Consider the following 115,343-nt stretch of genomic DNA (forward strand, 5'->3'; position numbering starts at 1 on the left):
CTCTATCCAACTGGTTTTTTTCAACGCTTGCCCAGAACCGTTCCACGTTCCCGTAGGCACTTCTGGATGTAGGGGATCAGACCACAGATTCACCCTTTCATCCACAATTTTTTCACCCATTTTGGTACCGCCTCCCTCTTTGGACATAAAGCTTCGGCCTTCATCCGCCGTTCTGGCATTGATGGCAAAACCAAGATTTCCAATTAGGTTTTCCCCGGCGGCAGGTTCCAAAATAACCGTATATTTTCCAGGTTCTATAGCTTTGGCCTCCCTAGACATTACCGCCTTATCAATGGCCACTTTAGAGGCTTCCGCAGCGTCAAATTTTCTGATATCGTTAAAGTCCCGTGATACCCAACCAGAACCGGTGCCATCATTACTGCGCATGGTGACCGTAAAATCCACGTTAGAAGATTTGTTATAGGCAAACAATCCGTTGGAGTTGAGCATCGCACTAAACCCATAGGAATCATCCAAAAAACCGGCCGCGGTAACATCATTGGCCACGGCGGGCTCTATACTTGCCTTGGCTACGGAAGTACGGTAATCTGGGCTAATGTTGGCCGTATCATCCACATAATTAATGGCCTTGTCATACACCTGTGGCCCCAAAGGCTCCATAAATTCAGGGTTTTCCGGGGATAGTTTTGCCAATTCTTGGGAGCGTTCCACCACTTTTTTCAAAGAGGCATCATCAAACTCATCAATTGTCGCAGTACCGGATTTCTTTCCGTAGCTGGATTGTACCACAAGGGTCTGATTGGAGCGGTGCCCAGATGTGGACACGGAATTACGTGCATAACGAATGTTGCCACTTTCGCTACCACTTAGATTAATTTCGCAGGTATCGGCCGTAGAAAAGCTCAATGCTTTTTCCATGATCTTTCTGGCCTCTGCTTCTGTATATATTGCCATGTTTCTTTTGTATTACGTTAAGGAATTAAATGGAACGGCCCGTATTGATGACATTGATATCATTAAAACGCGTGGTTGAGCTGCCGTGCGATACGGCGCTGATCTGTGAGGGTTGCCCCTTGCCGTCAAAGAAAGAACCAAACATACGGTAGTCACTTTCGTCACATATTTTTGAGCAGGAGTTCCAAAATTCTTGGGTATTGGATTGATAGGCCACATCATTCAACATTCCCGCTATCTCACCATTTTTAATTTCATAAAAACTAGTGCCACCAAACTGGAAGTTGTAGCGTTGCTGATCTATGGAATACGATCCCCTACCCGCTATATAAATACCTTTTTCCACATCTTTGATCATCTCTTTGATGGAATACTTTTCCTTGCCCGGTTCCAAGGATACGTTAGGCATACGCTGAAACTGAACATCGTTCCAACTTTGTGCGTAGCAACAGCCATGGGATTCATTCTGGTCAATAATATTCACCTGATCACGGATGGCCTGGTAGTTGACCAAGGTTCCATTGCGTACCAAATCCCACTGCTTACATTTTACCCCTTCATCATCATAACCCACGGCCCCTAAACTGCCTGGCTGGGTTTTATCCGCAACGAGGTTTACAATACTGCTGCCATAATTAAAATCGCCAGATTTCCATTTATCCAAGGTGGCAAAACTGGTGCCCGCATAATTGGCCTCATAACCCAATACCCTGTCCAGCTCCAAAGGATGCCCTACGGATTCATGGATGGTAAGCCCAAGGTGATTAGGTTCTAGGACCAAATCATACTTGCCTGGGTCCACAGATTTGGCCGTAAGCATCTCTTTTGCCTGTTTGGCGGCCAAAATTGCATCTTCAACAATATCGTAACTATTTCTATAGAGGGTCATTCCCGCTGGGCCTTCCAGTTTTTCTGATGCCAAGCCGTCCATGTACTCATAGCCCATGCCCATGGGGGCGCTCATCGCTTGGCGGGTCTTAAACTTCCCAGCAGACTGGTCTACGGCTGTGACCCCAAAGGTTGGCCAAATACGGTGTACATCTTGATCAATATAAGAGCCATCCGTGGAAGCAAAATATTTCTGCTCGTTTACCATAAAGAGGGCGGAGTTGACAAAGTTGGCCCCATTATCCATGGCAGCAGCGTTTGCCTTTAACAGCAAATCTACCTTTTCCGAAACCGGAACTTCCTTAAAGTCTTTTTGTATGGGCGTTTTCCAGCTTACTTCGCCATGGGCTTCCACTGGTGCCAATTTTACAGGTTCTGTCTGGATTTTAGCATTGGCCTTGGCGATGGCCACGGCCCTTTCCGTTGCTTTTTTAATGCCGTCCTCGGTAACGCTGTTGGTAGAGGCAAAGCCCCAAGTACCATTGGCAATTACCCGGATGCCTATCCCAAAAGATTCCGTATTCACCACGTTTTGCACCTTGTCTTCACGAGTAAAAACATATTGGTTTAAATACCGGCCTATTCTTGCATCAGCATAGGTAGCACCCATGGATTTGGCCGTGTTCAAAGCCACGTCCGCCATTCTTTTTTTGACCAGCACATCCATTCCAGGCTCTAAAAGTGCCTCGGCGGCAATGTTGTTCCCCAGCATGGTAGTGGGCAATAACAAAGCCCCTGCACCCAAACCGGACAGTTGCACAAAATTTCTTCTTTTCATGTAGTGTGAGTTTAAAGTAAAAAAGGATACCCTTTAGAAAGCCCTTTTTCTTGATTGATTTCCCGTTAACAAACGATAGCTTCTAAAATACATCTTTTGAAGCAGTTGCGCCGTAATTTTTTGAATTTATTAAGAGTATTCCCAAGGGTGTAGCTACTGAGGAAGGTTTTATTCTGCAGATGGGTTAGGCGCAGTGGGGATTTTAGGCTGCTTTTTGTTTTGTATGGGCACAAAGCTAGAGGTTATTGATTCGTTTTATTTTTTCTTGTCCAAAGCTAAATCTATAAGATTTAGCGACATAATAAACATACACAGCCCTTTTGGTTTTGCCCTAAAGCCCGCATTACGTTTAGGGATTGTTACAACAAGTTGCTAAACACAAGAATGAGTACTGGCTCTTTAAGTAGATTGCATAACCACTAAGTATCGATTAACATTTGCTAGTTACGATTCATAAATTGGTTAGTCAATTTGAGTATTGATTTTCAAGTCTGTTTTACAAAATCTTATTTCCAGAATAAAGATAAATTTAGTCATGAGTTAATTGTGCTAAAATATGTACAATGATTATTTACTAACCCATTGTGCATTTTGATGAAAATTCGTCAATTCGAGTGATTTTTTGATACGAAGTATCGGAAAATAGTATCGAGAATCAGAATTTTAGCAATGAAACCTTGTTCTCGATACTTTTCTTCCAGAAAAAACCCGAACTGACGGTTTTAAATCTAAAAAGCATTCAAAATGCACAACGGGTTTTCCCACCATTTTTCAATTAAGTTTGTTGACCAATTTAATGCAATTCAAAGTTAATCGGGTCGTAAGCAACGAGATTGTGTTTACAATATTTTGTAGCCTATTCTAAAATTTATATTGGAATCGTCAACTGGAACTCCGTTTGAAACATTTTCAGGAAACATCTTATTACTGAAAACGCGTGCCTCTGCAAATATCTTCTTATAAGCCAAACCAAATCCAATAAATTCTGACCCACCATTTCTAAGGAAATTTTCGTCAATTCTTGATACATCTAGTGTTATTGAAAAATCAGAGACATATTCTACAGTTATTCCCGCACTTACAATTAAGTTTAAGTTTTTAATTGTTGGAATATAGCCCCTTGCACCAATTGACCAGGAATTATTATTGTAAGAAAGGGCGGCCACCTGAGTAATTTCTGCTATTGAAGTTTGGAGTACAACTGATTCAGAGACTTGAGATTTAATGGTGTAGCCAGAAAATATTCCCAATTTCTGGTTAAGAACCAACAGTTCCAACTCAGCTCCAAACATTGACCGAGATATGTCATTAAAAGATGGATTTAAGGTAGCAAGATTTCTAAATTTGTAACTTACGGAGGTATTTTCTATACCTCCGTAAATAGAAAAGTTTAGCTTGACCTTGTTATTAATTTGTTCAAAATAGTTTGTTGAGGTCGAATTTATAAGAAGGTTGTACTCTGTAATTAATTTAGAGATAGATTTTCTAGAATAAGAGAGATTAATCAACTTTTTCTTCAAGGCATCTCTATGCTCTTCAAACAAAAGACTTAATTGTTGTTTATAATGCTCATTTACACCTACTTGATTGCTCAATACAAGATATTTTTTAAAGACTAACGGTTCAAAGTTTTCGTTGGGTTTCTTGATGTAATATCTCGTGCCGTTTGAAAATTGATACTCATACAAAGAAATCTTACCATCAACTAATTTTCGAAGGGCCAAAGTCCTCCTTTCAAAAATCGGATTCTTATTGTTGGTAAGGTTATTAATGTTTTCTGAACTAATATCTAAGTTAACCTCACTTACTATAAACTTAATGTCATTACCTATACCAAACTGAGAAAGATTAGTAATTTCTATTGTTTGTTCAGATTCGTTCGGATTAGTTTTAAAGTAAACCCTTTCAGGGTTATTGATCCAATTTTGGTTTTTGATTAATCCAATTTTGTTTTCTCCATTTTTCGTAATGATATAACCATTTTCATACTGGGAATTAATTGTTTGAAAGAAAAGGAGTAGACAAGTTAGTAGGATGGTTTTTCGCATAAAATGTTCAAATTAATATTGAATATAGGTTTTCAGGTTATCTTATAAAAGCTTAGATTTTGAATAGTACTACGGTGCATTCAAGACCTTAACGCAACAAAAGTTGCTAATTGTTAATAGTTCAATTTAATTTTTTCTTTCCAAAGAGCCTCGTTTTTTTGAAGGCTTTTCGGAAAGAAAAAATCATGTGGTATTTTGGGCAATGACCTCCAATGGTGTTCTGTACCCCAGCACCTTTCTTGGCCTGTTGTTCAGTTTCTGTTCAATGGTTTTGAGCTGTTTTTAATTTTTAGTCATCCAGTCGCTAAGTGCATTTTTTGATTGTTCTGGGTCTAGTTTTACCTCAGTAAATTTTGAAGTAAAAGTATTTGGGTCTTTAAGATACTCACTCCTCATATTCTCAATTTCTGATATCGTTAGTTTTGTATCTATCATATCAGTTGATTCGACTTTGAAACAACAGTCATAAACCCCATAACCACTTTCCCTAGTAAGGTTCAAGAATGTACTGCCTGAATCGTCTTGATATAGTATGTATTCGTAATTAGCTAGGTGTAATATATTCAGCATGGGCTTATTCTTCTATGAATTTAAACTGTTTACCGTAGTAAGCTGTGTTATCATATTCTCCAGTTATCCTTATGGTCCCACTCTCGATTTTTGTTTTGATATTTTCTAATTCGCTAAAGAAATTAGGTTCTCGATTTATAAGAGTTGCCCACTTTTGTTCTTCTGTCATTGTATTTTCAATCGAGTGGATTATCGACTTACCTTGTTCATTAAAATTAGCTACAGTATCAATTTTACTTAAGAATAGATAACCCATATTCATCCATTCGGACAATTGAATAATCGATTCTTTAAATGGTAATTCCCTTTTACAAACTTCGGATATCAGCTGTAATAGTTCGCCTTTATGAAAATCAGAATAGTTGATATTATTCTCGAAAATCCTTTGAACTTCGATTCGGTTACTTTTATCCTTAAAGTCAAGAGAAATTAATTCAGTATACAATTCAACTCCCAAATCAGTCTCTAAGTTTTCAAATGAATATACCCATTTCTCGAATTCATGTGCTTTGAGCTTCTTGTTTATGTAATTGGATAATATTTTACTGACTTCTAAATTCATTGGCTGAGTTGCATACAACAACCAAAGTAACCAAATAAAATCGACAATTACGTAATTGACGCAGCAACTGTATACCCATAGCTTTTAAGAAACCAAGGTCCATAGTTGCTTTTTAGAATACCACAAGGTTGGAAAATCCACAGTGAAAGTATACGTTGGGCAAACAACAGAGTACCCTAGGACTGATTTTTGGGACAGGCACCCCGTTCATGGGCAAGCGGAAGATAAATACCAGAGGGATAAAGCAGGTAAACAAGGTAATGCACCTACTGGCCATCGCCTGCAACCTTACGACCTACCGGCCGGCAGGAGTACCTGAAATTTGAACAGAAACGGTTAAAAAGCGAGACGGGGATGCTTGCTTTGGCAGCATTGGTGAAAATTACCTTTAAATTGCTGAACGCACCTTCCCTGAGGTATCAAAAATTGGTCTACAACTTTTGGCCGATAAGAAAAAAGCCCCGTACAAGGGATTAAATGGATTCAATTTTCTAGATTTTTAGAGCTTGTGCGACGGTGACCAGTGTTGGCCACTGGCATTATTTCCTAGCTAAAAATTCTTTCGCAGTCAAAACAGGAATTTTTGAGTTTTTAAAGTCTTTTTTATTCCGCGTTATAATTACATCTATTTGATTTTCCATTGCTGAATAGTACTGCAGTCCATCCTCCAAATCCGGAAAATTATCATCGCTCAAAGCTAATTCGGTAATCTTGTCATCTAAACTCAATAATTCAACCAGCACTTTAAATTTTCTTAATATTTCCCTCGCCACTTTTGCGGATTTGAGTTTGGAAATAATATAATTTGTGTTTGCAAATGTTAAAGATGAAATAGTCAGTTCTAATTCTTTTTTGTCCGCACGAGAAAATAAATCGGCAGCTTCATCATAGAATTTATCTCTTTTTGAAAGTAAATCTATTACGATATTTGTGTCAATTAATAATCTGCTCATTTGTATTTCTCAATAAGGTAATCAGTATAAGCATCTTTTACGTCAACATCCTCATTAAGATTAATTACTCCGCTTAAACTTTCAACTAGAGGTGTGATTTCTGTTGAACTTCTTTTCTGCTTGGTGAGCGTTGTTAAATAAGATTCGATAAGTTTCGACAAGCTAATGTTATTCGATTTCGCATAATTCTTTGCACTTTCGATAATTGATTTGTCTAAACTCAATGTCAATTTTTTATCCATAACATTTTTTTACGTACAAATTTAATAAATTATTACGTAAGTTTGATTTAGTCACGGATTTTTTGGCTTGTGGCTAACACCCAAATAAACCAAAAAAAAACCGACAATTACATAAGTGACGCATCAAATACATTACCATAGCTTTTAAGAAACCAAGCACCATAGTTGCCTTTCAGAATACCACAAGGGTGGAAAGTCCACAAGGAAAGTATATGTTGGTAAAACAAGAGAGTACCGTACGACCGGTTTTTGGGACAGGCACGCCGTTTATGGGCAAGTGGAAGATCAATACCAGAAGGATGAAGGAGGCAAACAAGGTGATGCGCCTCTCGGTCAGCGCCTACAACTTTAAGACCTTACGGCCGGCAGGCAGGAGTACCTGAAATTCGACCAAAAACGGGTAAAAAGCGGGGCGGGGATGCTTGCTTTGGCAGCATTGGTGAAAAGCACCTTTAAATTGCTGAACGGACCTTCCCTGAGGTATCAAAAATTGGGCTACAACTTTTGGGCCGACAAGAAAAAAGCCCCGTAAAAGGGCTTATGTTTACTCGTTCCATGGTCGGTCAGGGGCTTGTGCAAGGGTTACCATTGTTGTAGCAAGTACTTTTTCAGAACAAACTGTCTGGATATTTCTCAATTTCGTTTTCAATTTGTTCTTGTTTAACTTGCTCTAATTGTTTTATTATTGATTTTGTTTCTCTGTATTCTTGTGCTTCTGGAAATTTAATAAATTCGACCTCTTTCTCATATTTCTCTTTGATAACTCGTTGTATGTCGTCAAGAGTAACTCTAAAATATTCTTTACGATAGTTTACTTTATTTATTCTTCTATCGTCAAACTCTTTTTGCAATAAATTTTCTAATTCAGGTGCATTTTCGGTGAAGATAAGAGCGTGTAAGTCAAATCTAAATGGAACAGAAGCATCTCCTAATTCCTTTACTCTATCCATTGGTTCAAGTCTTCTTGTCATTCCAATCTTATATATGTTCTCGCCAAATGAACCAATATTTGAAATAATATAAACGTGTCCCGATTTTGTTTCTTGCGCTCTTGATATTGCTCTTTCTTTTGCTGCGTGTGCTTCTTGAAGATTTTTTTGAAGTTCGGCTATTTGATTATTAAGTTTTTCAAGTTCCTCTCCACTAACAAGCCCAAGTTCTTTTTGTGCTCTTTCCAAAGCTTTTTGGTAGCGTTTTTCTTCTATTTCAGCTTCTTTTTTTGCTTTTTCAAATTCCCGTTGTGCTCTTTCTTCCTCTCTTTGTTCAAGCCTTATTGCTCTTTGTTCTTCTTTTTCCACCTGTTTTTTGTGTTCCATCTCATAGGCTAAATGAAGTTCATCAAGTTTTAATTGCAAATACTCCTCTGTTATTTCAACATTATTTGATTTACCAAGCCTATTAATTGCCCTATATGACTTATTTATTCTTTCTGTAAATCGCTGTACGTTATTCCATTTTACTTTTGAAATAAGAGTGTCGCATTCTCCGTTAAAAGCTCTTAACGTTAGATTGATATAGCGACGAGTCATTACTTCTCCTTTTTTATAATTCCCATTAACGTGCCATTGAGTATAGCAAACACAAGCATCACCTTCTTTTATTAATTCCTTTTGTTTTGCTCTAATTTTTGCTAGTTCTTCTTTGTATTTATCCGAAGTATCGTAGTCAAAGATTGGTTGGTAAATTCCAAGTTCTACGAATTCAAGGTCATTTTGATATAATTTTATATCTCTTTCTAATGCTTTATATATTGACTTCGCTTCTTTGTACTTAATATTTAGGTCTGAAGCTTTGGTTTGAATCTCGATTAGTTGTTTTTCTTCATTCTCTTGTGATTCTTTAATTTTGTGAATCTCTTTTTCAACTGATATAATGCCATTGTATCGATTCAAATCAGAATTAAGTCCAATTATTTGGACGTCTTTAAGTTTTATTTCAGATTTTAATTTCTTTTTGTTTTTGAAAAGCGCAAATATTGTCAGAACTAAAAGAAGTCCTAAAATTCCGAGAGATAATATATATTCTAGTGGGTGCATTCAAGGCCTTAACGCAACAAACGTTGCTAATTGATTATGGTTCAATTTAATTTTTTCTTTCCAAAGAGCCTAGTTTTTTTGAAGGCTTTTCGGAAAGAAAAAATTATGTGGTGTTTTGGGAAATGACCTCCAATGGTGTTCTGTACCCCAACACCTTTCTTGGCCTGTTGTTCAGTTTTTGTTCAATGGTTTTGAGCTGTTTTTCGTTTATGGTTCCAAAGTCGGTCTTTTTGGGCAGGAAACGTCTGATGAGCCCATTGGTATTTTCGTTGGTGCCACGCTCCCAAGACGCGTAGGGATTGGCAAAATAGATGTCCATTTTGGTTGATTCTGACAACCATTTATGGTCGGCCATTTCGGTACCGTTGTCGTAGGTCATTGTCTTTTTGAGGATACATTGTTAGGCAACGTTTTTACTCGTTTATCCTTTTCCTTAAATCCATTCTTTCGTGCAGTATTCTCGTGATTTCTACATAACTTTTATTCATTGTTCTGTAAAATATTAGGTGTCGGTTTGCTTTAACTCCGAGAAGTTGCTTTGATATTCCTTTGTAGTTTTTTCCTAAATCTGGATTTTCCGCAATTTCCTCACAATTGGTAATTAGTTCATCGTAATATTTGTCAGCCTGTTTTTCAGACCAAACCTCAAATGTGTAATCCCAAATTTTCGATAAATCCTCGACAGCTTTGTTTGTCAGTTTATATTCAGCCATTCGAGTGTTTTTTCGCTTTCAAAGATTCTAAATGTTTTTTTGGGTCAAAATCGTGAGCAATTCCGCTATCGATTCCTTCTTGTATTGCATTTTTTAAAGCAATCACTTTACTTTCTTCTTCCTCTAAAAGTCTTAATCCAGCACGAATAACTTCACTGACGTTTTTAAATCTGCCTTCACTTATTCGGTTTTGAACGAATTGGTCAAAATAATTTCCGAGCGATATTGATGTGTTTTTGTTCATTTGACATAAATTTATTTAAATATACCAAAAATTGGTATGTAAGCAAAATTTTTCTCAAATTGCACACAACGCCCAAATAAACAATCACGCTTGCAAGCATCGCCCCTATCCTTACATTCTTTTGAAAACACCAACTGCCAGTCTTCCGCACCTTTGGTGAAGGACCGTTTAAAGTGGTGGGCATTATGCTGGGCCAACCGTGGGGCAATCTCAGGGGTTTGCCCCACATAGTACCTGTCCATTTTTTTACTGTAAATGATGTAAAGGTGGTGCATGGCAAGGATGTTGAACAAAAAACCCCGCAACTGCGGGGTTAATGTGGTGCCTCCAGCCCCGAAGCTTCGGGGGAACCAGGGACCATGTTTACCTTTTTGCCAGAATATCATCCAGGATGCAGGGCCTGTCCAACACCTTCTGAACAAACTTTCGGCTTTTCATCCGTTTGATAAAACGCTCCAAATAGCAAGCATCACCCCTATCCTTACATTCTTTTGAAAACACCAACTGCCAGTCTTCCGCACCTTTGGTGAAGGACCGTTTAAAGTAGTGGGCATTGTGCTGGGCCAACCGTAGGGCAATCTCAGGGGTTTCCCCCACATAGTACCTGTCCAATTTTTTACCGTAAATGATGTAAAGGTGGTGCATGGCAAGGATGTTGAACAAAAAACCCCGCAACTGCGGGGTTAATGTGGTGCCTCCAGCCCCGAAGCTTCGGGGGAACCAGGGACACTATTTACCTTTTTGCCAGAATATCGTCCAGGATGCAGGGCCTCTCCAACACCTTCTTAACAAACTTTCGGCTTTTCATCCGTTTGATAAAACGCTCCAAATAGCAAGCATCGCCCCTATCCTTACATTCTTTTGAAAACACCAGCTGCCAGTCTTCCGCACCTTTGGTGAAGGACCGTTTAAAGTGGTGGGCATTATGCTGGGCCAACCGTGGGCCAATCTCAGGGGTTTCCCCCACATAGTACCTATCCAATTTTTTACTGTAAATGATATAAAGGTGGTGCATGGCAAAGATGGTGAACAAAAAACCCCGCAACTGCGGGGTTTATGTGGTGCCTCCAGGAATCGAACCAGGGACACATGGATTTTCAGTCCATTGCTCTACCAACTGAGCTAAGGCACCGTGCTTATCTAAGCGGCTGCAAATATAATTTGTTATTTACCATTCTCCAATAAAAAAAGAAAAAACCTGAAAAACAAAGTTGCTAAAAGCTTTGTGGTTGGCATCAGCAAAAGAAAGCACAGGCACACAGGGCGACCCATCCATTCACACGTTATTTTCTACCATTTATAAAAACTACAAAAAAACCACCGCTTAAAGCACCTACTTTTAGTTCAGAACATTTATTGATAGGACAATGGAAACTTTTGGAGAAAAACTGGGCTACTTTTTTTATTACTTCGTTTTGGTCATTGCTTTGGCCCTCTTGGCAAATAGCTTAATTCTTTTCTTCGCCTAAGCCCGCATCACCAAACGGAAGGTATGGGCTCAATTTTAAAGTGGGTAAGCTCCATGGATGTTTCCGTGTCATTAATAATGGTCAATTTGGAATACAATTCCTTGGGAAAGACTTGATGTGTCATCACCTGTTGCCCTTTATTGATAAAAACCTCTACAGAGGACCAATCCATGAGCATCCTTATTTCCACTTTATCCTGTGGCAAGTGCTCCAACGGCATGCGATGCGTTCCCTTGGCAAAATCTTTTTGAAAATCTACCAAACCAGATTTGGTCCTGTCAAATAAAAATTCTTTGTTGGGCCTGTCATAAGACATGCGCAGGGTATCCCCTTTATCATTGGTGAATTGGAGAAGCAACCGGTCCGTGGCGGTCTCAAAGGAAATATCACTTTGATTAAGTGCGGCATGCCCAATCTGCTTTTTATCATTGGGGCCGACGGCAATGATGGTGCCTTCCACTTTTTCCGCAAGGCCATCAACAGCTTCCAATGGGTAGTTTTTAAGCACAAAATCACCATGTATTTGATGCAGTTCCAAACTTCTGGGGACAGTCATGGCACTTCGCCATTTTTTTGTGGGGGTATCCCTGGCATAGTCCCAATTGCTCATCCACCCTATAAAAATACGTTGGTCCTCCGGTGTGTTATTATAGGTGACCCCAGCGTAATTGTCCGTGCCCCAGTCTAGCCATTTTATGTCTTTTTGTGTGGTGGTAAAGCGTTGACCATCAAAATCGCCCACAAAATACTGGGTGCCACTGCCACCGTTGGGGGCACCGGGATTGATACTAATGAGCAACACCCATTTTACCTCATCACTGCCTGCTACCTTCATGGGAAACAAATCTGGACATTCCCAAACACCGCCATGGGCACCATTTTCCTTTCCAAAATCGCTCAAGTAGGTCCACTCCCTTAAATTTTTGGAACTATAAAATTGGGCGTGATCCCCCGCCACCAAGGCCATAATCCATTGTTGGCCATCTTCATGCCAAAACACCTTGGGATCTCTAAAATCCTTAATGCCACTATTGCCAATTACGGGGTTATTTGCATACTTTACCCAAGAATCCCCATTGTCCAAGCTATAGGCAATACCTTGTGTTTGGAAATCTTTGCGTCCGGCTTTTTCACCCTCCATGGAGTGATAGGTAAACACGGCAACCAACGGAACTTTTCCATCTTTCCCAAACCCACTGGTGTTATTTTTGTCCACCACCGCACTTCCAGAAAATATAAGCCCATTTTCATCGGGATACAAGGCTATGGGCTTGTGCTGCCAATGCACCATATCTTTACTTACCGCATGCCCCCAGTGCATAGGCCCCCAAACAATATCCTCTGGGTAATATTGATAAAACAGATGATAAACACCATCGTGGTACACGAGGCCGTTGGGGTCGTTCATCCATTTTTCTTGTGGTGTAAAATGATATTGGGGGCGGTACTGTTCTTTATAAACCGCCGTCTCCCGTTTTGGTGCCTTTTTAGCATCAGGAACTTGTCTACATGCCATGAAAACCATCAAAAGGGATAGGAACAGGAACTTGTTTTTCATAAAAAAGACATATTCAAAGAAATACCAACTAAAAACAGCCAAAAGATACAAAAGAGTATCTTTATTCCCTTAAAATTTGGACATGCGTTTCTTAGGTATTTTTTTGATTGCCCTGATCTATTCCGGTAGTGTACAGGCGCAGAAAACCATAGCAAAAACCCTTAAAAAATTTAATACTGAATCTGTTCCCTATATTTCGGTAGAGGAGGCAATCCTTACGCAAAACAGTCTTTTTTTAGACACTAGAAAACGAGAAGAATATGATGTTAGCCATGTAAATGATGCCCTATGGGTGGGCTACAAAAAATTCTCCATTGGTAATGTATTGGCCCAAATACCAGTTAAAGACACCCCAATTATTGTCTATTGTTCGGTAGGTGTGCGTTCTGAGGATATTGGCGAAAAACTCCTTAAAGCAGGGTATACCAATGTAAAAAATCTGTACGGCGGGATCTTTAACTGGAAAAACAAGGGCAACCCTGTATTTAGCAATGACGGAATGCCAACAGAAAAAGTCCATGGCTTTAGTAAGCAATGGGGAAAACTCCTGACCAACGCACAAAAAGTATATTAAACCTAACCACATTGCACCTTTGAAAAATACAAAAAACCTACTCCTTATTTTCACTCGGAACCCTGAATTGGGAAAATGCAAAACCAGATTGGCAGCGACCACAGGCAACCAATTGGCACTTGAAATTTACAAGTTCCTATTACAACATACCGCAAACCTCACCAAGGCCGTAAAAACGGATAAAGTAGTCTACTATTCGGAAGAAATCTGGGAAGAGGATATTTGGGACAATGACCACTTCCAGAAAAGACTGCAAAAAGGCATCGATTTGGGGGAACGGATGTTGAATGCTTTTACGGAAGGTTCCAAAGCCGGTTATGAACGTATGGTAATTATTGGAAGTGATATGTACGATTTGTCCCCTGGGGATATTGAACAGGCTTTCTCCCTGTTGGACCAAAAGGATTTTGTCATTGGACCCGCCAAGGACGGTGGCTATTACCTTCTTGGGATGAAAAAGGTTAAAAAGGATTTGTTCAGCGATAAGGCATGGGGTACGGGCAATGTGCTAAAACATACCCTTAACGATTTACAAACTGAAAATTACGCCCTTTTGGATGAACGCAATGACGTAGATATTTTTGAGGATATAAAAGACGTAGATGCATTTGAACCCTTTATCAAAAAAATGAACGCATGACAAAAAAGCAATTAGACGAATCTGTAAACTATTTAAAAAGCAAGGGTTTTGATGCACCTGAAATTGGAATTGTGCTAGGTACCGGTCTAGGGCAATTGGTAGATCATATAGAAGAGCCCATTATAGCGCATTACAACCACATTCCGTTTTTTCCATTGGCTACCGTAGAATTTCATACCGGTAAATTGATCTACGGTACCATTTCCGGGAAAAAAGTGGTGGTGATGCAGGGGCGTTTTCATTTATATGAAGGCTATGATTTTTCTGATGTCACCTACCCCATTAGGGTGATGCACCAATTGGGCATCCAAAAGCTCTTTGTATCCAATGCAGCCGGAGCCATTAATCTATCTTTTCACAAAGGGGACATTATGCTTATTGAGGACCATATTAACCTACAGGGGGGTTCTCCGTTGGCCTTCAAAAACGTATCTGAATTTGGTGACCGTTTTGTGGATATGATGGAACCTTATGATGTGCCCATGCGAAAGAAAATTGAGCAAATTGCAGACCGTAATGATATACGGTTGCAGAAAGGCGTTTACGCCTCTGTAGTTGGTCCACAACTGGAAACAAAGGCAGAATACAGAATGTTAAAAATACTTGGGGCAGACGCGGTGGGAATGAGCACGGTTCCAGAAGTCATTGTGGCCAATCATCTAAAATTGCCAGTAGTTGCAGTTTCCGTATTAACGGATGAGTGTGACCCGGACAACCTTGAACCCGTGGATATTCAAGAAATCATTGCCATTGCGGGGCAGACGGAACCAAAAATGATACAATTGTTCACAGAGCTCATCAAAAGCCTGTAAGGTTACGTTCTAATTTGCTACTACCTCCAAGGTAACCCTTTACATGAATACAGCTGCCTTGCAACAGATAAGTATTATTATTCCCGCATTGAACGAGGGTAGGATGATAGCTAGTTTGCTGAACCACCTAAAACAAAATAGTTCTCAAAAGAATATCTTAGAGGTACTGGTCGTAGACGGTGGTAGTTCTGACAATACTGTGCAAAAGGCCCATGCACATGGTGCAACGGTCATCGCATCCAAAAGAGGCCGCGCCATACAAATGAACCAGGGTGCAAAAAAAGCGCAGGGCAGCATTTTATATTTTTTACATGCCGATACGCTGCCTCCCAAAAACTTTGACCAAAAAATCATGGAGGCGGTAGCGCAAGGATACCAATCCGGTTGCTTTAGGATGCAGTTTGATAGCAAGAACCCATTTCTCCGGTTTTTCGCCTATTTATCCCGCATTAACCATACGCTCTGCCGGGGCGGTGACCAATCGCTCTTTGTCACCACTGCTGTTTTTGAAGCAGAGAAAGGCTTCAATGAAGCTTATTTCATTTATGAGGATAGTGAGTTTATCCGAAGGCTCTACAAGACCACCAAATTCAAAGTATTGGATGGCGCCGTAATTACCTCAGCGAGAAAATATCGTGAAAAAGGGTGGTTAAAAGTGCAGTTCCATTTTGCCATGATCCATTTAAAATATCATTTGGGAACAACCCCAGAAGAGCTTTACAGCTATTATAAAAAACGTTTGCTCACCAAGTAATCTCCTATGAAAAACCTTATCCTGTTTGCTGCTTTGGCCTTTGTATCACTTACGGCCTGTAATCAAAAGGCCCAAGAAAAACCGGCTCCCTCGGTATCACAAACAACACCTACAGATCTTGCTTTGGTCCCTAACGACTGGATTGCGAAAAGAGTCTCCAAAAGCAAGCATCGTTTACAAGGTACAGCTGCGGGAAAAATTGTCTGGAATGCCATGAAGGCCAACGGGGGTTTGGCCAAATGGTATGCCAATGGCCCTTTGTCCTTTAGGTTTCAATACCAGCCTTTGGATAGCAGTACCCCACGTGATACCTATCAAATTATTGACACTTGGCGCAGTACCGCCAGACATTACCATGCCAAAGATTCTAGCCAACAATTTGGCTGGGAAGGCAAAACAGCTTGGCAATTGGCCAAGGATAGCACGGCTTTTGCCTACAACACTAGATTTTGGGCACTAACGCCCTACTTTTTTATAGGGCAACCCTTTGTATTGGATGGTTCCGGTGTACAACTTAAACAATTGCCCAATACCGTTTATCAAGACAGGATGCAAGAGGTTATTAGGGTCACCTTTGACACCGGAACGGGTGATGCACCAGACGATTATTACGTACTCTATTTTGATGCCGAAACCCATAAATTGGCCGTAATTCGCTATATTGTTTCCTATCCCGGTTATTTTAAAAACGGGGGACATTCTCCAGAAAAGTTGATGGAACTTGGAGCCTACCATACGGTAGATGGTATTGCCCTGCCAACCACGTACAAAACCTTTTGGCTCTCAGCGGAAGGAGAGGCTGATGAACACATCACCGATATCACCGTAAGTGATATTAAATTTCAACCTAAAGCCAAAAAATCAATTTTTGGGATTCCAGAAAAGGCAACTGTTGTAGAAGGGCTCTAATTATTTTCTAAAGATTCATAGTCCAGTAGCACCCCTTCTGTAATCCATTTGGCCAAGGCTTGCCTATTGTCCGGCTCCAAAATACGCTTTTGGTCCTTTTTATTCCTAATGTTGCCAATTTCAATGTAGGCAATGGCAGGCAGCGTATGTTTCACCACATACAGATTACTGCGCTCTTGGAAGGTTCCCTTATAACCCCGGTTGGGTTGGAAACGGGCATACTTTCTTTGAAAGGTCTTGTGGATGCTTTCTGCCAAACGTTTGCCATTGCTACTTTTTTGGTGATGATAAAAAAACACGTCAATAGTGGTGCCAACGCTTCTACTGTCTACATGCGTTGCAATTAAGCGTTGATATTTACCAAGGTTCTTTTTGTAAAGTTCATTGACCACATCACAACGTTGTTTTAGCCGTGCCTTTTGGTTTAAGGGTATTTTTAAATCGGGATGGGCAACCTCATCATAATCCAATTCCAGGATACGATCGTCCCTGATGCCATCATTGTTATCCTTTATGATCAGATGAACTTCCGCACCATGGGACATGAGTTCCCGGGCAAGCCTTAACGTAATATCATAGGCATACTCATCTTCAGAAATCTGGCTACCCTTATAAGTGGCCAAAGCTCCTGGGTCTGGCCCGCCATGACCGGAAATAAGATAATAGACCGTTCCCTGTAAACGATTGCTTAAAGAGTCTATTTGTTCGTATTGCTTGCCAAAAATGGCATATCTAGGTTTTTCTGGGATAGCTAGGATAGCTGGTTCTTGCCCCAATGTAGTGTCCGGAAGTTGGTATACTTGCCCTACCCTTAAAAATTCGTTATCCACTAACAGACTATCGTTTAACTCAACAAAACGGTTGTAATGCTTTGTAGGGTTAATGTTATGCTTTCTTAGCAAGGAATAAATACCATCTCCTTGTTCTGCCCTTACCGTTAGTGAATGGTTCTGTGCCAATGCCAAGGGGCATGGAAGACATAACAATAGCAACAAAAAATACTTCACGGACTACCTTTTTGTAAAAGTACAAAGGCAGAGCAAAAAAAACAGGAATACCCCCAGGAGCTTAAAAAACTACAACAGCAGACCACTAAGGAAATCCTATGGAATGTGTCTCTAATTTACCCATTGTGCATTTTGATGAAAATTCGTCAATTCGAGTGATTTTTTGATACGAAGTATCGGAAAATAGTATCGAGAATCAGAATTTTAGCCATGGAACCTTGTTCTAGATACTATTTCTTCCAGAAAAACTCGAACTGACGGTTTTAAATCTAAAAAGCATTCAAAATGCACAACGGGTTCTAATTTATCAATTCTGCAAAAGTACAAGTGTTGCATACCTAATGATTAAGGCGAGCGTACCGTTAAAGGGGTTTTGGGTAATTCTAAAATTTTGGACGTAAAACCTAGAAGCATCCAGCTTGCAATTAATAAGTAAAAACCCTTGAACACCAATTAGCGTCAAGGGTTTTCGTCGGGGGAAATAGTTGAGTTAGTTCCCGTCATTTACATCTTCAAAATCTGCCAAAACCGCGGTCGCGATCATACTGCTGAACCCATCTTTATCAAGTTTGTTTACCTTTTTGCCATTGTCTTGGTTGTTGATTTGCAACATGCTGATGGGTGGCAATACATTTTTGGCAAGAAACAAATTTCTATGGTTCAATAGCACACCGGGTTTTGGTAGATCTTTGTGCACCAGACCATTGCCTTTGAGCATTTCAATGAGATGCTTCGCAAATGCTTGACCTTCCTTACTTTTTTGGTGATGGTAAACCGTCATCTCCTTATGGTCAAGACTGGTTAGAGTCCCATCAATATCCAATACCAAAACCCTTTGGTACTTGCTGCGGTTCCTTAAATACCTTGTATTGATTTCTTCAACATAGGCTGAAAGTTGCCTTGGACCAGCAATGGCCTTTTCCGTGGCGGTTGGCACCTCTTGCCCATCCGCCAGTTCCCCACTCATGGTATCGTCCTCAAAAAAATACACTTTGGCACCATGGACCATTAGGTTTTCTGTCAATTGACGCACCACTTCTGAGCGAAAGTTCTTATGTTCTGGCCGCAGTTGATCCGTGGCAGCCTCACTTAACAACAAGTAGATAACGGCACCGGACAAGCGCTCACTTGCCACCGAAATATGTGCCAATTCTTTATCAAAAATTGGGGACTCTACCTCATTAGCGACCAAAAGGGCCTTTCTTTTAAAAGAATCTTCCACATTTGGAATGTAATACGTTCTGCCCAAATAGAGTTCGCTACCGTTTTTTATGTTGTCTTTGTTCAACTTTAAAAAGGCCTCGTAATGCTTTACAGGATTAAGCCCCTGTTTTCTTAATATCGCATAAATGCCATCACCATCTTTGGCTTGGACCGCAATGGTTTCTTGGGCGACCAGCGGGAGAAAAGCAAACAGCTGGCAAAGTAGGATTACACCAAATTTCATAAAAGATACATCTCAAACAGGTAGTAAAGATAGTGCTTAATCGATAAAATGCAAATAAATCGGATGAAATGCACTCTTTTTAAAAGTATTGCCCAATACCAAAGACAACCCCTTGTGCGGCATCCGAAGTAATGCCGTACCCATAATCTATCCTAAAAATAGCGTTAAAGATGCGCTTGTGTATAAATCTGATGCCTAGGCCAGGGTACACTCGTAAATTTTGAACTTCGGTAAAATCTCCGAAATCGCCCCCCGGATTGCGCCAGCTACCACCATCAATAAAGGCATTTCCTTGCAGCACAAACCAGTCTTTTTCCAAAAGTGTATGCCGGTACTCCGAATTGAGCACAATGGCAGCGGTACCCCTATCAATAAGATTGCCCACACCCCGGATATTAAGATTGTTGTCCACGGCAAAGGGGGCAAACGGGGTGTTAATATTGCTCGCGACCCCAAACCGAAGCCGGTTGGCCCAATTGCCTCTTTCCCCGATACGTTTAAAAAAGAAAAAATCATTGTACCCAATGGTAAAATCCGGTAAGACTTGGTTCTGACTTCTAACCAACTGTACATTTAAAATACTTCTAAAACCGGACAGAAAATAGTAATAATACTCAAGGTCATTAAAGTCATAGATAAGTTTATACAAGTACTTATCTACGTTCAGTTCTTGGGGAACGTTCGCATTTGTGGCCCCATTGATATACTGGTAATCCTCGGTGAAGAAATTAAGGCCAAATTCCATACGGTTCCGTTGATTGAACTCATACAACCCCATAATCTCAATAGATTCGTTATTATACCTGTAATCTGCCGTACCATTGGCCAAAAACACAGGCTCTTGCGTGGTCAAATCTTGATAGTTTACGGCAAGTCCCCATCTTTTAGAGAAGAGGTTGGGTGCCCTTACATGCAGCCCAATGGAATTAAAAACATCATACTGGTAAAATGCACCTAGCGTTATCCCCCTGCCCAAAAAATTAAACTCCTGAAGGCCTACCCTAAAAGCAAATTCATCATTTACCGAGGTGTACACATTGGCAAAGGGAATAATGGTAAAATTTTCCTCAATACCATAAACAACGGTATAGCCATCTGCCCCTTCAGCCTTTGCCACCTGAAAATAAGCATGCGCCACCGCGGGAAGTAGTTTTAGCCGGTCCATGTCTTGTTGGATAAGCAATGAATCCAAAGCTGAGCCTTCTTTTAACCTAATCAGTTTTTTAAGAAAGGAGGTTTTGGTTTTTTGGTTGCCTTGAATTTTTAGATCAACCACGGTTGCCTGTGAAAAGACCATAATCGGTACTAATAAGATGGCAGCACATATGTAATTTCTTATCCCCAATTTTTGTTTTCTATTTACCTCTAACCGGTCGTGAATCTAGAAAAAATTTATCACCTTAAGTGGATTGTAAAGAGGTAAGTAGCACTAGTGCTACCTGCCTAAGTACAGGCAAGCCCAGAATCACAATTTTAGCTTAAAAAACCGTTCTAGATACCAGTTTTCCTTCTCCAACATCACCCAACCCGTTATTTTGTCGTGTACACAGCGTAACAACAGACACAATGGTTAAAGATAGTGATTGCAATCATGGTTCTGCGGTAATTGTGATAGAACCAAACAGCATCTTACTCGTTTTTTTTAGCTATGGTCTAAAAAAGTAAATTATTCTTTTGACCTTATGTATACCGGGCCGCATAGGATAAAGTTACAGCCAATAGTATCACACCATTCCATTTTATTTAGGGAATACTAAAAGTAATGGAAGAAAAGAGATTTACCCAATTATCTTCGCTCACGGCCAGCAAGGTAAAACCATAGGTTGGGCCAGGGTCCAAGTCCGGGGGTTGCTGTGGGCTAATATTGAGCACTACATTATCCAATGTATAATACTGAAATAACCTGTCTACGGTGTAAGTGCCTGACAACAGATCATTGTTGGCGTTGGAAACAACTTGGAAATATATCACAGCATCATCTAAAACACCATCTTCCCAGGTAAATATGGGCATGGTACCGCTAGGTTGCAACATGATATTTTCTGGCAAATACGCTGTAGGTTTTGCATTTTGTTTTAGTCTGATGGGGTTGGAAAGATGAACTTTACCACCTTCTTCAAAAGCAACGATCAGCCATTTCTCATGCACTGGGGCAATTTCGTATTTTAACAAATAACCATTAAATACCGGCAGTAGCTTACCGGCTGCTTTTGTATAGAAAGAGAAATCGTTTTGGTCTACCTCAATGGATGCCGTTTGGTAATAGCTGATATTGGTTGCCCCATCGCGTGGGTATAAAAAAAGACTTACAACGGTAGGGTCTTCATTGCTGGCCGCACAGGCAATCACATTGCCCAAAACAAACTCCTTATCCGTCAAATCTGTTTCTAGGGTCGTTGCTTTAACAAATGGCGCATCATCAGAAATACAGGATAGCAGGAATAAGGCGTTCAACAAATACACTAGAAAAAACCCTTTTGTTCCCATTGGCGAAACCTATGCTACTTATAGTCGCCATAAAACTTTTTAATTACAGTTTCCGCTGGTTTATTTTGAGGGGTAAAACGGTTATCACCAGCACCACCGGACCTTTTATGGTGAATAAACCACTTCCAGACAAAACCTCCCGCGAACCAAGCTTCTTTCCAAAACTCATCAAAAATAACTTGGGTGGCTTCCGCTTGTGCTTTTAGGTTAACTTCCATCTGATTGCGGTCTACCAACCAGGGTTTCTTGGCGGTAAAATCCATACTACGGTACCCAAACTCGGTAAAAAGTATAGGTTTGTTGGTGTGGTTGGCAATGTCTTGTAGTTGTACCTTCCATTTTTGCCAAGCTGCGGACATTTCCACTTTTGAGGGGTTTTTAGATTCCGATAACGGAAAGTACGCATCCACACCTATATAATCTAACTGCTCCCAAAACGGGGTTCTGGTGTACTCATCCCAATTGGCGGCATAGGTTAATTTGCCGGAGTATCTTTCTTTTACCTTTGTTATTAAATCATCCCAGAACTGGGGTCTTTGTTTTACAAATTGCTCCAATTCCGTACCAATGCAGAACAAACTGGCCTTTACTTCTTCCGCCATTTCGGCATAGGTTAGAATAAAATCCAGATAGGTTTTTTCCAAGGTTTGCCAATCGGCTTCGTTCTCCATGGCAATTTTACCGGTAAATTCCCCGCGCCACACCCAAATCTGTGGCTTTACCATCACCTTAATACCATTCTGCTGTAACTTTTGGGCGTATTGTTTTGCCCCAGTTCTGGTCTCCCCAAACCACTGTCTTTCCGTATTAAAAACCACGCTTGGGGCACTTAAACTCCTAATAAACCCAAACGGCATTACAGCGGCATAGTTGGCATTAACGGCCACCACGGGATCTATATGCTCCTGTTGTACCTTTTCACGGGAGGCCACAAAACTCACCCCATTTATTTTTTCGGTTACCTGACTGCTACATGAAAACTGCAGAAGGCATAAAAAAAGAAGTCCCCATACTTTCATATGGGGACCAAAATAATTGTTTTTAAAGTGACCCGCTAGAAAACGGCACGTAATCCTATGTTAAAAGTTTCACCCAGCCCGGTATCCCTACCAGCAACAAAATTGGTATACAAGGTTTCCACATTTAACTCTTTGGTCAACTGGTATTTGGCACCACCGCCCAAGGCCGTAAAATTTTGACTGAACTCATTTCCCAAATCAATAAGTTCCGTATGTTGCCCTAAAACAAAAACCGTGAATTTAGAACTTGGAAAATAACTTAAGAAGACCCCCGGGGTAAGACGTAAACTGTTATTGGCAAAACTTTTTTGTTTATCCCCAAAATTATATTCTGAATTGATTTCACTAAAAATCTGCCACTTTTTACCAGCAAAGGTGTAATCATAAAATAGGCGGTTCTGCCAAGTAAAACCGTTCTGATCCAAAAAGACTCCATTATCAAGTTCGCTATTGATCAAGGGGATGGAAAAAGCGCTTAAAATGGATAAATTGCCCACGTTCTTAAACGGCACCACTTTAATGGCCGGTGCAAACGAGGTGATTCCAGAGGTGGTCCTGCGTTCCGTAATGCCATTGGCCACAAAATCCCTTCCGTTGGCCCTGTATTCCACAATAGCGCCCAAGTTTACCCTTTTAGTGTCCGACACACCGGTAAAAACCTCTAAAGTAGAAGTGAAAAAATTCTGCCTAATCCCATCTTCATTGGCAAATGTACTTTCCGTTTGGGTGTAAAGGTTGTTGAACAGTTTTATATCCCATTGGCCTTTTGCCATGAGTTTTGACGGGGTAAGGTTTTGGATCACACTTCCGCCATCGTCAGCATCGTTTTGGGCGGTGATGCCCAAGGTCAATAATAGGCAAACAGCTACGGGAAGATAATTTTTCAAAAGTTTCATTTTTTTTATTTTTCAGGTTGTGTTTTTTTATTTCATCTCGTTCAATGCCCAGTCATACTCGTAAAAACCCACTTTGGCCTTTTCGGGTATCTTTTCTGTACGATACTGGTTTACATAATCAATTAAATTCTTTCCGTCTTGGGTAAAGTCACCTTTATACCACTCAAACAATTGCGATAGTTGTACTTTTTTTCCTTGTAGCTTGATAAATTTTGCATCGTTCAAAGCCAATTTGGTTTGTTGCTCCAGTTGCCCATCCAAGGTGTTGGGCAGATAGGCATTGGCAATGATCGGCGGACACCCCAAGCCGGCACAAACCAATACAAAATGGAATCTTGCCTCTTTAGGGAAGTTAGCCCTAAGCAATTTGTTCTCTATATCATTTAAGGTGATGTTTTTTCCTCCTATAGCGTAGGTGATTTTATCAAAAAAACCAGCTTTGTCCAAAGGGGATTTAATGGGGTAATGGTCAACAATACCCTTTATAACGGACAAGTTATAGGCATTGATCCAAAAGGCCTGATAATTTTTGGTATCGGATTTTGCTACAGAGATATCCTTGGCCAAACCCAGTACTTCATTCAATTGGGAAGGATTGGAAGCTATGGCCTTATAGTCTACCCGGCCATTGGCCACATAAGTGCTTAGAAAGCTATCAGCCTTAGAAAAAAATTGGGAAATATCCTGTGCAGCTCCACCATGGAAAAAAACCAGGGTCGTTAGCGCGGCAACCAGTATTTTAGTTTTCATAATAGTTAGATTAGTGATTAAGAATCTGCCCTTTTGGTCGGTAAGTGTTTTTACTACCTACACCAAAGTAGTAGTTTTATGAATTATTTAAGATTTTGTGCCACAGGCCATTACAAGTTCGTTTTGAGAAGGGAATCCTTACAGTATTTAACTTATTTAAAAGCCTTCTAAATAAAAGCTGGCAGTTAAGTTCTTACCTTTAAGGCCGACACAACCCACAACCAATACAATACACAAATGGAAACTGTTGTTATCATAGGCAATGGTGTTGCAGGTGTTACCGCTGCGCGACATATCAGAAAACATTCGGACAAGAGAATCATCATCGTATCTGCAGAAACCGATTATTTCTTTTCTAGAACTGCCCTTATGTACGTCTATATGGGGCACATGAAATTTGAACATATACAACCGTATGAAAATTGGTTTTGGGAAAAAAACCGGATAGAACTTGTGAGGGCCTTTGTAAATAAAGTGGATACCAAAAACAAGCAACTGCAACTAGATGGCTCCAGAACCCTTAACTATGACACTTTAATTATCGCCTCTGGGTCCAAACCCAATAAATTTGGGTGGCCTGGGCAGGATTTGCATGGGGTACAGGGATTGTATTCCAAGCAAGATCTAGATTTGTTGGAGGTGAACGCCCCCAATAAAGAAATCTGCAAACGAGCGGTAATTGTAGGCGGTGGACTTATTGGGATAGAACTGGCAGAAATGCTAAGGAGCAGGGATATCCCCGTGACCTTTTTGGTACGCGAAAATAGTTTTTGGAACGGTGTTTTGCCAGATGGCGAATCCCAGATAATCAATGAACACATAAAAGAACACCATATAGACCTGCGTCTCAATACCAATCTAAAGGAAATAAAGGCCGATGCGTCCGGGAGGGTAAAATCTGTTATTATTGAGGAAACGGGAGAAGAGCTTTCCTGTGACATGGTGGGGCTTACCGCCGGTGTAACGCCTAACATTGATTTTTTAAAAGATTCCGGGATTGAACTTGGCCGCGGGGTTAGGGTCAACAGACAACTACAAACCAACATTCCAGATGTTTATGCCGTTGGGGACTGTGCAGAGCAGCATGAAGCCATTGGGAACCGAAGGCCTATTGAAGCGGTTTGGTATACCGGCAGAATGATGGGGGAAACCGTTGCCCAGACCATTTGCGGCAACCCGTTGGAATACAAACCAGGTCACTGGTTCAATTCAGCCAAATTCCTGGATATTGAATACCAGACTTATGGATGGGTATTTGGAAGCAAGGGAAAACCTGATTATGAAACACAGTTCCACTGGCGACATAACTCAGAAAAAGTGTGTGTCACCATTTCGTTCCATAAGAACACTCATAAATTCTTAGGCATCAACACCTTTGGTATCCGGATGCGGCACGAAATATTTGACCGTTGGCTAACGGAAGGGAAAGGTGTTGATTTTGTTGTGGAACATTTAAAAGACGCCAATTTTGATCCAGAATTCTACAAAAAATATGAGCAAGACATTGTATCCAAATACAATACCGATCACGGAAAACACATAAAGCCAAAGAACAAAAGTCTAAAACGAATATTTAACCTAACCAACTAGTTGGTTCTCTACATTTTGTTTTTTGAATCTGATACTTGAATTTGAACTTTTATAATTATGAGCACATACGATAGAAGCATGGCCCTAACAGGCCAACCGCCAAAACAATTGAGTAGAAATCAAAAACTGGCCACGCTTTTGGGTTTTTTTGGTTTGGCCGTTATTCTTCTGGCAGCGTTCAATGTCAACTTTCCCAACAAAGGCCTTTGGCTTAGTATTTCTTTGGGCGCAATTACCATGGGAATCTTGTGGTTTGCTTGGGATATGTATTCCAAAAAAGAGCCGGGAATTAAAAATGACGGGGTATGGTTCAAATCCATTTCTAGCCAAGGTTTCTGGGGCTGGATGGCCGGCATAGCACTCACCGGTTTTTATATTGTACTTTACTTTTATCCGGAATATCTAGGCTTGGCAGCCAAAGGCGACAACACAGGCATCATTCGTCTTTTTGATCCTTTAAGCCGATTACTGAGCGGCAACCCTGCAAGCCAATGGTTTGTCTATGGCACCCTTTATACCGTGGCCATTTTAGCCTTTGGCATCAAGTTTATTTGGAAATACCGCCATAACCGCTATGAAAAAATAAGAACCTTTAGCGTCATGTTCTTTCAACTGGGCTTCGCTTTTATCATTCCTGAACTCATGGCCCGTTTAAATGGCAGTTCCGTACTCAATGGAGGTAGTCTTCCCTATTACGACCTTAAAAATATGTGGCCTTTGAATTACTACAATTTTGAAGGATACCGGGTTAAAGCGTTTTTAAGTTCCGGGGACATTGGTTTTGCCCTTTTGATTTTTGGTGTGGCATCCGTTTTCATTATTAGTCCAATTCTCACCTACAAATATGGAAAACGTTGGTACTGCTCTTGGGTTTGCGGTTGTGGTGGCCTAGCGGAAACCGCTGGTGATTCTTTTAGACAGCTAAGCGATAAAAGCGTAAAAGCGTGGAATATTGAACGCTGGGTGGTACACAGTGTGGTGGTCTTTGTTACCTTGATGACCACAGCGGTCATCTATTCTTACCTGGGTACCGACACAAGCAAGTACTGGTTAACAAAAAACACATTTTTGATTGGGGTGGCCGTGTTATTGACCACGGTATTTGCCTTGGTGATGATTTTTAAAAGGGAACAGCTACAAAAAGATGCCAAATATGGGGCAATTGGCTATCTGGTCATTATTTTGGCGCTGATTGCAATGCACTTTTTTAGTGGTGAAGGCAATGTGTTCCTGTTCAAATCCGGAACATTGCGCAAGTCCTACTCTTTTTTGATAGGCAGTATTTTCTCCGGGGTCATTGGCACCGGCTTTTATCCTATTCTAGGCAACCGGGTATGGTGCAGGTTTGGATGCCCAATGGCGGCTATTTTAGGTTTTCAACAGCGGTTGTTCTCAAAATTTAGAATCACCACCAATGGTGGTCAGTGCATTTCCTGCGGCAATTGTTCTACCTATTGTGAAATGGGTATAGACGTGCGCGCCTACGCCCAAAAAGGTGAGAATATCGTTCGTTCCAGTTGTGTTGGTTGCGGTATTTGTTCCGCAGTTTGCCCAAGAGGCGTTTTAAAATTGGAAAATGGCCCGCTTAAAGGACGTATTGATGGGAATCAGGTATTGTTGGGCAATGACGTGGATCTAATGACCTTAGTGAACAAGAACTAGGCGAACGAACTTGCTAATTTATAACGGGGGCCGATAGTATGGTCATTAGTTCTCGACTAAAGCCGAAATGCACATTAAAATGATCCTGAAAATATCTTATTTTAAGTTATTTGTCATCCTCGTTTTTAGCACGTTACCCTTTACCAAAAAATACGCGAAAACCTTCCATGAAAATGGAAACCTTGCATCACAGGGCTGGAAAGTGGATGAATCCAAAGAAGGTTTTTGGAAATTCTATTACCAAAATGGGAAATTATCAGAACAGGGGCATTACAAAAACAATCGAAAAACCGGGTATTGGTATATCTATAACGCACAGGGGAAATTGCAAAGTGAAGGTCATTTTAAAAACGGAAAAAAAGCAAAATGGTGGTTGTTTTATGACCAAGAGGAGAAAATAAACCACAAATGCCAACTACAGGATAATGTAAAAAACGGCTATTGCCTTAAGTATAAAAATGAAAAATTAACCTCTGCCGAAAAATATAAAAATGGAAAAAAAGTAAAAGAATGGTTTAGTTTTGGCAGCTTTAAAAAAGAAAACAACCTCTCTGACCTCAAGTAATGACTGATATTAAAGTTATTATTCCTGCTTTTAACGAAGCTAATTCCATTGGCCACGTCATAAGGGACATCCCAAAAAGTGTGTCCGAAATTATTGTGGTCAACAATAATTCTTCCGATGATACGGTAAAAAATGCCACAGAGGCCGGGGCCACCGTTTTAACTGAACATCAAAAGGGTTATGGCCACGCCTGCCTTAAGGGTCTAGCTTATATTGAAGCACAATCCAAAAAGCCGGATATTATCGTATTTATTGATGGCGACTATTCTGATTATCCGGAAGAATTGGACAAGGTAGTAGCCCCCATTTTAGAGGAGAATATGGATTTGGTCATAGGAGCGAGAACAAAGGAACTTAGGGAATCTGGATCCATGACCGCTCCACAAATTTTTGGCAACTTGCTGGCTACCACGCTCATGAAATGGTTTTTTGGGGCAAAATTTACGGATTTAGGACCTTTTAGGGCAATGAAGTACGAAAAACTCAAAGAATTAAGAATGCAGGACAAAACTTATGGGTGGACGGTAGAGATGCAGCTCAAAGTATTAAGGAAAAAAATGGCATATACCGAAGTACCAGTACGTTACAAAAAAAGAATTGGCGTTTCTAAGGTATCCGGTACTGTAAAAGGTGCTATATTTGCGGGCATCAAAATCCTTGGATGGATATTTAAATACAGCATTAAATAATTATGGCTCTTACTATCGCTTACATTATCATCGCTATTTACAGCCTGGCGCTTATTTTAATATTCTTCTATAGTTTGGCCCAACTTAACTTACTGGTCAACTACCTTACCAACAAAAAGCAAAATGAAGAGGCACCAAAATTCAACTTATTGGACCCCAAGGAGATTCCACATGTTACCATACAGCTTCCTATTTACAATGAAAAATATGTAATGGAGCGCCTGCTGGAAAACATCGCTAAGATAGAGTATCCCAAAAGCAAATTGGAGATTCAGGTCTTGGATGATTCTACGGATGATACGGTGATAGAAACCAAACAACGTATTGAGGAATTACAGAAAACGGGATTGGACATTCATCATATCACCAGGACCAATAGGCAAGGTTTTAAAGCTGGAGCCTTAAAAGAAGGCCTTGAGATTGCCAAAGGCGAATTTGTGGCCATTTTTGATGCCGACTTTTTACCGGAAAGCGATTGGCTTAAAAAAACAGTGCCCTATTTCAAGGATGATGAAATTGGCGTGGTACAGACCAGATGGGGACATATCAATAGGGATTTTAATTCGTTGACACGCATACAAGCCTTTGCCCTTGATGCACACTTTACCCTAGAGCAGGTTGGCCGAAACTCAAAAGGACATTTCATCAACTTTAACGGTACCGCCGGTATTTGGAGAAAGGCATGTATCCTAGATGCCGGTAACTGGGAGGGCGACACCCTCACGGAAGATTTAGATCTAAGTTACCGTGCACAGTTAAAAAACTGGAAATTTAAGTATCTGGAAGATGTGGAAACTCCTGCGGAATTGCCCGTAGTCATGAGTGCCGCCCGTTCCCAACAATTCCGTTGGAACAAAGGGGGTGCAGAAAACTTTAGAAAATCCGTGGCCAGCGTAATTAACGCCAAGAACATAGATTTTAAGACCAAATTCCACGGGGTCATGCACTTATTGAACAGTTCCATGTTCTTATGTGTCTTTATCGTGGCCTTGTTGAGCATCCCCATGTTGTACATTAAGAACACCTATGGCCATTTAGGCTGGGTCTTTGAGATCACGAGTTTCTTTATCGTAAGCACCATAATTTTATTTTTCTGCTATTGGTACACCTACAAGAGCATTCAGGGAAGTGGGTTTGAAAAATTTATTGATTACATCAAGCTGTTTTTTACCTTTTTCTCCGTGGCATTAGGACTTTCTTTGCACAACTCCATAGCCGTGATGGAAGGGCATTTGGGCAAACGCAGCGAGTTTGTGCGTACCCCAAAGTTTAACATCAACAACATTACGGATAGTTGGAAAGGCAATAAATACCTGGCCACCAAACTCTCGCCCAACATGGTAATAGAGTTTGCATTGATGCTGTATTTTCTTTTTGGCATGTACAGCGCCATTCCACTTAACGACTACGGGTTGTTTCCCTTTCACCTCATGTTGTTCCTAGGTTTCGGTTTCGTGTTCTTTAAATCATTGACCGCAAAAGCCTAATATGCTTTCTTATTGGAAATTGCATAAACTTCCTATACTTCTAGTATTGGGAAACATACTGCTTTATGCGGTTTTTAGCTTTGGTCTGCAACGTGAGGATTTTCTAAATCTACTTTTACTCTTCTCCCTGCTTTTCCTAAGCTATGCCAAAACCATGGCTTTGGGACAACAGAATTTCAATTTTTTACTTGGGGCAGGAATTTTGTGCAGATTGGTTTTCCTATGTGCCACACCCAACCTCTCCCAAGATTTTTACCGGTTTATTTGGGATGGCCAACTCATTAACCAAGGCATTAATCCGTATCTATACACCCCAAATGAAATTATGGGCAATGCCTTATTTCATAGTTCCAACTCGGCAGTTTTACATGAGGGCATGGGTAGTTTAAGTGCCAAACACTACAGTAATTACCCGCCTTTGAACCAAATTATCTTTGCCATCTCCACTTTTCTAGGGGGCGGCAGTGTTTTTGGTTCTATCGTTGTTATGCGCTTGTTTATTCTGGGTGCAGATATTGGCACCCTTTATTTTGGGGGAAAACTCTTGGGACACCTAGGCCGTTCACCAAAAGAAATATTTTGGTATTTTTTAAATCCGCTTGTGATCATTGAACTCACGGGCAACCTTCATTTTGAGGGGGTGATGTTGTTTTTCTTTGTGTGGGCCATGTATCTGGTATCACTTGGGAAATGGAAATGGGCAGCGCCGGTGTATGCACTGTCCATACTTCTAAAATTGGTGCCTATATTGTTTCTTCCATTATTTCTAAGGCATTTTGGTATAAAACGGAGTGTCTTTTTCTATTTGGGCATTGGCCTAACAGCTTTGGTTTTTTTACTTCCCTTCTACTCTGCCGAATTTTTTGACAACTATGGAAAATCCATCGGGCTTTGGTTTTCCAATTTTGAGTTCAATGCATCTCTGTACAATCTGATAAAAATCATTGGTATAGACTTTTTTGATGCCAAACCTTGGTTATTGGTTAAATCCTATGGTAAGATTGTGCCTATGGCCACGATTGCGATAGCACTTGGATTGACCTTTTTTAGAAAAAACCAAAACCTTCCCATTTTGCTTGGCTCCATGCTCGCCCTCCTAAGCAGTTACTATATCTTTTCCAGCACGGTACACCCTTGGTATATTATCTTCCTTATCGTTTTGGGTGTTTTTACAACATATAGGTTTGCGATGGTGTGGTCTGCCATGGCCGTCTTAAGCTACTTTGCCTATTCCCATCCAGATTTTCGGGAAAACCTATGGTTACTTGCTTTAGAATATTTGGTTGTTTTTGGGTATTTGCTTTACGAACTATTAAAAAATCATAACACATTACAGCACTTTCGTAAAAAATTTAACTTAGACTAGGCGAAAACAATATAAAGTGTACATTTACTGCGTAATGAAGGAACAACCATTCCATACTAGTATGTTGGGCACCCTAGCTCCCTCGCTTCCGTTGGCGCCCCGTCGCCGTCGCCCGTAAGGGTGCACTTCCATTTTGGGATTAGGTGAGTCCAGTCCCCCATCTACCATTGATCAACCTTTATTTTTTATCCAACAAACATAGTTTGCAATGCAGTTACTTGTTGCCAACGAGTCACATTTTAAATACGCACAGATCATTAGCGATACCATCACCGAGTCCGCCAAGGTGCGAGGTACCGGTATTGCTAGGAGGACTCCGGAGTACATCATAAAACGTTTAGCCAACGGCAATGCGGTCATTGCCCTGGATGGCGATAAATTTGCCGGCTTTTGCTATATAGAGGTCTGGGGCAACAAAGGCTTTGTGGCCAATTCTGGTCTTATTGTACATCCAGATTATAGAGGACAAGGTCTGGCGAAAAAAATTAAAAAACGGATTTTTGAACTTTCCCAGCAAAAATTTCCCGATGCCAAAATCTTTGGCATCACCACCGGACTGCCCGTCATGAAAATGAACTATGAGCTTGGCTACAAACCGGTGACCTTTTCTGAGCTCACGGACGACCCTGATTTTTGGAAAGGTTGCCAAACCTGTAAAAATTTTGATATCCTAACACGTACCGAAAGAAAGATGTGCCTGTGTACTGGAATGTTATATGACCCAAAAGAGAAAAACAAACACCCTGATGCAGGCAAAATAAGCAAGAAAACTTTTCAAAGGTTGACCAATATCAAACAAAGTCTATTTTATAAAAAAAGGAAGAAAACAGAGTAATAATTTTACTAGTTATCCATCAACTGGCAATAAAATAAATACGGTTTGCACCCCTGCGCAAACCACAAACAATAACATATGAAAAAATTAGTATTGGCCTATAGCGGCGGATTGGACACCAGTTACTGTGCCAAGTACCTCTCTAAAGAACAAGGCTTTGAGGTACATGCGGTAAGCGTGAATACGGGTGGGTTTTCATCTAAAGAAATAGAGGAGATAAAGGAAAAGGCGTTGGCCTTGGGCGCCACGAGCTACACTAGCGTGGATGCTATTCAGACCTTTTACGATACCGTGGTAAAATACCTCATTTTTGGCAACGTACTCAGGAACAATACCTATCCGCTTTCGGTTAGTGCAGAACGCATCGTCCAGGCCGTTGAAATTGCGAAGCATGCCAAAAAGCTTGATGCCGATTATATTGCCCATGGCAGTACTGGTGCTGGCAATGACCAAGTGAGATTTGACATGGTTTTTCAGACCTTGGCACCAAATATTAAAATTATCACCCCAATCCGGGACAACACCCTTTCTAGGGAAGCTGAGATTGCTTATCTAAAGGAAAACGGGGTGGATTATTCTTGGGAAAAGGCAAAATATTCCATCAATAAAGGGCTGTGGGGCACTTCTGTGGGCGGTGCAGAAACCCTTACCTCCAACCTGCCCTTACCAGATACCGCCTACCCAAGCCAATTGCAGGAAAAAGAACCGCAACAAATTACGTTGACCTTTGAAAAAGGGGAGTTTGTGGCCCTAAACGGAAAAAAAGATACGCCCGTGGCCAATATTGAAAAACTGGAGGCTATAGCCTCCAAATACGCTATTGGCCGTGACATTCACGTTGGGGATACCATTATTGGCATCAAAGGCCGTGTGGGTTTTGAGGCGGCATCCGCTTTGATCACCATAAAGGCGCATCACTTATTGGAGAAGCATACGCTGAGCAAGTGGCAACAGTACCAAAAAGAACAGTTGGGAAATTTTTATGGGATGCTCTTGCACGAGGGCAATTATTTAGACGAGGTGATGCGAAATATTGAAGCCTTTTTGTCGGATACCCAAAAACATGTAAGCGGCGACGTACATGTTAGCCTTTACCCATTTCAGTTCCGGTTGGATGGGATAGACTCACCCCATGATTTGATGAACGCCTCTTTTGGAAGCTACGGCGAAATCAATAAAGGGTGGACCGCAGATGATGCCAAAGGATTCATCAAAATAGTATCAAACCCTGGGAAGATTGCCAATTTTGTGAACGATGCCAATGCACCAACCCATTAAAAACCCAATAACCAAAAGCGCTAAACTGTTTGTTGAACGTGAAACTTGAACTTTAAAGATGATAAAAGCAGGAATTATAGGAAGCTCAGGCTATACAGGTGGTGAATTAATCCGCTTGTTATTAAACCATGCCCACGTAGACATTGATTTTGTGTATAGTACCACAAGGGGCGGACAAAAACTGACCAAAGTACATCAAGACCTTTTGGGACAGACCCAAATGGAATTTTCAAATACGGTCCATCAACAAATCGATATTGTTTTTCTATGTCTTGGCCATGGGAATTCCACCCAATTTTTAAAGGACCATCCGTTTTCCGAGAACACCCTTATCATTGATTTGAGCAACGATTTTAGGTTGCAAAGCGACGCCAAGTTCCACAACGAACAATTTGTGTACGGCCTGCCAGAGCTAAACAGAAAAAAAATACAAAGTTCCCGTTTGGTAGCAAATCCTGGGTGTTTTGCAACGGCGATACAATTGGCGTTATTGCCCTTAGCGGCCTCAGGGCTATTGCAGGATCAGGTGCACATCAATGCGGTGACAGGCAGCACGGGGGCAGGCATAAAACCGTCTGCCACCACCCATTTTAGCTGGCGAAACAACAATGCCAGTTGGTACAAACCCTTTACCCACCAACATCTTGGGGAGATTGGTGAAAGTTTGGACTCTTTTGGCCATGACACCGGTAAATTATACTTTTTGCCCAACCGGGGAAACTTTGCCCGTGGCATATTGGCAACGGCCTACACCCGCTACCAAGGCAGTTTGGAAGACGCCAGCAAACTGTATACGGATTTTTTTGGCAATGCCCTCTTCACCCATGTAACGGAAGAACCTATCCACTTAAAACAAGTGGTGAACACGAACAACTGCCATATCCATTTACACCAATATGATGATGTGTTATTGGTAACATCGGCCATAGATAATTTATTAAAAGGTGCCTCAGGGCAAGCCGTCCAAAACATGAACCTGATGTTTGGTTTTGACGAGGACGAGGGGTTGAGGCTTAAGGCAACAGCATTTTAATAGGTAAAAAACAACTGGGAAATAGGAAATTCCTTCTGGAATAGCCAAAGAGGCACAATAAAAAATATACTCTTGATTCCAACCCAAGGGTAGGAACAATTCGGCCAAAGGGAGCCGGGTGCAAATCTTAAATATTGAGTAAAAAAGGGAATGGCCATTAGCGCACTACCTAAAGCAAAAATCGGAATTATGAAAATAGCAATCATCGGAGCAGGGAATTTGGGACTATCCATCGCCAAGGGAATTCTGCACAGTAATGGGGCAACCACCATGTACCTCACCAAAAGAAACACGGCCGACATCAAGGATTTTGAAAAATATGGAATTGTAACGGTTACCTCGGACAATGCCGAAGCCGTTAAACAATCGGATGTTCTCATTTTTGCCGTGCAGCCAGGACACTTTGATGGGATTTTACATGACATTAAGGAGTTATTGACAGAAAAGCACGTCATTATCAGCACCATTACAGGTTTTAGTATTGCGCGTATGGAAAGTATAGTGGGGAATGACAAATTCATTATCCGTAGCATGCCAAATACGGCAATTTCAGTGGGTAAGAGCATGACCTGTTTGTGTTCCAACGAACTTGGTAAAAAACGCATCGACCTGGCCAAAGCTATTTTCAACAGAATGGGACATTCCTTGGAAATCCCGGAAAACCAAATGCAAGCGGCCACGGTCATTTGCGCTAGTGGAATCGCTTTTTGGATGCGCCTTATCAGGGCAACTACCCAAGGCGCCATTCAATTGGGCTTTGATGCCAAAGAGGCCCAAGAACTGGCGATGCACACCTGTAATGGCGCCGCTGGTTTATTGATTGAATCTGGCAGCCATCCCGAGGCGGAAATAGATAGGGTTACCACCCCAAAAGGGTGCACTATTTCCGGTCTAAACGAGATGGAGCACCAAGGGCTAAGCTCCTCATTAATCAGGGGAATTGTCACGTCATTCGATAAAATAAATGAGATAAAACAATCGTAGCCATGGCACAACACCATTCGCTAAAAGCTTGGCATAGGGCCAACAGCGATAAGCTTAAAGTCATAGAATTATGAAACTATTTGATGTATATCCACTTTACAAAGTGACCCCCGTTGCTGCCAAAGGCATTGAGGTCACGGACGAGCAAGGTGAAACCTATCTGGACTTTTACGGTGGCCACGCCGTAATTTCCATTGGGCACTCCCATCCACATTATGTGAACCGTATGACAGAACAATTACAGAAAATGGCATTCTACAGCAACTCCATACAGAACCCGCTACAGGTGGAACTGGGCCACAGATTGGGTACTGCCGCTACCTGTGAGGACTACCAATTGTTTATGTGCAGTTCTGGAGCAGAGGCCAATGAAAATGCCCTAAAAATGGCCTCTTTCCATACGGGAAACACTAAGGTGATTGCTTTTAACAACAGTTTTCATGGTAGGACTTCGGCCGCAGTGGCCACTACAGACAACCCTAAAATTGTGGCTCCCTTAAACGCCCAGCAAGCCGTGGATTTTGTGCCACTCAATGATTTTGGGGCTTTTGAAAGCACCATCTCCCAAGGCGGGCATTGCGCCGTTATTTTAGAAGCCATTCAAGGGGTTGGCGGCTTGGACCAACCCACAACGGAGTTTTATCAATTTGTGGCGCAAAAGTGCCAGGAATACAAGGTGGTTTTAATTGCGGACGAAGTGCAATCCGGTTTTGGCAGAAGTGGGAAATTCTTTGCGTACCAACATCACGGGATTGAACCGGACATTATTTCCATTGCCAAAGGGATGGGGAACGGTTTTCCCGTGGGGGGCGTACTGATCCACAACAAATTTGAACCCTGGTACGGACAATTGGGCACCACCTTTGGGGGCAATCATTTGGCGTGTGTCGCTACCTTGGCTGTACTGGAAGTCATAGAGAAGGAAAACCTTATTGATAATGCCAACGAGCTGGGCTGCTATTTTTACGGGAGGGCCAATGAAATTAAAGCCATCAAAAAAGTTAAAGGAAAAGGTCTTATGTTAGGCCTGGAATTTGACTTTCCGGTGGCCGAGCTTCGCCAACGATTAATTTATAACCAACGAATCTTCACCGGAGGTTCGGCCAACAAAAACCTGCTTCGTTTTTTGCCAGCTTTGAACATCACCACAACACATATTGATGTGTTTTTTGAACGGTTACAACTAGAATTAGAAACCAACACCAAAGAGTAATAGGGATAAGGAACGGAGTAAGACCACATAACCCATGTATCACAAAAAATTAGCATCGCTTCCCTCTTGTTCCTTAGTTACCGTCTTTAATCCCCGGTCTAAAAAAATCCAATGAAACACTTTTTGAGCATCACCGATATTCCCGACCTCCACCAAACGGTGCAGGAAGCCATCGCCCTAAAAAATAATCCTTATGCTTTTGAACATTTAGGGAACCAAAAAACCATTTGCCTTCTTTTTTTTAATAATAGTCTTAGAACACGTTTGAGCACAAAAAAAGCGGCCATCCATTTAGGACTGCATGTTATGGTGATGAACTTTGGAAGTGAAGGTTGGCAGTTAGAATTTGCGGATGGCACTACTATGAACCACGGTTGCTCAGAACACATCAAAGAAGCGGCCCGGGTGGTCTCACAATTTGCGGACATAGTTGCCATACGGGCTTTTGCAGGTCTGGTTGACAAAAAAACGGATGAGGCCGAAATGGTACTCAGCGGGTTCCTAAAATATGCCTCTATTCCCGTTGTTAATATGGAAAGCTCCGTTGGCCATCCCTTACAAGCTTTGGCAGATGCCATCACCTTAGCGGAGCATAGTACCGGTACCCAGCCCAAAGTAGTCCTGTCCTGGGCGCCACATCCTAAAGCGTTGCCCCATGCGGTCGCAAATTCCTTTATCCAAATGATGCAGCGCCAAGATGCGGAATTTGTGATCACCCATCCAAAAGGGTACGAGCTGGATCCAAAAATCACAAAAGACATCACCATTGTGCATGAACAAGAAACAGCCTTGGAAAACGCGAACTTTGTGTATGTAAAAAACTGGAGCTCATACCAAAGGTATGGCAAGGTACTCACCCAAGACCCCGAATGGATGATGACCAAACAAAAACTGGGCAAGGCCAAGTTTATGCATTGTTTGCCAGTACGCAGAAATGTTGTGGTTGAGGATGCGGTGTTGGATAGCGAGCAAAGCCTATGTATAGACCAGGCCAATAACCGAACCTATGCGGCACAGATTATCCTAAAAAAAATATTGGTCCCCTAGCCCCCCAAAGGTGGAATACTAACTATACGAGTTGAATCAATTTAAAAACACATAACAATACCGCAGAAGTATTTAGAAGTATGAGCTTAAAAGAACAAGATAAAAACAGTAAGCATCTGTCCTTACAAGAGGACGAGAGGTGCTTATCTATAGTAAAAATAGGCGGACACATCATAGAAGATGAACATCAACTCGCCCAATTCTTAAAAGCTTTTTCGGGTATTGAAGGTCCTAAAATTTTGGTGCACGGTGGTGGTAAAAAAGCCAATCAGGTTTTGGAACAATTAGGAATATCGCCCAAAATGGTCAGCGGCCGTCGCATTACTGATGCCGATACCCTGGATGTTGCCATTATGGTCTACGGTGGGCTCACCAATAAAAAAATAGTAGCCCAGCTACAAACCATGGGCTGTAATGCACTTGGTATGAGCGGGGCCGATGCCAACACCATTCAAGCCGTAAAACGCCCAGTTGAGGATATTGACTTTGGTTTCGTCGGAGATGTCTCCGGAGTTTCTAGCAGCAGCATCACCCACCTTTTAAACATTGGCTTAACACCTGTTTTTTGTGCCTTGACCCACGATGAGCACGGACAATTGTTAAACACCAATGCAGACACCATTGCAGCAGAATTGGCGATAGGTATGAGTAAACATTTTGACACAACACTCTATTATTGTTTTGAACTAAATGGCGTGCTGCGTGACGTAACGGATACAAATTCGGTCATTAAAAAAATCAACGCCCAATCGTACAAGACGCTTGTGCACCAAGGAATCATCGTAGCGGGGATGCTCCCCAAAATACATAACTGTTTTCATGCCCTAAAAAATGGGGTTAAAGAAGTTAGAATCGGTAATTTAGCCCTGTTCGATGATGCAAACACAAATTATACAACATTGATTTTATGACGCTGGATAAAGACCTATTGGCAAAAGAGGCCATTGCCCTTTTAAAACAACTCATAGCTATCCCCTCACTCTCAGAGGAGGAAGACAAAACCGGCGATGCCATTGCCGCTTTTTTGACCAAATTTGGAGTGGCCACCAAGCGCCAACACAACAATATTTACGCCTTTAACAAGTATTATGATGAGCGTAAGCCCAACCTACTGTTAAACTCGCACCACGATACGGTAAAACCAAATTCTGCCTACACCAAAGACCCGTTCCACCCACATATTGAAGATGGAAAATTGTACGGGCTGGGCAGCAACGATGCTGGCGGGGCACTTTGTTCCCTATTGGCCACTTTTGTTTATTTCTATGAGCAAACTGACCTAAACCACAATATTATCATGGCGGCAACGGCAGAAGAGGAAGACGCAGGAGCAAAGAGCCTATCCGCACTATTGCCCATACTTCCAGAAATAGATGTGGCCATTGTTGGCGAACCCACCCAAATGCAGTTGGCCATTGCGGAAAAGGGACTCATTGTTTATGATGGTAAAATCTTGGGGACCCCTTCCCATGCCGCACATCCTAACGATGACAGCGCCATTTACAAAACGGCAGATGTACTAAAATGGTTCCAAGAGTATACCTTTGATAAGGTATCCGAAGTTCTAGGACCCGTAAAGATTACCGTAACACAGATAAGCGCAGGCAGCCAACACAATGTGGTACCTGCCCATGTAGACTTGGTCATTGATACCAGGGTCAACGATCGGTATACCAACCGGGAAATCAATGATATCCTTCAAAAAGAAGCTCCTTGCCAACTTACCCCAAGGTCGTTGGACAAAGACAGTTCCTCCATTGCAATAGATCATCCTTTGGTGCAATCTGGCATAGCCCTAGGTCGGGAAACCTATGGATCCCCTACTTTGTCCGACCAGGCAAAGTTGAGTTGCCAATCTTTAAAACTGGGGCCCGGCTATAGTCCGCGTTCGCACTCTGCCAATGAATTTATCTACGTAAATGAGGTGGAAGAAGGAGTGGGATTGTATATTGATATTATAGAAGGATTTATAAAAAAGCAATAAGATGTAAGATAGGAGGCTACAACAAACAAAACCTTACTTATCCTACTTCTAAAATCTAATATCCAATAAAAATGAAACTCTGGGACAAAGGCTTTAGTACCGATAAAAAAATAGACCACTTTACCGTAGGAAACGACCGTGAACTGGACCTTTTACTGGCTAAGTATGATGTAATGGCATCCATTGCCCATGCAAAGATGCTGGGCAAGGTGGGCTTGGTGGAAAAGAAGGAGGCCAAGGCATTGACCACCGCACTGAAAACCATTGCCAAGAGCATTGAAAAAGGGGAATTTACCATTGAGGATGATTTTGAAGACATGCATTCCAAAATTGAATTCCTCCTTATTGAGCAACTAGGGGATACTGGTAAAAAAATACATTCGGCTCGATCACGAAACGATCAGGTTTTGGTGGCCATGCATCTTTATCTCAAAACAGAACTGGCAGAGATGACCGCCATGGTAACAACCCTGTTTGATGTGCTGATACAGCTTGCGGAAAAGCACAAGGGTGTTTTGCTCCCAGGGTACACCCACCTCCAAATTGCGATGCCTTCCTCTTTTGGGCTCTGGTTTTCTGCCTACGCGGAAAGTTTGATTGACGACCTGTATTTTGTAAAGGCGGCCCAAAAGGTAGTGGATCAAAATCCATTGGGCAGTGCTGCAGGTTATGGGAGTTCTTTCCCTATTGATAGAACATTTACCACTAAAGAATTAGGTTTTGAGACCATGAAATTCAATGTAGTTGCAGCGCAAATGAGCCGTGGCAAAGCGGAAAAAGCAACAGCATTTGGAATGGCAACCATTGCAGCGACCTTATCTAAATTGGCGATGGATATCTGTCTATACATGAGTCAGAATTTTAACTTTATTTCCTTCCCTAATGAACTTACCACAGGTAGCAGTATTATGCCGCATAAAAAGAACCCTGATGTGTTTGAACTGGTACGTGGCAAATGCAATAAAATTCAGGCCATACCCAACCAGCTCTCCCTGCTCATCAATAATTTGCCCAGCGGATATCATCGGGATTTTCAATTGGCCAAAGAAACCATTGTACCAGCCATACAAGATATGAAGGCCTGTTTAGAAATTCTGACCTTTAGCCTAAAGGAAATAAAAGTAAACGACCATATTTTAGAAGACCCCAAATACGACTATCTTTTTAGCGTGGACACCTTAAACGAAATGGTGAAAAATGGGATGCCTTTTAGGGATGCCTATAAAAAAATGGGGATGGCCATTGAGTCCGGAGATTTTAAACCCAAAAGGGATATTCACCATACGCATGAAGGTAGTTTGGGGAATTTGTGTTTGCAGGAAATTCAGAAAAAGATGGAACGAGTTGTATCCACCACTAAATTGACCAAATGAAAGTAATAAAAAACCAGCTGCCAAAATTATCTGAAATCATAAGCACAATGGGAAATATGATTAAGGCGGACCTTCCCCAATCCTTGACCCCAGAATCGGTTTTTGAATTTGCCTCAGAAGCCTGGAACATGGCCAACTTCCCGACAGAGTCACTCACCGGCCTCCATAAACACCCTTTTAAAGAACAGCTACTGTCCCTTATCGAATATAAAAAGAAGTGGTATCAAAACGATACCCGAATGATAGTGGAGGTTTACCTAAGCAAGGAGGATGGACTTATAGTGGAAAACATGGACTACAACGACTATATTTCCACTACTTATGCCCAAATAACGGAATCATTTCCTGATTATACACAGCCTTACCAATTGGTCAATAGAAACGCTGTATTGGTAATTCCCAAAAAACCATTTTACCATTGGCTTAATGCTCTCTATCCTGATGACCCGATAAAAGAACACCATATCCGAGAACATAACATTTATTTGATTCATGAAGTTGGTGATGAAAGCGAATTTGAATCTTGGTTGGAAGAGAACTATGTGGAGATTTTTGAACATGAGCTTTTTATGTGGCATACAGACAGCGAAGATTGGCCAGACTGTACCTTGCCGCTATTCAAAAAATGGTTTAGGGTACAAATGCATAGTATGGTTATTGACTTTGAGAACGACCATCTGACCAAGGATTAGGCAACCCCTGACTCAGGACAACTTGCCCAAGGTATACCAAACCAAGTCTTCACGGTTTACAGGGATGCATTCACCACAACATTCCCCTAGTTTTACAACATTTATTTGAACTACTGCTGGCATTGGAAATAACTTCCGTGCCAAAACGTTCGTACTATATCCAATCAACATATCATGGCCAAGCAACTCCTTATTTTTTGTGCCGTTTTTTGCTATTTCACCAGTAATGCACAAGATTTTGTGTCCAGATGGAACACGGGCAATACCAGCGGCTCATCCTCTGGGCCCAACCAAATAACCATTCCTACCAATCCTGCGTTTACAACGTACAACTATACCGTAGATTGGGGAGATGGATTCCAAGACACAGGGGTAACCGGCGATATTACCCATACCTACGCCGTACCCGGGATATACACCATAGCCATTAGGGGAGATTTTCCCGCCATATTCTTTAACGACTCTGGTGACAACCTAAAGATTTTGGAAATTGTGGATTGGGGCTCCTTACAGTGGCAAAGCATGGAAAATGCATTTTTTGGTTGCCTGAACCTAAATTTTGATGCCATTGCACCTCCTGATCTAACCCAGGTGACCAGCCTCAAAAACATGTTCAGGGGTTGCCAAATTTTTACAGGTATTGTAAACAATTGGGATGTAAGCACCATAACGGACATGTCCGGCACCTTTATGGACTGCGAAAACTTTAACCGCCCCCTAGATAATTGGAACACCGCAAATGTGACCGATATGTCCGAAACTTTTAGTGGATGCGTCAACTTTAACGAACCATTGGACAATTGGAACACGGCCTCGGTAACCACCATGCAAGACATGTTTTACGTCTGTGTCAATTTCAACCAAAATATCAACAATTGGGATGTAAGCCAAGTAACCGATATGTCTGGCATGTTCACGGCCTGTAGAAACTTTAATCAACCTTTGAATCTTTGGAACGTTTCCAATGTGGTGGACATGAACCTCATGTTTTTTAGGACCAACGATTTTGAACAGGACCTAAGTACCTGGCAAGTGGGCAATGTCACGAATATGAACAGAATGTTCGATGAATGTGCCTTCAATTCACCAATTGGCAATTGGGACGTTTCCAGTGTTACGGATATGGGAGGAATGTTTAGTGACACCCCAAACTTTAACCAACCACTGAATAACTGGGATGTTTCCAATGTGTTGAGCATGAGGGAAATGTTTGAGGGTGCCCAAGCTTTTGACCAACCACTGAACAATTGGGACGTGGCTAACGTTACCACTATGGCCGGCATGTTTTCCGGTGGGTTTTCCACCAATTCGGTATTTAACCAAGCCTTGAACGTTTGGGACGTTGGTTCCGTGACCGACATGGAAGGTATGTTTGAGAACAACCTTGTTTTTAACCAGCCCCTAGATGGTTGGAACACGGCAAATGTCACCAATATGAGCGCTATGTTCTTCAATGCCGATGCGTTTAACCAACCACTGGAAACTTGGAACGTGGAAAACGTTAGGGAGTTCAATCAAATGTTTCAAAACAATGATGCGTTTAACCAGCCTTTAAACACCTGGAACACGGGCAGTGCAACAACTTTGTCCGCCATGTTTGCCGGCGCGACCACCTTTAACCAGCCGTTGGATAGTTGGAACACCACTTTGGTGACCAATATGTCATCTGTCTTTTTAAACGCCACTGCTTTTGACCAGGATATTTCCTCTTGGAACATGGAGAATGTCTCCATATTGACCAATATGCTCTCCAACTCCGGGTTATCGCAGACCAATTACGATACACTTTTGGTGGCATGGGCCGGACAAGACGTGCGAGATAATTTGAGCCTAGGCGCCGCAAACCTGACCTACTGCGATGGTTTATCTGCAAGACAAAGTTTAATGGAGGACCATAACTGGAATTTTATAGGTGATAGCGTGAACTGCAGTTTTGTGCTTTGCACTGAAATTACCATGCCCGCCGCAGGGGACACACAAGTACCCGCCAACAGTGATATTAGATGGGCACCTACCCCAAATGCCACTGGATACCGCGTAACCATCACTAGGGACGACGGTTCCGGACCCGTGGTTGCCTACGATCAAACGCTTCCCGCGACATCGGTTGGGGTAGACTTTACCAATGAATTTAATGCTGGTGATGAGGTATCGGTTCTGGTCATTCCTTTTAATGATGAAGGAGATGCCGTGGGCTGTACCCCTATTACGTTCACCGTGGTCGACAGTTGGGCCAACAGTCCAGATGCCTTTAAAATCACCATAGACACCAGAAACCTAGATAATAATTCAACCAATGCCAACCAATATCGAATCGATGTAAACGATGGCTTCCCAGATTACCTCACCTATGACTTTTCCATAGACTGGGGTGATGGCCAATACAATAATAATGTTACCAACGGTATTACCCACACCTATCTTAACCCTGGAATATACACCATAGCCATTATCGGTGATTTTCCTTCCTTTTATCATACCTCTTCCAACCGGGATAATTTAAAGCTTATCTCTATGGACCAATGGGGCACTCAGGTTTGGCAGAGCATGAAAAACACGTTTTACTTCTGTGAAAACATGGTGTATAATGCCAGTGATGTGCCTAACTTATCCCAAGTTACGAGCATGCAAAGCATGTTTAGAAGAACGTATCTCTTTAACGCCAACATCAATAACTGGGATGTGGGCAATGTTACGGATTTGGGAAATATCTTCTACCAGGCATCCATATTCAACAGCCCTTTAGATAATTGGGACGTTGGCAATGTGACCAATATGAGAAGAGTATTTAGTTCTGCCCCTGCGTTTGACCAAGACCTGAGCAGTTGGAACGTGGGGAGCGTAGTGAATATGGATTATATGTTTGAAGGGGCAAGCAGTTTTAACCAACCTTTAAACTCTTGGAACGTGGCTAACGTAACCTCTATGATAGCCATGTTCCAAAGGGCAGTAGTTTTTGACCAACCTTTAAATAATTGGAACGTAAGCAATGTGACCACCATGGAGTCCATGTTTGCCTCTACCGATGCCTTTAACCAAAATATTGACAACTGGACGGTTTCCAATGTCATGGACATGAGTGACATGTTTAATTCTGCAAATGCTTTTGATCAGCCCTTAAACAGTTGGGATGTTTCCTCAGTAACGACAATGAGTAGCATGTTTTCCAATACCAACAACTTTAACCAACCTCTAAATAACTGGGACGTTGGTAATGTGACCACGATGAGCTATATGTTCAGTGGCGCGGGCAGCTTTAATCAAAATATCAATAGTTGGAACGTTACCAACGTTACGGACATGACCTATATGTTCAGCTATGCCACCAGCTTTAACCAGCCTTTAAATTCATGGGATGTCAACTCTGTAGTTTCCATGCGCGGAACATTCCGGGGAGCGCGGGCCTTTAACCAACCTTTAAATAGTTGGGACGTAAGTGCAGTGGCCAATATGTCTGATATGTTTGAGGATGCCGTGGTTTTTAACCAACCTTTGGACAACTGGGACGTTAGTTCAGTGACCCTTATGGAGTCCATGTTTGAGGACGCCGAAACCTTTGATCAAAATATAAACGATTGGAATGTTTCCGTGGTGACCAATTTTCAAGGAATGTTCAAAAACGCCATTGCCTTTAACAGTCCCCTCAACAATTGGAACACCGGTGAAGCCCTTAACACGGCAGAGATGTTCAGAGGTGCCAGTAGGTTCAATCAGAACATTGATGCCTGGAACGTGTCTTTTGTGACCAATATGCAAGAAATGTTCAAGGAAGCTTCCAATTTTAACCAATCCTTAAACCCATGGAATGTGGCCTCGGTCACCAATATGATGGGCATGTTTGAAAGTGCTGCAGCCTTCAACGGTAACATCAACGATTGGAATGTTAGACGGGTCACCAATATGCAGAACATGTTTTACCGGGCCACAAGCTTCAATCAAAGCATCAACGACTGGAGAACCTCCATGGTACAGAACATGGCCAATATGTTCTGGGAGGCATCGGCTTACGACCAACCTATGGACAGGTGGCTCCTGGGTAATGTGAACATGAATTCCATGTTTAGAAATGCCACTGCCTTTAACCAAGCCTTGGGCCACTGGGATATCAGTGGGGTTACCGATATGACCGATATGCTAGACAATACGGCCTTGAGCAGAGACCATTATGACAGTACCTTGATGGCATGGTCAGAACTAACACCAAATTTGGGAATAGACCTTGGTGCAGAAGGTTTGCCCTATTGCGACGCCCTTGAGGAAAGACAATCCATGATAGCCAATTTTGGCTGGACCTTTAGCCAAGACGTTTTAGATTGCCCAATACCGGAATGTACAGCATTGACTTCGCCTTTAGATGATGCAACGGACGTCCCTGTTAATACCAATATTAACTGGCAGCCCACCCAGTTTGCTAGGGAGTACCAACTAACCATTACCATACAACCAGGCAATACGGTCATCAACGAAACAGTAACGGGTACGTCTTATGAATTTATGGACGGGACGCTTTCACTTGGCGACACCGTAGAGGTCTTGATCGTTCCTGTCAACGATGAGGGTAGTGCAAGTGGCTGTAGCGCGGAAACATTTACCATTTCTTCCGATCCGCCAACGGTCCCGGAATGTACCCAGTTAACCATACCCCTTGCCAATGCCACCGATGTTAGCATTGGTACAAACCTTACTTGGGACCCCATTGCCAATGCGGATGGCTATATGGTCAGGGTAGGAACCAGCACTGGCGCCACGGACATTGTGAATGATGAAAACGTGGGCAATCTCACCAATTATGCCTTTGCCAACGATTTACCAGAGAACACAGTGGTTTTTGTCACCATCACACCTTATAATGAGGAGGGTAATGCCACTGGATGCAATGAAGAACAATTTACGACGGAGTTAATTCCTGTGCCCCCGGCATGTACTACATTGAACAACCCCTTATCCGGTGCTACAAACGTACCCATAGATACGGAAATCAGCTGGGATGCAGTGGACGGGGCAACCGGTTATTTGGTGGTGGTTGGCGATACCCAAGGCGGTATTGAGATTGCCAATAATGTGGATGTTGGGAACTTGACCTCCTACACATTTAACGAAAATCTAAGGGAAGATAGAACACATTACGTGACCATCATACCCTATAACGATGTTGGCGATGCCCTAGGTTGTGCTGAACAAAGCTTTAGGACCGGAACCACAACGCTAAGCGACCCACCTGAATGTTCCACATTGAGCGGTCCCCAACCGATGGATACCGATGTAGCTGTAGATCTAGCCCAAATAACTTGGAACAGTGTGGCAAACGCGGACGGTTACCGCATTACCATCAATGGCAGTACCAGTGATGTCAACGATGTTACCGATTTGTTGGTCAATGGCACCTCACATCCCTTTACCAATAATTTTGACAATGGGGAGACCGTAACCGTCAACGTTGTACCGTTTAACACTAATGGGGACGCTATTGGCTGTAGCGCCCAATCCTTTAGCATTGTTGCAGTAACACAAAATCCGCCGGATTGTACCAGTCTCTCCCAGCCAGCGAACGGAGCAACAAACATAGCTGTTAGTACTGATCTTAGCTGGGGAACCATAACGGATAGTGACGGATACTTTATAACGGTAGGGACAACAACAGGCGGAAACGACATCCTGGACAATCTTGATGTGGGCAACAACACCGTTTATGATTTACCTGCGGACCTGCCAGAAAATACCGAAATCTTCGTGACCATTGTGCCCTACAACGGTGCCGGAAACGCAGCGGGTTGTACAGAGCAATCGTTTACCACAGAGTCCGTGGCAACCCTGCCAATATGTACCAATCTGATTGCACCACTGGACGGGACCACCGATGTTTCCGTCTTCACCGATCTCTCATGGAACGCAGTCGCCAATGCCGATGGGTACAGGTTAACGGTGGGAACAACAACCGGCGGAAACGACATCCTGGATAATTTTGATGCGGGCAACAGCACAGTTTATAATTTGCCTACAGACTTACCGGGGAATACTGAGATATTCGTCACCGTGGCGCCCTACAATAACGTTGGGAACGCGACCAGTTGTGCTGAAGAATCGTTTACCACGGCAGTAGGCACTGCCTTACCCAGCTGCACAAGCTTAAACGCCCCGATGAATGCAGCGGTGGATGTCTCGGCTGATGTGGCCGAAATTTCTTGGAATCCCTCCCCCAACGCAGATGGTTACCGTATCAGCGTGAACGGCAACACAAGCGATGCCAATGATGTGACAAATATGGTGGTCACCGGAACTTCGCATCCCTTTACCAACAGCTTTGATAACGGCGAAACGGTAACAATTACAATTATTCCCTTTAATGCCGATGGGGATGCGGTTGGATGTACCTCGGAATCATTCACCATTGAATCCGAAGCTATTGAACTTCCAGACTGTACAAACCTTATCACACCCCTGAACCTTGACATTGATGTTACAGTAGATGTGACTTTGGCTTGGAACGCCGCAGATGGTGCGGAAGGGTATCGTTTGACCGTTGGGACTGCAACTGGGCTTGGAAATATTTTGGACAATGAGGATGTTGGGAATAGCACATCATATAATTTACCGGATGATTTGCCTGAGAATACCGAAATATTCGTATCGGTTACACCCTACAACCAAGCTGGGGATGCAGAATTTTGTGAGGAGGAAAGTTTTATCACCGTCCCGGCAACTGCCAATGTGCCCTCCTGTACCGAAATCACCAGCCCCGCAAACGACAGTTCCAATGTCTCCATCAACAGCACCATCTCTTGGAACGCCATTGGCGATATCGATGGGTATTTTATCAGCATCGGAACCACGGCCGGTGCAACGGATATCGTGGACAATGTAGACGTAGGGCTTAGCACCTCTTTTGAACCTGTGGATAACCTTCCCTATGGCCAAGAAATCTTTGTAAACCTGATTCCTTATAACGAAGAGGGTATGGCCACGGGCTGCGAGGTACACTCATTCCTGACCGAGGAAGAAACCCAGCAGGAAGTGGAATCCCTGTATGGCCTCTCTCCCGATGGTGATGGTATCAACGAGTTCTGGGTCATTGAGGGCATTGAAAACTATCCTGCCAACACCGTTACCATTTTTAACCGATGGGGCGATATGGTCTTCAAAATCGATGGATATGACAACAATGGCAATGTCTTCCGCGGCGAGGCCAACCAAATGACGGGCTTTGGGGCCAGCCAGCTGCCAGAGGGAACCTACTTCTTCCAATTACAGCTCCCGGAAGGGCACAACCTGCAACGAACCAAAGGATACCTTGTTTTAAAAAGATAAGCATGACCAAAGTTAACACCTACATACTGGCCTTGGCCACACTCACCCTTGCCATTCCTTTTATGGGCAGGGCACAACAAACGCCCGTATTCTCCGAATACAACTACAACCCTTTCCTTATCAACGCGGCCTACGCCGGCGTGGAGAACGGGGCAGAGGCCACTTTGAGCAACTCGGGCTTCAACAGCCAATTCGATGGCACGCCCCAAAACCTCTCCTTCACCTTCAACACCCGTTTGAACGAAGGAAAAATGGGCCTTGGCGCAGGTATCATCAATGACCAAATAGGGGTCACCAATGCCACCCAAATCTTTGCCGCCTATGCCTACAAAATATACCTGAACGACAATATGCACCCCTATTGGAAGGTCTATGACCGTTCCTTTATTTCTTTTGGGCTAAGTGCCGGGGCACTGCTGTACAATGAGGACCTCTTGCAACTGGGATTGCAGGGAGACCCCAACTTTGCCGAGAACATCAATGCCACCCTGCCCGCAGCAGGTATGGGCATCCTCTTTGGACATGCCAATTTCTTTGCGGGGGTGTCCATCCCAAACGTGCTGGGCGATACCTTTGCCAACCAGGACAATATTGAACTCTCAAGGCCCATGTACGCATACACGGGCTACCATTTTGCCACCAATAGATATGACCCACAACTTATCCTAAAACCAAGCCTGCTCTTTAAATATGAGAACGGGGCTCCCTTTCAGGTGGATGTCAACCTTTCCGCCAACTTTAAGAACGCCTTTGAGCTGGGCGCAGGGTTCAGGACCGGTAACACCTTTAACTTTGTGGCAGGCTTCTACCTGTTCAAAAACTTTAGGGCGCTCTACAACTATTCACAGATCGCACTGGGAAATGCACCCATTGCTAACACACATGGCATCCTACTCTCCTATCGCGCCGGGGATGGGTTTGGACGTAGGTGATATCTTTAGGTTTTGGAATTGTAAATAATTTACTTTTCTGACAATTGCTAAAATGTCATTTTGACATTTATCCCTTGTAGCCGTACCCAGTTTCATTGCGTATTGTTTACCTATGGCATATGTTAATCGGCAATGATATAGTGCCACCAGTTGTGCATTTTGAATACTTTTTAGATTTAAAACCGTCAGTTCGAGTTTTTTCTAGAAGAAAAAGTATCGAGAACAAGGTTTCAATGCTAAAATTCTGATTCTCGATACTATTTTCCGATACCTCGTATCAAAAAATCACTCGAATGGACGAATTTTCATCAAAATGCACAATAAGTTAATGCCCATTTGAACTATCAATTTTGCCATCATAGGAATAAACACGAGTTTTTTAAACAAAAGAATCGGTTGGTTTACTCCAACAGATGTTGCTTTAGGACAAACTGAAAGCACTAGTTGGTTACAATCAAAACTGACATTTTTACAGGGCCTCCACCAAATCCATTGCTGGTAATTATTAATTTTTTTTAAAACATATACGCTAAGGTTAAAATAACCATTTATGGCATTTTTTTTGTCCGTTTGTGATTGAATATAAAATTATTGTCTAACTAAAATTTTTTACTAATGAGCAATCTAGAAGTAACTAAAAATGGAAGTGTGGCAAGAAATAACCCCAATGCCATTACCTTCCCAACTTGGTCTAATTGGATTGATGAATTTTTTAACAAAGACCTTTCATCAGTATTCACTTCAAATTTTAATACAGGCATGACGTTGCCTAAGGTAAATATTAGGGAAACCAAAGACTCCTATTTTGTGGATATGGCCGTTCCGGGGATGAGGAAAGAAGATTTTCATATTGACCTGGACAACCAAATGTTGTCCATTTCAACAGAAACTAATGAAGAAAACCAAGGCAATGAGGAAAACCATATCCGCCGAGAGTTTGGATACGCCTCGTTTAAGCGGAGCTTTTCTTTGCCGGAAACCATTGAGGAAGATAAGATCAAAGCTCAATATTCGGAGGGGATTCTTAGTATACACCTTCCCAAAAAAGAGGAAGCCAAACAAAAACCGGCACGCACCATTAAGATTTCATAAGTTAATTGGGGCCGTAAAGGCCCCTTTTATTGTTTCATTTTTAAAAATATTCTAGCCATGAAAGATTTTTTAACCGTGTTTTTGGCCAGCTTTTTCCTAATTAGTTGCCAAGGGCAGGAAGACGACAAAAAAAACAAGGAACTTGACCACACACTTACAGAAGAACCAAAGGGAAATTGGAGGGTGCTGCGTGAGTTTGACGATGCTGGAAATTTAATTCGATATGATTCCACTTACTCTTGGTCCTACTCTGAGGGTCCAGCTAATTTTAAGCTCAGGGACGGGGACAGCATCTTTAAATCATTCCGTTCCCAAATCTCCAAGGGGTTTACTGGTATGGCGGACGTCTTTGGCGACGGCTTGTCCGAACAAGATTCCCTATTTATGAAACCGTTCTTTTCCGATGACTTTTTTGAAAACCAATTTGGAAAAGACTTCATGGACTTGGATAACATTAGACAACGTATGGAAGCCATACAGCGACGCTTATTGGAACGCCATCATCTTAAATTGCAGAAAAACGAAGCACCAATGGATAAAATTTGAACAACAGCGATATTTTATAAGCTCCGTCTAGATAGTCCATTCAAATCCCATTTTATGCGCTGAGTGCAACTATGTTATGGTAGGGTTATATGTATCCCTACCTAAGTAGTTGGGGTCACCAAAAGAATTGAGGTCCTAGACAATCACTCCTCTCCTATTTTAACATTCCCCAAATTAATTACTTCCTGTGGCGTAAGATTGCGCCAATGGCCGCGTGGCAGGTCTTTTTTGGTCAGGCCGGCAAAAACAACACGGTCCAGTTTGGTTACGGTATAGCCAAGGTGTTCAAAAATCCGCCGCACAATTCGGTTTCTCCCGGAATGGATTTCAATTCCTACTTCTCGCTTGGGTGCTCCCTGAATATAGGCAACTTCATCAACATTCACCGCCCCATCTTCCAGTTCCAGTCCGCCTTGAATCTGTTTTAAATCTGCCGCAGTCAAATTTTTATCGAGCACTACATGGTAGATTTTTCGAACCCCAAATTTTGGATGCGTCAATTTTTTAGCCATATCCCCATCATTGGTAAATAGCAATAGTCCTGTTGTTGCCCGGTCCAATCTTCCTACGGGATAAAGGCGGTTATTGGATGCGCTGGAAACCAGTTCCATAACCGTACGCCTCCCCTTTTCGTCATTGGTGGTGGTGATAAATCCTTTGGGTTTATTCAGTAGTACATATTCCTTTTTCTCCGGATTCAATCTTCTTCCATCATAACGCACATCATCAGTTCGCTTAACTTTATAACCCATTTCTGAAACCACCTTACCATTTACGGTGACACTACCTGCCGCTATATAGACATCAGCCTCACGGCGGGAACAAACCCCGGCATTGGCAATGTATTTATTTAACCGCACCTCATCTGGGTTGGTATTGGTTTTTGGGGGTGCACTTCGCTTTCGGTTGGGGTTGTGCTTTGGGAATGGTTTCTTCTTAAAACCACCTTGGGTAGCGGCGCTTTTTTTAGGATTGGAATTGGGTTTGCGTTTGCCTTTATCGTCTGATTTCGCCATCAGTCATTATTTTTTGGCGAAGGTAGTGATTGCCAATTACCATCGCACTACGCGATCACAAACTTTTCTGCCCGCGCCAGCACAACTTCCTTGGTTTCCTTCCCAATTTTAATGCGTTTACCCCTATATTTAGGGAGAACTTAAGACCATAACCGTATGAAAAGTTATTCCGTTATCTTCTGTCTCTTTTGCACCCTAGCGCTAGTTGCCCAAAAAAAGGTCTTGGACCACGAAGACTACGACCTCTGGAGCACCGTTGAAGGGGAAAAGCTATCGCCGAATGGGGATTTTGTGCTCTACAGTTTGGAACGGGGGGAAAGAGACCATTTCTTTACCATAAAGAACGCCAATGGTGACCTTATTTTGGAACATGACCGTGGGCAAGATGGGCATTTTACCTATGATTCGCGTTTTGTGCTCTTTACCATCAAGGCGTGGCAGGATTCTATAAAGGGCATGAAAAAGCGTAAGGTCAAAAAAAAGGATTTACCCAAGGACTCCCTAGGCATCATTAACCTATCCAACAAAAAACTGACCAAAATACCCAACATCAAATCATTTAAAATTCCTGAGAAATGGGCCGGATATGTGGCATATCAAATAGAGAATATTAAAAAGGAGGAAGGAAAAGACTCCATAGGCACCAAAGAAAAGAAAAAGAACAAGCCCAAAAAGATAGGTAAAGACAATGGCTACCCTTTGGTTTTAAGGGATTTATCAACTGGCAACCAAGACACCATCAAGTTTGTTACTGATTATATTTTTGCGAAAAAGGGCAAATGGTTGGCCTACACCTCTACGGGTGACAGCACCAAGGCCAACCACGGTGTTTATGTCAAAAACCTAGAACGGGGAAACACCCTAAAAATACATGAAGCTCCAAAGGCAAAATACTTTAAACTTAACTTTAGCGAATCTGGAAGGAAACTCGGCTTTGTGGTGGATACGGATACCACAAAAGCACAACTGCGCCCCCATGAGCTTTATCTTTGGGAAGTTGGCGGGCAAACAGCTCAAAAGCTTGTGGATAACGCTTCCAGTCCCAAAGGGTATGTGGTATCAAAATACGGGGATGTCCATTTTTCCAAAGATGAATCAAAGTTATTTTTTGGTTTGGCCAAACCGCCCATTGAAAAAGACACCTCCCTACTGGATGAAGAAATTGTGAACGTAGAAGTGTGGACCTATGACGAACCCAAATTGTACACGGTTCAGGAACTTCAATTAAAAAATGACAGCATACGCTCCTTTACCACAGCAGTAAGGCTAAAAGACAAAAAACTGCTGCCTTTGGCCAATGCTACCTATATGAATACGGAATTGGGCGATGAGGGGAATGCCAAATGGGCCTTGACCTCCACTAGTTTGCCCTATGAGTTGGAAAGCCAGTGGACCGCCCGGCGTAACTATGACTACAGGCTGGTGAGCACCCAGACCGGGGAATCGCTCTTACAGCTTACCAATGTGCCCAGAATGGGTCTAAGTCCTAAAGCAACATATGGTTACGGCTATAGCCGGGTAGATAGCACTTGGTTTGCCTATGATTTGGACAAGGGGACCTACCGTGACCTTACTAAGGGAAAAACGTTTTTCAATGAGGAAAACGATTACCCCAATTTTCCTTGGGCGTACGGTACGGCCGGATGGACCAAGGATGATCAAGCCATTATTCTGTATGATAGGTATGATTTGTTCAGCTGTAATCCAAAAACGGGCGAGCATACCCGTTTGACCAATGGAAGGGCTACAAAAACAGTATACCGTTATCGTGAACTGGATGATAAGGCGCTTTTTATAGACCCCAATAAAAAATGGCTGTTAACTACTTTTAATGAGACCACAAAGGATGCAGGCTTTGCGGAATTCAATCCTAAAAACAACAGCATTAAAAAGTTGGTAGAAGGACCATACCGCTATGCAAATATTCAACAAGCAAAAAATGATGAGACCATTATCTATACACGAGAGTCATTTGAACAATTCCCAGATTTACGGTTAACCGATCGGAGCTTTAAGAAAGACATTAAGCTTAGTAATGCCAACCCACAACAAGCACAGTATAACTGGGGCACCATTGAATTGGTGGAATGGACCTCTTTGGACGGAAAAACTTTACAGGGACAATTGGTAAAACCAGAAAATTTTGACCCCAATAAAAAGTACCCTTTACTGGTTAATTTCTATGAAAAAAGCTCAGATGGCATCCATAGGCACCGCTATCCAAAACCGGAGCGTTCCACTATCAATTACAGCTTTTTTGCCAGTCGTGGGTATGTGATTTTTAATCCTGATGTGGAGTACCGCGTTGGCTATCCTGGCGAGAGTGCTTATAATTGTGTCATTCCCGGGGTAACCTCCTTGATTGAAAAAGGTTTTATTGACAAGGACAATATTGGGGTACAAGGCCATAGTTGGGGTGGGTACCAAATTGCTTATCTGGTAACCAAAACCGATATTTTTAAAGCTGCGGAATCTGGGGCACCGGTACCCAACATGATCAGTGCCTACGGCGGAATTAGATGGTGGACGGGTCTAAGCAGGCAATTTCAATATGAGCATACCCAAAGTAGAATTGGCGGCACGCCTTGGGAATATCCTGCGCGTTACATAGAAAACTCCCCTATTTTCAATATTGATAAAATCAACACGCCATTATTAATCATGCATAATGATGCTGATGGTCATGTACCATGGTACCAAGGAATCGAATTTTTTGTGAGTTTACGAAGATTGGGCAAACCCTCTTGGTTTTTGAACTATAACGGCGAACCGCATTGGCCCTTAAAATATCAGAACCGAACGGACTTTAGTATTCGTATGGCCCAGTTTTTTGATCATTATTTAAAAGGAGAACCAAAGCCCATGTGGATGGAACGGGGCGTACCACCAATGGAAAAGGGGATACTACAGGGGTATGAATTGATGGGCGTTACTTCGGACAAAAAGTAATTCCAGTCACGTTTACAAGTATCTTCTCAATTCTTTTTAGAGAGGTCCAGCCAATCTGGAACGGTTTTAAAGCTGTTGTTTTGGTATCTTTGGATAGTGTTTTTAAGGGTTACGGGGTCGTACTCCATCCAATCTATTTGTTCTTTAATCTTTAAATTGTCATCAAATTGCAACCAAATGGTAAACTCCATTCCCCAATCGGTATCCACTAGAATACCATCATAATAATATGGACTTATGCGGCCTTTACAGGCAACTGTTTTTCCTTCCACCACCAATGAGGTCACATTTAAGTGTGGTTGCCCAGCATACAGTTTCTTAAATCTCTGTCCCTCCTCATCCCATTGGTAAAACCGTTTTAACTGCCACAGACTATCGAGTTCCAATTGCAGCGTAATGTCTTTAAAGCGAACATCTTGCCTGTAAAAGGAACAGAACACATCCCAATTGGAGCGTTCTGCAAAGGTCTTAAAATAGGCCTTGGCCACTTGGCGTACTGCTTCCTCTTGTTTTTTTTCTTCCGGCTTTTGGATGTCTAGGCAACTATTTGCCGTTATAAAAATCAGGAGTAAACATAGGCCTCTTAAAACTCCAATACTTTTATGAATTGTTACGTGATTTACCTCCCTGATAACCATAGAAAAACTTGATATAAATATACTGAACCAAACCCATTGTGCATTTTGATTAAAATTCGTCAATTCCAGTGATTTTAAGATACGAAGTATCGTAAAATGGTATCGAGAATCAGAATTTTAGCAATGAAACCTAGTTCTCGATACTATTTCTTCCAGAAAAAGCTCGAACTCACGGTTTTAAATCTAAAAAGCATTCAAAATGAACAACGGGTTGAACCAAATAAAACCTTTTCCAGTTGATGACTTTAGCGTAAGAAAACGCCAATAAAATCCAGTATGCTTCAATTTCATATGTTTAGGACAGCGGGAACCCATAAATATGGAACTACTCAGCAAGCGTTTTTTGTTTGGGTTCTTTTTTGAAAGCATTGTTGAGCAGATAAAAAAAGACCATACCCGTAAAATAACACAATACGTCCAGCCAGTCTGAAGTATAACGCGGGTTCACGTCTGGCAGATACCACTCAAAATACACACAAAATAGAAGGGTGACCGTAATTTGAAGGGATAGCGGTATAGATAGGTAAGCATCAGACTTAATCACCCTAACCGCCCTTAGCGCTATATTCAAAACAATGGGCATACACAAAAGGTCGTTCAAGTGATTATGGACAAAATCAGGTAAAGAAAACTGCAATTGTTGACACACATGAACAGCCGTCGCAGTCATAAGAAAAAGCCAAAAATAGTTTTGTAGGGCCCAATTATAGATCTTCTCCCGTTTCATACTTTAAAATTATGCAGCAATGTAACCTACCAAAAAAGCCAGAAACGAACCTATGGCCAATACAATTACCCAAATGGAATAGAGAAATTGTACTGGAAAACGAATAAAGGGATTCCTATGTACCCTTGCTTTTTCAAAAAGGTCGGTAATACGGTTTCCCTTTGCCTTGGCCAATTTTTCCTCTATGACCTCACGTTCTTTCCGTTCCAGTTTTCTTTTAAGATAGGGGTTGATCACGGCGCCACAATAGGCACAATAATCACGATTGATATTGTCTTTTTTGCATTTTGGACATGTTCTATAGGGCGAGTTCGCCATAGCGCTATCTTGTTTTAACCGTTCACCAAAAATCTGAATGGATTATGCTAATCATCCTCAAAATCAACGGTAGACTGTCTTTCCCTGTTTACGATCAGCTTGGTCACATCTGGCCTTGAGTAGTGGCCCACGGGATCAAAATTTTGGCGTTCTTCATATACCCGGTTGACATCTAAAGTATGGTAAAATAATCCTTCTTTACCTATAATTGGTTCCACCAGCCATTCCCCATCGGGTCCTGCAATACAAGACCCCCCGTTGGCCAAAACTTGTGGCGCTTTTTCCAAAATCCTTTCCACATGCGGGGTGTCCTTTGGAAAGTCATCTTTGGACATCATGGCAGAGACAGAAACCACATAGCTACGGGACTCCCGGGCTATAAATCGGGTAATATCCTTGGTATTATGGTCGCTACCGGGCCATACTGCAATGTGTAGATTCTCACCTTGGCCGTAAAGCGCCGCTCTTGGCAAGGGCATCCAATTCTCCCAACAATTTAGTCCGCCAACGGTAAATTGTTTTAAGGGGTGCACTTGTAGCCCGTTACCATCACCAGGCGCCCAGGTCAGCCGCTCATCGTAGGTTGGTTGTAATTTTCGATGTACGGATTTGATTTCGCCTTGTTGACTGATATAGACCAAAGAAGCGTAAATACTATGGCCACCTCGGTTTTGGGGCCGTTCCATGATACCCAAATAAACCGCGATGGAATTTTTCTTTGCCAATTGGCAAATACCGTCCAATTCTCCCCCCTCTATCTGAATGGCGTTACGAACATAATGCGCATGCAGTTCTTTATTTACATTGGTGTTCCATTGCGCTCCTCCGGTCAATGCCAACCAAAATGGATATCCAGGCAATAATGCCTCGCCAAAAACAATCAGCTCACTTCCATTTTTGGCCGCTTCAATTACCGTAGCTTCTATCTTTTTAATCGTTGCCGCTTTGTTTAACCACACCGGGGCAATTTGTGCCATGGCTACTTTCAATAGATTTTCCATACATAATTTTTTTGACGATTCTTACCCCTTCCCTTAGCCTCTATTCTTTAGGCTTAAAACCTACACTAGCCGGTTTAACAACAAATCAAGATCAATTAGTAAAATACCAAATACCCCTGAGACAATAATAAATTTTATAATGTTATGAAGCCAGATGTACTGCGTCTTGTTTTTGGATAGCCAAAGTAAGAGCAAAAACAAACATAAAAGCAGGAGTACCGCTAGAAAATACAGGTACATTAAACCGATATCGAATTTGGTAATCAACAGGTAACTGGGCAATGCCGTTAAAACTATCAATATGGTAATAAGCACTTTAGATGTTGTTGCGCCGTACAACACGGGTATGGTCCGGTAATTCTGGGCCATATCCCCTGCCAGATTCTCCAAATCCTTGACCATTTCCCGGGCCAGAATCAGTAGGAACAAAAAAAGCGCATGTACAAAAATGACGGTCTCAACATTTTTATAGTACACAAAAACCACAAAAAAAGGTGCAATGGCCAAGGTTGCAGAGACCATGTTGCCCAAAAAAGGGTAGCGTTTTAGCTTATGGGAATAGAGCCAAATGCCAAAAATATAGGCGGCAAAGAACAGCACTGCCCTAAAAGAGATATAACTTGCAGCAAATACAGCAAGAAAATTCAATACAAAATAGGTGGTCAATTTAAACCGTTGGCTTACCAAACGATCTAACATGCTTTTTGTAGGCTTGTTGATCAGGTCCTTTTCTGCATCATAAAAATTATTGATAATGTACCCAGCGGCGATGACCAAGGCAGAGGAGGTAACAATTAAAAACAAATTGATATCCAACACCACAGCGGACAAAGGCAAATCTGGAGATAAGATGAAGATGGATGCCAGATATTGGGCAAGGGTAATCATGAGAATATTGTACCCACGTACCACAGAAAATAGACTCAACAGCTTATACAGCAAGAGTTTATTTTTTCTAGTAAGCATCTAGGAATTTTAGAAGTTGTACACCACTTCCAACTGATGGCCCTGTAGGGATTTTTTGGCTTTTTCAATGTCCTCGGTAAACCCAAGAATATATCCTCCACCACCGGAACCACAAAGTTTAAGGTAATAATCGTTTGTTTCTATACCCTTTTGCCAAAGCTCATGAAATTGTTTGGGTATCATGGGCTTAAAATTATCCAATACCACATGGGAAAGCTGTTTTACATGCCCCAGAAGCCCTTTGATATCCCCATTTAAAAAATGGTCTACACAGGCATCGGTATGTTTAATGAATTTGTCTTTCAACATATTTCTAAAGCCTTCCTGTTTCATCTGTTCCATGAAAATCTGCACCATTGGCGCTGTTTCCCCTATCATTCCACTATCCAATAAAAATACGGCTCCCTTACCTTCCTGGTTCTGACTGGGCAAGCTAGTGGATTCAATATTATCTTTTGAGTTGATTAAGATAGGAAGGCTTAGGTAACTATTCAGTGGATCTAAACCGGAAGATTTACCATGGAAGAAGGATTCCATCTGACCAAAAATGGTCTTTAACCTCAAAAGCTTTTCCCTTGTAAGGTTCTCTAATACCGTAATTTTATCTACGGCATATTTGTCATATATGGCCGCCACTAGGGCGCCACTGCTCCCAACACCATACCCTTGTGGAATGGAACTGTCAAAATACATACCTCCGTCAACGTCCTTTTTTAAGCTTTCCAAATCAAACGCTACAACACCACTTTCCTGCAAGTTTTCCAAGTGCTCGGCAAAACGCGCTAAACTTTTATTGGACGCTATGGCTTCCGGGGAAGGATTATCTTCTGTTTTAAGTGCCCCTTTGAAAAAATTATAGGGAATGGATAGACCTTTGGAATCTTTAATGATTCCATATTCACCAAACAGGAGAATCTTTGAGTAAAACAAGGGTCCTTTCATAAGAAACTTTGGTATTAAACCTATTTTGTTTAACCATTACACATGTAAATATAAACAAAGTAGTTGTGTTACCAATTCATTTTTAGATAATTGGCTTCTAGTTAACATAGAACGCCCAAAAGCACCTCCTAGTATGGCACTTAAATTGTCAGTTCTTTAGCTCCTTTGCCTATTCGATCACAAATATACTGCCCTGCCTCACAGTGCACAACCAATTGATCTTTAATAAACTCCATTGCTTTTTCCTTTACCTTTTCCGGATAGAGCACATGTACATTGGCACCGGCATCCAAAGTAAAACAGATGGGCATTTTGGTGGCTTCCCTAAAAGCCCAAATCTTATGGATAACCTCCAAGGTGTTGGGTTTCATTAAAATAAAGTAGGGTTGGCCTGTCATCATCATGGCATGCAGGGTCAAGGCTTCACTCTCAACAAGTGCGATAAACCCTTCCAAATCCCCTGACTTAAATATAGGTTGCAAGCTTGCCATGTTTTCGTGGGCTTGGGAAAAGCGTTGCGCGGCAAACGGATGGTTGTGCATTAGCCCATGGCCTATAGTGCTGCTAACCGTTTTTTGCCCTTTGTGCACCAATAAAATGGTATCATGGTAATTCTTAAAGTTTTCGTGCACCTCAAAAGGGTAATGGATACCGAACAAATCGCTACTGTTGGGGATACCGGACGTATGGCCCCATTGGATTAAATCACCCTCTATACTGCGGCAGGCACTCCCGGAGCCCAGGCGGGCCAAAAAAGAGGCCTTTTTATTAAAATAATCCGCTGTCATTTCTGGTCGCGCCATCCTTTCCACAGAAAGCAAACATAGTGCCAATGCCGCCATACCGCTGGCAGAGGAAGCAATACCGCTGCTATGTGGAAAAGAATTGGTTGTTTCTATGGTAAAATCATACCCCTTTAAAAAAGGAAGGTAGGGCTCCACACGGGTTAAGAAAGTAGCTATTTTTGGCTTGAAATCCTCTTTTTTCTGACCATCAAAATAGAGTTCAAATGAAAAGTCATGAGCCGGTGCCTTTCGTTTTTGAAACAACAGGGATGTGGTGGTTGCACAGGCATCCAAAGTAAAGCTCACCGATGGGTTTGCGGGAATCTGATTGGCTTTCTTGCCCCAATACTTTACGAGGGCTATGTTACTAGGAGCTTTCCATCCAACCTTTGCTGTCGTGGGCATGGATTCTGATGGTTGGAACACAAAATCATTTTCGGTCATTACCATTGCTTTGGGGCAAAGATAATTCAACCTTTAGTACCAAGGGCAAGGATTGCCCCTTTGCAGCTTTAAAAACCCAGGTACATGTAAAGATAAATTGCTATTTTAGTGATTAACCCACTTCCTATGAAAAGAAAACTCCTAAAGATAGCTGTTGCCGTTGGGATTTGCGTTTTGATCGGTTTTCTTTCCAGTATCGCTACCCAAAGTTCAGTTAACGATTGGTATGTAACCCTTAACAAACCTAGTTTTAATCCCCCAAATTGGCTATTTGCACCTGTTTGGACCCTTTTATACGTAATGATGGGCGTGGCAGCAGGCCTAGTCTGGAGTAAAGGATTTCATCACGTATGGGTTAAAACGGCACTTTACCATTTTGGGTTTCAGTTGTTGTTGAACGCCATGTGGAGCATTGTTTTTTTTGGGTTAAAAAATCCCTTGATGGCCTTATTTGTAATCTTGGTACTCTTGGTTATGATCGCTCTCACGATTAAATGGTTCAAGGTCGTGAGCAAAAAAGCAGCATGGCTAATGCTCCCCTATCTTATCTGGGTAAGCTTTGCAACCGCACTCAATTTCAGCATTTGGTATTTAAACTAAGTACGTTTGGCCGCCAATTGAAGCCTGGGTAAAAGGATATTCCACGTCCTCATAACTACCTGTGTCCAAATGCGTTCTTGCATCAAAATTAGGATTCCATCTTCTTGCATAGCACCCTTATCATCTTTTACTTTTAACTAGCACTTTTTCAATAGAACATCCGTAATCGCTTAAGCCAAATCCAAAAGTTGTCCGTTTGCTATTCAATTTAAAGTGCGTTGGTTTTATTCCGTGTTTCCATCCTACCTGATTTACAGTATCCATATTACTGATTATCAACCCAAAACCATACTGTATCAAAACACCCTTTTAAGTCTTCTATCCTATTTTTTAGATGGCCTCCGGGATAGGTTCCAAAAAGAATAACAACAAAGTTGCACATAGCCTCCCTCTTGTTTTGTCCAAAGTTTCTAATCCTAGTTTATTTTAGTAATTTTCAAAACCATAAAATGAATTCATGAGCCAATATATCCTTGCCTTGGACCAAGGCACCACCAGCTGCAGAGCGGTTGTATTTGACCAAAAAGGAAGCATCGTTTCCATGGCACAAAAGGAGTTTACCCAAATTTTTCCGCATCCTGGATGGGTGGAACATGACGCAACGGAAATCTGGTCCACACAGGCGGGAGTTGCCGCGGAGGCGGTTACAAAAAAAGGATTGGAAGGGGAGCAAATTGCCGCTATTGGCATTACCAACCAACGGGAAACTGCGGTGGTATGGGATCGCAAAACGGGGAAACCCATCTATAATGCCATTGTGTGGCAGGATAAACGCACCGCTACCTATTGTGAAGCCTTAAAAGCAGCTGGTAAGGCGGATATGATTCGTGAAAAAACGGGTCTTGTCATCGATTCTTATTTTTCGGCTACCAAGGTAAAGTGGATATTGGACCATGTAGAGGGCGCCCGGGCAAAAGCGGAGGCTGGCCAATTGGCCTGGGGTACTATAGATTCTTGGTTAATCTGGAAAATGACACAGGGACAGCTGCATATTACGGATGTCACCAATGCTTCGCGTTCCCTGGTGTTCAATATCAATTCCATGGCATGGGACAATGAACTTTTAGACCTGTTCGCCATCCCTAAAAGCATGTTACCAGAGGTGCGCCAATCCAGTGAAGTCTATGGCCATACCAGTCCCAATTTCTTTGCGGCCAAAATTCCCATTGCTGGAATTGCGGGCGACCAGCAAGCTGCTTTATTCGGACAAATGTGTACCTCAAAAGGCATGGTAAAAAACACCTATGGAACAGGTTGCTTTATGCTGATGAATATTGGGGAAGAGCCCGTAAAATCCAAAAATAACCTATTGACCACAGTGGCATGGAAAATAAATGGCAAAACCACCTATGCCTTGGAAGGAAGCATTTTTATTGCCGGTGCGGTGGTACAATGGCTTAGGGATAGTCTAAAAATCATCAAAAATTCTTCTGATGTAGAAACTTTGGCCGCTTCCGTAGAAAGTTCCGATGGGGTTTATTTTGTGCCAGCCTTTGCCGGCCTTGGCGCTCCCCACTGGAACCAAAAAGCACAGGGTACCCTTTTTGGATTGACCCGTGGCAGTACCGATGCCCATATGGCTAGGGCCGCATTGGAATCCATTGCCTACCAAACTATGGATATTTTAAAGGCAATGGAAGCGGATTCTGGGGTTGCGATAAAAGAACTTAGGGTAGATGGTGGTGCCACCGTAAACAACTTATTGATGCAATTCCAGGCTGATGTCCTAAACACCACGACGGTACGCCCAAAAATTGTGGAAACCACGGTCATGGGGGCGGCATACCTAGCGGGATTGGCGGTAGGCTACTGGAAAAGTGCAGAAGAAATTCAGAATATCTGGCAAACCGATGTCCACTTTAACCCCAGTACCAAGCGCGAACCTATTGAGCAAGGCATCTCTGGATGGTATAGGGCCATTAAAGCCTTGGAATATTGGTCACAACACTAGGTAGTAGGGAACCAACGAATAAGTTTCACCCCTAAAAACACCATTAACCATTATCAAAACAAAATGACTCCCTTTATCGCTGAAATTATCGGAACGTTTTTACTCATCTTGTTAGGTTGTGGGGTAAATGCCAACGTGGCATTGAGCAAGACCTATGGCAGTAATTCTGGCTGGATTGTCATAACCACAGGTTGGGCCCTAGCGGTGTATACGGGTGTGGTGGTTGCCGGACCGTACAGCGGGGCGCATTTAAATCCCGCAGTGACTATTGGACTTGCCTTCGCAGGGGAATTTTCCATCTATGACATACCCCATTATATTGCCGCACAGTTTATAGGTGCCATGTTCGCCGCTTTCATGGTTTGGTTAATGCACAAAGATCATTTTGATGCCACGGTGGACAAGGGGGCAAAACTGGCCGTTTTCTGCAATACCCCTGCCATCCCCAATGTGTTGACCAATGTATTGACCGAAATTTTGGGAACGTTTGTATTGGTCTTTGCTGTCTTATTCTTTACGGATGCCACCATGGCAAAGGACGGGACTATCATTGGTCTTGGTTCTTTAGGGGCATTGCCAGTAGCTTTGATTGTTTGGGGCATTGGGCTTTCCCTAGGAGGGACCACCGGTTATGCCATTAATCCTGCCCGGGATTTAGGGCCTAGAATTATCCATGCCTTGGTTCCGATAAAAAACAAAGGGAGCAATGGTTGGGGATATGCTTGGATACCTGTTGTGGCTCCAGTTATAGGAGCTGTGCTAGCCGCAATACTATCCAATATCCTTCAATGATTCCTCTTTTGCAACAATAGCTTTTGCAGCTAAAAATGCTCCCGTCCAAGCATTTTGAAAATTAAACCCACCTGTAATGGCGTCCACATTGATCACCTCCCCGGCAAAATAAAGATTAGCCAATACTTTACTTTCAAACGTTTTGAAATTAATTTCCTTTAGGTCTACACCACCGGCGGTAACAAATTCCTCTTTAAAAGTGCTTTTCCCCTCCACCCTAAAAACGCACTGGGTCAATTGTTCCACGAGTCCTTGGAGCACTTGGTTAGAGGCATCTGCCCACCTAAGGTCCGTAGAAATTCCGGAGGCTTTTACCAAATTGGTCCACAACCGTCTTGGCAAATCCACAGGTTTGGTCTTTAAGATGGTTTTTTTTGCCTCCACGTCTTTTACGGTTAAAAACAAGCCAAATAAGGATGCTGATGTATATTCCGGCACCCAGTTTACCCGAATTTTAAAAGTATAGTTAAGGGCGTGCAAGGGGAGCGCTCCCCAGGCAGATAACTTAAGGATAGCTGGTCCACTTAATCCCCAATGGGTGACCAAAACTGGACCCTCCGCGGTAAGAATGGCCTCTTTTTTGACTGGTTTACTTTTTAAGGCAACGACAATATTGGAAGCTAGATGATTGTTGGGCAATACCTCAACATATGCCTGTGTACTGATGCCTGGGATACTTTTTATGCGATCGTCGGCAATGTTAAAGGTAAACAAAGAGGGGACCGGCTTTACAATATGATGGCCCAAACCTCCCAATTGTTCCCAAATTTTAGGATTACTTCCCGTGGCCACAACCAAATAACGACAATTATAATATTTGTTCTTGGTGGTTACCCGCCATCCTTCCTTGCCATTGCCTAAAGGATTTATGGCCTTTATCGCATAATTCTTCAAAATCCGGACGCCCAATCTTTCCGCCTCCTCAAGGAAACAATCTATTATGGATTGGCTATTGTCTGACACCGGAAAAATACGACCGTCTTCCTCAATTTTTAAAGGGACCCCCCGCGTTTCAAAAAACTCCATGACATCACCGGTAGCATGGGAATGAAAAGGGCCAAGTAGCTCCTTTTTACCCCTTGGATAATGGTTGACCAAATCTGTTGGGTTGAATGCCGCATGTGTGACATTGCACCTACCTCCACCAGAAACTTTTACCTTGCCAAGTACGGTTTTTCCCCGTTCAAAAATGCCAATGGACAAACCGGGATGTTCTGTTGCCAACTGGATAGCGGCGTAGAAACCTGCCGCCCCACCTCCTGCAATGATTACATCATACATTAGTGCATCCTATCTGGATAGTTCGTAAAGATACCGTCTACCCCATAATCCGTGACCGTTTGGATGTCTTCCGGTTCGTTTACCGTATACGTGTATACCTTAAAACCTGCGTTTTGAATCTGTTGGGTCTTTTCTGCATCTAGATGTTTGAACCATGGATTAACCGCTACGGCCTTCAACTCTTTGGCCACGGCTATGGCCCCATCCATCTCCTCATCTTCTGTTAAAACGGCTATGGCAATATCAGGATTTAATTTCCTAAGGGTCCTGAGCTCATCCCAGTTAAAACTGGAAATCACAAACTTTTTAAAGTCCCATCCCCGTTTTTCCGAATAGAACTTCACAATATGGTTCACACGGTCCGCCGTATTTTTTCCTTTAAGCTCAATATTCAGGGCCACCTGGTTATTAATGAGTTGTAACACTTGCTGTAACTGCGGTATCCTGTGATTTCCTTCCAGTATCACCTGGTTTAGTTCTCCAATGTAATATTCATCAATCCGGCCGGGTGCATTTGAGATTCGGTCTAAAGTATCATCATGGAAAACCGCAATTTCACCACTTCTAATCTTGTGAACATCAATTTCTATCATATCCACCCCCAAATCCAAAGCCTTTTGTACGGAGGCCAAGGTATTTTCCGTCTCATAGCCCATAGCGCCACGATGCCCTATAATTAATGGTTTTTTCTTTGCCATTTCACAAGAAATTAAGGTCACTGCCAAAACAAAAATAAAAAGGGATGTTTTTTTCATCATTAAATATGGTATGAATTCTTTATTTGACTACTGCATGAACCTGTTCCTCGCTGGCACGTTGCTCCACTACATGCGCCGGGACACTGCCATGTTTTTTTAATTATTTTGAGGTCTAAACAGACGGGCTTTACCGTCTTTCATTGGTTTCCAACTGTAAAATTAAAGATTCCAACGGTCTTAACACAATGTAAATACTTCCCATTTCCCCATCTACCAGCAAGGAGCCTTTGAATTTTCCCCCAAGGACATCTATCGCTTGATAGGTACCTTTTTTTAGATTCCATTTTTGGATTATTTCTAGAGGTACCTTTAGGTCAATAGCGTACTCCTTGTCCGTATCAAAATTGGCTACTATAATAAGTCTTTCGGTATCTGACCAGCGTACAAAGGAAAAGACACGGTGATCATACGTAGGCGTCTTCTCCTTGTTAAAATAATGTATTTCCCTATACTCGCCCATTAAAGCGGAACTTCCAACGGTAAAATTTAGCAATCGCTGGTAAAAATCACGTAGGTTTTTTTCTTCTTGGGTCAACTGTCCGCCATCAAACGTTTTGTTGTTTACCCAACGTTGGTGCGCTGGCACCCCTATATAATCAAAAATAGAGGTCCTTGATGGACTACCATAGCCAGCGTTTTCTGACCCATCTTCCCCAACTTCCTGCCCAAAATAAAGCATGGTTGGTGAACTGCTAAGGGTAGCCGAAACCACCATGGCGGGTTTGGCAATTGCGGCATCACCTACAAATTCCGGACTAGAAATCCGCTGTTCATCATGGTTTTCCAAGAAATGTAACATGTGGTGCTCTATATCCTGCATACCACTTTGTACGGTATGGATATGGTCTGTCCACCCGTACCCTTTCATGATATGTTTTAAACTATCGTACAATTCTACCTTGTCGTACAAATAGTCCATCTTTCCTTTAAAAATGTATTCCCTGTAGAGATTTGGGTTATATACCTCTGCCAATAGAAAAGCGTCCGGGTTTTTCATTTTGATGGAAGAATTCATAAAACTCCAAAATTCAACTGGCACCATTTCGGCCATATCATATCTAAATCCATCCACCCCCATATCTAGCCAATACAAGGCAATATCCCTAAATTTTACCCAGGAATCGGGAACGCTCTTTTCTTTCCAGAATTGGTAATGGGCCTGGTAATCCTTTGTGGCATAGTCATCTGGAAGCGTATCAAAATCCTTGCTACCGTCCGGTTTCAGCCCATAATTTATCTTTACGGTCTCATACCAATCATTGGCGTTTGGCTGGGGCAACCTAGATCCATTTCCCGTCCATTTTGCGGGAACCTCAGTAAACTTTCCATCGGCCAACGGATTCTCCCTTCCTCCCAAAGGCAGGTATCCCTTTGGCCATTCTGGCACCTTAAATTCGCTATTGGGAATGTAATAAAAGTTGTTGTCCCGGGCATACGCCACAGTGGTATCGTCTTCTGCCCCAAAATCCTTTACGCCCTTGGGATTGGTAAGACCTTTATAATTTCTGGCAACATGGTTGGGCACAATATCAATGATCACCTTCATGCCATGTTGGTGTGTTCTATGGACAAGTGCCTTAAACTCTTCTAGCCTATGTTCTGGTTGGACCGCTAAATCCGGATTTACATTATAGTAGTCTTTCACGGCATAGGGAGAACCTGCTCGACCTTTCACCACATCCGGATCGTCATTTTTAATCCCTATTGCGGTATAATCATTGATGACGGCATGGTGGGGAATGCCGGTATACCAAAGGTGGGTTACGCCCAGCTTTTTAATTTCCGATAGGGCCTTGTCATCAAAATCTGCAAACTTGCCAACGCCATTTTCCCCAAGGGTGCCCCACGGGATGTTGGCGGTATTGGTATTTCCAAAAAGCCGCGTGAAAACCTGATAAACAACTGCTTTGTGTTTTTTGTCCTTCATGTTTTCCTTTGGTTTAACATCATCTGCACAACTTACCATGCCCATGGTTAACAGCACCGTAAGGGATATACTGACGGATTTTTTCATACGGTGACTTCCTTCTGCGGTACCAATACCACCCGTTCACCGTTGACGCGGATGGACATTTCCTCAGTTCCTTCCAAGAAAAACTGGCTTGCTCCCTCCTTTACGGTGACCTTGATAATCCGGTTCCTAAAGTTCACCTTAAAAGAGTAGGATTTCCATTCTTTTGGTATTTGCGGGGTAAAGTGCAGTTTATCATCCAATACCCGCATCCCGCCAAAACCTTCCACGATACTCATCCAAGTACCTGCCATGGAGGTAATGTGCAGCCCTTCTTCCACCTCTTTGTTGTAATCGTCCAAATCTAAGCGTGATGTCCTCAGGTAAAAGGTATAGGCTTGGTCCATCCTGCCCAACTTTGCCGCCTGTATGCTATGGACGCAGGGCGAAAGTGAGGATTCATGAACGGTAAAGGGCTCGTAGAAATCAAAATGACGTTCCAGCTCTTCAATGGTAAAATGGTCCTCAAATAGATAAAAACCCTGCAAAACATCGGCTTGCTTAATGTAGGGCGAACGCAGGATACGGTCCCAGCTCCATTTCTGGTTTATAGGCCTTTGGGACCTATCCAAGTCTTTTACCTGTACCATCTCCTTATCCAAAAAACCATCTTGCTGCAGAAAAACCCCATGTTCCTTGGAACGTGGGAAATACATGTTTTTTGCCACTTTTAGCCAGCTATCCACTTCATTGTCCGTAAGCTTGGTATGCGCCATGACCCTATCATAATCCTCTGGATAGCCGTCCTTTACCTTTTGGATTTGCTCTGTTGTAAATTCTATGCACCATTTTGCCAAGTAATTGGTGTACCAGTTATTGTTGACATTGTTCTCATACTCATTGGGTCCGGTAACGCCCAAAATCACATATTTATTTTTGTTTTGTGAAAAGTTGGCTCTTTGGTGCCAAAATCTAGCGATACCTATGAGGACTTCCAATCCCATTTCTGGAATGTAGGTATAGTCCCCGGTAAATCTGTAATAGTTGTAGATGGCAAAAGCAATGGCCCCGTTTCTATGGATTTCCTCAAAGGTAATCTCCCATTCGTTATGGCACTCTTCGCCGTTCATAGTGACCATGGGATACAGGGCGGCCCCGTTTGAGAATCCTAATTTCTCCGCATTCTCAATGGCTTTTTCCAGATGGTTGTACCTGTATTCCAATAAACTCCAGGCTACCTTTTGGTTTTTTGTTGCCATGTAAAAGGGAAGGCAATAAGCTTCGGTGTCCCAATAGGTACTCCCGCCATACTTTTCCCCAGTAAAGCCCTTAGGGCCAATATTTAACCTAGAATCCTTACCCAAATAGGTTTGGTTTAATTGAAAGATATTGAACCGAATGCCCTGTTGTGCTTTAACGTCACCGGCAATGGTTATGTCACTCATGGCCCAAATGTCTGCCCAAGCGTTTTTCTGGGTTTCCAGCAGCCCATCAAAACCAAGGATAGCGGCCTTGTCCAAAACAGAGTTGGCCGCCCCAACCAATTTCGTGGCATCGTGGTTGGTAGATACGGTGTAGCCACCATATTTAATCAAACTCACTGTTTCCCCTTCTTGTAAGCTCTCCTCAAATTCCAAGGTTACCTTCTTTTCAGTGGTTCCTACTTTTTTGGGCACTACATTCTTACCCGCAAAATTGGCCTCTGCATGCATAAAAGTACAGGTTCCAAAATGGGTCTTCATGGTATGCGCCTCAATAAATGCCCTATTGTCTTTGTGGGAGACGTTGGTGATGTTCCAAAAGGCATCATCCCAGTTGCTGTCCTCATTGGTGATGCCAGCATCTACGTAGGGACTCACCTTCACCCTTGCAGGCTTGTTCTTTAAGGTAAGTTGGTACTTTATGGCCCCAACTTCATCAATCTCTAAGCTCAAAAACCTCAAAATGTTGACCTCTACTTCAATATCATTGGCTGTGATGGCCTTGAAGGTCCTCCGGTACCAGCCTTCCTTCATGTGCAACTCCCGCCTAAACCCAGTGATTTTTTTACAGGTATTTAAATCTAGGGGGACATCATCCAAAAAAATATGAATACCGATCCAATTGGGGGCGTTGAGCACTTTCGCAAAATACTCTGGATATCCATTCTTCCACCAACCTACCCTAGTTTTATCTGGATAATATACCCCGGCAATGTAACTACCTTGAAAGGTTTCACCTGAATAAGTTTCTTCAAAATTGGCACGCTGACCCATGGCGCCGTTACCCAAACTAAAAAGACTTTCAGATGATTTTATGCGTTCTACATCAAACCCTTCCTCTATCAAGGACCAAGGGTCTGGTTGAATATAATCTTGATTCATTGCCTTGCCGTAAAATGATTTTGAGCAAACTTAATTAATTGTAGAATCCCGTTCAATTAAAGTTGGTGATAAAATTTTGGTTTTAAAAGATGGTTCTTCCAGCTCGCTTTCTATTTTTTCGATCAGTATTTCAGCGGCTGCCTCGCCCATTTTTTCTCCATGTTGATCTATGGCAGTTAAACTTGGGTTGGCATATTTGGACAAGAGGCCATCTGTAAAACCGATAAAGGAAACATCTTCCGGTATCCGCTTCCCTTTGGACTTGAGATACCGCATACCGGAAATGGCAAAAATTTCATTGACGCACAACACGGCATCCACTTCAACGGAATCAAAGAAATTTTTAAATGGCTTCTCTTCCATGCCCATGGTAGGCATTTGTAGAATATACTGCTCTTGCACCTCCATATGGTTGTCCTTTAAAGCGCGGACAAACCCAGTTTTTCGTTCCCTGCTCACACTAAGATAGTCCTCTGTGGTCACGAGGGCAATTTTTTTACGCCCCTCATCTATCAATTTTTGGGTAGCCAAATAGGCGCCCATCTGATCGTCTATGATGACCTTATCGCAGTCCACCTCATTGGTGATCCTATCAAAAAGAAGCATGGGGATGCCCTGTTCTATCACCTCTTTTAAATGGTTATAATCGCCTTTTAACTGGGTGTCCGAGGATAGGGACATGATAAACCCGTCTATACTTCCATTGGCCAGCATTTCCATATTGATTACCTCCTTATCAAAAGACTCGTCAGATAGGCAAACAATGACATTGTACCCTTTAGTATTGGCATATTTTTCCACTCCGCGGACCACCGTGGTAAAAAAATGATGCACAATATCCGGGATAATTACCCCAATGTTTTTTGTCCTTTTGTTCTTAAGGCTGATGGCAATATTATTGGGTTTGTAATTATACAATTTGGCAAAGGCCTGTATTTTTTCCTTGGTGTCCCTACTAATTTCCTCACTGTTCTTTAGTGCCTTGGAGACCGTGGAGATAGAAACCTGTAATTCTTTGGCAATGTGTTTTAAGGTGATTTTTTGTTTCAAAATTGCAAAATGATTAAGAATGAGTTAAAGTAACCATAATTATTCACTGGGAAAATTAACTTAATTCTTTTAACAAAAGTGGGGTGTGGTGCCATCGTATCCATTGTTATGGGATAAAAAAAAGCTTATATTTGCCTCGGTTGAATGTATTAAACCCACAAATTGCGGCTACTTTTTGCGAATGTGGTTTTATTTAAGATTAATTTTATTGTATTGATAACGGGGAAAAGTTATGAACACGAAACCGATTTCGTAATACTTGAGATTTTTCAAAGCTTGCATTTTAACTTAGAATTTACATATGTTTAACGCTTGAATTTAAATTAACTAAACTTAAATTAATTATCTATGAAGATTAGGCTGCTTAAGGGCTTATTGTTGTTGGGAGCATTTATTTGCTTCGGTGCGGCACATGCCCAAACGGTATCAGGTACTGTTTCTGATGCTAACGGACCCTTGCCGGGAGCAAGTGTTTTAGTGAAGGGTACCACAAATGGTACACAAACCGATTTTGACGGTAACTACACCCTAAACGGGGTGGATGGTGACGCTACCATTGTCTTTAGTTACATAGGATTTAAAACCATGGAGGTTGGTGTAAATGGCCGTAGTACGATTAATGTAACCTTGGAAGAAGATGCCCAGGCATTGGATGAGGTGGTCATCATTGGATACGGTACCACCACGGTAAAGGATGCTACGGGTTCCGTGACTTCCGTAACCGCCGAGGATTTTAACACTGGTGTCATTTCATCCCCAGAACAATTAATACAAGGTAAAACTGCTGGTGTCAATATCCAACAGACCAGTGGTGAGCCAGGAGCAGGAATCCAAGTAAACATTAGGGGTTCACGTTCTGTACGTGGTGACAACAATCCGCTGTTTGTTATAGATGGTATTCCTATCGCCGGAGGCAATACGGATGCAGATGGTACTGCAGGTGAGGGAGCGGGATCTGGTTCCCAATCTAACCCATTGGCCTTCCTTAACCCTAGTGATATTGAAAGTATGACTGTCCTAAAAGATGCCTCTGCCACCGCTATCTACGGTGCAAGGGGTGCCAACGGGGTTATCATTATTAACACTAAAAGCGGCAAAGCGGGTTCTGGAGGCGTTTTTGAATTCTCTTCCAACCTAAGTATTGCCTCGCCCGTACGTAAGTTCGATCTTTTAAATAGGGACGAGTACCTTCAGGCTGTTACGGATTTTGGCGGAAATGCTGCGGCCAATGATTTTGGGGGTAATACGGATTGGCAAGAATTCATTCTTCGTTCTACTGCATCTACCAACAATAACATTGCATATTCCCAAAATTATGGTTCAGGGAACATACGAGCCACCTTTGGATATCAAAAACAATTTGGTGTGGTGGAAACTTCGGAATTCGAAAGAATTACGGGCCGTATCAATTGGAACCAACGTTTGTTGGACGACAAACTTATCTTGGGCGTCCAAGCCACCATTGCTAGGGTGAACCAAGAAAGGCCACCAACAGATGCTTCGGCTGGATTTAGGGGGGATATTCTTGGTGCCGCTTACTCTGCCAACCCAACGTGGCCCGCCAACCCAGGATTTGATGATGGTGGTGGATTAATTTTACCTGCCAACTATCTGGCCAATACCCAAAACGTGACCAATACCAACCGCTTTCTTATCAACGGAACTGCTGAATATAAGTTTACGTCTGAGTTTTCTGGTAAAGTGGCCGTTGGTTTGGACCAATCCGATAGTGATAACGTATCTGTTCTTTCTCCAAACCTTTTTAATTTTAATGGGATAGAAGGTCTAGGGTTTGGTACTTACCGTAACCTTCAACGACAAAACGAAACCCTTACCGCTACATTAAACTACAAGAAGGAATTTGCCAACTCTAATTTAGATGTACTGGTAGGGTATGAATACCAAAGCTTTAGAACCTTTGGCTTTAATTCAGAAGGTAGGGGCTTTGGAACCACTGAACTCAACAATATGTCGCAAGACCTAGTGAACGTTGTAGATGGCGCAAGTGCCACCATTGATGGTGATTTCCAAGGGTTTGGCTATGGTACCAATAACAGTGGATTAATCGTAACCAGATTATTCCCAGAGCAATTGGTAGAGACCATTCCCTTTGGTTTTGGAAGGGAAGTAAGCTCCATTGGGTACGATAGCTTTGACAATACGGATGAAATCCAATCTGTATTTACAAGAATCAATTATACCTTGGCCAACAAATATTTGTTTACCGCCACGATAAGACGCGATGGTTCTACCCAATTTGGACCAAATAACAAATATGGTAACTTCCCATCTGGTGCATTTGCTTGGAAGATTAATGAAGAAGACTTTGTTGGTGACAATGTTTCTACGCTAAAATTGCGCTTAAGTGCCGGTGCTACGGGTAGCCAAGGTATTGGATACGGTAACTTTGCCAACAGAATCCGTAACAGCGGAATTGGAACCAACGAAACGTTGCAGGTTTTCCCAGAAAATATCGGTAACCAACAGGTTGCTTTTGACAATAGGGACTTAAAATGGCAAACAGACATCAATTACAACGCAGGTCTTGATTTTGGTCTTAATAACGACCGTTTCCGTGGTTCTATTGATGTTTACCGCAGTATAACGGATGACCTACTGCTGCAGTTACCTCCGGCGTTCCCTTCTACCAGTGAATTCCAGTTTGGTAACTTTGAAGGAAACATCCTAAACCAAGGGGTTGAATTTGCCATCGGGTATGACTTTGCCCAGACCGAGGACTTTAACTTTGGTGCAGACTTTAACATTGCCTACAACTTTAATGAGGTGCAAAATTTTGCCGGTGCCATTAATACCGGTGAAATTAATGGACCTGGTCTATCTGGTGCCTTTGCACAACGTTTGGAAGAGGGCCAATCACTTTTCTCTTATTATATGGCAATTTTTGAAGGCTTTGATGCCAACGGAAACCCAGTATACCAAGACGTGGACGGCAACGGTGTTGGCGATCCAGATGCTGACAAAACCTTTGTTGGTGAAGACGGTTTACCAGATATTACCGCAGGTCTTAATTTAACGGCTTCCTACAAAAATTGGGATGTTTCCGCTTTCTTTACGGGACAATTTGGGTTCTCTGTGTATAACAACACGGCCAATGCCTTATTTAATGCTGGCCAAATAGGTACCGCCCGTAACATTACAAGAAACGTATTGACCGAGGGTGAAAATCCTGGTGCATCCACTGCGGTATCCACAAGATTTTTGGAAAGTGGTGATTTTGTTCGTTTCCAAAACGCAACCATTGGGTACAATGTGCCTCTTAAAGATGGGTCGGCGTTTAAATCTTTACGTTTATCAGTTAATGGACAAAACTTGTTCTTGGTAACTGATTATACTGGGGTTGATCCAGAGGTAACCGTACCAACAGCTTCTTTGGGCTCTGGTATCCCAACAAGAGGTGTGGACTGGTCTGCCTTTCCAAACCCTAGAATTATTACTTTAGGAGTAAACGCTACATTTTAATTAAAAAAATTGTAAACAATCATGAAAAGAAATCAATTAAAAATTTACGCAACGGCAGCGCTTTTTGCTATAGGCCTGTCTTCGTGTACGGATTTAGAGATCGAGGAGACCGATTCCTTGATAACCGATGGATTCCAAGGGTTAGACCCGGAATCTGGTGTCAATAGTGTTTACGGTGAGGTAACCAATACCTTAACCGATCAAGCTGCTACGTATGCTCTTAATGAAGTAACCACGGATGCACTTTTGGTCCCCACCCGTGGCGCGGATTGGGGTGATAACGGTCGTTGGAGAAAATTGCACCAACATGAGTGGGGATTTGAGGAGATTGACATCATCAACCCATTTGCACAATGGACCAGAATACAACTACGTGCTTCACAAGTATTGGATGATAGAAGTGCACCTTCTCCACAAGATATAGGTGATGCTAGCTTTTTAAGAGCCTACGCCATGTGGATGACCTTGGATTTATTTGGTCAAGTTCCTTTTAGGGATACCCAGGCACCTTCCAGCGAGCTACCGACAGTACTTTCTGGAGCTGAAGCCGTAGATTTTATTTTAACTGACTTGGACGCTGCCATAGCCAACCTACCAACGGTTGCGGCTGGAGCGGGCGAACCACTCAGAAGAGCATCAAAAGCAGCGGCACGTTTCCTAAGGGCCAAAGTACTTTTGAACCGTCACATTTATGAAAACCAACTCACAGGTGGTGGTGGTTCACCAGCATCCGCAGATATGGCAGAGGTGATTGCTTTGGTGGACGCCATCGAAGCAGACGGTTTTGGGTTAGATGATTCCAAAGGGTATTTTGAACTTTTTGAGGCATCGGAGGATACCGAGACCATTTGGTGGACAGAATCTTCTACCGGAAACCGCATCTTTAACGGACTACACTATAATTCCACTGGCCTAGGAGGCGGTGGCTGGAATGGATTTAGCACCTTGGCAGAATATTATGACCTATTTGAAGGTGATGCCAATAGCAACAGGTTTGATGTGAATCGAAACCCGTTAGATGGGCAAGAAGAACGCCGCGGAGGCGTTCCTCCACAAGGAATCACTTTTACAAGTGTCGATGGAACTTCTGACAATGGAGGTTTTGAAGACGGCTCTAACGTAGGGCTAGGTTTCTTGATAGGACAACAATACGCTCTTGACGGCACTCCTTTAACGGATAGACAAGGTAATCCATTACAATTCTCAAGGGAATTTGTAGATGGCGACGGTAACCCTAATTTGATCAATAACAGTGAAAGAACTGGAATCAGGGTGCAAAAGTACCAAGCTAGATTTAACGGAGGCTTTACCAACCACTCTATACAGTTTAGATGGGCAGATGCTTTATTAATGAAAGCAGAAGCTATGCTGCGCAGCGGTACAGACCCAACGGCAATGGTAAATGAGCTACGAACCCTAAGAGGTGCCACTCCATTAGGTTCCGTAACAGAACAAGACCTTTTGGACGAAAGGGGTAGAGAACTGTTTGCAGAAGGTTGGAGAAGAAATGATATGATTCGTTTTGGACAGTACCTTAGAGCATGGGAATTCAAAGGAGCGGAGGCTAACAACGCTGCCCGTAACCTGTTCCCAATTCCGCTACCACAATTGTTGGCTAACCCTAACCTACAACAGAATCCTGGATATTAATTCTAAAAGGGTATTATAAGTTAAAGGAGCTGCCTTAGGCAGCTCTTTTTTCTTTATCCCCATCCATAATCTGGCAGCACTACCTAATATTTAGCATCGCTTTTAAACGGTTTTTGTCTAAACTGCACAATTATAGCCAGTGTCCTATATACTAATCCGCTACTCCCTTTTATTCGATTTTCCCTACACTGTAATTTTTCAAAACATCAATACAAAACCAATAAACTTGCCCAAGGTCTCCTAATGGCAATCAAAATTAAATAGGTAATTTTATCCTCCTTAAATTGGCATCAACCCAAAATGCATTTACAATTTATGAAAAGCAACACCATCTATCTTTCCATTTGCCTCACATTATTCTTGGGGTGTACGGAACAGGTAGAGAAACGCTTTGTGGAACGCGATCCTACCTTTACGGGCATCACTTTTAAGAACATCTTAAAAAACACACCTCAACTTAATATACTCAACTATCTCTATTACTATAACGGCGCCGGCGTTGTGGCAGCGGACTTCAATAATGATGGGCTTACGGACCTGTACTTTACCGGCAACGAAACGCCCTCACATCTATATCTCAATCTGGGCAACCTAAAATTTGAAGATATTACCGCGGCATCAGGTATTGGTCCCGTGAGTGGATGGAGCACCGGTGCCACGCATGTGGACATTAACAATGACGGGCTACAGGATATCTATGTTTGCCAGGCCTCCCAATATCGTTCCCTAGAGGGAGTCAACCAACTTTTTATCAATCAAGGGGTCAACAAAAACGGAATCCCCACCTTTGTAGAGGCGGCCAAAACGTATGGTTTGGACTTTAAAGGACTATCCACCCAAGCCGCTTTCTTTGATCAAGACTTGGACGGCGATCTGGATTTGTTTTTACTGAACCATTCCGTACACCCCAACAATAGCTATGGTTTGGGAAAACAACGTGAAGCTTTTGACGCCCTATCCGGCGATCGTTACTATGAGAACACAGGTGGAACCTATGCAGATCAAAGTGCTAAAGCAGGAATCTATCAAGGGAAATCTGGATACGGACTTGGACTATCCATCTCAGACATTAATGCCGATGGATATCCAGATGTCTATGTGGGCAATGACTTTTATGAAAATGACTACCTCTATATCAATCAACAAAATGGTAGTTTTAGGGAAATCATTTCAGGGAATGATCACCAATTAGGGCACACCACGCATTTTTCCATGGGCAATGCCATAGCAGACATCAATAATGACGGCCTCCCAGATATTTTATCATTGGACATGTTACCAGAAGAACTCACAACTTACAAAACCTCTGGACTGGAATACCCCTACCCTATTTACCGCCAATATTTAAACAAAGGATTTGCACCACAGTATATGCAAAACACACTTCACCTTAATTTGGGAGATGCCACTTTCGCTGAGATTGGTAATCTTGCCGGAATTTCAGCGACGGAGTGGTCTTGGGGTGCCCTTATGGCGGACTGGGACAATGATGGTCTTAATGATATTTTTATTTCCAACGGAATAAAGGGAGCGACCAATGATATGGACTATATGAACTTCATTGCCAATGAGGACATCCAAAGGCGTATTGAAGCGGGCATGTCCAAAAACGATATGCCCTTAATCAACGAACTTCCAGAAAAAAAGGTGACCAATTATTTTTTTAAGAACAAAGGAGACATGACCTTTTCCAATGTCAGCCCGCTTTGGTCAGATAGTGGTCCTTCCTTTAGCAATGGATGTACGTATGCAGACCTAGATAATGACGGAGACCTGGATATTGTGGTGAACAACATTAATGACCACGCGTATATTCTAGAAAACACCACCAATACCGCCAACTATCTAAGAATACAATTAAAGGGTAGCGGTAACAACCGCAATGGCATTGGGTCAAAAATCACGCTTTATCAAAATGGCAGCATGCAGGCCCGTGAACATTTTGTTACCCAAGGTTACCTATCCTCTAAGGACCACAACATCCATTTTGGTGTTGGGCAAGAGCCCATTGACAGCGTTAGCATAATTTGGCCAGACGGCAGGACACAAACGCTTAGGAATGTTTCCAAAAACCAGGTGATGCAGTTGTCGTATGAAAATGCCCTGGAGCGCAAAACAAAAGATAGCACGCTCCCAGAAAGCATACAGTTGTATTCCATTGACTCCTTAGTCCCTTTTCGCCACAAAGAGCAAGTTTCCTTGGATTTTGACAGAGAACCTTTGATTCCCTTTGCCAATTCCAATCAAGGCCCCAGTATTTCGGTGGCTGATGTCAATGGTGACAGCCTCCTTGACTTTTTTATCAGCGGTGCCAAAAGACAGGCCTCAATCTTGTATGTGCAAAATCCTCAAGGCAATTTTAAGGTGTCCCAAGAAAAAACCTTTGGGATGGATTCCCTTTCCGAAGATATCACCAGTTTGTTTGTCGACATTGATAACGATACTGACCCAGATTTGATCGTTGCCAGCGGAGGCAATGAATATCTTACCGGAGAGACCCTAAGGCCAAGACTGTACAGGAACCAAAATGGTATTTTTAAGAAGGACACCAGCGCCTTTAAAGATATAGCCCTAAATGCTTCAAGCATTAGCACTATTGATATGGACCTTGACGGCCACCAAGACATCATTCTTACGGCAAACGGGGTACCCCATGAATTTGGAAAAACCCCAAAACAATATATTTTCCAGAATAACGGCAACGGTCATTTTACTGACGTAACCAAAAAAGTAGCTTCGGGTTTTGAGTATGTGGGCAATGTAACGGATATCAAGGTCGTAGATATCAATCAAGATGGGCTTGAGGATTTTATTGCAGTGGGGCATTGGATGCCCATCACCATCTTCATAAATTCAGAACAAGGGTTTAGCCAACTAAAACCCACTGGGCTATCCAATACCTCCGGTTGGTGGAACAGTGTAGACGTAGCGGATTTTGATAAGGATGGCGACTTGGACGTGGTGTGCGGGAATTGGGGGCTCAACACAAAATTCAAGGCATCCAAAACCCATCCCATTACGCTGTATCGGCAAGATTTTGATGCTAACGGCACCGTAGATCCCATCATTACCTATTTTCACAAAGACGTGGAAACCCCTTTTGCATCCAAAGATGAATTGGTGAAACAATTGCCTTTTTTGAACAAGGCCTTTTTATCCTATAAAAGTTTTGCGGAGGCATCTTTAGAAGAACTTTTGGGCAAGACCCAACTTAAAACGGCAGAAAAAAAATATCTGTATACCCTGGAGACCACCTATTTTGAAAACACTGGCAAACTTAACTTTAAACCACAACCACTACCCATAATCACCCAGGCTTCCGCTGTAAAGGATATTATGCTAGAGGACTTTAACAGTGATGGTTATAAGGATGTGTTAATTGTAGGCAATGACTATGAAATAAGCACCCAGTTGGGTAGATTGGACGCTTTTCATGGTTTATTTTTGCAAAATGATACAAAGGGAGGCTTTTATTGGAACAATGATGTGCTGCCAAAGCTATCTGGTGCCTCAAGGAGCATTAAAAAGATAACGGTTAAGGACCAAGTTGGATATATCATTGGCCGAAATAATTACACTCCCTTATGGATCGTGAAAAAGAAAAAATAAAATGCGTTTAAAATATTTATGTTTACCCCTCATAGTATGTGCGCTGTTGTCCTGTAATACCAAAAAAACAGAAAAAACCGCAGCCAAAACACCTACCCTTTTCACCCTATTGAGCAGTGAAGAAAGTGGGATTGATTTTGTGAATAAAGTAGAAAACCAAAAGAACTTCAATATTTTTAAATATCGAAACTTTTATAATGGCGGCGGTGTTGCCATTGGCGATATCAATAATGATGGCCTCCCAGATATTTATCTTACGGGTAATATGGAGCCCAATAAACTCTACCTGAACAAGGGCAATTTAACTTTTGAGGATATTTCTGAAAAAGCAGGGATAGCTGGCAATAAACCTTGGTCCACTGGGGTGGTCATGGTAGATATCAATGCAGACGGCTTATTGGACATTTACGTTAGCAATGCCGGGAATCTGGAAGGCAACAACCATGATAATGACCTGTATATCAATAACGGGGATTTAACCTTCACGGAAAAGGCCAAAGACTATAATTTGGCAAAAACAGGATTCTCTACCCATGCCTCATTTTTTGACTATGACAAAGACGGTGACCTGGATGCCTATATTTTAAATAACAGTAATATCCCGGTAAGCAGTCTGGGCTATGCGGAACAACGCGAAGTACGTGCCCAGGATTGGGAAGGGGTTCCACACATTTTTAGGGGTGTGGGTGATATGCTTTTGCGAAATGATAATGGCAAGTTTGTGGATGTTAGTGAAGACGCTGGTATTTACGGCAGCCTTATAGGTTTCGGCCTTGGGGTATTGGTCACGGACATCAACAACGATTTATATCCAGACATTTATGTGTCCAATGATTTTTATGAGCGTGATTATCTCTACATCAACCAAAAAGATGGGACCTTTAAAGAGGAGATAAAAAAATACACTTCGCATTTAAGCCTTTCTGCCATGGGCATTGATATTGCAGACATTAATAATGATGGGCACAATGACATTTTTATTACCGATATGCTTCCAGAGGCAGAACAACGGGTGAAGTCTGTGATGGAATTTGAAGGCTACAATGTATTTGATTTAAAGCGTGAAAAAGATTTCTATCAACAGTACATTCAAAATACCCTACAGCTCAATAATGGGAACGGTACATTTTCTGAGATTGCTTATTACAGTGGTGTAGATGCCACGGATTGGAGTTGGGCAGGGCTCATGTTTGATATGGATAATGACGGACTAAAAGATTTGTTCGTCACCAATGGCATCAACCATGATTTAACAGATTTGGACTTTGTGGATTTCTTTGCCAATGAGATTATCCAAAAAATGGCGTTGACCGGAAGAAAGGAATCCATAGATTCCATCATCAATAAAATGCCTATTAAACCACAGCCCAATTATGCCTACCGCAACAATGGCGATATCACCTTTAGTAATGCCAATAAGGACTGGGGGTTTGATCTGCCAACCCGTTCCAATGGAGCCGCGTATGGAGATTTGGATAATGATGGAGACCTGGATTTAGTGATCAGCAATGTAAACACAAGGACTTTTGTCTACAGAAATAACACCAATGAGCTTAAAGAGAACAACTATTTAAAAATTAAGTTCAAGGGCAAGGGCGACAACCCATTTGGTATTGGTGCCTTGGCAAAATTTTATTTTAAGGACAATATTATCAATCAGGAACTGATTCCGTCTCGCGGGTTCCAATCCTCCATGGATTATACCATGACCATTGGCTTGGGCAAAACCCAGGCCTTGGATTCTGTCCGTATTGTATGGCCAGATGATTCCACGGAAAAATTCCAAGAAGTCAAAGCAAATCAGACCCTGGAAGTTGCTTGGGACAACGCAAGCGGTAAGTTTATCCCACAATCCAACCTACCCGACGAAACCTTGATAAAAGAATTGCCAAACAGTGCTCTTTTGGCCCACAAGGAGGACAACCATAACGACTTTGATTATGAAGGTCTTATTTACAAAAAGTTATCGCAGGAAGGGCCCTCGTTGGCCGTGGCAGATGTAAACAATGATGGGCATGAAGATGTTTTTGTTGGTGGGGCACACAAACAAGCGGCCACGCTTTACATTCACAGTGGTAATGGTAAGATACTGTCTAAAACCATAGCCGCTTTTGAAACGGATAGGAACTTTGAGGATGTAGCAGCAGCCTTTTTTGATGCAGACCAAGATGGCGATCAAGATCTAATGGTGGCTAGTGGCGGAAACAACATTAACCTACAACGGACCTACAGTCCAAGACTTTATTTAAACGATGGTAAGGGAAACTTTACAAAAGCTACCGCAGAACTGCCCTCTACCTTTAAAAACATGTCTACCATAGCGCCACATGATTTTGATGGGGATGGGGATATAGACGTCTTTATTGGATCAAGGAGCGTGGTAGGGGTCTATGGTGTTTCCCCGGAGCATCTGTTATTGGAAAATCAGGGAGACGGCAGCTTTACCAATGCCACAGAACGTTTGGGCTATGAGCTAAAGGATGCAGGGATGGTCACTAAGGCCATTTGGGCAGATATGGACGGGGACGGTAAAAAAGACCTTGTCCTTAGTGCGGATTGGGATACCCCAAAAATTTATAAGAACACCGGGCGTAGGTTGGCAAAAATGGAGAGTAGCTTAGATACCCTAAATGGCTGGTGGAATACCGTAGAGGCCGTTGATTTGGATGGAGACGGAGACCAAGACCTAATTTTGGGCAATATGGGCCTTAACCTACATTACAAACCAGAAACCGATCGTCCCATGAAAATGTTCATCAATGATTTTGATGGCAATGGGACCCTAGAACAAATTGTTACCGTCAGTGAAAACAGTGGTGATTATCCCATCCACCAGAAAAAGGAAGTTACGGAACAGCTGGTTTCGCTTAAAAAGGAAAACCTAAAAGCTTCTGTATACGCTCAAAGAACCATACAAGAATTGTTTTCTAAAGAAGTGATTGACAACGCCATAGTGAAGCACGTAAGCAACTCGGCATCGGTAATCGCCATCAATGAGGGCGGTGGGAAATTCACCACCCAAGTATTACCCCCAAGGGTACAACTTTCTTGCGTTTGTGATATATCCTGTACCGACGTTAATGGTGACGGCGTATTGGACCTTATCATGGCAGGAAACAACTTTGAATTTAAGCCCCAATTCTCGCGTTTGGACGCCAGTTATGGGAACGTACTTTTGGGCAAGGGCAGCCATCAATTTGAATGGGTGGATTACACCAAAAGTGGATTTAGCATCAAAAACGAAGTAAAACATTTAGAAAAGTTTACCGATAAAACGGGAAAAACCTATCTATTTGCAGCCATCAATGATGAAAAACCTAAGATTTTCTTCCTCAATGACTAAGACAATAGTTGGTTTGCTTTTGATGTTGGCCCTAGGGTTGGTTGGCTGCACGGACTCAATGCTCTTTGAGGCCAAGGATGCCAAAAGCACCGGCATTGACTTTACAAATACCCTCAGGGAAACGGAAGAATTAAATATCCTGGACTATCTGTACTTCTACAACGGTGGTGGCGTGGCCATTGGGGACATTAACAATGATTCCCTGCCAGATATTTTCTTTACGGGCAATCAAGTCAAAAACAAATTGTATCTCAACAAAGGCAACCTAACCTTCCAGGATATCAGTGAAATGGCCGGTGTGGAAGGCAAAAGCAGTTGGAATACGGGAACTGTCATGGCAGATGTCAATGGCGACGGCTTTTTGGACATTTATGTGTGTGCCGTAGTGGGTATCAACGGTTTTAATGGCTTTAATGAACTGTATATCAATAATGGGGACAATACGTTTACAGAACGCGCGGCGGAATACGGTGTGGATTTTGACTCCTATAGCTCCAATGCCACCTTTTTTGACTATGACCTAGATGGGGATTTGGACATGTACTTGCTCAACCATGCCGTGCATACCCAAAATTCTTACGGTGACGTTTCCTTACGAAACAAGAGAACTTATGAAACCGGGGATAAGTTGCTGCGCAATGACAACGGTAAATTTATAGACGTTAGTGAACAAGCTGGAATTTATGGGGGATTAAACGCCTACGGATTGGGTGTTGCCGTATCAGATTTTAATTTGGACGGGTATCCAGACCTTTATGTGGGGAACGACTTTCATGAAGATGACTACTACTACCTCAACAACGGAGATGGGACCTTTACAGAAAGTTTAAAACACTTTTTTGGACATAGCAGCAGATTCTCCATGGGCAGCGATGTGGCAGACATCAACAATGATGGCCGTCCGGATCTCATTTCCTTGGACATGCTACCTGAGAAGGAAACTGTCCTTAAAGCTTCGGAGGGCGATGATAACGTGCAGATCCAAAAAATTCGAATTAAAGAATTTGGATACCATTACCAGTTTACACGAAACATGCTCTACATTAACCAGCCAGATGGTCATTTCATGGAAACTGCCTTATTGAGCGGTGTTGCCGCTACGGACTGGAGCTGGAGCGCCCTCTTTGGCGATTATGACCAAGATGGCCATCAAGACCTGTTTGTCGCCAACGGAATCAAAAAACGCCCCAACGATTTGGATTTTGTAAAATTTGTATCCAACGATCAAATCCAAAAAAAGATTGACAACACCAAACTGGTGGACAACAAGGCACTGGATTTAATGCCCAATGGCGCCGAACACAATTATATCTTTAAGGGAGGAACGGATATCACATTTAAAGACAAAAGCGGTGAATGGATGTCCAAGGACACCATCATCTCCGGGGCCAGTGCCTATGGGGACCTAGATGGAGACGGAGATTTAGACCTAGTGACCAACAACCTCAATAAAAAGGCCTCCATACTCATCAATACAACAGATAGGAAAACCAACTATTTAAAACTAAAGTTTAAGCACAAGGCGCCCAACACCTTTGGTATAGGCACCAAGGTCTATTCTTATCATCAAGGTGTGGTACAATTTAAGGAACTCTTTCCCAGTAAGGGATTTCAGGCTTCCTCAGAACCTATCATTCATTTTGGATATGGCGATACAAACGTTGTGGATAGCCTAAAAATTATTTGGCCCAACAAAACAGCGCAAACCTTGACCAAAATCAAGACCAATCAAACCCTGCTGGTACAACCAGAGCACACCAGTCCTTACGCCTATCCTAAAAAAAGTAAAATGCACAATCTCCTCTTTACCAAGGTGGAAGATAATCTAGGGATGGATTTTATGCATGTTGAAGACAATTATACGGATTTTATCCGTGAGAAGTTGATGCCCTACAAAGCCTCTGACCGAGGCCCTGCAATGGCCATTGGCGATTTGAACAACGACGGTAAAGACGATATTTTCTTTGGTGGCTCCAAACGGATTCCTTCAAAAATTTACGTGCAACAAGATAGCTCGTTTGTTTCTGTAGTGCTCCCAACCATAGCCAACGACTCCATAAAAGAGGCTGTTGCCGCAGGCATCGCGGATTTCAATGCCGATGGTTTAAAAGACCTTTTTGTGGCTTCTGGTGGCGCAGATTATTTTGGTAAGGCAGCACCGCTTTTAGATGACCTCTATCTACAAAACGGCACTACCTTTGACCAAATGCCCGTGCCTCCTTCTTTCGAAAACGGCAGTGTGGTACGTCCTTTTGATTATGATAGTGACGGTGATATGGATGTGTTTGTTGGCAACCATACAGTAACTGGGCAATTTGGCCAAGCTTCCAACTCTTACCTGCTGCAAAACCATCAAGGATCTTTTTCGATTGACGATACTTTTAAGGGCAACGAACTTGGCATGGTGACCGATGCCATTTGGGATGATTTTGATAAAGATGGACTAATCGATCTAATTGTTGTTGGCGAATGGATGTCCCCTAAACTCTTTAAGAACACACCCAGCGGATTTCAAGAAAGGCAGCCATTAAACTTAAACGGCCTTTGGCAAACCCTTCTTCCTTTTGATGTAGACCAGGATGGCGATACCGATTATATTTTGGGTAACTGGGGCACAAACTCCAAATTCACCGCTTCCGTTGATCAGCCTTTAAAAATGCTTTATGGTGATTTTGACAGCAACGGCCAGACAGAAACCATTACCCTTATTGAAAAGAATGGGGCCTATTATCCTTTGGAAGGATTGGATGAACTTAGTTCGCAGCTGGTATTCTTGCGTAAAAAATTCAAAAGTTATCAATCTTTTGCAGGGCAATCCATTGACAATATCTTGGATGAGGCCCGTCTTAATAAAGGAAAAACACTTAGCGTAACAGAATTGCGCTCCGGTTTTTTACGAAACAACGGTGGGAGTTTTACCTTTGTCCCTTTTAATAACAACCTACAAGTGGCACCCATTATGGCTGCTGTCTGTTATGATTTTGATCACGATGGAACGGAGGAAGTCTTGATCGGAGGGAACTATTTTGGTGTAAAGCCCTATCAAGGAAGATTTGATTCCTTTCCAGGTGCTTTGCTTAAAAGCGAAAAAAACGTAATTTTAGGCAATATGCTAGGCTTGGATTTTACGCAAAAATCCATTAGGCATTTGGCCACGATCACCCTAAACCACCAACCTTACCTTATAGCGGTTTTTAATAACGATAAAACCCAAGTTTACAAGATTAATACCAAGTAGCAATGAAATTAACATCACGGTTTTTAGTGCTGTTTACAGCCACGGCATGCTTTATTAGTTGTTCCAAACAAACAACCCCCATAGTCATACATCCTGATGATTTTCACCGTTCTGTTGATAGGGTGACCGAAATCATGATCCATGATATTTTTTCTCCTCCGGTGGCCAGTCGCATTTACGCGTATCCTAATATTGCAGCCTACGAAATTTTGGCGCAAAATTCAGTGGAGTACCAATCTATTTCTAATAGTCTTACAGGTTTGTCACCAATCCCAAGGATTCCAGAAAACGAACCGGTGAATTATGAATTGGCCGCGCTGATCGCCCACATGGATTTAAGCAAACAGCTGATATTTTCGGAAGACCGCATAGAAGCTTACCGGGACAGTCTGTACACCATTTGGAAAAAGCAAAACCAAAAAGAGTTTGATGCCTCCAAGACCTATGGCCTTTCTGTTGCCCAACATATTTCTTCCTGGATGAACAAGGACAATTACAAACAGACCAGGACCATGCCCAAGTTTTCCATAGATTCCGATGATCCTTCTCGCTGGCAACCCACCCCGCCGGCGTACATGAGCGGTATTGAGCCCCACTGGAGCAAGATCAGACCCTTTGTGATAGATTCTTCCAATCAATTTAAACCAACTCCACCCCCAGAATTTTCCATGGAGCCAGAATCGGAGTTTTATAAAGAATTGAAAGAGGTCTATGATATCAGTAACGAAATCACGGCCAAAGGAGACGATTCGGAAGAGGTGGCCATCGCCAAGTTTTGGGACTGTAATCCTTATGTATCCGTAACCCGCGGCCATTTGATGTTCGCCACAAAAAAAATCACTCCCGGTGCCCATTGGATAGGCATCACAAAGATTGCCGCACAAAAAACCAATGCCAACGTTATGGAAACGGTACACGCCTATACCAAAACCTCCATTGCCATAGCAGATGCATTTATTAGTTGTTGGGACGAAAAATATCGTAGCAACCTCATTAGGCCAGAGACCCTCATCAACCAACATATAGATGATAGCTGGCAACCGGTTCTACAAACACCTCCTTTTCCAGAATATACCAGCGGGCATAGTGTTGTATCCGGCGCTGCGGCAACGGCGCTTACCAGTATTTTTGGTGATAATTTTGCCTTTGACGACGATACCGAGGTACCTTACGGCCTTCCTGTTCGGTCTTTTGAATCCTTTAACAAGGCAGCGGACGAGGCAGCAATCAGCAGAATGTATGGAGGTATCCATTACAGGGCCGCCGTAGAGGTGGGCGTAAAGCAAGGGCGAGACCTTGGTGCCTTTGTGGTGGCCAACCTAAAAACCAAAGCAAACAAGGATCTTGTAAAAAACGACTAGCCGATGTTAAAAAAAATTGGGAGTGGATTCATAGGACTTCTTGCCATAGGCTTGATATGGTACTTTTTCATTAAATCATATGACTACACCATTAGATTTGAGGCCAACACCTTTCCCGGCACCATCAATCAAAGTTTAAAGCTTTGGGACCAAACCTTGGACACCGTACACAGCATAAGACAAAACGGTTCATTGTACAGGCTATCCCAGCAAGTTACGTTTGGAGATTCCGTACACGGGTATCAATGGAAGATAAAGCCGTTAACCGATTCTACCTCTAGGGTAGTTGTTAATATAAAGGATGTTGACCACAGCTTTATGAACAAACTTACAGTACCATTTTCGGATACTGATTTTGAGAAACGTTCCAGAAGAACCGTGCTTGACTTTATGGAAAACCTCAAGGAGCATATTGATAAGTTTAAGGTAACCATCGTAGGGGAAGAAAACATTCCCACAAAATATGTGGCCTATATTCCCATAAAGGCCACCCAATTTCAAAAAGCGGGCGGTATGATGAAAAATTCCTCCTACATTAGCCAGACCCTGTTGCAAAACCAAGCCGATTTTGATGGCCCACCAATGATTGAGGTCACACAATGGAACCAAGAAAAGGATAGCCTGGAGTACAACTTCTGCTACCCCATTATCCGCTCTGATCGCTTACCCATGAACACGGATATTCAATACAAGCGCATCTTTGGCAAAAAGGCCTTAAAAGCCATATACAACGGCAATTACATTACCTCTGACAGGGCTTGGTACGCGCTTATGGACTATGCCAAACGCCAAGGAATAGCAGTTGAACCCAAACCAGTGGAAATTTTCTATAACAACCCAAATACCGGCGGGAATGAAATTAGCTGGAAAGCAGAAATCTACCTTCCATTGAAAGAAGAATTGCATGACTAGGTGGTGGCCATTTGCATTCCTTATCCTATTGCAGGCCTGTGCACAGCAACCATATTATGGGATTTTAGAACACATAAACACCTTTCCAAACCAGCTGAGTGAAGTTTCTGGGATGGTCCAACTACAACCCAATAGTGTTTGGGTCATTGAAGATAATGGCAACAAAGACTACCTCTATAAAGTAGGGACCAACGGCAGGCCCATTAAAAAACTAAAGGTAAAAAATGCCAAGAACAATGATTGGGAAGATTTGACCAAGGACCAAAGAGGTAATGTGTACATAGGCGATTTTGGCAACAACGATAATGACAGGAAAGATTTGGTCATTTACAAAGTACCCAACCCAGAAGTGGAACCTGGAGCTAAAATAGAGGCAGAAAAGATTTACTTTCGCTATCCCCAACAAACCAAATTCCCACCCAAAAAAGAAGAACAATTCTTTGATGCGGAAGGATTTGTGCATTGGAACAACCATCTTTACATTTTCACCAAAGACCGTTCAAGGCCATATCAAGGCCGCACTAAAGTCTATCGTGTCCCTGATGAAAAAGGAAACTATGAGGCAACATTCATAAGTGATATCTACCTTTGCAACAAACAAAACCATTGTTCCGTAACCGGAGCCGCCATATCCCCAGACGGAAACACCCTTGCCCTCATCGGATATGGTTATCTCTATACCACCACAAATTTTAACTTAGATTCCATTTCCAAGTCCACCTTTAAAACAACATACCTAAAACACGAAACCCAAATTGAGTCCATTTGTTTTAAGGATGACCGTACGGTACTTATCGCGGACGAGCAGTCCAAAACCAAGGGGCGGAACCTCTATAAGTATCACCTCAACAACCCCTAGGTTGGCTTGCATTACGCGGACAATGTCATGGGTACCTCCATTAATAGTAGTTCCGTATCGCTATCTCCCTTGATATCCAGAGTATCAACATTCCATATTCCTAGCCCGTCCCGCTGTTTGAGGGCTTCACCATTGATTGTCGCAGCTCCTTTTATCACAAAGGCGTATACCCCATTGTTTACCGGGTCTTTTACCTTATATACCACCTCTTTCCCTTCATCTAAATTGGTCATATGAAACCAAGCGTTCTGATGCACCCATACACCAGCATCATCTGCATTTGGGGATACTACCTGTTGCAACTTATTATGCCGATCGGCAACGTCCAAAGTAATCTGGTCATACCTGGGTGCTACATCCCTTTTATTGGGTATTACCCAAATCTGTAGAAATTTCACAGGCCTGTCCGGATTATGGTTGTATTCTGAGTGCATGATGCCCGTACCGGCACTCATTACCTGAATATCACCCGATTTAATGATGGTGGAATTACCCATGTTATCCATATGTTTTAAATCTCCTTCCAAGGGAATGGAAATAATTTCCATATCCTTATGGGGATGCGTTCCAAAACCCCTATTTGCAGATACGGTATCGTCATTTAAAACCCTAAGGACCCCAAAGTTCATTCGTTCTGGGTCATGGTAATTTGCAAAACTAAAAGTGTGCTTGGAATGTAACCAACCATGATTGGCATCTCCTCTTGTGTTAGCTTTATGTAATACGGTATTCATAATTCTTATTTTAATTATTAACAGGTTTACCTTACCTCTAAAAGGATAATGGCAAGTTTTAGCTGCCCTTACCAAGTAATTAGGACACAAAGGTGCGGCAGCTTAATCGTTTTTGGAATGTAAAAAAATGGGGAAAGCTTATAAAAATCCGATGTCACCTTAATTTAATTGCCTTTGCTTCACTTTTTTTAAATGCAGTAGGCGGTAGTTGGGTGTGTTTTTTAAAGAAGGCACTAAAGTTGGCGGGCTCCTTAAAACCCAGTTCATAGGCAATTTCCTTGGTGGATTGCGCTGTAAAAAAAAGTAGCCTTTTTGCCTCTGTGACAATACGCGCCTGAATGTACTCCTTTGCGGTTTTACCCATTTTAGACTTTACCGTTCTATTTAAGTGATCTGGCGTAATATGGAGTGCATCTGCATAAAACTTGGTGGAATGTTCCGCTCTAAAATTATCGTCAACAGATGTTTTAAAGGCCCTAATCAAATGATATCCTGACACATCACCACCTGGTTCAACAGGATTCATATCACAAATATTATTGCACTCTATAAGCAGTAATTTTAGATAGGCCCCAACGGACAAGAACTTCATAGCGGCCCCACTAGAAGATAGTTCAAACATCTTGTAAGCAAAATTGGAAATGGCAAGAAACTCCGCAGCAGTTGGGATTAATGGCGGACTTTGCCCATAATTCTGAAAGAGATTTAGGCTGTCTATAAATGATAGTGGAATTGCACTTTGAACCAAAAACTGATGGGAAAACGTCATCACATATCCCACAGAAGGTTGGGTTTCCATAAGTTGGTGCACCTGTCCTGGAGCCACAAAATACACTTGGCGTCCAGACAGTTCGTAGGTATTAAAATCTATTTTATGGAGCCCTGCTGCCTTTTGTATCACCAGAACAGTAAAATAATCATGTCTGTGCGGCTCATCTGGTTTACCCTGCCGTTCTCCATAAATAGCCTCCATTTTGGCTATGACAAAGTGGTGGTTTTCCCTTTCTGAATTTACAGTGTGATACGTTTTAACCATAAGTATGTTTTGCTAGACGAATGTATCGTGGTTCATAGTAGTACAAACTGTCATTTAACTCATTATCCGGGTTTCAGCAATAAGGCCACAAATGTTAAGGCCCGATGCGTTTAAAAATGCTAGAACAGCTCCTACCAGAGTATGGGCATCAAAACCCAAATCCTACCCCAAAATTAAACCGAAGTCCATCTGCACTTTGGAACAAGCCAATATTTGCAGAAATGAGGTCCGCTCCACTGACAAAGAAGCCACCACCATAGGAATTGTGCCAAGTGTTGGAATCTTCGTTGGGCAACCACACCCGGCCGTAGTCAAAACCAGTAAAAACACCGGGTGTCACTGGTAAAATCCCTGTTTTTTGCTTACGAAAACTCCAGCGTAAATCGGTATTTTGAAAGAAGGCCGATTTACCGGTAAACCTTTGAAATCTAAAACCTCTTAGCCCATTGTTTGCGCCTAAACTGGCCGCCTGATAAAATTCAAAACCATCACCAAAATTCATGTGTCCCTTTAACTTGGTGGCCAGTACCAATCTACCATTGGCTGTTAAACGATGGTCAATGGAAAGGCTGGGAACCAAAAATGCGAAAGAACGGTCCGTCTCCCTTAAATTGGTGCGGTAGCCCGCTTCCAGACGAAAGGCCATCCCCATGGTAGGGTAAGCGGCATTATCCGTGTTACTGTACTGATAAGAAGCATGTACTCCAAAAAAATCTTGCTGGGTATCCCTGGCCTGACGGGTAAAGAAGCCCTCAATAAAACGATCGGCGGTTTCTTCTACGTCATAATTTTCATAACTCGCCCCCAAGCGGACCTCTGAGCCTAAATGTCCGCGCCAAACCAAGGAAGGCGCAAATGCAATGGTCTCTATCCTTACCCGGTTAAAATCTAGCGCCAAGGGGTTTTGGTCGTCCGTATTTGCTGTATCATTGCCAAAGCCAAAAAAGTTAATGGCAAAGTTGGGACTGGTCAGTTTTGCAGAAAGTTCTAGGTTTACCCCTTCAAAAACATGCGCAAACTCCCCCTTATAACCCAAATCAAATCCGTTGGTGGCAAAATAGTAGGCCGCGTTGACCGTGTGCTGCTGGGTAAATGGATTTTGTCTAAAACCGTTAAAGGTATAGGTATTACTGAAACCTATTCGCAAGCCGTCGTCCGGGTTAACCCCAATGGATGGCAATAGCTGATTGGTACTGGCTTTTACTTTTAGAAATTGATACGTGTTGGTATCATAATCATTGGTTTTGTGAATTCGGCCACCGAAGGCTTCATCATAGGTATTTTTCTTGGTCTTAAAATCATAGACATGGACGGATGCGGCCTTCTTATCAATTTTGTATACATCATTATTTTGCCCCCCGATTAAACGAACCTTAATCCCACCTTTTAAGGGAGTGGCCTCAAAGACATCATCATCGTCCAACCCATAGACCCAAATCTCCTTGGTTACCCCGGCATCAAAGGTTTTATCAAAAAAGAGGTCTTTCTTTTTACCCTCTTTTATTCTATATGCTTTTACCTGTACATTACCCTTATCGTCCCCAGAAATCACAAAATGGTCATCCTTGTCCGTTCCCGTAATGATGCCATAGGTATTGATGATATCGTAATAGGTTTTCGCCGTTTGGACCAAATTGGCTTTTCTGGCCAATAGCTTACGTTTAATATCGGTTACCGTTTGATCACGTACCTCTTTTGGAAATTCCAATAAGGCTTTGTCAATGGCAGTTTCGGTTAAATTATCTTGGATATATTGGGCCTGGGCAATCCACTGCGCCTTTTTGGTTTGGGACAGGAGGGCCAAGTCTAGCGCATAGGTCATGGGAGAGGAATTAAAACCCCTAACATTTCTGATTTCATCGTTAAACCCCTCAAAAAGTTTTAGGCCTGCAATGGTTCTGGTGGTGAGGCCCATCAATGCCCCATCGCCCATGATGGAAAACGTCTGGTCCCGATCTCTGGGGATAGGCCTAAATACCTTCTTTCCATTTTCTTTAAACTGTGCCCAACGCCATTGATCAACATGACGGTCCCAATCTCCAATGAGCATATCAAAAAGTCGTGCTTTTACGTAAGCCTCCGCATCAACCTGGTATTCCTCATCCTTCCGCAGCTTCTTCATAAGATCATCCGTACTCTCAATTTTTTTGGTGTACCCAAAACCGGCCATATCATGACCGTCAGAAACATGCTCCTCAATCATATAAAGCTCATCCCCAAACACATCATTAAAAGTGCCAAGGGCAGATTGCTTTGGAATGTAGTATAACTTAGGGTTGGTATGGAAAACCCCTACGGCATCAGAAAGCGTTCCGGTGACAAAAGGGGCATAGGGGTGCGCACCCGTATAAAAATCCTTTAAAATAGTTTCTGGCAAGGTACCCTCCAACTCTCCAATAATGTACTCGTTTTTAAATACCAATGCCTGTAAGTAAAGTTCCGCACTCTTCTTCAGGGCCCGCATCACAAACTGACGCCCATCTTGGTGGACCAACCTTAGGGATTTTGACTGGTGCCCCCCTCCCTTTCTCAACGGTTGCAGACCGCCAAAGAGGGTGTCTAAATCCACTGTGGGGGCTTTTACCTTTGTTGCATAGTATTTTCTATAGCGCTGGCCCCAAACTTTTTTAAAGAATCCCGTTTTTGCCACCTCATCATCCGTATAAATAGATGCCGAAACAAAGGAGGGAAAATCCTGCTTGTCCGGAAACTCTACAGCATCCTTATCCGGAAGAAAAACCGCTGTGCTATAGGTTAACCGCTCTTTATCCTCTACACTGAAAAAATCCACTTTTGACCCACCATCTTTATAAACCGTGAGTACGGCATAACCCATTTGACCAGATGAAAACTGACTGCCGTTCAATAATCTCGTTACCCCTTTTTTTGCCCCTGCCCCACTGACAATCTGCGGTATGTTCTCTTCAACAATGTACTGCAGGGTATGCTCATGGCCAGACGCAAAGATGACCTTATCAGCATATTGTGCCAAGGTAACCAGGCGCTGCTTAAGCTCATTGTACATTTTATTGGACTGGTCTTCAAAGGTTGCTCCAGAAGTTTTTCTTAACAGATTGGCTAATGATGCCAATCCGGGCAATGGGATTTTAGCGCTAGACGGATACAGATGCTGTTTTGCCGAAAACTGACCACCATGGGGGCCGTAGGTGAACATGGGGTGGTGCAAGGCCAAAAGGATGGTCTTGGATGCATTTTTTTTGATGATGCCCTCCAACTCCTCAAAGAACTTGTGCCTGTCTTTTATTTCACAATCATCATTTATGGTAGGGTGCCTGTCCCAATTAACCATATACCATTCCGTGTCCAAAGCGACCACGATAATATCATCACTAATCTCAATGGTCTCAATAGGACAGCCATCTTCCGGGAAAAAAACCTCTTTGCTGTCCAAGGCGTCTTCAATATATTTTTCCTGTCTTTTTAAGCCAACAAGCCCATTATTGTACCAATCGTGGTTACCGGGAATAAAAACTGGTTTCCCCTTAAAATCGCCCAAGGTTTTTAATTGGGCATCCAAATGGTTTTTAGCGGCCAGATAGGCCTTGGTGGAGTCTTTTTTATCGGGCAGTCCTGCGGGATAAATATTGTCCCCTAAAAAGATTGCCGTACTGTTTTCATCCGCTTTTGTTAAACGGGCCTTAAAAGCTTTTAAAGCAGGATTCAAATCGCCCATGGGTGATTTACCTGCATCACCTATCAAATAAAAAGTATGGGAAACTTTGGCGTCAATTTCAATGGTTTTGGCATTAAAAGGCTCTGCATATTTAGGTTGATAGGTGGCACAGCCCACCAGGAATGTCATCAACAGAACAGGGATGTAAAATCGTATCATTGCGGTTAGGCTTCCGTTCAAAATTTGTATTTTGGGATGCATCAATATACAACTATGCCAGACATTGTTCAAAAAGCTAAAGATTTTGTTTCCGGATTATTGAAAAAAGAACTGGATCCCAATTTTTTATACCATAATCTAAGGCATACCCAACGTGTTGTAAAAAGTACCCAAGAACTGCTTTCGCATTCCACAGTGGGGGACACCGAAAAAGAAAGAATACTACTGGCAGCATGGCTCCACGATACAGGGTACACCAAAGGCGTTAATGACCATGAAGCGCAGAGTTGCGCCATAGCGAGGGAATTTCTTGCGAACGAAGGCTATAATGAGGATGGGGTCAAGGCCGTAAATGACCTCATCATGGCGACCAAAAGGTACCATGAGCCCAAAACGCTGCCCGAAAAAATTATCCGTGATGCCGATGCCTCCCACTTTGCCCAAAACAGCTATTGGGAAACCAGTGAATATCTTAGGGAGGAACTGGCCCTTCTGGGCATTGCCAATTATACGCCAAAAGAATGGCGGGACACCAATATCAAAATGTTCAGGAATGAGCATCAATATTATACCGATCATGCCTTGGCCAATTGGACCGATGCCAAAGAAAAAAACCTTAAAAAACTGCTAAAAGAGAAGAAGGTTGAAAAAGATATTGCCAAGAAGGAGGCTTTAAAGGCAAAATATAAAAGTGAAAGTCCAGATCGGGGTATACAGACCTTGTTTAGGGTAACCCTAAAAAACCACATTACGCTGAGCGATATTGCAGACACCAAGGCTAACATTCTTTTATCTGTCAATGCCATTATCATCTCCGTGGCATTGTCCAATCTATTGCCAAAATTAGATAACCCCTCTAATTCATACCTCATTTACCCTACGGCTATTTTTGTGATCTTTAGTGTGATATCCATGATTTTGGCCGTGCTTGCCACCAGGCCAAACGTGACCAGCGGAAAGTTTACCAAGGCAGATGTTGCCCAACAAAAAGTGAACCTGTTATTTTTTGGCAACTTTCATCAAATGAGTTTAAAAGAGTATGAATGGGCCATTCAAGAATTGGTAAAAGACAAGGATTATATCTATTCCTCATTGACCAAGGACCTTTATTTTTTGGGATTGGTCTTAAACAGGAAATACAACATCTTACGATGGACGTACACCATTTTTATCATCGGCATCATCATTTCTGTTCTTGCCTTTGGAATATCTTTTCACCTAGAAGAAGTGGCCAAGGCCAAGCTTAACCAAGTGGGCTAAGCCTTTAACTCTTCCATTAAATCATCATAAGTGTAGGTCTTTTTTGACTCTTCATCGGTCTTGTAGAGTATCTCTGCCCGGATGGCCTTAAGACCGGTTACCCCTTGGAGCCCCTCTAACTCTACTATTTCAATTTTATTGGTAAAGTAGCCTTTGGATTTTAAAAACTTGACAAAACGCAAGTATTCTTTTTCATCCTTTTTTTGGGAGTAGACAATGGATAGTTTCCCCTTTTGCGTCAACCGTTCATTGGTTCCCTTGATAAAGGATTTATCGATCCGTTTTTTGATCACTTCATAGCGGGCATTATAGGTACCGTCAACATCAAACTTTTTTTCGTCCATTCTAAACCGGATGGCCAAGGGCGTGCTATAGACCAATAGCAAGGAGGCCACATCCAAGGGTACGGATAAATTGGGCTTTAAATGGTAATGGGCATTTTCCATCTCTACCATCACCTGTAATTGCCATAACCGCAGGTTGTTGAGATATAGTTGATTAAACTCCCGGTCATGGGCAATGGCGCTCCCTATGTACATATTATGCTCAATACCATCAGTTTTGTAACGCTCAAAGTAATGTGGGAACATTTCTTGCGCATGGGCCTGCTTTTTATCCAAAAGCGCGGCCAATGTCATATTGATGTTCATGACACTTTCATCATAATTTTTGCGATGATCGTAATAGGACTCCGTGCTTTTATCCACTTTGGCCTGATACTTTTCAATCAATTCCTTTAGTCCTTTGTCCTCCCTTTTTAAATGGTGGAACACTGGATTGATTTCTTCTTGAACAAAGTCGAAAATGGTTTGTTCACTATTGGTGTACAAGGTATCCTTAATCTCTTCTAAATGGTTATTGACCCTAAAGATCAACTCTTCGTAAACGGGAAGTTTAAGTCCTTGGTTGGCCGCGTTCAAAACTTGGCTGATTTCGGAAAGCTGAATCATTAAATCTCGCTGTATGGCAATATTCCGCTGTTTGGAAGAGTCTTTAATGTCTACTTGGCCATATAACGGATAAACGTCCTTAAACACAATTTCATTAAAAGAAGGCTTTTTGCCTGCTAATTCCAGCGTCATAAAATGCTTGGCCTCTTCTTGAAACTTCCAATAGACAGATGAATGTACCGTGGTACATTCATTCTGGATAATGGCATCTATTAAATTCTGTTCTTCCTCAATGGACCTGAGTACCGCAGAAACAATATAGGGCATTACATCTACCAGTTTATTGGCGTTGATGCTATTAAGTTCATTGATTTCACTGGATACCAGTTCTAAAACGCCCAGCAGATTCCCCTCATCGGCAATTGGGGCTAAGATGGCGCTTTTTATCCCCTGTTCATGCAAATTTTTATAAGGTTGGCCTCCTTCTGATTTTTCAAAATATTTTGGCACGTTGGAGATGGCGATATAGTGGCTTTCTTCCAATAACTTATGGTAAGAATGATCGCAGAGCATAGCATCACAAGATGCGTTCTCCGTATCATTAAGAATAAAGCTTTTGATGCCCTTGCCATGTATTTTTAAAAAACGATTGGTGTTTGGGTCATAGCCGGCGAAGCCAACAGAAATATTTTTTAAATTGAACAGTGAGCGGAACGTATCCTGAAAGTTATCCATAAAGTCCTTGCTGCCGCGCTTATTGCTACCAATCAACGTAGACTTGATTTCCGATATGGAATGTTCGGCGGTGACATCGAACATATTTGATATCACAAAGCCTTTGGATACAAAACTTTGTGGTGGAATCTTCTCCTTCCAGAGGTCAAGATTGTCAAAATTTTCCAAAAGTTCGTCCACATCGGCCTGAGTGATTTCTTTTGCTTTTTCCGTTGGAATCAGTTCTATAAAATCTGCGTTGTACAAAATACGGTAGTGGCGCATTACTCCTTTGGCATCCGGGATATCGTAAAATAACGGGCGCTTAAAATCCAACATAAACCCGTAATAAAACCCTAGAATTACGGTACTCTGCATAATGTAAAACAAATCCTCCGGCATGTTGCGCATTTCTAGCTCAAAACCATCACCAGCAGCTTCTAAAATGCGCTGAAACCTAGTGGATGAGTTAAAAATTACGTTGGCGTACGGTATGGATGCAGCTTTAATTTCGTTTTGGGTCAGCACTGGTGCAAAAACATCCGCCAAAATAATATTGATGACCTCTTTTAGTTTGTCCAGGATCGTAAGATCATCAAAACCGTCACGCAACTCTGGGTATGGGGCCGCAGTATCTAAAATAAAACGGGCGCGCTCAGCCAAAAAGGCATCACCACTTTGCAGCTGCCGGTCGTAATGGCTTAAAAGCTTGTTAAAGCTTACTTTCTGAATTAACGGGGAATCACCCGGCTCTATGTTTAGCATACCTTTTTAGTCGATAACATCCAAACAAAGTTACAAAATTGGGACCAAGGCTTTTATTAAGCCAATCTTATGGCTAATACTGGCTTTTTTAGCATCTTTATTTAAATTTAACACATGTCATCGTTTTCCCGTCTGGACCGCGCGTACCAAAATGCTAAAATCATTCCGTTTGATGATAGCTCAAAATTCATTTTGTTCAGTGATTGCCACCGGGGAGACAACAGCTTTGCGGATGATTTTGCCAATAACCGTAATATTTATTTTCATGCCCTGAACCATTATTTTAGGATGGGTTTTGAGTATTGCGAACTGGGCGATGGCGATGAGCTATGGGAAAACCTGAAGTTTGAGTACATCTTTGAGGCCCATAAAAATGTGTTTCAGCTGTTGCGAAAGTTTCATTTGACCAACCGTTTGCATATGGTCTGGGGCAACCATGACATGGTCTACCGAGATAAAGCCTATGTGGACAAGCATCTCTCTAGCTATTTTGAACCCATAGACGGAGAGGACAAAGCACTTTTTGAAGGCTTGGCATATCATGAAGCCCTAGTGCTCAAACACAAAGAGACCGATCAAGAACTCTTTCTAACCCATGGGCACCAAGCCGATTGGTGGAACTATAAGTTCTGGCGCGTTGGTCGTTTTCTGGTGCGCATCCTATGGAAGCCTCTGCAGGTTGTTGGCATTGCAGACCCTACAAGCCCGGCCAAGAATTATAAGGAACTCATACGGATTGAAAGACGGATTAAACGCTGGATCGTTAGGAACAAGCTGCGCATCACCATAGCCGGGCATACGCACAGACCCAGATTTCCAGAGCCCGGACAGATACCTTTTTTTAATGATGGGAGCTGTGTACACCCCAGAAGTATTACGGGCATAGAAATTGAAAATGGTCATATTTCACTCATCAAATGGCATATTGACACCAAGATTGATGGCACCTTACAGATCGTTAGGGTGTTGCTGGAAGGGCCTGAAAACTTAAGGGATTATATTTCTGGCTAGTTATCTGGTTTTTGATATCATCCTCATCCAAAAGTTAGAAATAGTAAGCCAAGCTCAACGAAATATTGGAAGGGCTAAAATCAAAATTGAACGTATTGGAAGTATCGTTATCCTCACTTATAGCACCATCGCGATCAAACTTGCCCCAACGGTAACTAAGGGCCGCTATATTAGCTTCAAGTGCAAAATTTTTGGATACAAAAAAGGTTAACCCAGGTACCAACCCTAAACTAAAACTAGTGCTGTTAGCTTCATCCATGGAGGCAGGGTCACCTTCTATTTGTGAGGCTGTGGTAGATGTGGAGAAGGTTCCCTGTCCCTGAAGATAAAGGGCAAAATGGTCTCCAATACCGTAATACTTTCGCACAAATGGATTCAGTATAAAAACATTAGTTTTAAACTCCCTTCTAGGCACCGGTTGGGATTCAATTTGAGTATCCCTTTTACTTTGTTGGTGAACAAAACCCAAACCCAATCCTCCCATAAAATCATTTTTAAAAAAGTATCCAAAGGAGGGCTGAAAATTAAAAGATGTACTGCTGTTCGTGGCAAGAAAATCCAGTTCAGTTGCCTCACTATTATTCCTGACAAAACCTATGCTGCCTGTGAGGTTCCAAGTTCCTTTTTCAATGACGAGTTTGTTGTTGGTACTGTCTTGGGCAAACATGGTATTAACCAGGAATCCCATGGCTAAAAAAAGTAGACTATTAATTTTCATGTAATTTGTTTTAGGCAATATTTGACATAACACTCGTTTTAAGCCGCCATATTGTTGACCAACAAGACTATCTCGGGGCAAGCATCATGGCATTAAACCCTTTAGCCTTACTAATAAACGTCAATTTTTGTTCGTGACCTCAACCTAAAACTGTTAATTTACCGTAGCTTAACTTTGATAGCACCCCCATCTCAAGTCCAACAACGCTGTAAGGCCCGTCTGACAAGTACTGTGGTAAAGCTTAACGGATTTGAAACCATTGAATCGATATTCCTACGTTCTTTTTGCCAATTGGCTGATGGCGTCCACCAATACATCCAACTCATCGGTAGTGGTATAAATATTTGGCGTAATGCGGCATCCCTTTACATTTTCATAATCAATGGCCACCGTCCATATCTTGAATTCTTCCAAAAGCATCTTAGCCATTTTGGCTGGGGCCATATGGGTGAGGCCCACATTGGCAATGGCGCAACTACGGTGTTCCTCTTTTGGGGTATGGACCACTACTTTATCCATATGGCGAACTTGCTCACTCCAGTACCGCTGTAAATACCTTAACCGCTTTTCTTTTCGTTCCAAGCCCACCATGTGTAAATAATCGATGGCGTCGTTAATGGCCAAATCTGTATGCACGGGATGGGTGCCTGTATGGTTTAACCTACGGATGTTTTGGGCATCCATTTCATCTTCGGCAAAAAGCGGCCATATTTTTGGAATATGCTTTTTGGCAACGTACAGCATGCCTGCACCAAGCGGCACACTAAGCCATTTATGAAGGCTTGAGGCATAATAATCGCATTGTAATGCTTCTATATCCACCTGGACATGTCCTACGCAATGGGCGCCATCTACCAAAACCTCTACCCCATGGCTGTGCGCCATTTTACAAATTTTCTTTATAGGAAGGATTTGCCCCGTGATATTGACCATATCGCAGACCATGATCATCTTAGTCTTTTTATTGATTTGCTCCTCGTACAATGCCACAATCTCCTCATCGGACTTTGGGTGATTGGGTATGGATACCTCTTTGCAAACCACCCCATACCGCTTGCGCATTTGATAAAAATGCAGGCGCATAGCACCGTAATCCTGTTTTGCAAAAATGGCTTCGTCCCCTTTTTTCCAAGGATAGCCCCCAATAATCATATTCAGGGATTCTGTGGCATTGCGGGTAATAATCAATTGGTCTGCCTGGCAGTTCACTACATCCGCCAGTCTGGAAGCTACTTTGGCCTTGTTTTTAAACTGAACAGTACGCATATAATAAGAAGCTTCATAGTTCACATTTTTGATGTGTTCCAAATAAGCGTTCATGATGGGACTGGGAATCATGTTATAATACCCATTTTCCAAATTGATATACGCTGGCTTCAAAACATAATCCTCCCGTATCCGCTTCCAGAAACCCTCGTCCTCCATCTGTGGATATGGTCTAGCGGATGTGGTTAAGGTTGCCCCAAGTTCAAAGGGCAAGAGCGTGGAGGCCAATGTGGCGTTGCCCAAATTTTTTAAAAACCGTCTTTTATCCATCCCATCAAATTTTTATCAATTTAACGAATTTAACAGCCCTTTACCAGCTCCATGGCAGGGTATTTGCTACCTTTCTTAAAGAATTGAAGTATGTTTACCCTATGAACCGGTGTTTTCTCTTATTTAGCTTGCTGCTATTGCCTTATCTGGTCATGGGTCAAGGAGATTTGCCAACGACCAAACCATTGGAGATCAAAGCAGAAAACAATACTTTGGACGTAAAAACCAGTGACAAGGGCACTAGACTTAAGATGCCTTCCGTGCTGGACGACAAACTCATAGATAAAGAACGAAAAATAAAAATGTTGGACGATCGTAAATTGGTCCAAGCAGGCACGGGAATGAAGATTGACCCAAAAGTGGGGCAAAGAGAGAAACGGGGAGCCAACCAATATTATGGAGACCAATATCTAGGCGACTTTAAAACTTCTTCCACCTTCATCGGCGTAGTGGCGCGCGACCATGAATATGTAGATGGCGACCGGGTCAAGATTTACGTTAATGGGAATGTGGTTGAACATAACCTTCTGCTCTCTGCCAACTTTAAAGGGGTTAATGTGGATTTGAACGAGGGCTTCAACAAAATTGAATTTGAAGCCTTGAACCAAGGTTCCTCTGGTCCTAATACCGCCCAAGTAATGGTTACGGATGATTCCGGAAAGGTAATTCATAATTACCGTTGGAACCTCTCTACGGGCTCCATGGCCAGCATTGTTGTAGTGAAACAGCCAGATATGACCAAGGGCGAAGAGGAGGAGCAGAACTAGGGGGTAAACGATTTAGGTTCAAGCGCAAGATTCAGTTTCAAGTTCAATGTGGCTTTAAGCCGTTCGCTATATGCCTTACGCTTTACGCTTATCACATTTCCAATTTCAACATACCCAACCAATCTTGATTCTTGATTCTTAGTTCTTGATTCTTGGTTGATATGGCTACACGCCTTTCGCAATACGCTGAAAACCTATCGCACTTCACATTTCCAATTTCAACATACCCAACCAGTTTTTTTTCTTGACTCTTGATTCCTAACTCTTGGCTCTCAATACTCGTTCCTTCTTACTCACCGCGCTCCTGGACGATACGTTGCCTTGGCCCTTTTCAGCACATCTTCACGGTAGTAGGCGGCGTCTTTCCATTCCACGTTGGCATATCGCTGTATTTGGTCATCAAAATGAGGTGAGTTTGGGTCTCCGCTTTGTCCGCCGGCCAAAATAGTCTTTGCTTTTACCCTATCACCAAATTCCACAGCGGCCACAAAACTATTTCCACGGGTACCATATAATTTTTTAGCACCTTCAGAAGTATATCTTGCTCCGTAAGCGGCCAAAGCGCCCCAACGGCCAGAAGCGAACCCAATGGGAATACTGGGTTGGGCATCGTCAAAATTTTGGCGGATATCACCGTTTAAACGTTGGTACCGGTTCACCTCACCCCAAGGCATTTCCCAAGTGCCAAAGTCAGCTTCCAAAACATCAATGACTTCTGAGAACAATTGTAACTTTCCTACGTAATCACCATTTTTTACCCAATAGTTGAGCAATTCCATTGACGATAATCCTTTGGGCCTATTCATTCTCTGATAAACCAATGTGCCGTAATAATGAGCTAATGTCATAGGAATTGATTCTTTTGATGTCCTAAAATCCCAATTTCTCATTATTTCTATAGGCCGTCTAAGTTTCTCTTCACTCTTGACATTTTCATCATACGTTTTTACTAAGTCCGGTATCAATACCTCAAATGCCGGTAAATAAGGATCATGCGCCAACTGAATTAGGCTGTCCAAGGTATAGCCATCTTTATCAGTCAGCAGTTCAATGGCATGCACGCCCCTAAAATTCTCTTCATCACGAGACATGTATCTTGGATAATCCCCTCGTTTGGGACTGTATTCCAAAGCGGCCGTATATGGGGTGGAGTTACAATTCTGAATCCATCCATTCTGTGGGTTTTTAACCAAGATATTTTCATCCACCGTATGCAGGCCCTGCCAATCAGTTTTTGGATTACTACCTTCCACAGGCCGGGTATAATCAAAAATAGTATCCCGTTTCGGAACAAAATTCCCATGGAAATAGGCAATGTTGCCATCGGCATCCGCATAGACCGTATTGTTGGAGGAATTGGTTCTGATATCCATCATTTTTCGGAACCCATCGTACCCATCTTGTTTGGTTCTTATATAGGATTGTTCCAGGGCTTTCACTGGTTCCCACATCATGGCAGATGCCGTCCATTGGCCATCTACCGCATGGGTAATGGGACCATGGTGGGTGCGGTACATGGGAAAGCGTTTTTCTTTTATTTCAGAACCATCCTTATATCGTAAACTGACCGAGGTAGAATCCACCGGTCGTAATTCCTCGCCATATTGGTAAAACAATTTTCCGTTGTTCTTGACCATGGTTTCCTTAAACTCGTCCATCACATCGGTATAGGTAGAAGTATGCATCCAACCTGTTTTTTCATTAAAGCCTTGGTATACAAAAAACTGCCCCCAAGTCACCGCGCCATAAGCGTTTAACCCTTCTTCTGAAACCACATGAACCTCTCCCCTAAAGTAAAAAGAGGTATGCGGATTGATCAACAGCATGGCATTCCCAGACTGTGTTAAATCCCCAGCGATGGCAATCCCGTTGGACCCCTGTGGTTCTGCCATTTCCTTTTCTTTCTCCATTTGCAACAGCTCCATTTTAGGCAGCTCCATTCCGCCTTCATAAAAGGCCTTGATTTTTCGGGTAGAAATTCGCTCTATGTCACCTCCAATACTTCCCTCACTAAAGTACATGGGCATCCAAGGTTCAAATCGAGTAAGCAACTTGGGCTGCACCTCGGGATGGGTATGTAGATAATAGTTGATTCCGTCCGCAAAGGCGTCACATAATTTTTTCAACCATTCCGGACTTTTCTCGTAGTTGGCCTTGGCCTCTTCTTTGGTCATAAAAAGTTTTGCCCTAAGGTCACTGTACAACGCATCCTCTCCTTCCACCTCTGCCAAGCGGCCGGTGGCCCAAATATAATTTTGTTCCACTCGGTTAAAATCATCTTCGCATTGGGCGTACAGCAGCCCAAAAACGGCATCAGCATCCGTTTTTCCGTAAATGTGCGGCACCCCGAAATCATCCCTGATAATTTCAACATTAGCAGCACGGGCCTCCCAATTTTCTATCTCCGTTTGTGGTTGTTCTTTGCAAGAAAGAAGTAAAATGGCCAAAGCAAATAGGACTGTTCTCATTTAGGTGGTTTAAAAATTCATCAGCTTAAAGATAAATACTTAAAACCAGAATGGGCACAACCCATCCTCTTCCATTTTGCAGTAACTTGCAAACTGTTTTTGATTCCTATGGCAGAAAAAAAAGTAAGCATCCTAAAAGCATTTAAGACCATTATCTGGCCCAGAAGAAATCTGGTCTTTATAGGCCTTATATTGATTGTGATAAGCAAGGCCGCCAGTTTTGTTACGCCCATAGCCACCAAGTATGTAATTGATGATGCTTTTGCCAACAAGGATGTAGATTTACTAAAAACATTGGTGGGTGCCATTATGATCGCCATCACCATACAAGCGGCCACCTCTTTTTTATTGACGTATATTTTAAGCGTACAGGCGCAATTTCTTATCTCTGAACTAAGGGCGCAGGTACAAAAACAAGTGCTTTCACTACCGATACGGTTTTTTGACAATACCAAATCCGGAGCGTTGGTTTCCCGTATTATGAGCGATGTGGAAGGCGTTAGGAATTTAATAGGTACGGGCTTGGTACAGTTGGTAGGTGGCAGCGTAACGGCCATTGTAGCACTGGTACTATTACTTAGGATAAGCGTTAGCATGACGCTATTTACCTTGTTGCCTCTGGCAATCTTTGGGTTCATCGCATTAAAAGCCTTTAAAATTATACGCCCCATTTTTAGAAACCGTGGAAAGATAAATGCGGAGGTTACGGGCAGGCTAACGGAAACTTTGGGCGGTGTCCGTGTCATAAAAGGCTTTAATGCAGAGGCACAAGAAAACAAAATCTTTGAAGTTGGGGTGACCAAGCTATTTGAAAACGTAAAAAAGAGCCTTATTGCCACGGCGGCAATGACCAGTTCTGCCACCTTTTTAATTGGAATTGCCACCACTGGTGTCATGGGACTTGGAGGCTATAAAATCATACAAGACGAACTTACCATTGGGCAGTTTATTGAATTTACGGTAATCTTGGGGCTTATGATTGCCCCAATTGTTCAAATGAGCAATATTGGCAGCCAACTCACCGAGGCATTGGCTGGCTTGGACCGAACGGAAGAACTCATGAACCAGGTCACGGAAGCCGATGAAAAAGACCGCACCATTCAACTATCCAATCTAAAAGGAGATGTGGTCTTTAAAGAGGTGTCTTTTGCTTACGAAGAGGACAAGGAAGTGTTGCACAATATTAGCTTTGAGGCCAAATCTGGGGAAGTCATCGCCCTTGTTGGAAGCTCTGGCTCGGGAAAATCTACCATTGCCGGCCTGGCCGCAAGTTTCTTGAATCCAGAATCTGGCAGCATAACCATTGATGGGCACGACCTATCCAAAGTGGATCTCACCAGTTTTAGGCAATATTTAGGGGTGGTTTTACAGGACGATTTTTTATTTGAAGGAACCATTAGGGAAAACATTCTCTTTCCCAGACCCAATGCCACGCCAGAAGAATTACAAGCGGCAGTTAAAGCGGCTTACGTTGACGAATTTACCGATCGGTTTGAAGCTGGACTGGATACCGTAATCGGGGAACGGGGCGTAAAGCTTTCTGGCGGACAACGGCAGCGACTGGCCATTGCACGGGCCGTTTTGGCCAATCCAAAAATTTTGATTTTAGATGAGGCCACCTCCAATCTAGACACAGAAAGTGAGGCACTCATCCAAAAAAGCTTGGCAGAATTGACCAAAGGAAGGACCACTTTTGTCATAGCGCACCGCTTAAGCACCATAAGAAAAGCCAATCAGATTTTAGTGATTGAAAATGGAAGAATAGCAGAACAAGGCACCCATGACGAGTTGATTTCCAAAGAGGGAAGGTATTACAATTTATTTACGTATCAGGCGAGGATTTGATGGCAGGTACCTTAAAGAAAGAGCGTTCAGCCAACGTACCACTAAATTATAATAGTGAATAGAGTCTGTATTGAACTATTATCGCTTTTAATTTTTAGGTAGAGTTTGTTGTGAATTTTGATTTCAATAACCAAAAACAACTAAAAGGCCCATCCATAAGGAAAGGCCATTTGATACCCTAAGGTAGTTATAAAAAGTTTACAACTCCAGTGTCCATATCGTATACAGCTCCTTTAATATCGATTTTCCCTTCATCCAACATTTCTTTTATGATAGGGCTGTCCTTTGTGATTTTTTTAAGCGCAACGCGCACGTTGTTTTCACTAACCTCGTGAACAAAAAGCCTATTGCTAGAATTCCTTGGGCCTTCTGTTAGGGTAGACATAGCTACAGCAGGCCTAATATTTTTAAGCATACGGGTTATAGAACCCATTTTTAGATCATCAATAGCGGCATGTATGGCACCACAGTTTTCGTGACCCATTACCAATATTAATTTGGCACCTGCCACCTTGGTTGCAAATTCCATACTGCCTAAAATGTCATTATTGACAAAGTTCCCAGCTACCCTAGCCACAAAAATATCACCAATACCTTTATCAAAGACATCTTCCACCGGAACTCGGCTATCAACACAAGAAAGCACTATTGCTTTTGGATATTGCGCTCTTACACTTTCCCGAATCTGTACGGAATGATCCCTCGCAGTAAGTTCACTGCGCACAAAACGCTCATTTCCTGCACGTAGCATTTCAAACACCTCATTAGGGGTGAGTGCTTCTTGCTCCTCTTTTGTCAAGACGGATTCCACAAGAATTTGGTTCCTGTTAATTTCTAAGATATCACTTTTAGATTGTTGTCCTATGACCGGTATGGTTAGAATAAACAATCCAAAAATGGAGGTGAAATACTTTGTCATATCATGAATTTAAGATTAAGTCCAAATATAGCCGTGATGGTCTAAATTGGTGCGATACTTCATCACAATTAATAGTTAAACTTTTATTATTTAATAGTTTTACTTTTGAAAACATTTGCTTATCCTCATCAAGTATTCTTCTATGTATTCCCATCACCAAAAATATGGATGCTAAATTGAGCCTTAATATATCCGTTTACCTTTTATCAAGCATCTAAAAAGGGATTAAAGTCATTAACCGCTTTCATTTAGACAAAAGATTACTATCAGTACAATCCAACAAATAAGTAATATTTGTAGAAAAAGGAGATTTTTCAATATCTAAAAAAAGTCTTAGTAGGTGTCTAGGGCATCACTGTATTTTTCTGCGTTTTATTTAACCCTAAAACCCTGTTGCACTGGGAGTTCTTTTTTAATTGCAACAACGGAACACCTTAATACTTGTATTTAATGGAATATTCTTTATCTATTTCCCGTGCCAACAGGGACAAGGAGCAAGCAGGAAAATTGTGTACTGGGTACCAAGAAAAAAGAATGGAAAGAAGGTTCCGTTTACACCTCCTCAGGTGCCAATTCCACTTCGAGACCATCCAATTCGGGTGTCATATGGATTTGGCAGCCTAAACGGCTATTGGCTTCCACATTAAAGGCCTCGGCCAACATAGCTTCTTCGTCATCAGACATTTCCGGTAGTTCGTGTTCGGATTTTACATAGCATTGGCAAGATGCGCACATGGCCATACCCCCACAAATACCAATAGTACCCTCAGGGGCCAGTTCATAGGAACGCACCACTTCCATCAGGTTCATGTTCATGTCTGTTGGGGCATCTACTTCGTGAAGAACCCCATCACGGTTTGTAATTTTTATTTTAATATCCGTCATAAACCCTTAAAGACTAAACTTGGCACTTTATCATTCAATCGCTTTTACAACTGCCTTTGGTGCTTCTTTTTTGGTTCCATCAAAACCGGTAACACCTCCAACGGTAGTATATTTCATTACATATTTTTTATCCGGATAAATACGTTGATAGGCACTTTGGCACATAAGGGTAGCCTCATGAAAACCACAGAGAATCAACTTTAACTTCCCGGGATAGGTATTTACATCGCCAATGGCATATATGCCGGGAACGTTGGTTTGGTAATCCAAGGTATTATCCACCTTAATGGCATTCTTCTCTATTTCCAGACCCCAATCCGCAATGGGCCCCAATTTTGGAGATAAGCCAAAAAGTGGAATAAAATTATCCACAACTACTTCAATATGTGCTTTAGAGTCGGTTTTTTGAACCGTGACCGAATGTAAATTATCATCACCTTTAAGCGCTACTACCTCTGCAGGGGTAATCAAATTAATCTTACCCAGATTCTTTAATTCTTGTACCTTTTCAACAGAGTCCAAAGCACCCCTAAATTCGTTCCTACGATGCACCAAAGTGACTTCCGAGGCAACATCTGCCAAAAAAATGGACCAATCCAAGGCTGAGTCCCCACCACCTGCAATCAACACCTTTTTATTCCGGTATACCTCGGGATCGCGAATCATATAGGCGATACCATTATCCTCAAACTTGGCAAGGTTTTCCAGTTGCGGTTTTCTGGGCTCAAAACTGCCCAAACCTCCGGCAATGGCAACAATGGGGGCATGGTGTTTGGTTCCTTTGTTAGTGGTGACGATAAAGCTGCCATCTTCCAATTTTTCTATACTATCTGCCCGTTCCCCCAAGGTAAAACCCGGTTGGAAGGGTTTGATCTGTTCCATGAGATTGTCTACCAAATCCCCGGCCAATACCTCTGGAAATCCAGGGATATCGTAAATGGGCTTTTTGGGGTATATCTCTGAACATTGCCCACCGGCCTGCGGCAAGGCATCTATTAAGTGGCATTTTAACTTTAGTAGACCAGCTTCAAAAACGGCAAAAAGTCCCGTAGGACCAGCACCAATAATTAAAATATCTGTCTTTATCATGTAATTTTTTTGGACTTTGTACCAGTACACCAAGACCTTGGCGAACAGTCTTGGGTTAGCTTAGATTTATAACCTCTTGAATTTGTGGAACGTACTTCTTTATGGTCATTTCCACTCCGCTCTTTAACGTCATTTGGTTGACACTGCAACCAATGCAGTTGCCTTCTAACCTAACCTTTACCGAGGTATCGTTGTCTATTGAGATAAGGGAAATATCACCACCATCGCTTTGCAAAAATGGTCTAATTTCCTCCAAAGCCTTTTCTACGTTTTGTCTAACTTCTTCTGTTGTCATGACTACTTCTTTTTAACGGCAGAACAGCCTGCCATCGTCGTAATTTTAATGGCCTCCGTTGGGGGCAAGGCCTTGTTTCTTAACACCACCTGCTGGACGGTATTTTTGGTAATTTCCTCAAAAGCCATCTCAATTGGTGTTCCCGTCTGTAACGCTGCCGGCCTTCCTACATCACCAGCCTCCCTTACGCTCTGCACCAATGGCACTTCTCCCAGGAAAGGGACTTGCAAGTCCTTTGCAAGATGTTTTGCACCATCCTTCCCAAAGATATGATATTTGTTTTGGGGTAACTCTTCTGGAGTGAAATAGGCCATATTCTCCACTATTCCCAATACCGGAACATTGATGGCCTCTTGTTGGAACATGGCTACACCCTTGCGGGCATCCGCCAAGGCTATTTCCTGTGGTGTGGATACCACAACTGCCCCGGTTACCGGTAGGGACTGCATGATGCTCAGGTGAATATCTCCCGTTCCAGGGGGCAGATCTAACAGCAGAAAGTCCAACTCTCCCCAATGGGCATCAAAAATCATTTGGTTCAATGCTTTTGACGCCATGGGCCCTCTCCAAATTACCGCTTGGTTAGGCTGCGTAAAAAAGCCTATAGAAAGCATTTTTACCCCATAGTTTTCCACAGGGCGCATTTTGTTTTTACCATCAATAGTGACGGATAGTGGCCTTTCCAAAGCCACATCAAACATAATGGGCATGGATGGCCCGTAAATATCCGTATCCAACAAGCCTACGTTAAAACCCATTTTAGCAAGTGTTACGGCCAAATTGGCGGTCACGGTAGATTTCCCTACACCGCCCTTGCCAGAAGCAACGGCAATAATGTTCTTTATGCCGGGGATTGGCTTGCCCTTTATTTCGTTTACCTTGGGCTTTGCCGGAGCATCCACTTTAAGGTTTACTTTAATCTTTGCCTTGGCGTATACTTCTTGGTGGATGATTTTTAAGATTTCCACCTCGGTTTTCTTGCGCGCCTGAAGACTTGGGTTTTTAATGGTCACATCTACCTCCACCTCATCACCAAAAACCTGCACATTGGTAACGGCTCCGCTTTCTACCATGTTCTGCCCCTCACCAGGAACGGTGATATGCTCCAAGGCAGTCAATATGTCTTTCTTTGCTATCTTCATTATATTCTATTACGCTCTAAAAAGTAGGCGACAAACCCAAAATTTGTACTACTTAATTTAATGTACAAAGATACGCTCTAGCATCCAGATTTACCATCCTTTGGATTGAATTTCAATATGGTAGGATAAATGGGTTTGATACGGTGTTTTGTGCAATTTACCTAAGGACAAAGGCAAAGCCCGGTGGTTCCCAAGCCGCCTAGACCGCTACCTTTATAATAGTTTGATGCTGCTCTTTTTAGGTGAGGTAAGGCGGATTAAGGAAACTCCTTAGCCATCCAATTCTTTACTGGGGTCCCAAAAATGTTTGCTAAAATTCAGGATTTGATTGTCCACGACCTTTACACCCTCGTTCTCTAAAAGCTGCTGCATAAGGTTAGTTCCAGCAAAATGGTGCTTCCCGGTAAGGACACCAATCCTATTTACTACCCTATGGGCAGGTACATCCTTGTTATGTGAATTGTTCATGGCCCAACCTACCATTCTTGCACTCCTTGCGGCCCCAAGATACTTAGCGATAGCGCCGTAAGATGTTACCCTGCCATAGGGAATCTGTTTGGCCACTTCATACACTTTGTCAAAAAAACTGGGTTCTTCCATGTTAGGCATAAAAAATTCTAGCTAGTGTAATTACCGTCAACAATACCATTAGGGCACTCAGGATATAATTTGAATTTTTGGCAAACCTGCCTTTCTTAAAACTTTTACGGTTAAAATAGATGGCATACAGATACATTACCAAAAAAGTACCGGAACCAGCGGAGAAAATAAAAACAATTTCATCAATGACCTCATAATTCATAATGCCCTGAGCACTAAAAAGACCATTTAATCCACTATAGTAAGGAACGGTCAATAGGTTAATTGCCGCCAACACCATTCCCTTGGTAAAGCTGCCGCGTTTTTTGGCAGCTTTAAAAGCATGTTTCCCGGCAGTTGTTTTTCTTGCCTTAAAAAAGAAAAAAACGGCCAAAATCCCAAAAACCAATACGGCAATCTGCATGAGCCACGCTACCACATCAGGATTTTTGGACAAGTATTTGGCAATCCTAACGGCCAAGTAGGTTTGTGCCATGACCATGACCGCCACGCCCAGGCCAAACATAATACCGTTGGAACTCCCTTTCTCCACACTGGTCTTGGCCGCATTTACGTTAAGCAGTCCGGGGGGTGCCGATGCCAAAAATGCCGCACCAAAGGTGGCGAGAAAAAGAATGGATAAGTGTGTCATTTATTGGTAATCCTAAATTGGATATAGGTAATTGCTTTTCCCTTTTCAAGATACTGTTTTTCATAGAACGTTTGGATCTGCAGTACTTCTTCCGGGCTGCCTTCGTTTGTATACACGTCATGGTTGGCATACAATACTTGATGCCCCTTGCCATGAAGCAGTCCCAAGGTATATCCGTGCATAAACTCACTATCGGTTTTTAAATGCACCATCCCGTCCATTTTTAGGATGCGCCGGTACTTCTCCAGGAATGCCTCATTGGTCATCCGGTGTTTTGTGCGTTTGTACTTAATCTGGGGGTCTGGAAACGTAATCCAAATTTCCGAAACCTCTTGTTGCGCAAAAATGTTATCCACCAATTCTATTTGGGTCCTAACAAAGGCCACATTTTCCAATTTTTCTTCCAATGCAGTTTTTGCTCCCCTCCAGAAACGGGCACCCTTAATGTCTATACCAATAAAGTTTTTATGGGGATAACGCCGCGCCAGCCCAACGGTATATTCCCCTTTACCACAACCCAGTTCCAAAACAATAGGGTTACCATTCCCAAAGAATTGGTGCCATTTTCCCTGATGCCCAAAACCTTTTATCACCTCCTCCCGCGTAGGCTGTATCACGTTTGCAAAGGTTTCGTTTTCTTTAAACCGCTTGAGTTTGTTCTTACTTCCCAAAAGAAAAATTTAAGGTTCTGGCAAAACTACATAAATCTGGTATGCGAATTGTTGTCACGGCCATCCATACTGGTATCCAGAAAATGACTTGGCGCTGTCCTACATTTTCACCTTTTTGGGGGCATCTGCTTTTTGCGCCACCTTTTCCAAGGTAAAGGAAAACTCGGAACCCACCTCCACTTCACTTTCCACATAAATCTTTTCACCGTGCGCTTCAATGATATGTTTTACAATGGACAATCCAAGACCGGAGCCACCTTCTTTTCTGCTACCGCTTTGGTCCACCCTATAAAAACGCTCAAAAAGCCTAGGAATGTGCTGTTTGGGTATGCCTCCCCCATTATCGGTGACCCTAACGATGACCTTGTTTTTAATTAAGTTCTCAACGCTTACCTCCGTAGTTCCGTTGGTATGGCCGTATTTAATGGAATTGACCAATAGGTTGGTCAACACCTGCTGTATTTTCTCGGCATCGCCCATGACATAGATGGGGTTGGCATACTCCATATCAAAAGTAAGGGTGATCTCTTTTTTGGCCGCTTTCATCTCCAACAGTTCAAAAACGCTTTTGATCAATTCTATAATA

91 protein-coding genes, 1 tRNA gene and 1 pseudogene (2 of these 93 only partly in view) are annotated in these 115,343 nt (G+C 42.5%); 42 read left to right on the forward strand and 51 right to left on the reverse strand.

What is annotated here, in order from left to right; genetic code table 11:
- The 6 genes from I595_RS05025 to I595_RS05055 form a co-directional block, all read right to left on the reverse strand.
- Positions 1-915: the 5' portion of a TldD/PmbA family protein gene (locus I595_RS05025; RefSeq protein WP_054558298.1), read on the reverse strand. 402 nt of this gene lie to the left of the window's left edge; 915 of the gene's 1,317 nt are visible here — the first part of the coding sequence; the start codon lies at positions 913-915; its stop codon lies off the left edge, out of view.
- A 25-nt stretch (positions 916-940) separates the two neighbouring features.
- The gene (locus I595_RS05030; protein ID WP_054558299.1) at positions 941-2,581 is read right to left on the reverse strand and encodes a TldD/PmbA family protein; all 1,641 of its coding nucleotides are present in this window, start codon (positions 2,579-2,581) and stop codon (positions 941-943) included.
- 839 nt (positions 2,582-3,420) lie between these two features.
- Entirely contained in the window at positions 3,421-4,629 is a 1,209-nt protein-coding gene (locus I595_RS05035; protein ID WP_054558300.1) for a hypothetical protein, read from the reverse strand.
- A 574-nt stretch (positions 4,630-5,203) separates the two neighbouring features.
- Positions 5,204-5,761, reverse strand: coding sequence for a hypothetical protein (locus I595_RS05045; protein ID WP_054558302.1), 558 nt, complete (start codon positions 5,759-5,761; stop codon positions 5,204-5,206).
- 539 nt (positions 5,762-6,300) lie between these two features.
- Positions 6,301-6,714 carry a type II toxin-antitoxin system VapC family toxin gene (locus tag I595_RS05050; protein WP_054558303.1) on the reverse strand — a complete coding sequence of 138 codons (414 nt, stop codon included), beginning with the start codon at positions 6,712-6,714 and terminating at the stop codon, positions 6,301-6,303.
- A complete protein-coding gene (locus tag I595_RS05055) occupies positions 6,711-6,956 on the reverse strand; it encodes a DUF6364 family protein (RefSeq protein ID WP_054558304.1) in 246 nt (81 codons plus the stop codon). Before I595_RS05055 ends, I595_RS05050 begins: the two co-directional genes overlap by 4 nt.
- 188 nt (positions 6,957-7,144) lie before the next feature.
- Between I595_RS05055 and I595_RS17510 the strand changes: the two genes are divergently transcribed.
- Positions 7,145-7,339: a hypothetical protein gene (locus I595_RS17510; RefSeq protein ID WP_054558305.1), complete on the forward strand. Its 195-nt coding sequence runs from the start codon at positions 7,145-7,147 to the stop codon at positions 7,337-7,339.
- A gap of 225 nt (positions 7,340-7,564) precedes the next feature.
- Here I595_RS17510 and I595_RS05065 read toward each other — a convergent pair whose 3' ends face one another.
- From I595_RS05065 to I595_RS05105, 9 genes and pseudogenes are all read right to left on the reverse strand, one after another.
- Positions 7,565-8,992: an SNIPE associated domain-containing protein gene (locus I595_RS05065; RefSeq protein ID WP_054558306.1), complete on the reverse strand. Its 1,428-nt coding sequence runs from the start codon at positions 8,990-8,992 to the stop codon at positions 7,565-7,567.
- Positions 8,993-9,095: 103 nt separating this feature from the next.
- Positions 9,096-9,383: pseudogene (locus I595_RS05070) on the reverse strand (IS30 family transposase); the annotation flags it as partial.
- Positions 9,384-9,405: 22 nt separating this feature from the next.
- Positions 9,406-9,705 (reverse strand): type II toxin-antitoxin system RelE/ParE family toxin, encoded by a 300-nt coding sequence (locus I595_RS05075; protein ID WP_054558308.1) that lies wholly within the window; start codon positions 9,703-9,705, stop codon positions 9,406-9,408.
- A complete protein-coding gene (locus tag I595_RS05080) occupies positions 9,698-9,949 on the reverse strand; it encodes a type II toxin-antitoxin system ParD family antitoxin (RefSeq protein WP_054558309.1) in 252 nt (83 codons plus the stop codon). The genes I595_RS05075 and I595_RS05080 overlap by 8 nt, the downstream gene beginning before the upstream one ends.
- An 11-nt stretch (positions 9,950-9,960) precedes the next feature.
- Positions 9,961-10,224: a GIY-YIG nuclease family protein gene (locus tag I595_RS05085; RefSeq protein WP_172675909.1), complete on the reverse strand. Its 264-nt coding sequence runs from the start codon at positions 10,222-10,224 to the stop codon at positions 9,961-9,963.
- Between the two features lie 88 nt (positions 10,225-10,312).
- Complete coding sequence (locus I595_RS05090; protein ID WP_054558311.1) at positions 10,313-10,594, reverse strand: GIY-YIG nuclease family protein; 282 nt, start codon at positions 10,592-10,594, stop codon at positions 10,313-10,315.
- A gap of 88 nt (positions 10,595-10,682) precedes the next feature.
- Positions 10,683-10,964 carry a GIY-YIG nuclease family protein gene (locus I595_RS05095; protein ID WP_054558312.1) on the reverse strand — a complete coding sequence of 94 codons (282 nt, stop codon included), beginning with the start codon at positions 10,962-10,964 and terminating at the stop codon, positions 10,683-10,685.
- Between the two features lie 44 nt (positions 10,965-11,008).
- A tRNA-Phe gene (locus I595_RS05100) sits at positions 11,009-11,081 on the reverse strand.
- A gap of 344 nt (positions 11,082-11,425) precedes the next feature.
- Positions 11,426-12,976, reverse strand: a complete 1,551-nt coding sequence (locus I595_RS05105; protein WP_054558313.1) for a glycoside hydrolase family 32 protein — start codon at positions 12,974-12,976, stop codon at positions 11,426-11,428.
- A gap of 82 nt (positions 12,977-13,058) precedes the next feature.
- Here I595_RS05105 and I595_RS05110 point away from each other — a divergent pair, with 82 nt between their 5' ends.
- From I595_RS05110 to I595_RS05130, 5 genes are read left to right on the forward strand one after another with little or no spacing between them, the layout of a single operon-like run.
- Entirely contained in the window at positions 13,059-13,550 is a 492-nt protein-coding gene (locus I595_RS05110) for a rhodanese-like domain-containing protein (protein ID WP_054558314.1), read from the forward strand.
- 19 nt (positions 13,551-13,569) lie between these two features.
- Positions 13,570-14,190 (forward strand): TIGR04282 family arsenosugar biosynthesis glycosyltransferase, encoded by a 621-nt coding sequence (locus I595_RS05115; RefSeq protein ID WP_054558315.1) that lies wholly within the window; start codon positions 13,570-13,572, stop codon positions 14,188-14,190.
- Positions 14,187-15,002: a purine-nucleoside phosphorylase gene (locus tag I595_RS05120; RefSeq protein WP_054558316.1), complete on the forward strand. Its 816-nt coding sequence runs from the start codon at positions 14,187-14,189 to the stop codon at positions 15,000-15,002. The genes I595_RS05115 and I595_RS05120 overlap by 4 nt, the downstream gene beginning before the upstream one ends.
- Before the next feature lie 43 nt (positions 15,003-15,045).
- Positions 15,046-15,756, forward strand: a complete 711-nt coding sequence (locus tag I595_RS05125; protein WP_054558317.1) for a TIGR04283 family arsenosugar biosynthesis glycosyltransferase — start codon at positions 15,046-15,048, stop codon at positions 15,754-15,756.
- A gap of 6 nt (positions 15,757-15,762) precedes the next feature.
- The gene (locus I595_RS05130) at positions 15,763-16,665 is read left to right on the forward strand and encodes a hypothetical protein (protein WP_054558318.1); all 903 of its coding nucleotides are present in this window, start codon (positions 15,763-15,765) and stop codon (positions 16,663-16,665) included.
- Here I595_RS05130 and I595_RS05135 read toward each other — a convergent pair.
- The 7 genes from I595_RS05135 to I595_RS05165 all read right to left on the reverse strand — a co-directional run bounded on the left by I595_RS05135 (position 16,662) and on the right by I595_RS05165 (position 24,271).
- Positions 16,662-17,672, reverse strand: coding sequence for an N-acetylmuramoyl-L-alanine amidase family protein (locus I595_RS05135; protein ID WP_054558319.1), 1,011 nt, complete (start codon positions 17,670-17,672; stop codon positions 16,662-16,664). The two genes, I595_RS05130 and I595_RS05135, sit on opposite strands and share 4 nt — an antisense overlap.
- A gap of 490 nt (positions 17,673-18,162) precedes the next feature.
- Entirely contained in the window at positions 18,163-19,119 is a 957-nt protein-coding gene (locus I595_RS05140) for a hypothetical protein (RefSeq protein ID WP_054558320.1), read from the reverse strand.
- A 79-nt stretch (positions 19,120-19,198) separates the two neighbouring features.
- A complete protein-coding gene (locus I595_RS05145) occupies positions 19,199-20,416 on the reverse strand; it encodes a POTRA domain-containing protein (RefSeq protein WP_054558321.1) in 1,218 nt (405 codons plus the stop codon).
- A 446-nt stretch (positions 20,417-20,862) separates the two neighbouring features.
- Positions 20,863-21,606 carry a hypothetical protein gene (locus tag I595_RS05150; RefSeq protein ID WP_245628228.1) on the reverse strand — a complete coding sequence of 248 codons (744 nt, stop codon included), beginning with the start codon at positions 21,604-21,606 and terminating at the stop codon, positions 20,863-20,865.
- Positions 21,607-21,620: 14 nt separating this feature from the next.
- Entirely contained in the window at positions 21,621-22,625 is a 1,005-nt protein-coding gene (locus I595_RS05155; protein ID WP_054558322.1) for a glycoside hydrolase family 113, read from the reverse strand.
- 35 nt (positions 22,626-22,660) lie between these two features.
- Positions 22,661-23,521 (reverse strand): hypothetical protein, encoded by an 861-nt coding sequence (locus tag I595_RS05160; protein ID WP_054558323.1) that lies wholly within the window; start codon positions 23,519-23,521, stop codon positions 22,661-22,663.
- Between the two features lie 27 nt (positions 23,522-23,548).
- Entirely contained in the window at positions 23,549-24,271 is a 723-nt protein-coding gene (locus tag I595_RS05165) for a DUF547 domain-containing protein (RefSeq protein ID WP_054558324.1), read from the reverse strand.
- A 237-nt stretch (positions 24,272-24,508) separates the two neighbouring features.
- On the opposite strand from I595_RS05165, the gene I595_RS05170 reads away from it, so the two are divergent.
- From I595_RS05170 to I595_RS05265, 20 genes are all read left to right on the forward strand, one after another.
- Positions 24,509-25,861, forward strand: a complete 1,353-nt coding sequence (locus I595_RS05170; protein WP_054558325.1) for an NAD(P)/FAD-dependent oxidoreductase — start codon at positions 24,509-24,511, stop codon at positions 25,859-25,861.
- A gap of 57 nt (positions 25,862-25,918) precedes the next feature.
- On the forward strand, positions 25,919-27,523 hold the full coding sequence (locus I595_RS05175) for a 4Fe-4S binding protein (RefSeq protein WP_054558326.1): 1,605 nt from the start codon (positions 25,919-25,921) through the stop codon (positions 27,521-27,523).
- 79 nt (positions 27,524-27,602) lie between these two features.
- Complete coding sequence (locus tag I595_RS05180) at positions 27,603-28,088, forward strand: toxin-antitoxin system YwqK family antitoxin (RefSeq protein ID WP_245628229.1); 486 nt, start codon at positions 27,603-27,605, stop codon at positions 28,086-28,088.
- Positions 28,088-28,777: a glycosyltransferase family 2 protein gene (locus tag I595_RS05185; RefSeq protein ID WP_054558328.1), complete on the forward strand. Its 690-nt coding sequence runs from the start codon at positions 28,088-28,090 to the stop codon at positions 28,775-28,777. The genes I595_RS05180 and I595_RS05185 overlap by 1 nt, the downstream gene beginning before the upstream one ends.
- Positions 28,778-28,779: 2 nt before the next feature.
- Positions 28,780-30,264 carry a cellulose synthase family protein gene (locus tag I595_RS05190; RefSeq protein WP_054558329.1) on the forward strand — a complete coding sequence of 495 codons (1,485 nt, stop codon included), beginning with the start codon at positions 28,780-28,782 and terminating at the stop codon, positions 30,262-30,264.
- Between the two features lie 46 nt (positions 30,265-30,310).
- Entirely contained in the window at positions 30,311-31,630 is a 1,320-nt protein-coding gene (locus I595_RS05195) for an MptA/MptB family glycosyltransferase (RefSeq protein WP_245628230.1), read from the forward strand.
- Positions 31,631-31,838: 208 nt separating this feature from the next.
- Positions 31,839-32,465, forward strand: a complete 627-nt coding sequence (locus I595_RS05200; RefSeq protein ID WP_054558331.1) for a GNAT family N-acetyltransferase — start codon at positions 31,839-31,841, stop codon at positions 32,463-32,465.
- Between the two features lie 78 nt (positions 32,466-32,543).
- On the forward strand, positions 32,544-33,743 hold the full coding sequence (gene argG, locus I595_RS05205) for an argininosuccinate synthase (RefSeq protein WP_054558332.1): 1,200 nt from the start codon (positions 32,544-32,546) through the stop codon (positions 33,741-33,743).
- 58 nt (positions 33,744-33,801) lie between these two features.
- On the forward strand, positions 33,802-34,776 hold the full coding sequence (argC, locus tag I595_RS05210) for an N-acetyl-gamma-glutamyl-phosphate reductase (RefSeq protein WP_054558333.1): 975 nt from the start codon (positions 33,802-33,804) through the stop codon (positions 34,774-34,776).
- A gap of 189 nt (positions 34,777-34,965) precedes the next feature.
- Positions 34,966-35,760 (forward strand): pyrroline-5-carboxylate reductase, encoded by a 795-nt coding sequence (gene proC / locus I595_RS05215; protein WP_054558680.1) that lies wholly within the window; start codon positions 34,966-34,968, stop codon positions 35,758-35,760.
- Positions 35,761-35,830: 70 nt separating this feature from the next.
- Positions 35,831-36,973 (forward strand): aspartate aminotransferase family protein, encoded by a 1,143-nt coding sequence (locus tag I595_RS05220; protein WP_054558334.1) that lies wholly within the window; start codon positions 35,831-35,833, stop codon positions 36,971-36,973.
- A gap of 111 nt (positions 36,974-37,084) precedes the next feature.
- Positions 37,085-38,020, forward strand: a complete 936-nt coding sequence (locus I595_RS05225) for a Rossmann-fold NAD(P)-binding domain-containing protein (protein ID WP_054558335.1) — start codon at positions 37,085-37,087, stop codon at positions 38,018-38,020.
- Between the two features lie 80 nt (positions 38,021-38,100).
- On the forward strand, positions 38,101-38,931 hold the full coding sequence (argB, locus tag I595_RS05230; protein ID WP_083467499.1) for an acetylglutamate kinase: 831 nt from the start codon (positions 38,101-38,103) through the stop codon (positions 38,929-38,931).
- Complete coding sequence (locus I595_RS05235) at positions 38,928-40,004, forward strand: M20 family metallo-hydrolase (protein WP_054558336.1); 1,077 nt, start codon at positions 38,928-38,930, stop codon at positions 40,002-40,004. Before argB ends, I595_RS05235 begins: the two co-directional genes overlap by 4 nt.
- 71 nt (positions 40,005-40,075) lie before the next feature.
- On the forward strand, positions 40,076-41,377 hold the full coding sequence (argH, locus tag I595_RS05240) for an argininosuccinate lyase (RefSeq protein WP_054558337.1): 1,302 nt from the start codon (positions 40,076-40,078) through the stop codon (positions 41,375-41,377).
- Positions 41,374-42,069: a hypothetical protein gene (locus I595_RS05245; RefSeq protein WP_054558338.1), complete on the forward strand. Its 696-nt coding sequence runs from the start codon at positions 41,374-41,376 to the stop codon at positions 42,067-42,069. Before argH ends, I595_RS05245 begins: the two co-directional genes overlap by 4 nt.
- A gap of 174 nt (positions 42,070-42,243) precedes the next feature.
- A complete protein-coding gene (locus tag I595_RS05250; RefSeq protein WP_054558339.1) occupies positions 42,244-49,374 on the forward strand; it encodes a BspA family leucine-rich repeat surface protein in 7,131 nt (2,376 codons plus the stop codon).
- A 2-nt stretch (positions 49,375-49,376) separates the two neighbouring features.
- Positions 49,377-50,306, forward strand: a complete 930-nt coding sequence (locus tag I595_RS05255) for a PorP/SprF family type IX secretion system membrane protein (RefSeq protein WP_054558340.1) — start codon at positions 49,377-49,379, stop codon at positions 50,304-50,306.
- 615 nt (positions 50,307-50,921) lie between these two features.
- Positions 50,922-51,398, forward strand: coding sequence for an Hsp20/alpha crystallin family protein (locus I595_RS05260; protein ID WP_054558341.1), 477 nt, complete (start codon positions 50,922-50,924; stop codon positions 51,396-51,398).
- Between the two features lie 57 nt (positions 51,399-51,455).
- Positions 51,456-51,944 (forward strand): hypothetical protein, encoded by a 489-nt coding sequence (locus I595_RS05265; RefSeq protein ID WP_054558342.1) that lies wholly within the window; start codon positions 51,456-51,458, stop codon positions 51,942-51,944.
- 143 nt (positions 51,945-52,087) lie between these two features.
- Here I595_RS05265 and I595_RS05270 read toward each other — a convergent pair whose 3' ends face one another.
- Positions 52,088-52,960, reverse strand: coding sequence for a pseudouridine synthase (locus tag I595_RS05270; protein WP_054558343.1), 873 nt, complete (start codon positions 52,958-52,960; stop codon positions 52,088-52,090).
- Between the two features lie 156 nt (positions 52,961-53,116).
- Here I595_RS05270 and I595_RS05275 point away from each other — a divergent pair, with 156 nt between their 5' ends.
- A complete protein-coding gene (locus I595_RS05275) occupies positions 53,117-55,909 on the forward strand; it encodes an alpha/beta hydrolase family protein (protein ID WP_054558344.1) in 2,793 nt (930 codons plus the stop codon).
- A gap of 26 nt (positions 55,910-55,935) precedes the next feature.
- On the opposite strand, the gene I595_RS05280 is transcribed toward I595_RS05275, so the two are convergent.
- The 7 genes from I595_RS05280 to I595_RS05310 all read right to left on the reverse strand — a co-directional run bounded on the left by I595_RS05280 (position 55,936) and on the right by I595_RS05310 (position 61,730).
- Entirely contained in the window at positions 55,936-56,547 is a 612-nt protein-coding gene (locus I595_RS05280) for a hypothetical protein (RefSeq protein ID WP_054558345.1), read from the reverse strand.
- Between the two features lie 325 nt (positions 56,548-56,872).
- The gene (locus I595_RS05285) at positions 56,873-57,274 is read right to left on the reverse strand and encodes a hypothetical protein (RefSeq protein ID WP_054558346.1); all 402 of its coding nucleotides are present in this window, start codon (positions 57,272-57,274) and stop codon (positions 56,873-56,875) included.
- 9 nt (positions 57,275-57,283) lie between these two features.
- Positions 57,284-57,592: a hypothetical protein gene (locus I595_RS05290; RefSeq protein WP_054558347.1), complete on the reverse strand. Its 309-nt coding sequence runs from the start codon at positions 57,590-57,592 to the stop codon at positions 57,284-57,286.
- 47 nt (positions 57,593-57,639) lie between these two features.
- The gene (locus I595_RS05295; protein ID WP_054558348.1) at positions 57,640-58,593 is read right to left on the reverse strand and encodes a carbon-nitrogen hydrolase family protein; all 954 of its coding nucleotides are present in this window, start codon (positions 58,591-58,593) and stop codon (positions 57,640-57,642) included.
- Positions 58,594-58,653: 60 nt separating this feature from the next.
- A complete protein-coding gene (locus I595_RS05300; protein ID WP_054558349.1) occupies positions 58,654-59,559 on the reverse strand; it encodes a geranylgeranylglycerol-phosphate geranylgeranyltransferase in 906 nt (301 codons plus the stop codon).
- A 9-nt stretch (positions 59,560-59,568) separates the two neighbouring features.
- A complete protein-coding gene (locus I595_RS05305; RefSeq protein WP_054558350.1) occupies positions 59,569-60,501 on the reverse strand; it encodes a mevalonate kinase family protein in 933 nt (310 codons plus the stop codon).
- 140 nt (positions 60,502-60,641) lie between these two features.
- Entirely contained in the window at positions 60,642-61,730 is a 1,089-nt protein-coding gene (locus I595_RS05310) for a diphosphomevalonate decarboxylase (protein WP_054558682.1), read from the reverse strand.
- Between the two features lie 126 nt (positions 61,731-61,856).
- Here I595_RS05310 and I595_RS05315 point away from each other — a divergent pair, with 126 nt between their 5' ends.
- The 3 genes from I595_RS05315 to I595_RS05325 all read left to right on the forward strand — a co-directional run bounded on the left by I595_RS05315 (position 61,857) and on the right by I595_RS05325 (position 65,073).
- A complete protein-coding gene (locus tag I595_RS05315; RefSeq protein ID WP_054558351.1) occupies positions 61,857-62,330 on the forward strand; it encodes a TspO/MBR family protein in 474 nt (157 codons plus the stop codon).
- Between the two features lie 457 nt (positions 62,331-62,787).
- Positions 62,788-64,281 (forward strand): glycerol kinase GlpK, encoded by a 1,494-nt coding sequence (glpK, locus tag I595_RS05320; protein WP_054558352.1) that lies wholly within the window; start codon positions 62,788-62,790, stop codon positions 64,279-64,281.
- A gap of 63 nt (positions 64,282-64,344) precedes the next feature.
- Positions 64,345-65,073, forward strand: coding sequence for an MIP/aquaporin family protein (locus tag I595_RS05325; protein ID WP_054558353.1), 729 nt, complete (start codon positions 64,345-64,347; stop codon positions 65,071-65,073).
- On the opposite strand, the gene I595_RS05330 is transcribed toward I595_RS05325, so the two are convergent.
- The 5 genes from I595_RS05330 to I595_RS05350 form a co-directional block, all read right to left on the reverse strand.
- On the reverse strand, positions 65,053-66,354 hold the full coding sequence (locus I595_RS05330; protein WP_054558354.1) for a BaiN/RdsA family NAD(P)/FAD-dependent oxidoreductase: 1,302 nt from the start codon (positions 66,352-66,354) through the stop codon (positions 65,053-65,055). The genes I595_RS05325 and I595_RS05330 overlap by 21 nt on opposite strands.
- A complete protein-coding gene (locus I595_RS05335; RefSeq protein WP_054558355.1) occupies positions 66,354-67,109 on the reverse strand; it encodes a glycerophosphodiester phosphodiesterase in 756 nt (251 codons plus the stop codon). The genes I595_RS05330 and I595_RS05335 overlap by 1 nt, the downstream gene beginning before the upstream one ends.
- A gap of 130 nt (positions 67,110-67,239) precedes the next feature.
- Positions 67,240-69,126, reverse strand: a complete 1,887-nt coding sequence (locus tag I595_RS05340; protein ID WP_054558356.1) for an alpha-amylase family glycosyl hydrolase — start codon at positions 69,124-69,126, stop codon at positions 67,240-67,242.
- Complete coding sequence (locus I595_RS05345) at positions 69,123-71,426, reverse strand: glycoside hydrolase family 65 protein (RefSeq protein WP_054558357.1); 2,304 nt, start codon at positions 71,424-71,426, stop codon at positions 69,123-69,125. Before I595_RS05345 ends, I595_RS05340 begins: the two co-directional genes overlap by 4 nt.
- A gap of 30 nt (positions 71,427-71,456) precedes the next feature.
- Positions 71,457-72,476, reverse strand: a complete 1,020-nt coding sequence (locus I595_RS05350) for a LacI family DNA-binding transcriptional regulator (protein ID WP_054558358.1) — start codon at positions 72,474-72,476, stop codon at positions 71,457-71,459.
- Between the two features lie 348 nt (positions 72,477-72,824).
- On the opposite strand from I595_RS05350, the gene I595_RS05355 reads away from it, so the two are divergent.
- The 8 genes from I595_RS05355 (at position 72,825) to I595_RS05390 (ending at position 90,928) form a co-directional block, all read left to right on the forward strand.
- Positions 72,825-75,956: a SusC/RagA family TonB-linked outer membrane protein gene (locus tag I595_RS05355; RefSeq protein WP_054558359.1), complete on the forward strand. Its 3,132-nt coding sequence runs from the start codon at positions 72,825-72,827 to the stop codon at positions 75,954-75,956.
- A 21-nt stretch (positions 75,957-75,977) separates the two neighbouring features.
- On the forward strand, positions 75,978-77,606 hold the full coding sequence (locus I595_RS05360) for a RagB/SusD family nutrient uptake outer membrane protein (protein WP_054558360.1): 1,629 nt from the start codon (positions 75,978-75,980) through the stop codon (positions 77,604-77,606).
- 315 nt (positions 77,607-77,921) lie between these two features.
- The gene (locus I595_RS05365; protein WP_054558683.1) at positions 77,922-81,215 is read left to right on the forward strand and encodes a VCBS repeat-containing protein; all 3,294 of its coding nucleotides are present in this window, start codon (positions 77,922-77,924) and stop codon (positions 81,213-81,215) included.
- Position 81,216: 1 nt separating this feature from the next.
- Entirely contained in the window at positions 81,217-84,558 is a 3,342-nt protein-coding gene (locus tag I595_RS05370; protein ID WP_054558361.1) for a VCBS repeat-containing protein, read from the forward strand.
- Positions 84,551-87,796 carry a VCBS repeat-containing protein gene (locus I595_RS05375; RefSeq protein ID WP_054558684.1) on the forward strand — a complete coding sequence of 1,082 codons (3,246 nt, stop codon included), beginning with the start codon at positions 84,551-84,553 and terminating at the stop codon, positions 87,794-87,796. Before I595_RS05370 ends, I595_RS05375 begins: the two co-directional genes overlap by 8 nt.
- A 2-nt stretch (positions 87,797-87,798) precedes the next feature.
- Positions 87,799-89,157 (forward strand): vanadium-dependent haloperoxidase, encoded by a 1,359-nt coding sequence (locus I595_RS05380; protein ID WP_054558362.1) that lies wholly within the window; start codon positions 87,799-87,801, stop codon positions 89,155-89,157.
- Between the two features lie 3 nt (positions 89,158-89,160).
- The gene (locus I595_RS05385) at positions 89,161-90,069 is read left to right on the forward strand and encodes a GyrI-like domain-containing protein (RefSeq protein ID WP_054558363.1); all 909 of its coding nucleotides are present in this window, start codon (positions 89,161-89,163) and stop codon (positions 90,067-90,069) included.
- A complete protein-coding gene (locus I595_RS05390; RefSeq protein WP_054558364.1) occupies positions 90,062-90,928 on the forward strand; it encodes a hypothetical protein in 867 nt (288 codons plus the stop codon). Before I595_RS05385 ends, I595_RS05390 begins: the two co-directional genes overlap by 8 nt.
- An 11-nt stretch (positions 90,929-90,939) precedes the next feature.
- On the opposite strand, the gene I595_RS05395 is transcribed toward I595_RS05390, so the two are convergent.
- The 3 genes from I595_RS05395 to I595_RS05405 all read right to left on the reverse strand — a co-directional run bounded on the left by I595_RS05395 (position 90,940) and on the right by I595_RS05405 (position 96,572).
- The gene (locus I595_RS05395; RefSeq protein WP_083467500.1) at positions 90,940-91,662 is read right to left on the reverse strand and encodes a pirin family protein; all 723 of its coding nucleotides are present in this window, start codon (positions 91,660-91,662) and stop codon (positions 90,940-90,942) included.
- A gap of 154 nt (positions 91,663-91,816) precedes the next feature.
- Positions 91,817-92,698 (reverse strand): AraC family transcriptional regulator, encoded by an 882-nt coding sequence (locus tag I595_RS05400; protein ID WP_054558365.1) that lies wholly within the window; start codon positions 92,696-92,698, stop codon positions 91,817-91,819.
- A 148-nt stretch (positions 92,699-92,846) separates the two neighbouring features.
- Positions 92,847-96,572 (reverse strand): metallophosphoesterase, encoded by a 3,726-nt coding sequence (locus I595_RS05405; protein WP_316934159.1) that lies wholly within the window; start codon positions 96,570-96,572, stop codon positions 92,847-92,849.
- 33 nt (positions 96,573-96,605) lie between these two features.
- Here I595_RS05405 and I595_RS05410 point away from each other — a divergent pair, with 33 nt between their 5' ends.
- A complete protein-coding gene (locus I595_RS05410; protein WP_054558366.1) occupies positions 96,606-97,811 on the forward strand; it encodes a Pycsar system effector family protein in 1,206 nt (401 codons plus the stop codon).
- Here the strand turns inward: I595_RS05410 and I595_RS05415 are convergent.
- Positions 97,808-100,180, reverse strand: a complete 2,373-nt coding sequence (locus I595_RS05415; protein ID WP_054558367.1) for a hypothetical protein — start codon at positions 100,178-100,180, stop codon at positions 97,808-97,810. The two genes, I595_RS05410 and I595_RS05415, sit on opposite strands and share 4 nt — an antisense overlap.
- Before the next feature lie 114 nt (positions 100,181-100,294).
- Between I595_RS05415 and I595_RS05420 the strand changes: the two genes are divergently transcribed.
- Positions 100,295-101,191, forward strand: a complete 897-nt coding sequence (locus I595_RS05420; RefSeq protein ID WP_054558368.1) for a metallophosphoesterase — start codon at positions 100,295-100,297, stop codon at positions 101,189-101,191.
- Positions 101,192-101,225: 34 nt separating this feature from the next.
- On the opposite strand, the gene I595_RS05425 is transcribed toward I595_RS05420, so the two are convergent.
- Together I595_RS05425 and I595_RS05430 are read right to left on the reverse strand one after the other, a co-directional pair.
- Entirely contained in the window at positions 101,226-101,909 is a 684-nt protein-coding gene (locus tag I595_RS05425; RefSeq protein ID WP_083467501.1) for an outer membrane beta-barrel protein, read from the reverse strand.
- Positions 101,910-102,182: 273 nt separating this feature from the next.
- Positions 102,183-103,445, reverse strand: a complete 1,263-nt coding sequence (locus I595_RS05430; RefSeq protein WP_054558370.1) for an aminotransferase class V-fold PLP-dependent enzyme — start codon at positions 103,443-103,445, stop codon at positions 102,183-102,185.
- 101 nt (positions 103,446-103,546) lie between these two features.
- Between I595_RS05430 and I595_RS05435 the strand changes: the two genes are divergently transcribed.
- Positions 103,547-104,212, forward strand: a complete 666-nt coding sequence (locus I595_RS05435) for a hypothetical protein (protein ID WP_054558687.1) — start codon at positions 103,547-103,549, stop codon at positions 104,210-104,212.
- 293 nt (positions 104,213-104,505) lie between these two features.
- Here I595_RS05435 and I595_RS05440 read toward each other — a convergent pair whose 3' ends face one another.
- Complete coding sequence (locus I595_RS05440) at positions 104,506-106,680, reverse strand: acylase (RefSeq protein WP_054558371.1); 2,175 nt, start codon at positions 106,678-106,680, stop codon at positions 104,506-104,508.
- Between the two features lie 108 nt (positions 106,681-106,788).
- On the opposite strand from I595_RS05440, the gene I595_RS05445 reads away from it, so the two are divergent.
- Positions 106,789-108,525 (forward strand): ABC transporter ATP-binding protein, encoded by a 1,737-nt coding sequence (locus I595_RS05445; protein WP_054558372.1) that lies wholly within the window; start codon positions 106,789-106,791, stop codon positions 108,523-108,525.
- 187 nt (positions 108,526-108,712) lie between these two features.
- On the opposite strand, the gene I595_RS05450 is transcribed toward I595_RS05445, so the two are convergent.
- From I595_RS05450 to I595_RS05490, 9 genes are all read right to left on the reverse strand, one after another.
- Positions 108,713-109,444, reverse strand: coding sequence for a carbonic anhydrase family protein (locus I595_RS05450; protein WP_083467502.1), 732 nt, complete (start codon positions 109,442-109,444; stop codon positions 108,713-108,715).
- 552 nt (positions 109,445-109,996) lie between these two features.
- On the reverse strand, positions 109,997-110,329 hold the full coding sequence (locus tag I595_RS05455; protein WP_054558373.1) for a 2Fe-2S iron-sulfur cluster-binding family protein: 333 nt from the start codon (positions 110,327-110,329) through the stop codon (positions 109,997-109,999).
- Positions 110,330-110,359: 30 nt separating this feature from the next.
- Positions 110,360-111,418 (reverse strand): NAD(P)/FAD-dependent oxidoreductase, encoded by a 1,059-nt coding sequence (locus tag I595_RS05460; protein WP_054558374.1) that lies wholly within the window; start codon positions 111,416-111,418, stop codon positions 110,360-110,362.
- A 55-nt stretch (positions 111,419-111,473) separates the two neighbouring features.
- The gene (locus I595_RS05465; protein WP_054558375.1) at positions 111,474-111,713 is read right to left on the reverse strand and encodes a NifU family protein; all 240 of its coding nucleotides are present in this window, start codon (positions 111,711-111,713) and stop codon (positions 111,474-111,476) included.
- Between the two features lie 2 nt (positions 111,714-111,715).
- The gene (locus tag I595_RS05470; RefSeq protein WP_054558376.1) at positions 111,716-112,855 is read right to left on the reverse strand and encodes an Mrp/NBP35 family ATP-binding protein; all 1,140 of its coding nucleotides are present in this window, start codon (positions 112,853-112,855) and stop codon (positions 111,716-111,718) included.
- A gap of 270 nt (positions 112,856-113,125) precedes the next feature.
- The gene (locus I595_RS05475) at positions 113,126-113,455 is read right to left on the reverse strand and encodes an MGMT family protein (RefSeq protein ID WP_054558377.1); all 330 of its coding nucleotides are present in this window, start codon (positions 113,453-113,455) and stop codon (positions 113,126-113,128) included.
- A gap of 1 nt (position 113,456) precedes the next feature.
- Entirely contained in the window at positions 113,457-114,086 is a 630-nt protein-coding gene (locus I595_RS05480; protein ID WP_054558378.1) for a LysE family transporter, read from the reverse strand.
- Positions 114,083-114,757: a tRNA (guanosine(46)-N7)-methyltransferase TrmB gene (gene trmB, locus I595_RS05485; RefSeq protein WP_054558379.1), complete on the reverse strand. Its 675-nt coding sequence runs from the start codon at positions 114,755-114,757 to the stop codon at positions 114,083-114,085. Before trmB ends, I595_RS05480 begins: the two co-directional genes overlap by 4 nt.
- Before the next feature lie 99 nt (positions 114,758-114,856).
- On the reverse strand, positions 114,857-115,343 hold the final stretch of the coding sequence (locus I595_RS05490) for a sensor histidine kinase (RefSeq protein ID WP_054558380.1). 590 nt of this gene lie beyond the right edge of the window; only the last 487 of its 1,077 coding nucleotides appear in the window; the start codon falls outside the window, past its right edge; the stop codon is at positions 114,857-114,859.

The organism is Croceitalea dokdonensis DOKDO 023, from assembly GCF_001306415.1.
Classification (GTDB): Bacteria; Bacteroidota; Bacteroidia; order Flavobacteriales; family Flavobacteriaceae; genus Croceitalea; species Croceitalea dokdonensis.

Coding starts and splice junctions, on each gene's coding strand:
- I595_RS05220 (WP_054558334.1), top strand. CDS start 35,831: ATGAAACTATTTGATGTATATCCACTTTACAAAGTGACCCCCGTTGCT.
- I595_RS05130 (WP_054558318.1), top strand. CDS start 15,763: ATGAAAAACCTTATCCTGTTTGCTGCTTTGGCCTTTGTATCACTTACG.
- I595_RS05335 (WP_054558355.1), bottom strand. CDS start 67,109: ATGAAAAAAACATCCCTTTTTATTTTTGTTTTGGCAGTGACCTTAATT.
- I595_RS05250 (WP_054558339.1), top strand. CDS start 42,244: ATGGCCAAGCAACTCCTTATTTTTTGTGCCGTTTTTTGCTATTTCACC.
- argB (WP_083467499.1), top strand. CDS start 38,101: ATGAGCTTAAAAGAACAAGATAAAAACAGTAAGCATCTGTCCTTACAA.
- I595_RS05145 (WP_054558321.1), bottom strand. CDS start 20,416: ATGGTCTTTTCACAGGCAACCGTGGTTGATCTAAAAATTCAAGGCAAC.
- I595_RS05475 (WP_054558377.1), bottom strand. CDS start 113,455: ATGGAAGAACCCAGTTTTTTTGACAAAGTGTATGAAGTGGCCAAACAG.
- I595_RS05105 (WP_054558313.1), bottom strand. CDS start 12,976: ATGAAAAACAAGTTCCTGTTCCTATCCCTTTTGATGGTTTTCATGGCA.
- I595_RS05045 (WP_054558302.1), bottom strand. CDS start 5,761: ATGAATTTAGAAGTCAGTAAAATATTATCCAATTACATAAACAAGAAG.
- argG (WP_054558332.1), top strand. CDS start 32,544: ATGAAAAAATTAGTATTGGCCTATAGCGGCGGATTGGACACCAGTTAC.
- I595_RS05480 (WP_054558378.1), bottom strand. CDS start 114,086: ATGACACACTTATCCATTCTTTTTCTCGCCACCTTTGGTGCGGCATTT.
- I595_RS05050 (WP_054558303.1), bottom strand. CDS start 6,714: ATGAGCAGATTATTAATTGACACAAATATCGTAATAGATTTACTTTCA.
- I595_RS05150 (WP_245628228.1), bottom strand. CDS start 21,606: ATGGGAACAAAAGGGTTTTTTCTAGTGTATTTGTTGAACGCCTTATTC.
- I595_RS05385 (WP_054558363.1), top strand. CDS start 89,161: ATGTTAAAAAAAATTGGGAGTGGATTCATAGGACTTCTTGCCATAGGC.
- I595_RS05360 (WP_054558360.1), top strand. CDS start 75,978: ATGAAAAGAAATCAATTAAAAATTTACGCAACGGCAGCGCTTTTTGCT.
- I595_RS05170 (WP_054558325.1), top strand. CDS start 24,509: ATGGAAACTGTTGTTATCATAGGCAATGGTGTTGCAGGTGTTACCGCT.
- I595_RS05305 (WP_054558350.1), bottom strand. CDS start 60,501: ATGAAAGGACCCTTGTTTTACTCAAAGATTCTCCTGTTTGGTGAATAT.
- I595_RS05160 (WP_054558323.1), bottom strand. CDS start 23,521: ATGAAACTTTTGAAAAATTATCTTCCCGTAGCTGTTTGCCTATTATTG.
- I595_RS05365 (WP_054558683.1), top strand. CDS start 77,922: ATGAAAAGCAACACCATCTATCTTTCCATTTGCCTCACATTATTCTTG.
- I595_RS05375 (WP_054558684.1), top strand. CDS start 84,551: ATGACTAAGACAATAGTTGGTTTGCTTTTGATGTTGGCCCTAGGGTTG.
- I595_RS05465 (WP_054558375.1), bottom strand. CDS start 111,713: ATGACAACAGAAGAAGTTAGACAAAACGTAGAAAAGGCTTTGGAGGAA.
- I595_RS05295 (WP_054558348.1), bottom strand. CDS start 58,593: ATGGAAAATCTATTGAAAGTAGCCATGGCACAAATTGCCCCGGTGTGG.
- I595_RS05390 (WP_054558364.1), top strand. CDS start 90,062: ATGACTAGGTGGTGGCCATTTGCATTCCTTATCCTATTGCAGGCCTGT.
- I595_RS05435 (WP_054558687.1), top strand. CDS start 103,547: ATGAACCGGTGTTTTCTCTTATTTAGCTTGCTGCTATTGCCTTATCTG.
- argC (WP_054558333.1), top strand. CDS start 33,802: ATGATAAAAGCAGGAATTATAGGAAGCTCAGGCTATACAGGTGGTGAA.
- I595_RS05300 (WP_054558349.1), bottom strand. CDS start 59,559: ATGCTTACTAGAAAAAATAAACTCTTGCTGTATAAGCTGTTGAGTCTA.
- I595_RS05370 (WP_054558361.1), top strand. CDS start 81,217: ATGCGTTTAAAATATTTATGTTTACCCCTCATAGTATGTGCGCTGTTG.
- I595_RS05470 (WP_054558376.1), bottom strand. CDS start 112,855: ATGAAGATAGCAAAGAAAGACATATTGACTGCCTTGGAGCATATCACC.
- I595_RS05030 (WP_054558299.1), bottom strand. CDS start 2,581: ATGAAAAGAAGAAATTTTGTGCAACTGTCCGGTTTGGGTGCAGGGGCT.
- I595_RS05235 (WP_054558336.1), top strand. CDS start 38,928: ATGACGCTGGATAAAGACCTATTGGCAAAAGAGGCCATTGCCCTTTTA.
- I595_RS05080 (WP_054558309.1), bottom strand. CDS start 9,949: ATGAACAAAAACACATCAATATCGCTCGGAAATTATTTTGACCAATTC.
- I595_RS05325 (WP_054558353.1), top strand. CDS start 64,345: ATGACTCCCTTTATCGCTGAAATTATCGGAACGTTTTTACTCATCTTG.
- glpK (WP_054558352.1), top strand. CDS start 62,788: ATGAGCCAATATATCCTTGCCTTGGACCAAGGCACCACCAGCTGCAGA.
- I595_RS05190 (WP_054558329.1), top strand. CDS start 28,780: ATGGCTCTTACTATCGCTTACATTATCATCGCTATTTACAGCCTGGCG.
- I595_RS05290 (WP_054558347.1), bottom strand. CDS start 57,592: ATGGCGAACTCGCCCTATAGAACATGTCCAAAATGCAAAAAAGACAAT.
- I595_RS05125 (WP_054558317.1), top strand. CDS start 15,046: ATGAATACAGCTGCCTTGCAACAGATAAGTATTATTATTCCCGCATTG.
- I595_RS05310 (WP_054558682.1), bottom strand. CDS start 61,730: ATGACCGAAAATGATTTTGTGTTCCAACCATCAGAATCCATGCCCACG.
- I595_RS05285 (WP_054558346.1), bottom strand. CDS start 57,274: ATGAAACGGGAGAAGATCTATAATTGGGCCCTACAAAACTATTTTTGG.
- I595_RS05430 (WP_054558370.1), bottom strand. CDS start 103,445: ATGGATAAAAGACGGTTTTTAAAAAATTTGGGCAACGCCACATTGGCC.
- I595_RS05440 (WP_054558371.1), bottom strand. CDS start 106,680: ATGAGAACAGTCCTATTTGCTTTGGCCATTTTACTTCTTTCTTGCAAA.
- I595_RS05395 (WP_083467500.1), bottom strand. CDS start 91,662: ATGAATACCGTATTACATAAAGCTAACACAAGAGGAGATGCCAATCAT.
- I595_RS05315 (WP_054558351.1), top strand. CDS start 61,857: ATGAAAAGAAAACTCCTAAAGATAGCTGTTGCCGTTGGGATTTGCGTT.
- I595_RS05225 (WP_054558335.1), top strand. CDS start 37,085: ATGAAACACTTTTTGAGCATCACCGATATTCCCGACCTCCACCAAACG.
- I595_RS05265 (WP_054558342.1), top strand. CDS start 51,456: ATGAAAGATTTTTTAACCGTGTTTTTGGCCAGCTTTTTCCTAATTAGT.
- I595_RS05400 (WP_054558365.1), bottom strand. CDS start 92,698: ATGGTTAAAACGTATCACACTGTAAATTCAGAAAGGGAAAACCACCAC.
- I595_RS05035 (WP_054558300.1), bottom strand. CDS start 4,629: ATGCGAAAAACCATCCTACTAACTTGTCTACTCCTTTTCTTTCAAACA.
- I595_RS05140 (WP_054558320.1), bottom strand. CDS start 19,119: ATGAAATTTGGTGTAATCCTACTTTGCCAGCTGTTTGCTTTTCTCCCG.
- I595_RS05245 (WP_054558338.1), top strand. CDS start 41,374: ATGAAAGTAATAAAAAACCAGCTGCCAAAATTATCTGAAATCATAAGC.
- I595_RS05460 (WP_054558374.1), bottom strand. CDS start 111,418: ATGATAAAGACAGATATTTTAATTATTGGTGCTGGTCCTACGGGACTT.
- I595_RS05330 (WP_054558354.1), bottom strand. CDS start 66,354: ATGTATGATGTAATCATTGCAGGAGGTGGGGCGGCAGGTTTCTACGCC.
- I595_RS05095 (WP_054558312.1), bottom strand. CDS start 10,964: ATGCACCACCTTTATATCATTTACAGTAAAAAATTGGATAGGTACTAT.
- I595_RS05280 (WP_054558345.1), bottom strand. CDS start 56,547: ATGGTTATCAGGGAGGTAAATCACGTAACAATTCATAAAAGTATTGGA.
- I595_RS05455 (WP_054558373.1), bottom strand. CDS start 110,329: ATGACGGATATTAAAATAAAAATTACAAACCGTGATGGGGTTCTTCAC.
- I595_RS05355 (WP_054558359.1), top strand. CDS start 72,825: ATGAAGATTAGGCTGCTTAAGGGCTTATTGTTGTTGGGAGCATTTATT.
- I595_RS05425 (WP_083467501.1), bottom strand. CDS start 101,909: ATGAAAATTAATAGTCTACTTTTTTTAGCCATGGGATTCCTGGTTAAT.
- I595_RS05165 (WP_054558324.1), bottom strand. CDS start 24,271: ATGAAAACTAAAATACTGGTTGCCGCGCTAACGACCCTGGTTTTTTTC.
- I595_RS05345 (WP_054558357.1), bottom strand. CDS start 71,426: ATGAATCAAGATTATATTCAACCAGACCCTTGGTCCTTGATAGAGGAA.
- proC (WP_054558680.1), top strand. CDS start 34,966: ATGAAAATAGCAATCATCGGAGCAGGGAATTTGGGACTATCCATCGCC.
- I595_RS05055 (WP_054558304.1), bottom strand. CDS start 6,956: ATGGATAAAAAATTGACATTGAGTTTAGACAAATCAATTATCGAAAGT.
- I595_RS05090 (WP_054558311.1), bottom strand. CDS start 10,594: ATGCACCACCTTTACATCATTTACGGTAAAAAATTGGACAGGTACTAT.
- I595_RS05260 (WP_054558341.1), top strand. CDS start 50,922: ATGAGCAATCTAGAAGTAACTAAAAATGGAAGTGTGGCAAGAAATAAC.
- I595_RS05110 (WP_054558314.1), top strand. CDS start 13,059: ATGCGTTTCTTAGGTATTTTTTTGATTGCCCTGATCTATTCCGGTAGT.
- I595_RS05185 (WP_054558328.1), top strand. CDS start 28,088: ATGACTGATATTAAAGTTATTATTCCTGCTTTTAACGAAGCTAATTCC.
- I595_RS05275 (WP_054558344.1), top strand. CDS start 53,117: ATGAAAAGTTATTCCGTTATCTTCTGTCTCTTTTGCACCCTAGCGCTA.
- I595_RS05445 (WP_054558372.1), top strand. CDS start 106,789: ATGGCAGAAAAAAAAGTAAGCATCCTAAAAGCATTTAAGACCATTATC.
- I595_RS05120 (WP_054558316.1), top strand. CDS start 14,187: ATGACAAAAAAGCAATTAGACGAATCTGTAAACTATTTAAAAAGCAAG.
- I595_RS05420 (WP_054558368.1), top strand. CDS start 100,295: ATGTCATCGTTTTCCCGTCTGGACCGCGCGTACCAAAATGCTAAAATC.
- I595_RS05200 (WP_054558331.1), top strand. CDS start 31,839: ATGCAGTTACTTGTTGCCAACGAGTCACATTTTAAATACGCACAGATC.
- I595_RS05380 (WP_054558362.1), top strand. CDS start 87,799: ATGAAATTAACATCACGGTTTTTAGTGCTGTTTACAGCCACGGCATGC.
- I595_RS05180 (WP_245628229.1), top strand. CDS start 27,603: ATGATCCTGAAAATATCTTATTTTAAGTTATTTGTCATCCTCGTTTTT.
- I595_RS05410 (WP_054558366.1), top strand. CDS start 96,606: ATGCCAGACATTGTTCAAAAAGCTAAAGATTTTGTTTCCGGATTATTG.
- I595_RS05075 (WP_054558308.1), bottom strand. CDS start 9,705: ATGGCTGAATATAAACTGACAAACAAAGCTGTCGAGGATTTATCGAAA.
- I595_RS05255 (WP_054558340.1), top strand. CDS start 49,377: ATGACCAAAGTTAACACCTACATACTGGCCTTGGCCACACTCACCCTT.
- I595_RS05155 (WP_054558322.1), bottom strand. CDS start 22,625: ATGAAAGTATGGGGACTTCTTTTTTTATGCCTTCTGCAGTTTTCATGT.
- I595_RS05340 (WP_054558356.1), bottom strand. CDS start 69,126: ATGAAAAAATCCGTCAGTATATCCCTTACGGTGCTGTTAACCATGGGC.
- argH (WP_054558337.1), top strand. CDS start 40,076: ATGAAACTCTGGGACAAAGGCTTTAGTACCGATAAAAAAATAGACCAC.
- I595_RS05270 (WP_054558343.1), bottom strand. CDS start 52,960: ATGGCGAAATCAGACGATAAAGGCAAACGCAAACCCAATTCCAATCCT.
- I595_RS05450 (WP_083467502.1), bottom strand. CDS start 109,444: ATGACAAAGTATTTCACCTCCATTTTTGGATTGTTTATTCTAACCATA.
- I595_RS05415 (WP_054558367.1), bottom strand. CDS start 100,180: ATGCTAAACATAGAGCCGGGTGATTCCCCGTTAATTCAGAAAGTAAGC.
- I595_RS05175 (WP_054558326.1), top strand. CDS start 25,919: ATGAGCACATACGATAGAAGCATGGCCCTAACAGGCCAACCGCCAAAA.
- I595_RS05065 (WP_054558306.1), bottom strand. CDS start 8,992: ATGCACCCACTAGAATATATATTATCTCTCGGAATTTTAGGACTTCTT.
- I595_RS05085 (WP_172675909.1), bottom strand. CDS start 10,224: ATGCACCACCTTTACATCATTTACAGTAAAAAAATGGACAGGTACTAT.